104 protein-coding genes, 3 pseudogenes and 1 riboswitch (1 of these 108 only partly in view) are annotated in these 113,836 nt (G+C 72.3%); of the genes and pseudogenes, 50 read left to right on the top strand and 57 right to left on the bottom strand.

All coding sequences use genetic code 11. The features are described 5' to 3' along the window. Together S1361_RS10415 and S1361_RS10410 are read left to right on the top strand one after the other, a co-directional pair. On the top strand, nt 1–866 hold the 3' portion of the coding sequence (locus S1361_RS10415) for a TROVE domain-containing protein (protein ID WP_208031564.1). Its footprint begins 715 nt before the window's first position; the window shows 866 of its 1,581 coding nt (coding positions 716–1,581); the start codon falls outside the window, past its left edge; the stop codon is at nt 864–866. A 63-nt stretch (nt 867–929) separates the two neighbouring features. Beyond that, nucleotides 930–1,502, top strand: a complete 573-nt coding sequence (locus S1361_RS10410) for a TetR/AcrR family transcriptional regulator (protein WP_208031563.1) — start codon at nt 930–932, stop codon at nt 1,500–1,502. Between the two features lie 361 nt (nt 1,503–1,863). Here S1361_RS10410 and S1361_RS10405 read toward each other — a convergent pair whose 3' ends face one another. The 7 genes from S1361_RS10405 to S1361_RS10375 all read right to left on the bottom strand — a co-directional run bounded on the left by S1361_RS10405 (nt 1,864) and on the right by S1361_RS10375 (nt 9,199). After that, a complete protein-coding gene (locus S1361_RS10405; RefSeq protein ID WP_208031562.1) occupies nt 1,864–3,048 on the bottom strand; it encodes a TerD family protein in 1,185 nt (394 codons plus the stop codon). An 81-nt stretch (nt 3,049–3,129) separates the two neighbouring features. Then, on the bottom strand, nt 3,130–4,119 hold the full coding sequence (locus S1361_RS10400; RefSeq protein ID WP_208031561.1) for a zinc-dependent alcohol dehydrogenase family protein: 990 nt from the start codon (nt 4,117–4,119) through the stop codon (nt 3,130–3,132). Continuing rightward, complete coding sequence (locus S1361_RS10395) at nt 4,116–4,943, bottom strand: carbohydrate ABC transporter permease (protein ID WP_208031560.1); 828 nt, start codon at nt 4,941–4,943, stop codon at nt 4,116–4,118. The genes S1361_RS10400 and S1361_RS10395 overlap by 4 nt, the downstream gene beginning before the upstream one ends. Beyond that, entirely contained in the window at nt 4,940–5,878 is a 939-nt protein-coding gene (locus S1361_RS10390) for a carbohydrate ABC transporter permease (RefSeq protein WP_208031559.1), read from the bottom strand. The genes S1361_RS10395 and S1361_RS10390 overlap by 4 nt, the downstream gene beginning before the upstream one ends. After that, nucleotides 5,875–7,245, bottom strand: a complete 1,371-nt coding sequence (locus S1361_RS10385) for an ABC transporter substrate-binding protein (protein ID WP_208031558.1) — start codon at nt 7,243–7,245, stop codon at nt 5,875–5,877. The genes S1361_RS10390 and S1361_RS10385 overlap by 4 nt, the downstream gene beginning before the upstream one ends. An 89-nt stretch (nt 7,246–7,334) precedes the next feature. Then, the gene (locus S1361_RS10380; RefSeq protein WP_208031557.1) at nt 7,335–8,105 is read right to left on the bottom strand and encodes a DeoR/GlpR family DNA-binding transcription regulator; all 771 of its coding nucleotides are present in this window, start codon (nt 8,103–8,105) and stop codon (nt 7,335–7,337) included. Nucleotides 8,106–8,389: 284 nt separating this feature from the next. Beyond that, nucleotides 8,390–9,199, bottom strand: coding sequence for an NAD-dependent epimerase/dehydratase family protein (locus tag S1361_RS10375; protein WP_208031556.1), 810 nt, complete (start codon nt 9,197–9,199; stop codon nt 8,390–8,392). A gap of 231 nt (nt 9,200–9,430) precedes the next feature. On the opposite strand from S1361_RS10375, the gene S1361_RS10370 reads away from it, so the two are divergent. Then, nucleotides 9,431–10,372, top strand: a complete 942-nt coding sequence (locus S1361_RS10370; RefSeq protein WP_208031555.1) for a 5-dehydro-4-deoxyglucarate dehydratase — start codon at nt 9,431–9,433, stop codon at nt 10,370–10,372. Then, entirely contained in the window at nt 10,369–11,532 is a 1,164-nt protein-coding gene (locus S1361_RS10365) for a hypothetical protein (protein ID WP_208031554.1), read from the top strand. Before S1361_RS10370 ends, S1361_RS10365 begins: the two co-directional genes overlap by 4 nt. On the opposite strand, the gene S1361_RS10360 is transcribed toward S1361_RS10365, so the two are convergent. Continuing rightward, nucleotides 11,469–12,701 carry an MFS transporter gene (locus tag S1361_RS10360; protein WP_208031553.1) on the bottom strand — a complete coding sequence of 411 codons (1,233 nt, stop codon included), beginning with the start codon at nt 12,699–12,701 and terminating at the stop codon, nt 11,469–11,471. The two genes, S1361_RS10365 and S1361_RS10360, sit on opposite strands and share 64 nt — an antisense overlap. A gap of 253 nt (nt 12,702–12,954) precedes the next feature. On the opposite strand from S1361_RS10360, the gene S1361_RS10355 reads away from it, so the two are divergent. The 5 genes and pseudogenes from S1361_RS10355 to S1361_RS39105 form a co-directional block, all read left to right on the top strand. Further along, entirely contained in the window at nt 12,955–13,566 is a 612-nt protein-coding gene (locus S1361_RS10355; RefSeq protein ID WP_208031552.1) for a TIGR03086 family metal-binding protein, read from the top strand. A 93-nt stretch (nt 13,567–13,659) separates the two neighbouring features. Continuing rightward, nucleotides 13,660–13,965 (top strand): hypothetical protein, encoded by a 306-nt coding sequence (locus tag S1361_RS10350; protein ID WP_208031551.1) that lies wholly within the window; start codon nt 13,660–13,662, stop codon nt 13,963–13,965. 38 nt (nt 13,966–14,003) lie between these two features. Next, nucleotides 14,004–14,285, top strand: a complete 282-nt coding sequence (locus S1361_RS10345; RefSeq protein WP_208031550.1) for a hypothetical protein — start codon at nt 14,004–14,006, stop codon at nt 14,283–14,285. Nucleotides 14,286–14,333: 48 nt separating this feature from the next. Then, entirely contained in the window at nt 14,334–15,086 is a 753-nt protein-coding gene (locus S1361_RS10340; protein WP_208031549.1) for an MBL fold metallo-hydrolase, read from the top strand. A 3-nt stretch (nt 15,087–15,089) separates the two neighbouring features. Then, a pseudogene (locus S1361_RS39105) lies at nt 15,090–15,377 on the top strand (pectinesterase family protein); the annotation flags it as partial. Between the two features lie 225 nt (nt 15,378–15,602). Here S1361_RS39105 and S1361_RS10335 read toward each other — a convergent pair. The 5 genes from S1361_RS10335 to S1361_RS10315 form a co-directional block, all read right to left on the bottom strand. Further along, nucleotides 15,603–16,061, bottom strand: a complete 459-nt coding sequence (locus tag S1361_RS10335; protein WP_208031548.1) for a hypothetical protein — start codon at nt 16,059–16,061, stop codon at nt 15,603–15,605. A gap of 42 nt (nt 16,062–16,103) precedes the next feature. After that, complete coding sequence (locus S1361_RS10330; RefSeq protein WP_208031547.1) at nt 16,104–16,505, bottom strand: hypothetical protein; 402 nt, start codon at nt 16,503–16,505, stop codon at nt 16,104–16,106. 62 nt (nt 16,506–16,567) lie between these two features. After that, nucleotides 16,568–17,059: a hypothetical protein gene (locus S1361_RS10325; RefSeq protein WP_208031546.1), complete on the bottom strand. Its 492-nt coding sequence runs from the start codon at nt 17,057–17,059 to the stop codon at nt 16,568–16,570. Then, the gene (locus S1361_RS10320) at nt 17,056–21,369 is read right to left on the bottom strand and encodes a DUF6531 domain-containing protein (RefSeq protein WP_208031545.1); all 4,314 of its coding nucleotides are present in this window, start codon (nt 21,367–21,369) and stop codon (nt 17,056–17,058) included. The genes S1361_RS10325 and S1361_RS10320 overlap by 4 nt, the downstream gene beginning before the upstream one ends. Further along, on the bottom strand, nt 21,353–21,718 hold the full coding sequence (locus tag S1361_RS10315; protein ID WP_208031544.1) for a hypothetical protein: 366 nt from the start codon (nt 21,716–21,718) through the stop codon (nt 21,353–21,355). The genes S1361_RS10320 and S1361_RS10315 overlap by 17 nt, the downstream gene beginning before the upstream one ends. A 212-nt stretch (nt 21,719–21,930) precedes the next feature. On the opposite strand from S1361_RS10315, the gene S1361_RS10310 reads away from it, so the two are divergent. Both S1361_RS10310 and S1361_RS10305 read left to right on the top strand, forming a co-directional pair. Next, the gene (locus S1361_RS10310) at nt 21,931–22,728 is read left to right on the top strand and encodes an HAD family acid phosphatase (RefSeq protein ID WP_208031543.1); all 798 of its coding nucleotides are present in this window, start codon (nt 21,931–21,933) and stop codon (nt 22,726–22,728) included. Between the two features lie 277 nt (nt 22,729–23,005). Continuing rightward, the gene (locus S1361_RS10305) at nt 23,006–24,403 is read left to right on the top strand and encodes an NCS2 family permease (protein WP_208031542.1); all 1,398 of its coding nucleotides are present in this window, start codon (nt 23,006–23,008) and stop codon (nt 24,401–24,403) included. Nucleotides 24,404–24,457: 54 nt separating this feature from the next. On the opposite strand, the gene S1361_RS10300 is transcribed toward S1361_RS10305, so the two are convergent. The 3 genes and pseudogenes from S1361_RS10300 to S1361_RS10290 all read right to left on the bottom strand — a co-directional run bounded on the left by S1361_RS10300 (nt 24,458) and on the right by S1361_RS10290 (nt 27,250). Then, nucleotides 24,458–25,912 carry a peptidoglycan D,D-transpeptidase FtsI family protein gene (locus tag S1361_RS10300; RefSeq protein WP_208031541.1) on the bottom strand — a complete coding sequence of 485 codons (1,455 nt, stop codon included), beginning with the start codon at nt 25,910–25,912 and terminating at the stop codon, nt 24,458–24,460. A gap of 65 nt (nt 25,913–25,977) precedes the next feature. Beyond that, nucleotides 25,978–26,460 (bottom strand): annotated as a pseudogene (locus tag S1361_RS10295) (GNAT family N-acetyltransferase); the annotation flags it as partial. Nucleotides 26,461–26,476: 16 nt separating this feature from the next. Then, complete coding sequence (locus S1361_RS10290; protein WP_208031539.1) at nt 26,477–27,250, bottom strand: IclR family transcriptional regulator; 774 nt, start codon at nt 27,248–27,250, stop codon at nt 26,477–26,479. A 107-nt stretch (nt 27,251–27,357) separates the two neighbouring features. On the opposite strand from S1361_RS10290, the gene S1361_RS10285 reads away from it, so the two are divergent. From S1361_RS10285 to S1361_RS10265, 5 genes and pseudogenes are all read left to right on the top strand, one after another. Beyond that, nucleotides 27,358–28,887 (top strand): aldehyde dehydrogenase (NADP(+)), encoded by a 1,530-nt coding sequence (locus tag S1361_RS10285; RefSeq protein ID WP_208031538.1) that lies wholly within the window; start codon nt 27,358–27,360, stop codon nt 28,885–28,887. 4 nt (nt 28,888–28,891) lie between these two features. Beyond that, nucleotides 28,892–29,318, top strand: a pseudogene (locus S1361_RS10280) (DUF1349 domain-containing protein). A gap of 91 nt (nt 29,319–29,409) precedes the next feature. After that, the gene (locus S1361_RS10275; RefSeq protein ID WP_208031537.1) at nt 29,410–29,916 is read left to right on the top strand and encodes a GNAT family N-acetyltransferase; all 507 of its coding nucleotides are present in this window, start codon (nt 29,410–29,412) and stop codon (nt 29,914–29,916) included. 75 nt (nt 29,917–29,991) lie between these two features. Then, entirely contained in the window at nt 29,992–30,711 is a 720-nt protein-coding gene (locus S1361_RS10270; RefSeq protein WP_208031536.1) for a DsbA family oxidoreductase, read from the top strand. 95 nt (nt 30,712–30,806) lie between these two features. After that, complete coding sequence (locus S1361_RS10265) at nt 30,807–31,868, top strand: aminotransferase class V-fold PLP-dependent enzyme (RefSeq protein ID WP_208031535.1); 1,062 nt, start codon at nt 30,807–30,809, stop codon at nt 31,866–31,868. 63 nt (nt 31,869–31,931) lie between these two features. Here S1361_RS10265 and thpD read toward each other — a convergent pair whose 3' ends face one another. The 5 genes from thpD to S1361_RS10240 all read right to left on the bottom strand — a co-directional run bounded on the left by thpD (nt 31,932) and on the right by S1361_RS10240 (nt 36,494). Beyond that, nucleotides 31,932–32,825, bottom strand: a complete 894-nt coding sequence (gene thpD, locus S1361_RS10260; protein WP_208031534.1) for an ectoine hydroxylase — start codon at nt 32,823–32,825, stop codon at nt 31,932–31,934. A 6-nt stretch (nt 32,826–32,831) separates the two neighbouring features. Next, on the bottom strand, nt 32,832–33,236 hold the full coding sequence (locus S1361_RS10255) for an ectoine synthase (RefSeq protein WP_208031533.1): 405 nt from the start codon (nt 33,234–33,236) through the stop codon (nt 32,832–32,834). Nucleotides 33,237–33,259: 23 nt separating this feature from the next. Then, nucleotides 33,260–34,531: a diaminobutyrate--2-oxoglutarate transaminase gene (gene ectB, locus S1361_RS10250; RefSeq protein ID WP_208031532.1), complete on the bottom strand. Its 1,272-nt coding sequence runs from the start codon at nt 34,529–34,531 to the stop codon at nt 33,260–33,262. 13 nt (nt 34,532–34,544) lie between these two features. After that, nucleotides 34,545–35,063: a diaminobutyrate acetyltransferase gene (ectA, locus tag S1361_RS10245; protein ID WP_208031531.1), complete on the bottom strand. Its 519-nt coding sequence runs from the start codon at nt 35,061–35,063 to the stop codon at nt 34,545–34,547. A gap of 330 nt (nt 35,064–35,393) precedes the next feature. Beyond that, nucleotides 35,394–36,494, bottom strand: a complete 1,101-nt coding sequence (locus tag S1361_RS10240) for a pyridoxal-phosphate-dependent aminotransferase family protein (RefSeq protein ID WP_208031530.1) — start codon at nt 36,492–36,494, stop codon at nt 35,394–35,396. Nucleotides 36,495–36,629: 135 nt separating this feature from the next. Here S1361_RS10240 and S1361_RS10235 point away from each other — a divergent pair, with 135 nt between their 5' ends. The 5 genes from S1361_RS10235 (at nt 36,630) to S1361_RS10215 (ending at nt 41,260) form a co-directional block, all read left to right on the top strand. After that, on the top strand, nt 36,630–37,478 hold the full coding sequence (locus S1361_RS10235; RefSeq protein WP_208031529.1) for a transporter substrate-binding domain-containing protein: 849 nt from the start codon (nt 36,630–36,632) through the stop codon (nt 37,476–37,478). Beyond that, nucleotides 37,475–38,308 (top strand): amino acid ABC transporter permease, encoded by an 834-nt coding sequence (locus S1361_RS10230; RefSeq protein WP_208031528.1) that lies wholly within the window; start codon nt 37,475–37,477, stop codon nt 38,306–38,308. The genes S1361_RS10235 and S1361_RS10230 overlap by 4 nt, the downstream gene beginning before the upstream one ends. Continuing rightward, nucleotides 38,305–39,099: an amino acid ABC transporter ATP-binding protein gene (locus S1361_RS10225; protein ID WP_208031527.1), complete on the top strand. Its 795-nt coding sequence runs from the start codon at nt 38,305–38,307 to the stop codon at nt 39,097–39,099. The genes S1361_RS10230 and S1361_RS10225 overlap by 4 nt, the downstream gene beginning before the upstream one ends. A 17-nt stretch (nt 39,100–39,116) precedes the next feature. Beyond that, nucleotides 39,117–40,208 carry an amidohydrolase family protein gene (locus S1361_RS10220; RefSeq protein ID WP_208031526.1) on the top strand — a complete coding sequence of 364 codons (1,092 nt, stop codon included), beginning with the start codon at nt 39,117–39,119 and terminating at the stop codon, nt 40,206–40,208. Between the two features lie 143 nt (nt 40,209–40,351). Beyond that, nucleotides 40,352–41,260 carry an SCO1860 family LAETG-anchored protein gene (locus S1361_RS10215; RefSeq protein WP_208031525.1) on the top strand — a complete coding sequence of 303 codons (909 nt, stop codon included), beginning with the start codon at nt 40,352–40,354 and terminating at the stop codon, nt 41,258–41,260. Nucleotides 41,261–41,591: 331 nt separating this feature from the next. Here the strand turns inward: S1361_RS10215 and cobC are convergent, their stop codons facing one another. The 5 genes from cobC to cobM form a co-directional block, all read right to left on the bottom strand. Then, entirely contained in the window at nt 41,592–42,674 is a 1,083-nt protein-coding gene (gene cobC, locus S1361_RS10210; protein ID WP_208031524.1) for an Rv2231c family histidinol phosphate aminotransferase CobC, read from the bottom strand. Further along, nucleotides 42,664–43,581, bottom strand: coding sequence for a sirohydrochlorin chelatase (locus tag S1361_RS10205; RefSeq protein ID WP_208031523.1), 918 nt, complete (start codon nt 43,579–43,581; stop codon nt 42,664–42,666). The genes cobC and S1361_RS10205 overlap by 11 nt, the downstream gene beginning before the upstream one ends. A 70-nt stretch (nt 43,582–43,651) precedes the next feature. Continuing rightward, a complete protein-coding gene (cobJ, locus tag S1361_RS10200; protein ID WP_208031522.1) occupies nt 43,652–45,355 on the bottom strand; it encodes a precorrin-3B C(17)-methyltransferase in 1,704 nt (567 codons plus the stop codon). Then, nucleotides 45,352–46,677, bottom strand: a complete 1,326-nt coding sequence (cbiE, locus tag S1361_RS10195; protein ID WP_208031521.1) for a precorrin-6y C5,15-methyltransferase (decarboxylating) subunit CbiE — start codon at nt 46,675–46,677, stop codon at nt 45,352–45,354. The genes cobJ and cbiE overlap by 4 nt, the downstream gene beginning before the upstream one ends. Beyond that, nucleotides 46,674–47,492 carry a precorrin-4 C(11)-methyltransferase gene (gene cobM, locus S1361_RS10190; RefSeq protein WP_208031520.1) on the bottom strand — a complete coding sequence of 273 codons (819 nt, stop codon included), beginning with the start codon at nt 47,490–47,492 and terminating at the stop codon, nt 46,674–46,676. Before cobM ends, cbiE begins: the two co-directional genes overlap by 4 nt. A gap of 82 nt (nt 47,493–47,574) precedes the next feature. Here cobM and S1361_RS10185 point away from each other — a divergent pair, with 82 nt between their 5' ends. Beyond that, nucleotides 47,575–48,309, top strand: a complete 735-nt coding sequence (locus S1361_RS10185) for a ZIP family metal transporter (protein ID WP_208031519.1) — start codon at nt 47,575–47,577, stop codon at nt 48,307–48,309. 65 nt (nt 48,310–48,374) lie between these two features. Here the strand turns inward: S1361_RS10185 and cobI are convergent, their stop codons facing one another. The 10 genes from cobI to S1361_RS10135 form a co-directional block, all read right to left on the bottom strand. Beyond that, nucleotides 48,375–49,106, bottom strand: coding sequence for a precorrin-2 C(20)-methyltransferase (gene cobI, locus S1361_RS10180; protein WP_208031518.1), 732 nt, complete (start codon nt 49,104–49,106; stop codon nt 48,375–48,377). Further along, a complete protein-coding gene (locus S1361_RS10175) occupies nt 49,103–50,479 on the bottom strand; it encodes a cobyrinic acid a,c-diamide synthase CobB (RefSeq protein WP_208031517.1) in 1,377 nt (458 codons plus the stop codon). The genes cobI and S1361_RS10175 overlap by 4 nt, the downstream gene beginning before the upstream one ends. Beyond that, a complete protein-coding gene (gene cobO / locus S1361_RS10170) occupies nt 50,473–51,075 on the bottom strand; it encodes a cob(I)yrinic acid a,c-diamide adenosyltransferase (protein WP_208031516.1) in 603 nt (200 codons plus the stop codon). The genes S1361_RS10175 and cobO overlap by 7 nt, the downstream gene beginning before the upstream one ends. After that, nucleotides 51,075–53,066, bottom strand: a complete 1,992-nt coding sequence (locus S1361_RS10165) for a putative cobaltochelatase (protein WP_208031515.1) — start codon at nt 53,064–53,066, stop codon at nt 51,075–51,077. The genes cobO and S1361_RS10165 overlap by 1 nt, the downstream gene beginning before the upstream one ends. Beyond that, nucleotides 53,063–56,713 (bottom strand): cobaltochelatase subunit CobN, encoded by a 3,651-nt coding sequence (cobN, locus tag S1361_RS10160; RefSeq protein ID WP_208031514.1) that lies wholly within the window; start codon nt 56,711–56,713, stop codon nt 53,063–53,065. The genes S1361_RS10165 and cobN overlap by 4 nt, the downstream gene beginning before the upstream one ends. Further along, nucleotides 56,710–58,218, bottom strand: a complete 1,509-nt coding sequence (locus S1361_RS10155; RefSeq protein WP_208031513.1) for a cobyric acid synthase — start codon at nt 58,216–58,218, stop codon at nt 56,710–56,712. The genes cobN and S1361_RS10155 overlap by 4 nt, the downstream gene beginning before the upstream one ends. After that, on the bottom strand, nt 58,215–59,159 hold the full coding sequence (locus S1361_RS10150; RefSeq protein WP_208031512.1) for a cobalamin biosynthesis protein: 945 nt from the start codon (nt 59,157–59,159) through the stop codon (nt 58,215–58,217). The genes S1361_RS10155 and S1361_RS10150 overlap by 4 nt, the downstream gene beginning before the upstream one ends. Before the next feature lie 104 nt (nt 59,160–59,263). Continuing rightward, nucleotides 59,264–59,401, bottom strand: a riboswitch (cobalamin riboswitch). Between the two features lie 227 nt (nt 59,402–59,628). After that, entirely contained in the window at nt 59,629–59,856 is a 228-nt protein-coding gene (locus S1361_RS10145) for a hypothetical protein (RefSeq protein WP_094214689.1), read from the bottom strand. 34 nt (nt 59,857–59,890) lie between these two features. Continuing rightward, nucleotides 59,891–61,141 (bottom strand): inorganic phosphate transporter, encoded by a 1,251-nt coding sequence (locus tag S1361_RS10140; RefSeq protein ID WP_208031511.1) that lies wholly within the window; start codon nt 61,139–61,141, stop codon nt 59,891–59,893. A gap of 143 nt (nt 61,142–61,284) precedes the next feature. Further along, the gene (locus S1361_RS10135; protein ID WP_341829304.1) at nt 61,285–62,235 is read right to left on the bottom strand and encodes a lysozyme; all 951 of its coding nucleotides are present in this window, start codon (nt 62,233–62,235) and stop codon (nt 61,285–61,287) included. A gap of 201 nt (nt 62,236–62,436) precedes the next feature. On the opposite strand from S1361_RS10135, the gene S1361_RS10125 reads away from it, so the two are divergent. From S1361_RS10125 to S1361_RS10115, 3 genes are all read left to right on the top strand, one after another. Continuing rightward, the gene (locus S1361_RS10125; protein WP_208031510.1) at nt 62,437–63,186 is read left to right on the top strand and encodes a class II aldolase/adducin family protein; all 750 of its coding nucleotides are present in this window, start codon (nt 62,437–62,439) and stop codon (nt 63,184–63,186) included. Nucleotides 63,187–63,388: 202 nt separating this feature from the next. Next, the gene (locus S1361_RS10120; protein ID WP_208036541.1) at nt 63,389–64,516 is read left to right on the top strand and encodes an alpha/beta hydrolase; all 1,128 of its coding nucleotides are present in this window, start codon (nt 63,389–63,391) and stop codon (nt 64,514–64,516) included. Nucleotides 64,517–64,716: 200 nt separating this feature from the next. After that, a complete protein-coding gene (locus S1361_RS10115; protein WP_208031509.1) occupies nt 64,717–66,135 on the top strand; it encodes a hypothetical protein in 1,419 nt (472 codons plus the stop codon). 16 nt (nt 66,136–66,151) lie between these two features. Here the strand turns inward: S1361_RS10115 and S1361_RS10110 are convergent, their stop codons facing one another. After that, nucleotides 66,152–66,568 carry a VOC family protein gene (locus tag S1361_RS10110; RefSeq protein ID WP_243769134.1) on the bottom strand — a complete coding sequence of 139 codons (417 nt, stop codon included), beginning with the start codon at nt 66,566–66,568 and terminating at the stop codon, nt 66,152–66,154. A gap of 213 nt (nt 66,569–66,781) precedes the next feature. On the opposite strand from S1361_RS10110, the gene S1361_RS10105 reads away from it, so the two are divergent. The 4 genes from S1361_RS10105 (at nt 66,782) to S1361_RS10090 (ending at nt 70,653) form a co-directional block, all read left to right on the top strand. Then, the gene (locus S1361_RS10105; RefSeq protein ID WP_208031507.1) at nt 66,782–67,483 is read left to right on the top strand and encodes a PQQ-binding-like beta-propeller repeat protein; all 702 of its coding nucleotides are present in this window, start codon (nt 66,782–66,784) and stop codon (nt 67,481–67,483) included. Between the two features lie 93 nt (nt 67,484–67,576). After that, nucleotides 67,577–69,175 (top strand): ABC-F family ATP-binding cassette domain-containing protein, encoded by a 1,599-nt coding sequence (locus S1361_RS10100; protein WP_208031506.1) that lies wholly within the window; start codon nt 67,577–67,579, stop codon nt 69,173–69,175. 335 nt (nt 69,176–69,510) lie between these two features. Beyond that, a complete protein-coding gene (locus S1361_RS10095) occupies nt 69,511–69,732 on the top strand; it encodes a helix-turn-helix domain-containing protein (protein ID WP_004002281.1) in 222 nt (73 codons plus the stop codon). 117 nt (nt 69,733–69,849) lie between these two features. Beyond that, complete coding sequence (locus tag S1361_RS10090; RefSeq protein ID WP_208031505.1) at nt 69,850–70,653, top strand: enoyl-CoA hydratase/isomerase family protein; 804 nt, start codon at nt 69,850–69,852, stop codon at nt 70,651–70,653. A 467-nt stretch (nt 70,654–71,120) separates the two neighbouring features. Here the strand turns inward: S1361_RS10090 and S1361_RS10085 are convergent, their stop codons facing one another. From S1361_RS10085 to S1361_RS10065, 5 genes are all read right to left on the bottom strand, one after another. Continuing rightward, nucleotides 71,121–71,876: an SDR family oxidoreductase gene (locus tag S1361_RS10085; RefSeq protein WP_208031504.1), complete on the bottom strand. Its 756-nt coding sequence runs from the start codon at nt 71,874–71,876 to the stop codon at nt 71,121–71,123. Between the two features lie 4 nt (nt 71,877–71,880). After that, nucleotides 71,881–73,665: a glycoside hydrolase family 15 protein gene (locus S1361_RS10080; protein WP_208031503.1), complete on the bottom strand. Its 1,785-nt coding sequence runs from the start codon at nt 73,663–73,665 to the stop codon at nt 71,881–71,883. Between the two features lie 83 nt (nt 73,666–73,748). Continuing rightward, the gene (locus S1361_RS10075; protein WP_208031502.1) at nt 73,749–74,579 is read right to left on the bottom strand and encodes an SURF1 family cytochrome oxidase biogenesis protein; all 831 of its coding nucleotides are present in this window, start codon (nt 74,577–74,579) and stop codon (nt 73,749–73,751) included. Nucleotides 74,580–74,595: 16 nt separating this feature from the next. Then, nucleotides 74,596–74,829 carry a hypothetical protein gene (locus S1361_RS10070; protein ID WP_208031501.1) on the bottom strand — a complete coding sequence of 78 codons (234 nt, stop codon included), beginning with the start codon at nt 74,827–74,829 and terminating at the stop codon, nt 74,596–74,598. Between the two features lie 98 nt (nt 74,830–74,927). Beyond that, nucleotides 74,928–75,911 carry a DEDDh family exonuclease gene (locus S1361_RS10065; protein WP_208031500.1) on the bottom strand — a complete coding sequence of 328 codons (984 nt, stop codon included), beginning with the start codon at nt 75,909–75,911 and terminating at the stop codon, nt 74,928–74,930. Nucleotides 75,912–76,370: 459 nt separating this feature from the next. On the opposite strand from S1361_RS10065, the gene S1361_RS10060 reads away from it, so the two are divergent. Then, nucleotides 76,371–77,081: a VIT1/CCC1 transporter family protein gene (locus tag S1361_RS10060; protein WP_208031499.1), complete on the top strand. Its 711-nt coding sequence runs from the start codon at nt 76,371–76,373 to the stop codon at nt 77,079–77,081. Between the two features lie 9 nt (nt 77,082–77,090). On the opposite strand, the gene S1361_RS10055 is transcribed toward S1361_RS10060, so the two are convergent. Continuing rightward, entirely contained in the window at nt 77,091–80,159 is a 3,069-nt protein-coding gene (locus S1361_RS10055) for an NACHT domain-containing protein (protein ID WP_208031498.1), read from the bottom strand. Between the two features lie 185 nt (nt 80,160–80,344). Between S1361_RS10055 and S1361_RS10050 the strand changes: the two genes are divergently transcribed. Next, a complete protein-coding gene (locus S1361_RS10050; RefSeq protein WP_208031497.1) occupies nt 80,345–81,388 on the top strand; it encodes a zinc-dependent alcohol dehydrogenase family protein in 1,044 nt (347 codons plus the stop codon). A gap of 66 nt (nt 81,389–81,454) precedes the next feature. On the opposite strand, the gene S1361_RS10045 is transcribed toward S1361_RS10050, so the two are convergent. Both S1361_RS10045 and S1361_RS10040 read right to left on the bottom strand, forming a co-directional pair. Continuing rightward, entirely contained in the window at nt 81,455–82,837 is a 1,383-nt protein-coding gene (locus tag S1361_RS10045) for a CoA transferase (RefSeq protein WP_208031496.1), read from the bottom strand. A gap of 102 nt (nt 82,838–82,939) precedes the next feature. Beyond that, a complete protein-coding gene (locus S1361_RS10040) occupies nt 82,940–84,466 on the bottom strand; it encodes a S8 family peptidase (RefSeq protein ID WP_208031495.1) in 1,527 nt (508 codons plus the stop codon). 282 nt (nt 84,467–84,748) lie between these two features. Here S1361_RS10040 and S1361_RS10035 point away from each other — a divergent pair, with 282 nt between their 5' ends. The 3 genes from S1361_RS10035 (at nt 84,749) to moaA (ending at nt 87,888) form a co-directional block, all read left to right on the top strand. Continuing rightward, nucleotides 84,749–85,105, top strand: a complete 357-nt coding sequence (locus tag S1361_RS10035; protein ID WP_208031494.1) for a DUF485 domain-containing protein — start codon at nt 84,749–84,751, stop codon at nt 85,103–85,105. Next, nucleotides 85,102–86,727 carry a solute symporter family protein gene (locus S1361_RS10030; RefSeq protein ID WP_208031493.1) on the top strand — a complete coding sequence of 542 codons (1,626 nt, stop codon included), beginning with the start codon at nt 85,102–85,104 and terminating at the stop codon, nt 86,725–86,727. The genes S1361_RS10035 and S1361_RS10030 overlap by 4 nt, the downstream gene beginning before the upstream one ends. Nucleotides 86,728–86,898: 171 nt before the next feature. Continuing rightward, nucleotides 86,899–87,888, top strand: a complete 990-nt coding sequence (gene moaA / locus S1361_RS10025) for a GTP 3',8-cyclase MoaA (protein WP_208031492.1) — start codon at nt 86,899–86,901, stop codon at nt 87,886–87,888. Here the strand turns inward: moaA and S1361_RS10020 are convergent. Continuing rightward, a complete protein-coding gene (locus tag S1361_RS10020; RefSeq protein ID WP_208031491.1) occupies nt 87,885–88,103 on the bottom strand; it encodes a hypothetical protein in 219 nt (72 codons plus the stop codon). The two genes, moaA and S1361_RS10020, sit on opposite strands and share 4 nt — an antisense overlap. Before the next feature lie 228 nt (nt 88,104–88,331). Continuing rightward, nucleotides 88,332–88,787 carry a DUF3099 domain-containing protein gene (locus tag S1361_RS10015; RefSeq protein ID WP_208031490.1) on the bottom strand — a complete coding sequence of 152 codons (456 nt, stop codon included), beginning with the start codon at nt 88,785–88,787 and terminating at the stop codon, nt 88,332–88,334. A gap of 241 nt (nt 88,788–89,028) precedes the next feature. Between S1361_RS10015 and S1361_RS10010 the strand changes: the two genes are divergently transcribed. Continuing rightward, on the top strand, nt 89,029–89,310 hold the full coding sequence (locus S1361_RS10010; RefSeq protein ID WP_208036540.1) for a GlsB/YeaQ/YmgE family stress response membrane protein: 282 nt from the start codon (nt 89,029–89,031) through the stop codon (nt 89,308–89,310). A 102-nt stretch (nt 89,311–89,412) separates the two neighbouring features. Here S1361_RS10010 and tyrS read toward each other — a convergent pair whose 3' ends face one another. From tyrS to S1361_RS09995, 3 genes are all read right to left on the bottom strand, one after another. Beyond that, nucleotides 89,413–90,681: a tyrosine--tRNA ligase gene (gene tyrS, locus S1361_RS10005; protein ID WP_208031489.1), complete on the bottom strand. Its 1,269-nt coding sequence runs from the start codon at nt 90,679–90,681 to the stop codon at nt 89,413–89,415. 66 nt (nt 90,682–90,747) lie between these two features. After that, nucleotides 90,748–92,142: a TldD/PmbA family protein gene (locus S1361_RS10000; RefSeq protein WP_208031488.1), complete on the bottom strand. Its 1,395-nt coding sequence runs from the start codon at nt 92,140–92,142 to the stop codon at nt 90,748–90,750. Beyond that, nucleotides 92,139–93,662 carry a TldD/PmbA family protein gene (locus S1361_RS09995; protein ID WP_208031487.1) on the bottom strand — a complete coding sequence of 508 codons (1,524 nt, stop codon included), beginning with the start codon at nt 93,660–93,662 and terminating at the stop codon, nt 92,139–92,141. Before S1361_RS09995 ends, S1361_RS10000 begins: the two co-directional genes overlap by 4 nt. Before the next feature lie 239 nt (nt 93,663–93,901). On the opposite strand from S1361_RS09995, the gene fabG reads away from it, so the two are divergent. From fabG to S1361_RS09980, 3 genes are all read left to right on the top strand, one after another. Continuing rightward, a complete protein-coding gene (fabG, locus tag S1361_RS09990; protein ID WP_208031486.1) occupies nt 93,902–94,606 on the top strand; it encodes a 3-oxoacyl-[acyl-carrier-protein] reductase in 705 nt (234 codons plus the stop codon). A 5-nt stretch (nt 94,607–94,611) separates the two neighbouring features. Beyond that, nucleotides 94,612–95,379, top strand: a complete 768-nt coding sequence (fabI, locus tag S1361_RS09985; protein WP_208031485.1) for an enoyl-ACP reductase FabI — start codon at nt 94,612–94,614, stop codon at nt 95,377–95,379. A 154-nt stretch (nt 95,380–95,533) separates the two neighbouring features. Continuing rightward, entirely contained in the window at nt 95,534–95,884 is a 351-nt protein-coding gene (locus tag S1361_RS09980; protein ID WP_208031484.1) for a hypothetical protein, read from the top strand. Here S1361_RS09980 and S1361_RS09975 read toward each other — a convergent pair. Then, nucleotides 95,862–96,554: a FadR/GntR family transcriptional regulator gene (locus S1361_RS09975; RefSeq protein ID WP_208031483.1), complete on the bottom strand. Its 693-nt coding sequence runs from the start codon at nt 96,552–96,554 to the stop codon at nt 95,862–95,864. The genes S1361_RS09980 and S1361_RS09975 overlap by 23 nt on opposite strands. A gap of 124 nt (nt 96,555–96,678) precedes the next feature. On the opposite strand from S1361_RS09975, the gene S1361_RS09970 reads away from it, so the two are divergent. The 4 genes from S1361_RS09970 (at nt 96,679) to S1361_RS09960 (ending at nt 99,094) form a co-directional block, all read left to right on the top strand. After that, entirely contained in the window at nt 96,679–97,941 is a 1,263-nt protein-coding gene (locus S1361_RS09970) for a CynX/NimT family MFS transporter (RefSeq protein WP_425087998.1), read from the top strand. Nucleotides 97,942–97,997: 56 nt separating this feature from the next. Further along, nucleotides 97,998–98,117, top strand: coding sequence for an SGM_5486 family transporter-associated protein (locus tag S1361_RS39860; protein ID WP_279577607.1), 120 nt, complete (start codon nt 97,998–98,000; stop codon nt 98,115–98,117). A gap of 174 nt (nt 98,118–98,291) precedes the next feature. Continuing rightward, complete coding sequence (locus S1361_RS09965; protein WP_208031481.1) at nt 98,292–98,498, top strand: hypothetical protein; 207 nt, start codon at nt 98,292–98,294, stop codon at nt 98,496–98,498. A gap of 77 nt (nt 98,499–98,575) precedes the next feature. Continuing rightward, the gene (locus tag S1361_RS09960; RefSeq protein WP_208031480.1) at nt 98,576–99,094 is read left to right on the top strand and encodes a SixA phosphatase family protein; all 519 of its coding nucleotides are present in this window, start codon (nt 98,576–98,578) and stop codon (nt 99,092–99,094) included. Nucleotides 99,095–99,187: 93 nt separating this feature from the next. On the opposite strand, the gene serB is transcribed toward S1361_RS09960, so the two are convergent. Continuing rightward, nucleotides 99,188–100,411: a phosphoserine phosphatase SerB gene (gene serB / locus S1361_RS09955; protein ID WP_208031479.1), complete on the bottom strand. Its 1,224-nt coding sequence runs from the start codon at nt 100,409–100,411 to the stop codon at nt 99,188–99,190. 508 nt (nt 100,412–100,919) lie between these two features. Between serB and S1361_RS09950 the strand changes: the two genes are divergently transcribed. Continuing rightward, nucleotides 100,920–103,505, top strand: a complete 2,586-nt coding sequence (locus tag S1361_RS09950; RefSeq protein WP_208036539.1) for an ABC transporter ATP-binding protein/permease — start codon at nt 100,920–100,922, stop codon at nt 103,503–103,505. A 97-nt stretch (nt 103,506–103,602) separates the two neighbouring features. On the opposite strand, the gene S1361_RS09945 is transcribed toward S1361_RS09950, so the two are convergent. Beyond that, nucleotides 103,603–104,391 carry a transglycosylase SLT domain-containing protein gene (locus S1361_RS09945; RefSeq protein WP_208031478.1) on the bottom strand — a complete coding sequence of 263 codons (789 nt, stop codon included), beginning with the start codon at nt 104,389–104,391 and terminating at the stop codon, nt 103,603–103,605. A gap of 601 nt (nt 104,392–104,992) precedes the next feature. Between S1361_RS09945 and S1361_RS09940 the strand changes: the two genes are divergently transcribed. The 3 genes from S1361_RS09940 (at nt 104,993) to S1361_RS09930 (ending at nt 107,186) form a co-directional block, all read left to right on the top strand. Further along, nucleotides 104,993–106,138: a GAF domain-containing sensor histidine kinase gene (locus S1361_RS09940; RefSeq protein ID WP_208031477.1), complete on the top strand. Its 1,146-nt coding sequence runs from the start codon at nt 104,993–104,995 to the stop codon at nt 106,136–106,138. After that, nucleotides 106,131–106,772 carry a response regulator gene (locus S1361_RS09935; RefSeq protein ID WP_208031476.1) on the top strand — a complete coding sequence of 214 codons (642 nt, stop codon included), beginning with the start codon at nt 106,131–106,133 and terminating at the stop codon, nt 106,770–106,772. The genes S1361_RS09940 and S1361_RS09935 overlap by 8 nt, the downstream gene beginning before the upstream one ends. A gap of 168 nt (nt 106,773–106,940) precedes the next feature. Continuing rightward, nucleotides 106,941–107,186 carry a chaplin gene (locus S1361_RS09930; RefSeq protein WP_208036538.1) on the top strand — a complete coding sequence of 82 codons (246 nt, stop codon included), beginning with the start codon at nt 106,941–106,943 and terminating at the stop codon, nt 107,184–107,186. A 75-nt stretch (nt 107,187–107,261) separates the two neighbouring features. Here S1361_RS09930 and S1361_RS09925 read toward each other — a convergent pair whose 3' ends face one another. Then, entirely contained in the window at nt 107,262–108,062 is an 801-nt protein-coding gene (locus S1361_RS09925; RefSeq protein ID WP_208031475.1) for a hypothetical protein, read from the bottom strand. A 151-nt stretch (nt 108,063–108,213) separates the two neighbouring features. On the opposite strand from S1361_RS09925, the gene S1361_RS09920 reads away from it, so the two are divergent. The 3 genes from S1361_RS09920 (at nt 108,214) to S1361_RS09910 (ending at nt 110,578) form a co-directional block, all read left to right on the top strand. Beyond that, nucleotides 108,214–109,005 (top strand): ABC transporter ATP-binding protein, encoded by a 792-nt coding sequence (locus tag S1361_RS09920; protein ID WP_208031474.1) that lies wholly within the window; start codon nt 108,214–108,216, stop codon nt 109,003–109,005. Nucleotides 109,006–109,063: 58 nt separating this feature from the next. Then, nucleotides 109,064–109,495 (top strand): NfeD family protein, encoded by a 432-nt coding sequence (locus S1361_RS09915; RefSeq protein WP_208031473.1) that lies wholly within the window; start codon nt 109,064–109,066, stop codon nt 109,493–109,495. A gap of 123 nt (nt 109,496–109,618) precedes the next feature. Next, on the top strand, nt 109,619–110,578 hold the full coding sequence (locus S1361_RS09910) for an SPFH domain-containing protein (protein ID WP_208031472.1): 960 nt from the start codon (nt 109,619–109,621) through the stop codon (nt 110,576–110,578). 108 nt (nt 110,579–110,686) lie between these two features. Here the strand turns inward: S1361_RS09910 and S1361_RS09905 are convergent, their stop codons facing one another. The 3 genes from S1361_RS09905 to S1361_RS09895 all read right to left on the bottom strand — a co-directional run bounded on the left by S1361_RS09905 (nt 110,687) and on the right by S1361_RS09895 (nt 112,729). Next, nucleotides 110,687–111,193, bottom strand: a complete 507-nt coding sequence (locus tag S1361_RS09905; RefSeq protein WP_208031471.1) for an HNH endonuclease — start codon at nt 111,191–111,193, stop codon at nt 110,687–110,689. A 168-nt stretch (nt 111,194–111,361) separates the two neighbouring features. Beyond that, on the bottom strand, nt 111,362–111,901 hold the full coding sequence (locus tag S1361_RS09900; protein WP_208031470.1) for a YbhB/YbcL family Raf kinase inhibitor-like protein: 540 nt from the start codon (nt 111,899–111,901) through the stop codon (nt 111,362–111,364). Nucleotides 111,902–111,946: 45 nt separating this feature from the next. Further along, complete coding sequence (locus S1361_RS09895) at nt 111,947–112,729, bottom strand: sporulation protein (RefSeq protein WP_208031469.1); 783 nt, start codon at nt 112,727–112,729, stop codon at nt 111,947–111,949. Nucleotides 112,730–112,829: 100 nt separating this feature from the next. On the opposite strand from S1361_RS09895, the gene S1361_RS09890 reads away from it, so the two are divergent. Beyond that, nucleotides 112,830–113,480, top strand: coding sequence for a DNA-3-methyladenine glycosylase (locus tag S1361_RS09890; protein WP_208031468.1), 651 nt, complete (start codon nt 112,830–112,832; stop codon nt 113,478–113,480). Nucleotides 113,481–113,836: the final 356 nt, after the last annotated feature.

Below are 113,836 nucleotides of genomic sequence, written 5' to 3'. Positions count from 1 at the left end.
GGCGGGCGGTCGTCACCTCGCCCGACGGCGCCGAGCGGCTGGCCGCGGCCGGCATCACCTGGGAGGCGCTGGCCGGCTGGCTCCAGGGGCCGATGGACAAGGCGGCCTGGGAGGCCGTGATCCCGTCCATGGGCGCGATGGCGCTGGTCCGCAACCTGCGCAACTTCGACGAGGCCGGGGTGTCGGACGAGGTCGCCGCCCGGGTCGCGGCGCGGATCAGCGATCCGCACGAGGTGCGCCGCTCGCGGCAGTTCCCCTTCCGCTACCTGGCCGCCTACCAGCACGCGCCCTCGCTGCGCTGGTCCTACCCGCTGGAGCAGGCGCTCGGCCACTCGCTGGCCAACGTGCCCGCGCTGCCCGGCCGCACCCTCGTGCTGGTCGACCGTTCCGGTTCCATGTTCTGGTCGCGGGTGTCCGAGCGGTCCCTGCTCAGCCGGGCCGACGCGGCGGCGGTCTTCGGCACCGCCCTCGCGCTGCGGGCGGCGGACGCCGATCTCGTGCAGTTCGGCTCGACCAGCGAGAAGGTCACGTTCCGCAAGGGCGAGTCGGTGCTGAAGGTCCTGGAGCGCTTCGGCGACCTGGGCGGCACCGACACCACCGAGGCGGTGCGCCGGCACTACGAGCGGCACGACCGGGTGCTGATCGTCACCGACGAGCAGTACGCCCCGAACCGGCACGGCGACCCGACGTCCCTCGTCCCGGCCGACACCCCGGTCTACACCTGGAACCTGGAGGGCTACCGGGCGGGCCACGGTCCGTCGGGCACCGGGAACCGGCACACCTTCGGCGGGCTGTCCGACAGCGCGTTCCGCATGGTCACGCTGCTGGAGAGCGGCCGGGACGGGAACTGGCCCTGGCTCGCCTGAGGAGCCCGCCGTGCCCGCGGCCTAGGATACGGAGAGGGTCCCCGGTCGGCGAGGAGTGGGTGGATGACGCAGGGCAGGCCCATGCGCGCGGACGCTCGGCGCAACTACGAGCGGTTGCTGAAGGTGGCGGCGGAGGCCTTCGCCGAGCATGGGGAGAACGCGTCACTCGACGACATCGCCAAGCGGGCGGGCGTCGGCTCCGGCACGCTCTACCGGCACTTCCCGACCCGGCGGGCGCTGCTGGAGGCGGCGTACGTGGACCGCGTCGAGGCGCTCGGCGCGCGTGCCGACGAGCTGGCCGCTCGGCTGCCGCCGGGCGAGGCGCTCATGGAGTGGCTGTACGAACTGGCGGTCCGCACACTTCAGGTGCGGGGGATGAAGGCACTGCTCAGTTCGGCGGTGACGGACGACGGCGGGGCGGCGGCGCTGACCGTGTGCGGGACCGTGGTGCAGGGGGCGGTGCACCGGCTGGTCGTGGCGGCGCAGGCGGAGGGGACGCTGCGCCGGGATCTGGAGCCGGTCGAGGTGCTGCGGCTGGCGCACGGGGTGGCGATGGCGGCGGAGTTGGCGGGCGCGGGGGAGCGGGAGACCCGGCGCTACCTGGGTCTGCTGGCGGACGGTCTGCGCTCCGGCTGAGGCGCGGCCCGGCCGGGACCGGGCGGGGGCCGGGCGGCGGTCGCTCCGCCGCCCCGTACCGACGGGCCACCGCCGCGCCCACCCGTGCCGCCCCGCGGACCCCCCAGCCCTCAAGGCACTGGGGGAGGCACGACTGTCCACGGCGACGGCGCGTCGGCCGGCAGCCCCGCGAACGACTGCCCGCAGCGACGGCGCGTTGCCCGGCGGCCCCGCACGACTGCCTGCGGCGGCGCGCCGGCCGGGAGGCCCATGGACGATTGCGCCGGCGGTGCGTCGTTCGGGAAGCCCGCGCACGATGTGCCCGCAGCGGCGGTGCGTTGGCCGCCGCCCCCGCAGTTCTTCCCACTCCTGCTCGCCGCCGCTACAGCGCCCGGGCGCCCGGGTCCGTCATGTTGCGGACGGTGCGGGCCTTGACGAAGCTGCCCAGGGCCGTCATGTCCCACTCGCCGGAGAACTGGCGGACGAGCTTGGCCATCAGGACGCCGGTCTGGGGCTCGGCGCCGGTGAGGTCGAAGCGGACCAGTTCCTCGTCGGTGGCCGCGTCGACCAGGCGGCAGTAGGCCTTGGCGACCTCCGTGAACTTCTGGCCCGAGAAGGAGTTGACCGTGAAGACCAGGCCGGTGACCTCCTGCGGGAGCCGGCCGAGGTCGACCACGATCACCTCGTCGTCGCCGCCGCCCTCACCGGTGAGGTTGTCGCCGGAGTGCTTGACCGCGCCGTTCAGGATCGTCAGCTTGCCGAAGTAGCAGCTGTCGATGTGGTTGCGCTGCGGGCCGTAGGCGATGACGGACGCGTCCAGGTCGATGTCCTTGCCCCGGAACGCCGGCTCCCAGCCGAGCCCCATCCGCACCTGGGAGAGCAGCGGCCGGCCGCCCTTGACGAGGGACACGGTCTGGTTCTTCTGCAGGCTGACCCGGCCCTTGTCCAGGTTGATCTTCCCGGCGCCCGGCGCGGGAGCGGGCGGCGGAGCCACCGGCCGCGGCGGAACGGAGGGCGCGGCGGCCGGCTGCGGCGGGGCCGCGGGGGCCACCGGTGCGGCCGGGGCCGCGGCCGGCTCCTCCACCGTCACGCCGAAGTCGGTCGCGATACCCGCCAGTCCGTTGGCGTACCCCTGCCCGACGGCCCGGGCCTTCCACTGGCCGGCCCGGCGGTAGATCTCCACGACCACCAGCGCGGTCTCGGTGCCGAGCTGCGGCGGGGTGAACGTCGCCAGCACGGCCCCGCCGTCCGCGTCCCGGATCGTGGCCGTCGGCTCGATGCCCTGGAAGGTCTGGCCGGCCGCGTCCGGGCTGGCCGTGACGACGATCTTCTCGATCTCCGGCGGCACGGCGGCGGTGTCCACCGTGACCGCGTCCGGAGCCGTACCGCCACCCGAGCGGTAGGTCACGCCGGGGCCGCTCGGCTGGTTGTAGAAGATGAAATCGTCGTCGGAGCGCACCTTGCCGTCGGCGGTGAGCAGCAGGCCCGACACGTCGAGCCGCACCGGGGCGGAGACGTCCACGGTCACGCGCGCGGCCGGGAGAGGGATGTTCGAGCCAGGGGTCATAGCTGTCATGCCGGGTGAACGAACGAGACCGCTTTACCGTTCCCTTACCGACCGAACGGGTTGCCTCACCCGCCGAACGGCCTACGGCACCACGACGATCTTCCGCCCCACCCCCGCCGCGAACTGCTCCAGCGCCTGCGGGTACCGCTCCAGCGGGAGCCGGTCGCTGATGAAGACGCCCGGGTCCAGCACCCCGTTCGCGAACAGCTCCGCCGCCCGCTCGAAGCTGTGCAGCACCGCCATGGAACCGGTGATCGTGATCTCCTGGTTGTAGATCCGGTACGGGTCGATCGTCACCCGCGTCGCGTAGTCGGCCACCCCGAACTGCAGGAACGTGCCCGCCTTGGCCACCCGGTCCAGGCCGTCCTGGATCGCCGCCGCGTTGCCGGTGGCGTCCACCACCACGTCCCAGCCCTGCGGCCGGTCCAGCTCGTCCGCGCTGCCGGCCGCGCCCGACACGCCGAGCAGCCGGGCCGTCTCCAGCCGGGCCGGGTTCACGTCGACCATGTCCACGCTCGCCGCGCCGGTCCGCTTGGCCAGCTCCAGCATCATCAGGCCCATGGTCCCGGAGCCGTAGATCAGCACGTGCGCGCCGAGGCGGGAGCGCAGCACGTCGTAGCCGCGCACCGCGCAGGACAGGGGCTCCACCAGGGCCGCGTCCTCGGTGCGCACGTGGTCGGGCAGCTTCACGCAGTTGGCGACCGGGGCGAGCGCGTACCGGGCCGCGCCGCCCGCCGTCGTCACGCCGATCGCGGCCCACCGCTCGCACAGGTTGTTGTGGCCGGTGCGGCAGTACCGGCACTCGTGGCAGTACAGCGACGGGTCCACGGCCACCCGGTCGCCGACGGAGACCTCGGTGACCTGGGTGCCGACCCCGACGACCTCGCCCGCGAACTCGTGCCCGGGCACGATCGGCAGCTTGGGCGCGAACTCGCCCTGGAGGATGTGCAGATCCGTGCCGCACAGCCCGCAGGCCGCCACCTCGACGACGACGTCGCGCGGGCCCGGCGTCGGGTCCGGGACCTCGGTGACGACGGCACGGCCCACGGACTCGATGACGGCGGCCTTCATTTCACGGCTCCCAACGACAGGCCCTGGACCAGCTTGTCCTGGGCGGCGAACCCCGCGGCGAGCACCGGCAGGGAGATGACGAGCGACGCGGCGCACACCTTGGCCAGGAACAGGCCCTGGCTGGTGATGAAACCGGTCAGGAAGACGGGGGCGGTCTCGGCGACCACGCCCGTCAGGACCCGGGCGAAGAGCAGTTCGTTCCAGCTGAAGATGAAGCAGATCAGGGCGGTGGCGGCGATGCCGGGCAGGGCGATCGGGGCCACCACGCGCGTGAGGACCGTCGGCAGCCGGGCGCCGTCCACCCGCGCCGCCTCGATGACGGCGACCGGCACCTCGGCGAGGAACGACTGCATCATCCACACCGCGATCGGCAGGTTCATCGAGGTGTAGAGGACGACCAGCAGCCAGACGTTGTCGAGCATCCCGGCGTTCCTGGCGAACAGGTAGATCGGCAGCAGGCCCGCCACGGCCGGCAGCATCTTCGTGGAGAGGAAGAAGAACAGGACGTCCGTCCACTTCTTCACCGGCCGGATCGACAGGGCGTAGGCGGCCGGCAGGGCCAGCACCAGGACGAGCAGGGTGGAGGCGACCGACGCCACCGCGGAGTTGACCAGCGCGGGCCAGGGGCTCGCCCCGCCGCCGGTGCCGAAGAACTCGCGGTAGCCGTCGAGGGTCAGGGAGGCGGTGAAGGACGGCGGGTTCGTCGCCGCGTCCGCCTCGGAGTGGAAGGACGTCAGGGCCATCCAGGCGATGGGCAGGAAGAAGACGATGCCGGCCAGCCAGGCCACCAGGCCGAGCCCGCCCCGGCGCAGTACGGCGGTCATGCGCGGGACACCTCCTCGCGGAACAGGGACGACACCACGCGCAGGGCGAAGGTCGCGATGACGATCGAGCCGATGACCACCAGGACGCCGGCGGCCGAGGCCAGGCCGTTCTCGTGGGCCTGGTAGAAGCTCTGGTAGACGGTGTACGGCAGGTTGGCGGTGCCCAGGCCGCCGGACGTGATCGTGAAGACCGCGTCGAAGTTCTGGACGATGTAGATCGAGCCCAGCAGCGCGCCCAGCTCCAGATAGCGGCGCAGGTGGGGCAGGGTCAGATGGCGGAAGATCTGCCAGTCGCTCGCGCCGTCGACCCGGGCGGCCTCGATCTGCTGCTGGTCCCGGCTCTGCAGCCCGGCCAGCAGGATCAGCATCATGAACGGCGTCCACTGCCACACCAGGGAGGCCTCGACCGCGAGCAGCGGGGTGCGCGAGACCCAGTCCGGCTGTGGGCCGCCCACATAGTGCAGCAACCCGTTCAACAAGCCGTACTCAGGGTTGTAGAGCACATGCTTCCAGAGCAGGGCCGCAGCCACCGGCACCACCAGGAAGGGCGCGATGAGGAGGGTGCGGACGATGCCCCGGCCGCGGAACCTCCGGTCCAGCAGCAGCGCCAGCGCGAGGCCCAGGACCAGGCTGGCCAGCACCACGCCCGCCGTGAGCAGCACGGTCGTCCACACCGAATGGCGCAGGTCCGCGTCGGTCAGCACTTGGCGGTAGTTGTCCAGGCCGGTGAAGCGGCGGGCCTTGGGGTAGAGGGCGTTCCAGTCGAAGAAGGAGATCACCAGCGTGGCCACGAAGGGCAGCTGGGTCACCACGATCATGAAGGCGAGGGCGGGCAGGAGCGGGGCGCGGGTGGCCCAGGCGCGCAGCCGGGCCGAGGGCTGCCCGACGGTCCGTTCGTCGGTGGCCGCGAGGGGGGCCGTGGTCGTCGCTGTCATCGTCCCTCGTACTCCTTGGAGATCTGCTCGGCGAGCGCCTGCGACTTCTTCAGGGCCGAGTCGACGGACTGGCGTCCGGCGATGGCCGCGCTGATCTCCTGGGAGACCCTGGTGCCGAGGTCGGTGAACTCGGGGATGCCGACGAACTGGATGCCGGGCGCGGGCCGCGGCTGCACGCCGGGGTCGTTCGGCCGGGCGCTCTCGATGGCCTCCTTGGTCATCTCCTGGAACGCGGCGGCCGACTTCCGGTAGTCGGCGTTGGTGTAGGTCGAGGCCCGTTTGCCCGCCGGGACGTTCGACCAGCCGCTGGTCTCGCCGACCAGCTGCTCGTACCCCTTGCCGGACGCCCAGGAGACGAACTTCCAGGCCTTGTCGGGGTTGCGGGAGGCCTGCTGGATGCCCCAGGCCCAGGTGTAGAGCCAGCCGGAGGACCCGGTGTGCTCGACGGGGGCGGGGGCGTAGCCGAGCCTGCCCTTGACCGGGGAGCCGGCCGCCTCCAGCAGTCCGGCCGCGGAGGTGGCGTCGTACCACATGGCGACCTTGCCCTGGGTCATGTTGTTCAGGCATTCGGCGAAGCCGGACTGGGCGGCGCCGGACTCGCCGTGCCCGCGGACCAGGCCGACGTAGAACTTCGTCGCCTTCTCGAAGGCCGGGGAGTCCAGCCGCGCCTTCCAGTCCTTGTCGAACCAGGTGCCGCCGAAGGTGTTCACGACCGTCGTGAGCGGTGCCATCAGCTCGCCCCAGCCGGGCAGCCCGCGCAGGCAGATGCCCCGCATCCCGGGCCGGGCGCCGTCCGCCTTGGCGGCGAGGTCGGCGACCTGCTGCCAGGTCGGGTGGGCGGGCATCGTCAGCCCCTTCGCCGCGAACACGTCCTTGCGGTACATGAGGAAGGACGACTCGCCGTAGAACGGCTGCCCGTAGAGCTTGCCGTCGTCCCCGGTGAGGGACTGGCGCATCGGTTTCAGCACGTCCTGCTCGTCGTACGACGGGTCCTTCGCGACGTACGAGTTCATCTCGTGCAGCCAGCCGTTGCGGGCGTAGATCGGTATCTCGTAGTTCGACAGGGTGGCCACGTCGTACTGGCCGGCCTGGTTGGCGAAGTCCTGGCTGATCTTGTCGCGGACGTCGTTCTCGGGCAGGACCGTGAAGTTGACCTTGATGCCGGTGTCCTTGGTGAAGTGGGCGGCGGTCAGCTTCTGCAGCTCGGTCATCTGGGGGTTGTTGACCATCAGCACGTTGATGGAGTCGCCGCCGGAACCGGTCCCGCCGGCGCCGGCCCAGCAGCCGGAGAGCAGCGGGGCGAGCAGCGTCCCTGCGGCGGCCAGGGCGAGCGTGGCTCGCGGCCTCCGTCGGCTCGGGGTGCGCATGGATCGCTCCTGGAGGTATGGGGAGTACGGGGACATAAGGGGCGCTCGGAGGTGAGGAACGCCCCGCAGGGGAGGGCGAGTTGGAACAATCAGACCCGGACGACCTGCGGGCCCAGCAGGGAGTAGCGGTGGGCCTCGGCGGCCGGGAGCAGGGTGCTGGTCACGATCGCCTCCAGTGCGCCGATCTCGGCGAACCGGCAGAAGCTGACCGCGCCGAACTTGGTGTGCACCCCCGCGAAGACCGTACGGCGGGCGGCCCGGACGGCCTGTGCCTTGACCTCGCTGACGGCCGGGTCGGGGGTGGTCAGGCCGTGCTCGCGGGAGATGCCGTTGGCCCCGATGTAGGCCAGGTCGATCACGAAGCCGGCCAGCATCCTGGTCGTCCAGTGGTCGACGGTGGCCAGGGTGCCCGGGCGGACCCGGCCGCCGAGCAGCAGGACGGAGACCTGGTCGGCCTCCGCCAGGGCGCCCGCGACCGGCAGGGACGCGGTGACCACGGTCAGCGGCCGGTCCCTGGGCAGTGCCTCGGCGATGAGCTGCGGGGTGAAGCCCTCGTCGACGAAGACGGTCTCGGCGTCCCCGAGCAGCTCGGCCGCCGCGGTGGCGATCCGGCGCTTCTCGGGCACGTGGCTGGTGGCGCGGAAGGCGAGCGTCGTCTCGAAGCCGGCGCTCTCCACCGGGTAGGCGCCGCCGTGGGTGCGGCGGACCAGGCCGTGGTCCTCCAGGGCGCGCAGGTCGCGCCGGATGGTCTCCTTGGCCACGCCCAGGTCGGCGGCGAGCGCGGTGACGTCCACCGAGCCGGTGGCGCGGGCGGCCCGCACGATCTCGCGCTGGCGTTCTTCCGCCGTCCTGGTGGTCATGTCGTCACCCACTTCCCTGTGGCACTGCCCGTTCGGGCCCATGGGGGAAGTTCTACCGCCGGTGCGCGGCGCTGACCAGGTCTGTTGCGGACCCGATGCTGCCCGCTTGTGCCCGCTTCGCGCGGGCCGTGCCCGCCACGGACCTGCACGGCTGTCCGGGGCCGGGTGGGATCGGGCACCGCGGATGCCCGGACACGGCGGCGGGCGGGCCCGTTCGGTGCCCGCCCGCGCGCGTGAGCGATCGTTTCCGGCCGCCGGGAGCCTCGCGGGGGCCGGCGAAGCGGTCAGTGCGGCCAGATCGGCGGGTCGTTCACGAAGTGCCCGCCCAGGTGGCTGTGGGCGGGGTTCTCCGGGTCCGGTTCGCCCTGCTCGGCGATCAGCTTCCCGGCGTACGGCTCGGAGTCGTCCTGCGGCTCGTAGCCCAGCGCCCGTGCGCTGGTCAGGTCCCACCACAGGCGGGTGTTGGCGGAGGAGCCGTAGACGACCGTGTGGCCGACGCCCTCGGCGGTCAGGGCCGCGTGGAAGAGGCGGGCGCCGTCGGCCGGGCTCATCCAGACCGAGAGCATCCGGACGCTGGTGGGCTCCGGGAAGCAGGAGCCGATGCGCACGGAGACGGTCTCCAGGCCGTGCTTGTCCCAGTAGAGCTGGGCCAGGTCCTCGCCGAAGGACTTCGACAGGCCGTAGAAGGTGTCGGGGCGGCGCGGGGTGTCGACGGGGATCAGCGGCTCGCCCGGGCGCGGGGCCGGGGTGAAGCCCACGGCGTGGTTCGAGGAGGCGAAGACGATCCGCGGCACGCCCTCCAGGCGTGCGGCCTCGTACAGGTTGTAGGTGCCCTCGATGTTCGACTTCAGGATCTTCTCGAAGGGTGCCTCCAGGGAGATCCCCGCGAGGTGCAGGACCGCGTCCACGCCCCGCACGGCCTCGCGCAGCGCCTCGCGGTCGGCGAGGTCCGCGGTGATCGCGCCCGGCTCGTCCTCGACGGGCCGCACGTCGAACAGGCGCAGCGTGTAGCCGTACTCCGGCAGCAGGGACCGCATCAGGGTGCCGAGCCCGCCGGCGGCGCCGGTGAGCAGGATCGTGCGGGGAGCGGGCATCCGTCGATCTCCTTGGTGTCCTGGAGCCAGTGGTCGCATGCGTGGACGGCATTCACATCCGTGGACACGCTAGAGACGGGTGCCGTGCCCCGTCAAGTGTGCCCTGACGGGCGGAAATCCACTGCCGTGTTGCCTGTTCGCGTGCTTGACCCGCTCCAGTGGCGGATCGTAGCGTGAAGTTGTTCAGGGATATGGACATCGATCAGAAACATGCACCGACAGGGAGCGCCCGTGACGCCAGCCCCTCTCGCCGCCCGGCTCCGCGACCCGGGCGGGCCGCTCTTCTTCCCCGTCACGGCCTACGGCCCCGACGGCTCACTCGACCTGGACGTCTACCGCACCCATGTGCGCCGCGGTGTCGCGGCCGGTGCCGCCGCCGTCTTCGCCTGCTGCGGCACCGGGGAGTTCCACGCGCTGCTGCCGGAGGAGTTCGAGGCCTCGGTCCGGGTGGCCGTCGAGGCGGCCGAGGGGCGCGTCCCGGTCGTCGCGGGCGCCGGTTACGGCACCGCGCTGGCCATCCGCTACGCGGGCCTCGCCGCTGACGCGGGCGCCGACGGCCTTCTCGCGATGCCGCCGTACCTCGTGCGCGCCGGCCAGCAGGGTCTGCTGCGGCACTACCGGGAGGTCGCCGCGGCCACCGGCCTGCCGGTGATCGTCTACCAGCGCGACAACGCCGTCCTCAGCCCGCCGACCGTGGTCGAACTGGCCCGCACCGACGGCATCATCGGCCTCAAGGACGGCCTCGGCGACCTAGACCTCATGCAGAGCGTCGTCAGCGCCGTCCGCACCGAGGTCCCCGGCGACTTCCTGTACTTCAACGGCCTGCCCACCGCCGAGCAGACCCAGCTCGCCTACCGCGCCCTCGGCATCACCCTGTACTCGTCGGCGGTGTTCTGCTTCGTGCCGGAGATCGCGCTCGCCTTCCACCGCGCCCTGGAGACCGGCGACCTGCCCGTCGCCCACCGCCTCCTGGACGGCTTCTACCGCCCGTTCGTGGAACTGCGCGCCCAGGGCGACGGATACGCCGTCTCCCTCGTCAAGGCCGGGGTGCGGCTGTGCGGCCTGGCCGTCGGGGAGGTCCGGCCCCCGCTGCACGAGCCGGCCGAGGACCACGTCAAACAGCTCGCCCGGCTGATCGAGCGCGGCTACGCCCTGCTGGAGGAGGACGCGTGAAGGCATCGGCGTTCGTCTACCCCTGGGACGTCAACGGCGACCCGGAGGCCCCGGCGCGCATCGCCGGACTCGGCGTCGAGCAGGTCACCCTCGCCGCCGCCTACCACTCCACCCGCGCACTGACCCCGCGCCACCCGCGCCACCGCATCGTCACCGCCGAGTACGCGGCCGTGCTCTACCCGCCGGGCGACCGCTGGGCGGGCCGCCGCCTGCGACCCCACCCCGCCGGCCGCTGGGCCCCCGGCGACGCCTACGGCGAGGCCGCCGAAGCGCTCGCCACGGCCGGCCTGGAGGTGCACACCTGGGTGGTCCTCGCCCACAACTCCCGGCTGGGCGCCGAGCACCCGGACACCTCGGTCGTCAACGCCTACGGCGACCACTACCCGTGGGCGCCGTGCATCGCCCAGCCCGCCACGCGCGCGTACCTGGCCGACCTGGCCGCCGAGGCCGCCGTACGCCCCGGCGCGCACGGCACCGAACTGGAGTCCCTGGGCTGGTACGGGCTCCAGCACCTGCACGCCCACGACAAGACGGCCGGCGTCGGTCTCGGGGACGCCGGGCAGTACCTGATGTCCCTGTGCTTCTGTCCGTCCTGCCGGGCCGGCTACGACGCGCAGGGCCCGGACGCCGACGCGCTGGCCGGGGCCGTACGCGAGGCGCTGGAACCGCTGTGGCGGGGCGCGGCCGACGACGAGGGCTGGCCGACCGTGGAGAAGCTGCTCGGGCGGGAGACGGCGGCCGCCACGCGCGCGTGGCGCGACACCACCGCCCGCACCCTCCAGGAGGAGGCCGTCGCCGCCGTGCGCGCCGCCGCCCCGGACGGCTTCCAGGTCCTGCTGCACGCCGACCCCGTCCCCCACCACTGCGGCGCCAACGCGGGCGTCGACCCCGCCCACATCCTGTCCGTGGCCGACGGGGTGGTGGTGCCGTGCACCGGTGGCACGGCCCTGCTGGCACCGTTCGCGGGGCAGACCCGGGAGGGCACCGTGCTGGCCGCCAACCTCACGGTCGTCTCCGGGATGGGCGGCAGCCCCGGCACGCTCGCTGCGGACGCGGCACGCGCGCGTGCCGAGGGCGCGACGGAACTGCGGCTGTATCACGCCGGGTTGGCGTCCGACGGGGACCTCGCGGCGGTCCGGGAGGCGCTCGCCGCGCGCTGAAGCAGCGGCAGCGCCGTCAGCAGCAGCGCCACGCCGTAGAGCGGCAGCAGCAGCCCGGGGCCGGCCAGTTCGACCAGGCCGGCCCCGACGGCGAGGCCGAGCACGGTCGGGGCGAAGACCAGCGTGTTCGCGGTGGCCGTCGCCCGGCCGAGCAGCGGGCCGGGGGTCTCCTGCTGCACCGCGGTGAGCGCGGCGATCAGCACACAGGGCAGGCCGAGGCCGCACGCCACACTGGTGGCCAGTGCCACCGGGTCCCACGGCACCGCCCGCGCCACCACCGCGGCCCCCGTCAGCGCGATCCCGGCCGCCGCGAACCGCCGGGCGCCCAGCCGCCGCAGCGCCGGCCCGGCGAGCAGCCCGGCGGTCACCGAGCCGGCGCCCTGGGCGGCGTACAGCACGCCCGTGTAGGCGGGGGAGTGGCCGAGGCGGTCGGCCACCGCGTACACCGTCGTGCCGGCCAGCGCGGTCAGCAGCATGGTCGTACCGCCCGCCCCGACCAGCGGGCGCAGCACCGGGTGGCCCCACAGGTGCCGGACGCCCTGCGCGGTCTGCCGCCGCCAGTTCCCGCCCGACCGGGCGGGCCGCTCCTCCCGGACCCGCAGCAGGCCGCACAGCCCGGCGGCGAGCAGGAAGGTGACGGCGTCCAGGCAGGCCACGGCCGGGCCGCCGTAGAGCGTGTAGAGGCCCGCGCCGGTCAGCGGGGCGACGAGCTTCATGCCCTCCGTCAGGGCCGTCCGCAGCCCGTTCACGTCACCGAGGAGGTCCTGGCCGACCACGGCGGTGACCAGCGCCGACTCGGCGGCGTCGGAGACGACACCGGCGGTGCCGTACAGGAACAGGACGGCGAACAGCAGCCACAGCCGGCCGGGGGAGTCGACGGTGAAGAGGGTGAGGAGCAGCGTCGCCAGGCCCAGGTTCAGGGAGACGAGCAGGGGCTTGCGGCGGAACCGGTCGGCGGGCGTGCCCAGGGCGGGGCCGGCCAGGGTGGGCGCCCACATCGCCAGCATGGACAGGGCGGCCAGGCCGTCGGACCCCGTGAGGTCCTTGGCCCACACGCCCGACGCCAGCCACAGCGAGGAGGTCCCGAAGCCGGACACCACCAGGGCGGTGAGGTACAGCCGCGCGTTGCGGTCCCGCAGCACGCGGAACACGGTCGGGGAAGTCGTCATGCCCGGTGATCGTGCGCCTGAGGCAGGGGCCCCGGGATCGGGAACATGCCCGGTTCTCCGGCGCGGCGCGGCGGCGATCCGCCGGGACCCGGTAGGGACCCCCATGGGGCGCAGGGCGCCGGCAGCTGCCGGACCGGTGATGCCTCGGGGGCGGCCGCCGGCCGTGGGAGCGGGCGGCCCGGGCACCGATGAGTTTCCGGGCGCCGGCCGGTCCCCCCTGGGAACGGGGAACGCGATCGTGAAGGAGTACGTCATGACCATGGTGGACCTCGGCCCCCAGACCCGGATCGTGGCGCGGCTCGCCGCGTCCGTGGCCGACGAGCAGCTGACCGCCCCCACACCGTGCCCGGACCTCGGGGTGCGCCACCTGCTGGGCCATCTGCTGATGCTGTCCGTGGCCTTCCGGGACGCCGCCCGCAAGGACCTCGGTACGACGACCGACACCAGCCCGGCCGCCACCCTCCCGGACATCGGCCCCGGCTGGCGCGAGCGGCTGCCCGAGGTGCTGGACGAGCTGGCCGAGGCCTGGCGCGACCCGGCCGCCTGGACCGGCGACACCCGCGCCGGCGGGGTGGACCTGCCGGGTGCGGTCGCGGGTGCCGTCGTCGCCGACGAGCTGGTGATCCACGCCTGGGACCTGGCCCGCGCCACCGGCCAGGCCTACACCCCCGACCCGGCCGCCCTCGACTCGGCCCTCGCCTTCCTGCGGGCCGCGGCCGACGAGCCCACCATCCGCCGCAGCGGCGTCTTCGGCCCCGTCGTCCCGGTCCCGCAGGACGCGCCGCCGCTGGACCGCGCGGTGGGCCTGAGCGGCCGGGACCCGCGGTGGCCGCACCGGGCCCGGTCCCGGGCGGCCGGGGCCTGAGCCGACCGGCGGTCGCCGGGCGGCGGAAGCGGGGCATCGGGCCTACGGTGACCCTGAGAGGGGGCGAGCCGAACGGGTACGGAGGAAGCCGCCATGCAGGAGCACTACGTGTGGGTGACGACGCGCCGCCTTCAGCCGGGCACGCTGGAGGACTTCGAGAACGCATGGCGCCCGGAGCCCGCACCGCAGGGCCTGCACCGGGCCTACGCGTACTGGTCCGAGGACGGACAGGAGATCACCGGGGTGTCGTTCTGGGACTCCCGGGAGTCGTGCGACGCCTGGCGGGGCTCCGAGTCGGAGGCGCAGCGGCGGTCGGCCATGGCCCCGTACGTCGTCGAGGAGCGCGAGGGCTTCTACCGCGGCCGCGAACTCTCCCTGCCCGGCGCCACCCGCGGCTGACCGCGGCTGCTGCGGACCGCCGCGCCTACGGTGGAGACATGAGCGGGATCGTCGTCGTGTACGAGCTGGAGCAGCCGCCGGCCGCACGCACCCCGGCGGCCGGGCCGCCCGACGCGCAGCGGCTCCCCCGCAGGGTGCACGCGGCGCCCGCCGCCCCCGGCCGGCCGGACGCGGCCGGCCCGCGGACCCTGTGCGGCAAGGACACCTTTGCCATGGCGACAGCGCGCCGCACGCCGTCCGGGACCCCGGGGGAGCCCTGGTACCCCGAGGAGTACGCCTCCGTGGTGTGCCCGGAATGCGACGCGGTGATGGAGATCTGACCGGGCCGTGGCCGGGCGGCCCCAGCGGGGCGGCGTACCCTCTGGCCCATGCCGCTCACCCTCACCGTCCTCGGCACCGCCTCGCCCCACCCGGGACCCGACCGGCCCTGCTCCGGGTATCTGCTGTCCGGCGCGGGCGCCGAGGTGTGGGTGGACGCGGGGCCCGGCACGTTCGCCGCCTTGCAGCGGCACACGGACCCGGCGCGTCTCACCGCGATCTGGGTCTCCCATCTGCATGCGGACCACAGCGCCGACCTCCTGGCCGCCGCCTACGCCTTCGCCTTCGGCGGGATGACCCCGCCCGCGCCGGTCCCGGTGTACGCGCCGCCCGGCTGCGCCCGCCGGCTGGCCGGCTTCCTCGGGCTGCCGGACGTCGACGTCCTGAAGAGCGTCTTCGACTTCCGCGACCTGTACGACGGCCATGACGTCCGGCACTGGAACCTCCGCCTGAGCGCCCGCGCCGTCGCCCACGACATCGAGGCGTACGGGCTGCGCGCGGAGTGCCAGGGCAGTGTGGTCGTGTACTCGGGAGACAGCGGCCCCTGTCCCGCGCTCACCGAACTCGCCGCCCGTGCCGACCTGTTCCTGTGCGAGGCCGACATCGACGTCCATCGCGACGGCGAACAGGTCCACCTGACGCCGGAGGACGCCGGCCGTATCGCCCGCGAGGCGCGGGTCCGCGAGCTGCTCGTCACCCATGTCGGCCCCACGCTCACCCGCGAGGCGGCCACCGCCCGGGCCGCCGCCGCGTCCGGCCGGCCCACGTTCACCGCCGTCGAGGGCGACATCCACAGCGTCTGAGGACCCCTCGCCTTCCACAGGCTGGCCCCCTGGGTCCCCGGCTCCGATCCCACCGCCCGCCCTCTGCTCACCGTCCGCGACACCAGGCTCGGCCCCGGCATCGACGCGGCCGCCCCCTGCACCGACATGTCGGCGGCCCGCTCCCGGCAGGAGCAGCGCTTCGCCGAGTACCGCGACACCGGCCCCGGCGCGGTCGTCACCGTCCCGGAGAACCGCCCCCAGCTGACCGACGAGCAGGCCGCGTCGGCGACCAGGGGGGCCTGGCTCGGGGACTGGACGCCGTGGCAGGAGTGTCGATGCGCAGGCGCCCCCTGCTCACCGTCGCGCTCGCCGCGGGACCGGCTGCCCTCAAAACGGCCCCGGCCACGGCACGCGACCGGCGCGTGCTGCACGTCCGTCCCGGCGACTCCGTTCAGGCCACCGTGTACGCGGTGGACGGCCCCGGCCGGACGCTCCCGCGGCACCCGGGGACGTACCGCGAGGTCGTGCACGTCGCGGCCCGAGGCGGCGGAGGCATCACCCCGCGCCGCCCCATACCGCCTCCAGATCCTGACAGCGGACCGTGATCCTGGCGTCGGTCAGCCCGATCTCGTGCACACAGCCGCCGTCCTCATCCGGGAGGATCTCGTCGAGGAGCACCGTGTCGACCGCCATCCAGTCGATGGAGTGCGCGTAGTCGATGGAGAAGTGCCGCACCCCTGCATAGCTGAGACTCAGCCCCGATTCGTGCTTGAACCGGTTCGGTGCGAAGTCCAGCACCAGCCGCCCGCTCTTGTCGGTCGCCGGACGGATCCCGGCCAGCTCCAGGTCCTTGACGCACCGGTCGGCGCGGGAGATGTCGTAATGGCCCGGCTCGGAGACGAAGGCCCAGGCACCCGGCGGGAGTACGCCGCGCAGGCGAGGAAGCTCGGCCAGGTAGGCGGTCGGGTCCAGGAAGAATCCGGAGCCGTCCCAGTGAGCGTCGACGAATCTCATGCCCGTGAGCCTCTCTGCCTCACCGCGCACGCACGCGGTGCCTCACTGCACCGACACGGTGACGAGGTCCGGATCGGGGAGTTCCGTCGGAGCGGTGTCGCCGTACCACGAGAACTCCAGGGCCGAGAGCCTGCCGCCGCTCACCCAGAGGAGCAGTTCGCCGAACAGCTCGCCTGCGTCGTCCATGACCGTGCCGGTGGCCGGAACGATGCCGTCGTCGATTCGTGCTTCCGGGACCCCGGGCGGCACGTCCAGATCGACGCTCGGGGACTCGCTCCCCCAGGGACGGGTGACACGGGTGTGCGCCAGCTGGTTCCTCAGCTCCTGCGCGCCCGGGAACTCCGCCGAGAGGAGCTTGGCGAGGACGCGCTGTTCGAGGGGGGACAGCGGTCTGGTAGCAGGGCGGCCCCGCGCTCCCCCTCCAGCCGGGATCGGGGAATTCATGCGGTGCCGCCCGGCGCGAGGGGGGGGGCGGAACGCGGTGACGGCGGCGGCCATTCGGCTGTTCACCATTGGGCAAAGGGTTCCCGTGCGGCAATGTCCGGGCAGGCACGGTCCAGTGCGCGCCGGAAGTCGTGGGCCAGCGCCGCCAGCATGTCCTCGACGTCCGGAAGAGAGGCTGTCTCGGTCGCCGGGTCGGGGATCCAGTCGGTCCGGGTCGTGCAGGTCATGGTGACCTGTTCGCCGACCGGGTGGAAGCTGATGACACGTTCGACCCCCTGGCCGTAGAAGTCGATCAGTGCTCGCTCCTTCCGGCCAAGGGCCGTCCGTGCCTGCGGGAGTTGCTCGATGACCGAGGAAAGGTCGTAGGAGATGTCCACGGGCCATGCGTCCTGGCCGAACCCCGATACATGGAAGCGGCAGTCCGTCTCGGCCAGAAGCTCACAGGCATCCATGACCAGCGATTCATAGTCCTCGGCAAGATCGAGGTCGTGTGTCACCGGGGCCCCGGAGGTGGGCGGGGACACCGTCATGCGAAATAGCACGGAGCTGCTCACTTCTTCAGGATCGGAAAAGCCGTTTTGTAGGAACCATCGGGTTTGGGGACCAGTCTGGCGTAGTTGGCCTCGACTATCGTTCCGTCCGGCATGATGACCTGCCCCATCCCCGGCGGCAGTTCCACCTCGCGTACCCCTCCGTTGGGGTCGTGGTGTGTCTTCAGGAATTCCAGGGCCTTGTCGTTGTCCAGCCATTGTCCCTGCTGATTTCCCGTGCTGCGTGCCCGGTCGGTAAGGCTCTTCGTGTTCTTCGCGCCGGCTCCGTGCTCGCTGAAGGTGTGGCCGAAGGTCGGCCGACTGCGCGTGTTCCAGTTGAGGTCGTCGGTGGGGATCTTCTTGCACGCCAGCCCGAGGGGATCGAGCCAGGTGAACGGGTTCGGGCCGTATGCGTACGGGTTCGGGTACGGATCGAGACCGAGTGGGTCGGCCGAGACGAAGCCTCCGGTCTCCGGGTCGAAATACCGGAAGACGTTGTAGTGGAGGCCGGTTTCGGGGTCCGCGTACTGGCCGGGAAAACGCAGCGGGCAATCCACGGACGCCTCGTCGTCCGGCGGTGCCGGGAACGGCGCACCCCACACCGTGGTCCGGCGCTGCCATGCCAGGCGACCGTCCGGTGCGACCAGTTCGGTGGGCGTCCCCACGACGTCGGTCACGACGGTGTGGAACCGGGTCCGCTGTGCGGCCGTGGTCTCCTCGGCCAGCCGGGCGAGGAACGAACCTTTCGCCTCGTGCTCTGTCGGTTCGTGGTCGATCTGAGCCACAGGGCGGTCGGTGTCCGGAGCGAACTCCCAGGTGGTCACCGTGCCGCCGGGAGCGGTCTGCTCGGCCAGCCGGGTGTCGTCCCAGGAGAAGTCGGTCCGGTCGCACGCGGACCCGTCCTCGGCCACACGATGCTTGGAGACCCGGCGTCCGAACGGGTCATAGACGTAGCACCATCGGTCGCCATCGGGACTGACCGCCTCGGTCAGCCGGTCCTCCGCGTTCCATGCGTAGGACCAGACGCGCTGCTGACCGTTGAGCAGATTGCGCTTCTTGCGGACAAGGCGGCCCTGGGCGTCGTGCTCGTAGACGGTGTGGCCGGCACGGCGGATCAGGGTGCCGTCGAACCTGCGCTCACCGGAGACACCGAGTCCCGGTGAGTCTGCCCGGACCGGATTGCCCGCCGCGTCGTACGCGTAGGTTTCCGCCCAGCCATGGGCACGCACGCCCGTGACCCGGCCAACGGCGTCGAGGTCGAAGCGGCGGGTGCCAGACGTCAACTCGCGGATCTCCGTGATGTGGCCGTCGGCGCGGTAGGCATAGCCACGGTGCTGGAGCAGACGGTTCGCCCCCACGGCGCCGGCGAGCACGGTCAGCGACTGCTCGGTCAGCCGGCCGGCCGCACTCCACCGCTGGAGGAGGGTGACGTCGTCCCCGAGCCGTCGCTCGGTCTCGCGACCCGCCTTGTCGTACGAGAAGGTGAGGGTGTGGTCCGCCGTGTGGAGCGCGGTGGCTCGTCCCGTGGCGTCGTACGTCCACTCGGAGACCAGCCCGGACGGGGCCGTACGCCGGGAACGACGTCCGAGGGCGTCGTACGCGTAGCTGATCCTGCGGCCGTTGACGGTCTCCGCCACGACCCGGCCCATCGGGTCCCGTTCCAACGACACCTCGGTGCCGGCGTTGGCAGCGTGCGCCAGCCTGCGGTCGGGCCCGTAGCTGTATGTGGTGATGCCGCCGCCGGCCTCGTCGTGCTGTTCCACCACGCGGCCCACCGCGTCCCGCGTGAAACGAAGGCTTTCCCCGGCCCCGTTCGTACGGGAGGCTAGTCGGCCCGCCGCGTCGTGGGTGTACGTGAGCGTGCGGCCGTTGAAGTCCGTCTCGGCCGTCAGACGGCCCGCCTCGTCGTACGTGTAGGTCCATGAACGGCCCTGCGGGTTGGTGACTCCTGTCAGGCGCAGTTCCGTGTCGTAGGTGAACGCGTAGTGGGCGCCGTCCGGATCCGTTCGGGTGGCGGGTACGTCGAAATACGTCACCGTGTGGTGGGTCGTGTTCCCGGCGGGGTCCGTGTGGGTGAGCAGATTGCCCTCGGCGTCCCAGGTCCACGACTCCCGTGTGCCGTCGGCTGATTCGCGCCAGGCAGGTCTGCCGTCCGTCGTCCAGCCCAGGCGGGTGGTGTGACCGAGAGGATCGGTCACCTCGGTCACGCGACCGAAGGCGTCCCGCCGGATCGTCGTCGTGTGGCCCAGTTCGTCCGTGAGGGCGAGGGGCAGGCCTGCGTCGTCGTGGACGACCGTGCGGGTGTGGCCGAGGGCGTCGGTGATCGTGGTCGGGCGGCCCGCCTCGTCGTGTGTGTACCGGGTCTCGGCCCCCGTGGGGTCGACGGTCGAAAGGAGGTTGCCCCGCTCGTCATAGGTGTGCCGCCAGAGGGCGCCGCCCGGCTCGATCACCTCGGTCGGCAGTCCGAGCGCGTTGTACGCGGCCCGGGCCTGCGAGCCGTCCGGCAGGGTGAGCCCGACCAGGTTGCCGGCGCCGTCGTAGGCGCATCGGGTGGTGTGACCCAGGGCGTCGGTGACCGCCAGTGGCTTGGCGCCGTACTCGTCCCACTCCGTGCGGGTGACGTGCCCGAGCGGGTCCGTCTCCTCCACCACCAGCCCGTCGGCGTTGTAGCGGTGGACGGAGACGTGGCCTTGGGAGTCGGTGTAGGTGGTGGTGCGTTCCGTGTCGTCGTAGGTGAGGGTTCCGGAGAGGATGCCGTCGATGCCTTCGGTGCGGGTCACGCGGCCGCGGTCGTCGTAGGTGTAGGAGAACCAGGTGCCGTTGCGGTCGGTCCAGCGGGTGACGCGGCCCTGGGTGTCGTAGGTGAAACGCAGGGGCTCGCCGCTGGAGTTGATGACCTCGGTGAGGTTGCCGGCGCTGTCGTAGCCGTAGCGCATCACGACCGTGCCCTCGTCGGGCGCGGTGGAGGGGTGGTAGCGGGAGGGCGGGTCGTCCAGCAGGCGCAGGGCGGTGATGCGGGGGCCCTGGGTGTCGACGGCGACGTAGTAGCCGCCGCAGTGGCGGATGCCGAAGGGGATGCCCTCGTCGTCGCGTTCGACGTCGATGCGGTTGCCGTTGCGGTCGGACCAGGAGTCCAGGGCCAGGTGGAAGACGCCGAAGGACGGGGAGGGGACGGGGGCGGCGAAGGTACGGACCACGCCGGTCGCGGGGTCGGTGACCGTCATCGCGCCGTCCGGTTTGCCGTCCCACTCCAGCGGCCAGCGCGGGCCCTTGACCGGCATCGCGGGCACGCCGGGTTCCGGTACCGGGTAGACCAGGCGCATGCCGTCGGCCGCGGCGAAGACGACGCCCTCGCCGTCGATCTGGAGGCACTCGTCCAGGGTGGAGATCCAGGTCGGGCCGAAACAGACCCCGCCCCGGTAGGAGGACAGGTGGGTGCGGGTGAACTCCAGGGGCAGGCTGGCGGGCAGGGACAGGTCCGTCTGCGTCATCAGCATCGCGCCGCTCGCCACGTCGATCGGCTCGCCCACACACGGGGTGCGCTCGGCGTTGCGGGCCGCCGGGCCCAGCTCCACCAGGTCCGGGCGCAGGGAGGGCGGGCGCAGCAGCAGCGGGGTGGTGTCGGCGAGCCCGCCTTCCATGCTCGCCTTCAGCAGGCCGCCGCCCGCGCCCAGCGCGCCACCGAAGATCATGCCGTCCTTGGCGGCCTGGTTGACCTCGTCCAGGCTGAAGCCGTCCTGCAGGCCGGTCACCATCTTCAACGGCTGGGCCACGGCGAGGTCGACGGCGACCGACTCGACCCCGCCGAACGCGGCGGCGACCAGGGTGCCCGCGGCGATCTCGGCCACCGTCGTGGTGACCGCGATGCCCATGGTGGCGCCGAACTCGATGACCGCGTCCGCCGCCGCGACCGCCGCCCCGGAGGCCAGGCCCGCGGTGAAGAAGGCCAGCGTCACTCCGCCCGCGATCACGGCCGCGTCGATGCCGATCTGCGTCCAGAGCTTGTTGATCGCATCGTCGATGGCGTCGGCGAACTTCTCCAGCGCCTTGGCCATCTCCCGCGACGACTTCGCCAGATCGCTCAGCCAGCCGCCGTCCTGGTCCTTGGCATAGCGGCCCCAGAACTTCTCGAACGCCTCGATCGACTCACCGGTGTTGTGGTGGATGATCGAGGACGCACTGCGGTGCACCGGAGCGCGCACGTCGTCCACCGAATCGGCGAAGGCCCGCCAGGCCTTCGCCGCGTCCCTCAACTTGCCGGAGTCCGCCTCCGGCCACCACAGACCCAGCTTCAGAAGGATGTGGCGGGCTGTGTCCTCAACGCTCACCGGCACCGTCGCTCTGCTTGTCGGTCTTCACTCGCGTGAACATCCCGGCGACGAGCTGGTCGTTGTCCACGTGCCCGTCCGACAGGTCCACCATCGCCTCGTGAATGCTCGTCAGACCGAGCACCAGGATGCCCGCCGCACTCTCGATCTTCTTCTGCTGCGGCTTGTAGGCACCGCCGAACTTGTCGCCCTGCTCATCGTGGCCCCAGGGCTCACCCAGGCCGTCCAGTGTCTGGATCAGCGTGGTCAGCGCCTTGCTCAGATCGATGGCCCCCTGATGGAAGGCCGGAGCCGCCGCCTTGATGTCGGCGGTCTTGATGTCCAGGACCTTGCCGGGCACCTTGCCGTCGCCCACCGGTGAACCCCCGTTCGCAGTCGCGGTATCCGACCATAGGGCCACCGCGTCAAGGGAGCGTCAGGCGGAGGCAATCGGACGGTAATGCTCCGGGTGGGCGTGCGGCACGGTGTGCGTATCGATCGGGTAACAGGGCTCGCTCTGCGTGTGTGATGCGCGTAGACAGTCGGTGACCTGGTACATCACTCTCATCCACCAGATCCGGAGAATCCATGCGGAAGTCCCTCAAGGCGGTCGCTGCCGGTGCCGCCTGCCTCGTCGCCGGTGCGGCGCTGTACGGCGCGGGCGCGGCCACCGCCGGTCAGTCGACGGCGAACTCCACCCACGAGCCGTACAACATAGGCGTCCTGGTGAAGGACATCGACACCTACTACGGCACGACCGCCGACAGCAACGGCGTCTACCAGGCGTCCCCGGACAGCCCGTACGCCAAGGACCTGGCGCACCTCGACGCCGGCGCCAAGCGCTACATCGACAAGGCGGCCCGCAAGGCGCTGCACAAGGGGCAGAAGCCGGCCGTCGTCTTCGACATCGACGACACGCTGCTGCTCAGCCTCGACTACGAGAAGCGCACCAACTACACGTACAACTCCACCACGTGGAACGACTACGTGAACAAGGCCGACCGCCCGGCCGTCTTCGGCAGCCCCGAGCTGGTCCGGTACGCCGAGTCCAAGGGCGTCGAGGTCTTCTACAACTCCGGTCTGAGCGAGGCCCAGCGCACCGCCGCCGTGCAGAACCTGAAGAAGGTCGGCGCCGACGTGAACCTCGACGCCGACCACATGTTCCTCAAGGACAAGGCCAACCCGCCGGCCTACCTGAAGGACTGCGCCACCGCGGGTGCCTGGAACTGCACGACCGTGCAGTACAAGTCCGGGACGCGCAAGCACATCGAGGACGACCTGGGCTACGAGATCATCGCCAACTTCGGCGACCAGTACTCGGACCTGGAGGGCGGTTACGCGAACCGCACGTACAAGCTGCCGAACCCGACGTACTTCGTCGGCTGAGCGCTGTCCGTACGATCTGAGCAGCCGCTCGTACTCGGCCCCCGTCACCGGCAGCACCGTGCCGTGGCGGGGGCCGTACTGTCCGGCGAACACCCACTGCCCCGCCGGCACCGTGTGCCCTTCCTTCAGCGTCCACGTGCAGCCGACGAATCCGCCCTTCACAGTTCCTCCGACCGAACCCGTCGACGTAACACGGAGAAAACCTGAATCGGGTTCGACGAGGGAAGAATCCAGCCGGCATCCGCACACTGATCATCAGGTGACAAGGGGTGGGACCATGTCCGTCGACCGGTACTTCAGGATCTCCGAGCGGGGATCCACGCTCGGGCGCGAGATTCGCGGCGGCTTCGCCACGTTCTTCACCATGGCCTACATCCTTGTCCTGAATCCGATCATCCTGGGCAGCGCGAAGGACAAGTACGGCCACGCCCTGGGCACCGGTCAACTCGTCACCGCCACCGCGCTGGTGGCCTGTGTGATGACGGTGGCCATGGGCGTCGGCGGGAACCTGCCGCTCGCCATCGCCGCCGGCCTCGGCCTCAACGCCGTCGTCGCCTTCCAGCTCGCCCCCCTGATGAGCTGGGCGGACGCGATGGGCCTGGTCGTCCTCGAAGGCCTCGTCATCTGCGTCCTGGTCCTCACCGGCCTCCGGGAAGCCATCATGAACGCGATCCCGCAGCAGCTGAAGCAGGCCATCGGCGTCGGCATCGGCCTGTTCATCGCCTTCATCGGCTTCGTGGACGCCGGCTTCGTCAGCCGTACACCGGACGCCGCCCACACCACCGTGCCGGTCCAGCTCGGCGCCGACGGCCGGCTCACCGGCTGGCCGGTGCTCGTCTTCTGTCTCGGCGTGCTGCTCACCATCGCGCTGCTCGCCCGGAAGGTGAAGGGCGCGATCCTCATCAGCATCGTGACGACGACCGTCGTCGCGATCGTCATCGACGCCGTCGCCGACATCAGGAGCTGGGGCCTGACCACGCCCGAGGTCCCGGACAGGATCGTCGCGGCCCCGGACTTCGGGCTGGTCGGTCACTTCAGCCTGTTCGGCGGCTTCGCCGAGGCCGGCGTCCTCACCGCCGTCCTGCTGGTCTTCACCCTCGTCCTGTCGGACTTCTTCGACGCCATGGGCACCATCGTCGGCATCACCGCGGAGGCCGGCCTGCTGGACGACGAGGGACAGGTGCCCGGCATCGGCCGGGTGCTGTTCATCGACGGCGCCGCGGCCGTCGCCGGCGGTGTCGGCTCGGCCTCCTCCAACACCGCCTACATCGAGTCCGCGGCCGGCGTCGGCGAGGGCGCCCGGACCGGCTTCGCCAACCTGGTCACCGGCGGCCTCTTCGGCCTCGCCCTCTTCCTCACCCCGCTGCTCACCATCGTCCCGCTCCAGGCGGCGGCGCCCGCGCTGATCGCCGTGGGCTTCCTGATGATGACCCACGTCAAGCACATCGACTGGGACCGGTACGAGATCGCCGTCCCGGCGTTCCTCACCATCGCCGCGATGCCGTTCACGTACTCCATCACCGACGGCATCGGCGCAGGGTTCCTGTCCTACGTCGTCATCAAGACGGTGCTGGGGAAGGCGCGGGAGGTCAACTGGCTGCTGTGGGGGGTGTCGGCGCTGTTCCTGGTGTACTTCGCGATCGATCCCGTGGAGCAGATCCTCGGAGTCGGGTGAGGCAGCCGGGGGAGGCGGAGGGGGCGGTTTCGCTGAACGGCCCCCTCCGGCACGCTACTTGAGCGCGGCCTGCATCATCGCCCTGGCGACCGGTGCCGCCAGCCCGTTGCCGCTCACCTCGGACCGCGCCGCGTCCGACTGCTCCACCATCACGGCGACGGCCACCTCCTTGCCGTTGCTGTCGGACTTGCCGTAGGAGGTGAACCAGGCGTACGGCGTCTTGCTGTTGTTCTCGCCGTGCTGCGCGGTGCCGGTCTTGCCGCCGACGGTCACCCCGTCGATCAGCGCGTTCGTACCGGTGCCGTCCTTGACCACCGTCTCCATGGCCGACCGGAGCTGTTCGGCCGTGGTGGAGCTGACGATCTCCGTCGCGTCCGCGTGGTCGTCGTAGTCCCTCAGCACGTCACCGCCGCTGTCGGTGATCTGCGACACCATGTGCGGGGACACCAGCTTGCCGTCGTTGGCCATGACCGCGGAGACCATGGCCATCTGCAGAGGGGTGGCCGTGACGTCGAACTGGCCGATGCCGGACAGGGCCGTCTGGGCCTTGTCCATGTCGGAGGGGTAGACGCTCGGGTAGGCCCGCACCGGCACGTCCTGCTTGTCGTCGTCGAAGCCGAACTTCTCGGCCATGGCCCTGACCTTGTCCTGCCCCAGCTCGACGGCCATGTGACCGAACACGTTGTTGCACGAGTACCGCAGTGCCACCCGGATCGAGGCGTTCTTGCACGGTGCCGACTTGCTCTCGTTCGGCAGCTCGCGCACCGTGCCCGGCAGGATGTACGGATCGGGGCTGTCGGTGGTCTGGTCCACGTCCTTGTACAGCCCGTCCTCCAGCGCGGCGGCCGCGACGACCAGCTTGAACGTCGACCCCGGCGGCAGCGGCTGGCGCAGCGCGCGGTTGGTGAGCGGCTTGTCCTTGTCCGCGTTGAGCGCCTTCCAGGCCGTGCCGGCCGTGTTCGCGTCGGTGAGTGAGGCGGGGTCGTACGACGGCGTCGACGCCATCGCGAGGATCCTGCCGGTCTTCGGGTCGATCGCGACGGCCGCGCCCTTGTTGCCGCCCAGCGCGCGGTAGGCCGCCTTCTGCACGGCCGGGTCGATCGTCGTGAGCACGTTGCCCGGCTCGGCCCGCTCCCCGGTGACGGTGTCCATCACCGTCCTCAGCCGGTCGTCCGTGCCGTTGAGCAGGTCCTTGTAGACACCCTCCAGCTGGGTGGGGGCGTAGGCCTGCGAGGCGTAGCCCGTCACCGCCGCGTACAGCTTGCCGTCCTTGTACGTCCGCTTGTACGCGAGGTCGCTTCCCTTCGTCCGCGCCGAGCCGGTGATCGCCTCTCCGGCCACGATGATGTTCCCGAGGGGCCGCGAGTAGGTCGCGATCGCGTTCCGCCGGTTGTCGTTGTCGTCCGCGAGGGCCTGGCCGTCGTAGAACTGCAGCCACGTCGCCCTGACCAGCAGGGCGAGCACGAGCAGCAGCGCGAAGACGGACGCCCGCCTGATCGTCTTGTTCATCCCGCTGGAAAGACGACCGGGACCGGGGGGATCGTTCCCGTACGACCGGTTTTCTCATCCGGTGTTCAGGAAGCGGGCAGCACCAGCACGACCTCCTCGATCTCCCGGCCCCGGGCGTTGGCGTACCCCCTGGCCCGGGCCGACTCGCGGAAGCCGCACTTCTCCAGCACGCGCAGCGACGCGCCGTTGTCGGCCGCCGCCCGCGCGTACAGCGGCCGTTCCGGGACCTCGGCGAGCAGGGCCCGCAGCGCGGCCGTCGCCACGCCCCGGCCCCAGTACGCGCGGTCGATCCAGTACGTCACCTCGCGCTCGCCGACCACTCCGTAGACGGCCGCGGTGCCGGCCACCCGCCCGTCGGCCAGGACCGTGCGCAGCAGGCAGGAGGAGTTCCGCATGCGCTGCCAGTAGGCCGCGAAGGCCTCCCGGTCGTACGGGTCCTCCGGGCCGAAGGCGGCCATCCGGGCGGCCTCCGGGTCGGTCATCTGCCGGTGGAACGCGGCCAGATCGTCGTCCTCCACGGCCCGCAGCGTGATCTCCATGCCGCCGAGCCTACGGCCCCGGGGCTCAGAGCCTGCGGGTCGCCAGTGTCAGCCGGTCCCGCGCGTCGAACAGCGCGTCCTTGATCATCTGCTCGTGGGCGGGGGTGAGCCGGGCCACCGGCACCGAGCAGCTGATGGCGTCACGCGCGGGCGTGCGGTACGGGATGGCCACACCGAAGCACCGCAGGCCCAGGGTGTTCTCCTCGCGGTCGACCGCGAAGCCCTGCTCCCGGATCTGGTGCAGCTCCTCGATGAGCCCCTCCCGGTCGGTGAGGGTGTTCTCGGTGAGCGCGGGCAGCGTCTGCGGCAGGAGCTTGCGGACCTGCTCGTCGGTGTAGGTGGCGAGGATCGCCTTGCCGAGCGAGGTGGAGTGGGCCGGGAGCCGGCGGCCGACGCGGGTGAAGGGGCGCAGGTAGTGCTGGGACTGGCGGGTGGCGAGGTAGACCACGTTGGTCCCGTCGAGCCGGGCCAGGTGGATGGTCTCCGTGGTGTCGTCGGAGAGCCGGTCCAGGGTCGGGCGGGCGGCGGCCACCACCTCGTCGCCGTCGATGTACGACGTACCGACCAGCAGGGCCCGCACCCCGATCCCGTACCGCGTGCCCGTCGCGTCCGTCTCCACCCAGCCCAGCTCCACGAGGGTGCGCAGCAGCATGTAGAGGCTGGACTTGGGGTATCCCACGGCCTCCTGGACGGCCGCGAGGGAGTGCATGCCGGGCTTGCCCGCGAAGAACTCGAGCAGTTCCACGGTCCGTACCGCGGACTTGACCTGCGCCCCGCCGCCTGTGTCGCCTGCCGTCATCGCCCTTGGCCCCTTCGTTCGACGAGGACTGAGTTATATAGTCTCCGAGCAGCATATTCACGATCAGAGACGGTGTTCAGTATATCGAACGCCGGGAGGGATCCGCGGTGGCATCAGCACCAGTCTGGAGTGTCGACCCGCGCACCGGGAAGCAGCGTGAACAGGTTGCGGTGGAGGCCACAGCCCAGGAGGTGGACGCGGCGGTCCGGGCCGCCCACGCCGCGCGCGGTGGCCTGGCCGACCGCACGGTGCGCGCCGCCTTCCTGCGCTCCGCCGCCGCGGGCCTGGACGCGGCCCGGGACGGCCTGGTCGAGACCGCCGACGCCGAGACCGCGCTCGGTCCGGCCCGGCTGACCGGCGAACTCGCCCGGACCACGTACCAGTTGCGGGCCTTCGCCGACATCGTCGACGAGGGCGCCTTCCTCGACGTCATCATCGACCACCCCGACGACACGGCCACCCCGCCCATCCCGGACCTGCGTCGTTACAAGGTGCCGCTCGGCGTCGTCGCCGTCTACTCCGCCTCCAACTTCCCCTTCGCCTTCTCCGTCGCCGGCGGCGACACCGCGAGCGCGCTGGCCGCGGGCTGCCCGGTCGTGGTCAAGTCCCACCCCGACCACCCGGGCCTGTCCGAGCTGGTCGCCAAGGTGCTGCGCCGGGCGGCCGCCGAACGCGGCATCCCCGAGGGCGTGCTCGGTCTCGTGCACGGCTTCGAGGCGGGCGTCGAGCTGATCGGGCACCCGCTGGTCGCCGCGGCCGGCTTCACCGGCTCGGTGCGGGGCGGACGGGCGCTCTTCGACGCAGCCGCAGCGCGTCCGGTGCCGATCCCGTTCCACGGCGAGCTGGGTTCGCTCAACCCGGTCCTGGTCACGGAGGCCGCCGCGGCCGAGCGGGCGGAGGAGATCGGCGGCGGGCTCGCCGGCTCGATGACCCTGGGTGTGGGCCAGTTCTGCGTCAAGCCCGGTCTGGTGCTGGTGCCGTCCGGCGCGGCGGGCGACCGGCTGGTGAAGTCCCTGGCCGACGCGGTCGGCGACACGGACGCCGGGGTGCTGCTCGACCACCGCATGCGGGACGACTTCATCGCGGGCGTGGCCGAGCGCGCGCAGCTCCCGGACGTCGACGCGCCGGTCACCCCGGGCGCGGGCGGCGAACACTCGGTCAGCGCCGGGTTCCTCACGGTGCCGGCGGAGAGGCTGACCGAGGAAGGGGCGTACGACCTGCTGCTGGAGGAGTGCTTCGGGCCGGTCACCGTGGTGGCCCGCTACGCGTCCGAGGCCGAGGCGACGGCTGTGCTGTCGCGACTGCCGGGCAACCTCACGGCGACCGTCCAGGTGTCCGCGGAGGAGGCCGCGGGGCAGGGGCGCGGGCCGGAGCTGCTGGCCGAGCTGACCCCGCTGGCCGGACGGGTGCTGGTCAACGGCTGGCCGACGGGTGTCGCCGTGGCGCCGGCCCAGCACCACGGGGGGCCGTACCCCGCGACCACCTCCACGTCCACGTCCGTGGGAGGTACGGCTGTCGAGCGGTGGCTTCGGCCCGTCGTGTACCAGAACGCGCCCGAGGCCCTGTTGCCGGCCGAGCTGAAGGATGACAACCCCTTGGGGCTTCCCCGGCGGTTCAACGGGGTCCTGGAGCGGTAGCGCCGTGGCGGGGTGGGAGCTTCCCGAACCGCCCTTCGCACTGCGGGCCCACGGGCCGGACGGCGACTGGGCGTACGAGGACGGCGTGCTCACCGGACGGGCCGGGGCTGCGCCCGAGGGGGACTTCCGGCTTGTCGCACGGGTCACCGTGGGGTTCCGTGCCGCCTTCGACGCCGGGGTGCTGTACGTCCATGCCGGCGAGCGGGCCTGGGCCAAGCTCTGCCTGGAGTACTCCCCGGACGTGCCCACCGTGTGCACGGTGGTCACCCGGGGACACCGTGCGGCTCTTCACCCTCGGTGTGCAGAAGGCGACCGACGCGGTGCTCGTCGGGTTCATGACCCAGTCGCCGGTGGGGGAGGGGTGCGCGATGACGTACGACTGCATCGCGTTCAGGTCCGGCGCGCCGGGCGGCCTGCCAGACGGCAGCTGACCGCTCCGGCGCACCGGCCCGCCCCGAGCGCCTGCCGGGCCCGGCTCCGCCGCCACGGAACCGGGCCTCGGGCGGCCGCGTCCTCCGTTGCATGATCAGTGACCGTGCCAAGGGCGCCCGGGTGATCCGCACCGCCCTGCCCGCCGAGGCCGAGCGGATCGCCGCAGTGCACAGCCGGGCCCGCTCGACCTATTACCCCGACGGCCTCCCGGACGACGGCATCGACTGGACCGCCGCTTGGCGCGGCGCCGTCCAGCGCACCGACGGGCAGGTGCTGTGCGTCGTGGAGGACGGCGCGATCACCGGCATCGCCTCGTTCCGGCCGCCGGAGGACGGCCCCGCCGACACGGTCAAGCTGTACCAGTTCCACGTCGACCCCGACCGCTGGCGCCGCGGCACCGGTACGGCCCTGCACGCTGCCTGCGTCGAGCAGTGGCGTGCCGAGGGCCGGAGCCGGGCCGTCCTCGACGTCCACGTGGACAACCGGCGCGCCCAGGCCTTCTACGCCCGCCAGGGCTGGCTCCCGGACCCCGCGAACCCGCCCGCGGACGACGACCACCACCTCTTCCTGCACTTCGCCGTGCCGCCCCGGGAATGAAACAGCCTGCTTGAACGTTCACGTACCGGTCGGGGACAGTCCCCGCACCCGTACGACCCGGAGAGAGCCGAAGACATGCGCGTCGAGATCTGGAGCGACATCGCCTGCCCCTGGTGCTACGTGGGCAAGGCCCGCTTCGAGAAGGCGCTGGCTGCCTTCCCGCACCGCGACCAGGTCGAGGTGGTGCACCGCTCCTTCGAGCTGGACCCGGGCCGTGCCAAGGGCGACGTCCAGCCGGTCATCACCATGCTGACCAGGAAGTACGGCATGAGCGAGGCACAGGCCGAGGCCGGTGAGGACAACCTGGGCGCCCAGGCCGCCGCCGAGGGCCTGGACTACCGCACCCGGGGCCGCGACCACGGCAACACCTTCGACATGCACCGCCTGCTGCACTTCGCCAAGGAGCACGGCCTGCAGGACCGGCTGATCCAGCTCCTCTACCGGGCGAACTTCGCCGAGGAGCGGTCCCTGTTCACCGAGGGCGACGAACGCCTGGTGGAGCTGGCCGCCGAGGCCGGTCTGGACGCCGAGGCCGCCCGCGCGGTGCTCGCCGACCCGGCCGCGTACGCCGACGAGGTCCGTGCCGACGAGCGCGAGGCCGCCCGGCTCGGCGCCACCGGTGTGCCCTTCTTCGTCCTCGACCGGACGTACGGCGTCTCCGGCGCCCAGCCCGCCGAGGTCTTCACCCGGGCGCTGACCCAGGCCTGGGGCGAGCGCTCCCCGCTGCAGCTCGTCGACCAGAGGGACGCCGCAGCCTGCGGCCCGGACGGGTGCGCGGTGCCGCAGCACGGCTGAAACCGCAGGTGGGAGCGGTCGTATAAGTGCCGCTAAGAGCAACCACGTAAAAGTTCGCAATGGACGGGTAGTTCCCTGGGCCGCAGAGTGGACCCATGGAGACCACGGAGACGTTCGAGAGCCTCGTCCGCGCCGAGTTCAGTCCTGAGAGCAGCTACCTCAACACCGCGAGCAACGGCCTGCTGCCCGCCCGCACCGTCGCCGCCCTCCAGGAGGCGGCGCTGCTGCGGGCCGAGGGCCGGCCGCTGACCCCGCTGTACGAGGACGTGGAGGCGAGCCGGGCCGCGTACGCCCGGCTCGCCGGCGTGCCGGCCGGCCGGGTCGCGGCGGGCGCCTCGGTCGCCGCGCACACCGGCGTGATCGCCGCCTCGCTGCCCGCGGGCGCCGAAGTCCTCACCGCCGAGGACGACTTCACCTCCGTGCTCAACCCCTTCCACGTCCGCGGCGACCTCAAGGTCCGCACGGTCCCGCTGGAGCGGATCGCCGAGTCCGTCCGCCCGGGCACCGCGCTGGTCGCGGTCAGCGCCGCCCAGTCCGCCGACGGGCGGATCGCCGACCTGCCCGCCCTGCGCGAGGCCGCCCACGCCCACGGCGCCCGCACCTACGTCGACTTCTCGCAGGCCGCCGGCTGGCTGCCGATGGACGCGGACGCCTACGACTTCACCGCCGCCGTCACCTTCAAGTGGCTGCTCGGGCCGCACGGCGCGGCCTTCCTCACCGTCCCGGAGGACTTCGGCGGGCTGACCCCGCTGCTCGCGGGCTGGGTCGCGGCGGAGCGGCCGTGGGACAGCTGCTACGGCCCGGTCACCGAACTCGCCCACTCCGCCCGGCGGTTCGACCTCACCCACGCCCTGTTCACCTTCGCGGGGCTGCGGCGCTCGCTGGAGCTGATCGAGGAACTCGGCGTGGACGCCGTGCACGCCCATGACGTCGCCCTCGCCGACCGGTTCCGGGAGGGGCTCGCCGGCCTCGGCCACGAGCCGGTGCCCGCCCCCGGCTCGGCGATCGTCTCCGTCCCCGGACTCGGCTTCCGGCAGCCGGAGCTGAGCGAGGCGGGCATCGAGGTCTCCGACCGCGCCGGCAACCTGCGCGCGGCCTTCCACCTCTACACCACGGCCGCGGACGTGGACCGGCTGCTGGACGCGCTGTCCGGCTGACATGACCGGGCCGGGGCCTCCCGTCCCACACGAGGAGGCCCCGGCCCGGTGTTCGGGGGGCGGCTAGCGCACCGGGGTGAAGTCCCTCGCCCCGATGAACTCCGGCCGGCGCACCGGCGCCGCGAACGGCTCCACCGCCGTGTTCTCCACGCTGTTGAACACGATGAAGACGTTGCTGCGCGGGAACGGCGTGATGTTGTCGCCGGAGCCGTGCATGGCGTTGCAGTCGAACCAGGTCGCAGAGCCGGCCTTGCCGGTGAACAGCCGGATGCCGTACTCGCTCGCCAGCGCGGTCAGCGCCTCGTCCGACGGCGTGCCCGCGTCCTGCATCTGGAGGGACTTCTTGTAGTTGTCCTTCGGCGTGGCGCCGGCACAGCCGAGGAACGTCCTGTGCGAACCGGGCATGATCATCAGGCCGCCGTTGGTGTCGTAATTCTCGGTCAGCGCGATCGAGACGGACACCGTGCGCATGTGGGGCAGGCCGTCCTCGGCGTGCCAGGTCTCGAAGTCCGAGTGCCAGTAGAAGCCGCTCGCGCCGAAGCCCGGCTTGACGTTGATCCGGGACTGGTGGACGTACACGTCCGAACCGAGGATCTGCCGGGCCCGGCCGACCACGCGCGGATCGCGGACCAGCTTCGCGAACACCTCGCTGATCCGGTGCACCTCGAAGACCGAGCGGATCTCCTGGGACTTCGGCTCCACGATGGAGCGCTCGTCGGCGCGGATCGCCGGGTCGGCGACCAGCCGGTCCAGCTCACGCCGGTACACCTCGACCTCGTCCGGGGTGATCAGCTGGTCGACGGCGAGGAAGCCGTCCCGCTCGTAGGCCTGGAGGTCGGTGGCCGAGATGGGGCCCGGGGTGTCCGGGGAGCCCCAGACGACCGGGTCCTGGCGGGGGACGGTCACCTCGCCGGTGCCGCGGGTGGGGTACAGATCGGTGACGATGGCAGTGGTCATCGTGTCTCACACCTCCTCGGGCTCGGTGAGCAGCGGGTAGACGCCGTTCTCGTCGTGGTCCTCCCGGCCGGTGACCGGCGGGTTGAACACGCAGATGCAGTGGAAGTCCTCCTTGACGCGCAGCGTGTGCCGCTCGTGCCCGTCGAGGAGGTACATGGTGCCGGGGGTGATGGTGTAGGTCTTCCCGGCCTCGTGGTCGGTGAGTTCGGCCTCGCCCCGGGTGCAGACGACGGCCTCGATGTGGTTGGCGTACCACATCGACGTCTCGGTCCCGGCGTAGAGAATCGTTTCGTGCAGGGAGAAGCCGACCCGCTCCTTGGCGAGGACGATCCGCTTGCTCTCCCAGGTGCCGGACTTGGCTCTGACGTGCCGGTCGGTGCCTTCGATGTCCTTGAAGGATCGGACGATCATGGGGGTGCGTTTCCTCCTCGCTGTCAGGCGGTTTCCCGGACGGCGCGGGCGAGGACGCTCAGGCCCTCGTCCAGTTCGTCGGGGGTGATGGTGAGGGCGGGCAGCAGCTTGACGACCTCGCCCTCGGGGCCGGACGTCTCGATGAGCAGCCCCAGGTCGAAGGCGCGGCGCGCGACCCGCGAGGCCCGCTCCTTGTCGCGGAACTCCAGCCCCCACACCAGACCGCGGCCGCGGTACTCCTTCACGTCGGCGAGGTTCTCCTCGGTGATCGAGATGAGGGCCTGCTCGATCTGCTCGCCGCGGGTGCGGGTCTGCTTCTCCATGGCGGAGCCGTCGGCCCAGTAGGTCTCCAGGGCGGCGGTGGCGGTGACGAAGGCGGGGTTGTTGCCGCGGAAGGTGCCGTTGTGCTCGCCCGGCTCCCACACGTCCAGTTCGGGCCTGAACAGGCACAGCGACATCGGCAGCCCGTAGCCGCTGATCGACTTCGAGACGGTGACGATGTCCGGGACGATGCCGGCCTCCTCGAAGGAGAAGAAGGCGCCGGTACGGCCGCAGCCCATCTGGATGTCGTCGACGATCAGCAGCATGTCCTGCCGCTCGCACAGCTCCTTCAGCGCGCGCAGCCACTCCGGGCGGGCGACGTTGATGCCGCCCTCGCCCTGGACCGTCTCCACGATCACCGCGGCCGGCCTGTTCAGACCCGACCCCTGGTCCTCCAGCAGCCGTTCGAACCACAGGAAGTCCGGGACCGTGCCGTCGAAGTAGTTGTCGAACGGCATCGGCGTGCCGTGCACCAGCGGGATACCGGCACCGGCCCGCTTGAACGCGTTGCCGGTCACCGCCAGCGACCCCAGGGACATGCCGTGGAAGGCGTTGGTGAACGACACGATCGCCTCGCGCCCCTTCACCTTCCGCGCCAGCTTCAGCGCCGACTCCACCGCGTTGGTGCCCGTCGGACCCGGGAACATGACCTTGTACGGCAGGTCACGCGGACGCAGCACCAGGTCCTGGAACGCCCGCAGGAACGACCGCTTCGCCGTGGTCGACATGTCCAGACCGTGCGTGACGCCGTCCCGCTCCAGATAGTCGATCAACGCCCGTTTGAGCACCGGGTTGTTGTGACCGTAGTTCAGCGATCCGGCACCGGCGAAGAAGTCGAGGTACGCATGACCGTCCTCGTCGTACATCCGGCTGCCCTGCGCACGGTCGAAGACGGTGGGCCAGCCACGGCAGTAGCTGCGCACCTCGGACTCCAGGGTCTCGAAGACGCTCAGGTCGGGCTGGGTGATGGTCACGGTGAATCGCTCCTCAGTGGGCGGTGAAGTCGGTCAGCGGGCCGATGCGGTGGAGGACTTCGGGGTCGTGCGGGCCGTCCGGGAACAGATCGGCGGGGAACAGCACCTCGCGGGTGACCCCGGCGCCGTGCCGCTCGGCGAACGAGGTGAACAGCCGCTCGGAGGCGGTGTTGCCGGGCGTGATGGTGGTTTCCAGCTCGGTGATGCCGCGTTCGGCGATGAGCCGGGCGGTCAGCCCGTCCAGCAGCCTGGCGGCGATGCCGAGGCCCCGGTGCCCGGGGTCGACGGCCACCTGCCAGACGAGCAGGGTGCGGGGGCGGTCCGGTCGCAGGTATCCGGTGACGAAGCCGACCGGCTCCCCGTCCGCACCGCGCGCCACCGCCGAGGTGCCGGCGAAGTCCCGGCACCACAGCACGTAGCTGTAGGAGGAGTTCAGATCGAGGGTTTTCGAGTCCTTGGCGAGACGCCAGAGCGCGGCTCCGTCGGTCGGCGCCGGCCGTTCGATGAGCAGGTCTGCTGGTGCGGCAGTCATGCGGCACGAATTTAGCGAGGCGAATTCGAAAATGCACGGGAGTGGTTGCCGGGATCGCGCAACGGTTCGGCGATATGTCCGGAATACCCCCAGGAAAACTGGTACAAATCACCCTTGCTGTGGACTGTGTCACAGAGAGGAAATCGCCGGAAACCGGCCAGCAAACTTCCCGGTTTAGCTCTGCAAAAAGCGGGCAGAAGAGGACGGGAAGCTACGGTCCGCAGAATTGGCGGAGTTTGTGAAAGTAATTGGAATTCGAGATGCGAAAACGGCCCGCGCGGTGTGCGCGAGCCGTTTTCCGTGTGTTCCCGGTTGACTACCGGTCGCTGTTCACCGCCATGCGTCCTCCACCGCCCGCCGGGCGGCGGCCGGGTCCACCGGCACGCCCTGCTCGGTGAGCGCCGCGCCCAGCGCCGCCAGGGAGTCGCGGACCGCATCCCGCGTCGCGTCGGGGCCGTAGTGGTTGACGCGGATCATCTCCTTCGCCAGGGCACCGCCACCGGCCGCCAGTGGCAGTGCCGGGTCGGTCGCCAGGGCGCGGGCCACCAGATCCGAGGCCACCACCCCGGACGGCACCCGCAGGGTCGTGGCGACGGGCGCGGCCTCCCGCTCCTGGTACACGTACGGCTCCAGCCCCCCGCCCAGTGCCACCGCACCCGCCCGCGCGGCGAGCGCGGCGCTCCGGTGCCGGTCCATCACCGTCTGCAGGCCGGCCGACTCGATCCGCTCCAGGCACGCCTCCAAGGCCAGCATCTCCAGCTGGGCCGGAGCGTGCGGCAGTGCCTTGCGGCCGCCGTCGATCCAGCGCTCCTTCCAGTCCAGCAGCGAGAGGTAGGAGCGGCGCGGGGCGTTCGGGTTGGCGGCCATCCGGGCCCACGCCCGCTCGCTCACCGAGATCGCCGACACCCCCGCCGGGCCGCCCATCGCCTTCTGCGCGCCGATCACGCACAGGTCGACGCCCCACGCATCCGGCAGCACCGGCTCCGCGCCCACCGAGGCCACCGCGTCCAGGTAGAAGAGGGCACCCTGTGCCCGTACCGCCTCGCCGATCTCCGCCACCGGGTTGGTGTTGCCGGTGGCCGCCTCTGCGTGCACCAGCGACACGAAGTCGATCTCCGGGTGCTCGGCGAACGCCTCCCGGATCTGCTCGGCGGTCACCGCCGTGTGGAAGGGGACGCAGAGGTCGTGCACCGTGGCGCCGGCGTCGCGCAGCCAGTCGCCGAAGGTCTGGCCGTACGGGCCGGTGATCACGTTCAGGGCCACGGTGCCCGGACCGGCCGCCGCGCGGATCGCGCCCTCCAGCGGCAGCAGCGCCTCGCCCTGCGTGATCAGCACGTCCTGCCGGGTGTCCAGCAGCCGGGCCACCCCGTCCTCGATGGCGGCGAAGCGCTCGGCGCCGAGCGGGGGCAGGTCGAGGAAGGGGTGGGTCACGGCGGTGCTCTCTTCGCTCTCGGCGGGTCGACTCCACCGATCTTAGGTCGAAAGGCCTCGTGGCCATCGGTTTGATTTGAGAGACTCAAACCCTTCCTTTCAGAAGCCTCAGTTCCCCCACAGGAGATCTCCCCCATGAAAACGCTCGCAGGGCGCCGGACCCGCCTCCTGGCCGCCACCACCGCGACCGCCGCACTCGTGCTCGTCGCGGCCGGCTGCTCCTCCAGCGACTCGGGGAGCGGCAAGACCACCGTCAAGGGCGTCCACCTCGCCAAGGCCGGTCAGCTGACCACCTGCACCCACCTGCCCTACCCGCCGTTCCAGTCGGAGATCAACGGCAAGGTGCAGGGCTTCGACGTCTCCCTGATCGACCTCGTCGCCAAGGACCTCGGCGTCAAGCAGCAGATCCTCGACACGCCCTTCGAGAACTTCAAGACCGGCGCCTTCCTGAACTCCGGCGAGTGCGACCTGGCCGCCGCCGGCATGACCATCACCGCCGAGCGCAAGAAGAACGTCGACTTCTCCGACCCCTACTTCGAGGCCACCCAGGCCGTCCTGGTCGACAAGAGCAGCGGTATCGACTCGCTCGCCGACGTCAAGGCCAAGGGCAAGAAGCTCGGCGCCCAGGCCCAGACCACCGGCGAGGACTACGTCAAGAGCAAGGGCTACGACCCGATCTCCTTCGAGTCCTCCGACGCCGTCCTCAACGGCCTGCGCACCGGCCAGGTCCAGGCCGTCGTCATCGACTACCCGGTCGTCCAGGGCTGGCTGAAGGACAAGGCCAACGCGGACAAGTTCAAGGTCGTCGACAACCTCAAGACCGGTGAGCAGTACGGCTTCACCGTCAAGAAGGGCAACAAGGCGCTGCTCGACGCCATCAACAAGGCCCTCAAGGACGCCAAGGCCGACGGCACCTACAAGAAGATCTACGAGCAGTGGATCGGCCCGTACAACCCGTCCGCGGCCTCCCCCGCCGCCTCATGACCGAGACGGACGTACGACTGCAACCGAAGAAAAAGGGCCTGACCCGGCGCCAGAAGCGCAGCATCTCGCGGGGTGTGCAGTACGCCGTCTTCGTCGCCGCCGTGATCGCCTTCGCGGTCACGGCGGACTGGGACCGGCTGCAGAACCAGTTCGCCCAGGCCGACATCGCCCGGCAGATGTTCCCGGACGTCATCACGCTGGCGCTGAAGAACACCGTGCTCTACACGCTGTCCGGCTTCGTCGTCGGCCTCGTCCTCGGCATGGTCATCGCGCTGATGCGGCTGTCCTCCGTCGGCCCGTACCGCTGGCTGGCGGGCGTCTACATCGAGATCTTCCGCGGCCTGCCCGCCCTGCTGATCTTCATCTTCGTCGGGGTGGCCGTCCCGCTCGCCTTCCCGGGCACGGAGATCCCGGGCGGCACCTACGGCAAGGTCGCCATCGCGCTCGGTCTGGTCTCGGCCGCCTACATGGCGGAGACCATCCGGGCCGGCATCCAGGCGGTGCCCAAGGGACAGATGGAGGCGGCGCGTTCGCTGGGCTTCTCGCCCGCGAAGGCCATGGTCTCCATCATCGTCCCGCAGGCCTTCCGGATCATCCTGCCGCCGCTCACCAACGAACTCGTCCTGCTGTTCAAGGACTCCTCGCTGGTGCTCTTCCTCGGCGTCACCCTGGAGGAGCGGGAACTGTCCAAGTTCGGCCGTGACCTCGCCAGTACGACCGCCAACTCCACGCCGATCCTGGTCGCGGGCCTGTGCTACCTGCTGGTCACCATCCCGCTCAGCTTCGTCGTCCGCCGTATGGAATCCAAGGCCCAGGAGGCGATCCGGTGAGCCGCCCGGAGATCGAGGTCCGCGGACTGCACAAGTCCTTCGGCGACAACGAGGTGCTGCGCGGCATCGACCTGGAGATCGGCCAGGGCGAGGTCGTCTGCGTCATCGGCCCCTCCGGCTCCGGCAAGTCGACGCTGCTGCGCTGCGTGAACCTGCTGGAGGAGCCCACCAAGGGCCAGGTCTTCGTCGGCGGCACCGAGGTGACCGACCCCGATGTCGACATCGACGCCGTACGCCGCCGTATCGGCATGGTCTTCCAGCAGTTCAACCTCTTCCCGCACCTGAACGTCACCGAGAACCTCACGCTGCCCCAGCGCCGGGTCCTCGGGCGGGACAAGGCGACGGCCGCGTGCGTCGCCGCCGAGAACCTCGCCCGCGTCGGCCTCTCCGAGAAGGCGGACGCCTACCCGTCCTCCCTCTCCGGCGGCCAGCAGCAGCGCGTCGCCATCGCCCGCGCGCTCGCCATGGGCCCCGAGGTGATGCTCTTCGACGAGCCGACCTCCGCGCTCGACCCGGAGCTGGTCGGTGACGTCCTCGCCGTCATGCGCAGGCTCGCGCAGGAGGGCATGACGATGATGGTCGTCACCCACGAGATGACCTTCGCCCGCGAGGTCGCCGACCGGGTCGTCTTCATGGACGGCGGCGTGATCGTCGAGGACGGCAGCCCCGCCCGGGTGATCGGCGACCCGCAGCACGAGCGCACCCGGCACTTCCTGTCCCGCCTGCTCGACCCGGCGATGGCCGAGGTCGAGGAGGAGACCTCCGACCAGGTGGGGAAGTCCGAGTCGTAGCTCGTTAAGGTGCGTGCATGAGCGATGGCGCGGTGCTGCACCTGAGGGGCCGGGTTCTGGCGGGGCCCGAGGACGTCCGGGACGAGCTGTGGGTGGTCGGCGGGCGGATCTCCTACGACCGCCCCGCCGGCGCCCGCGACATCACCACGGTCGAGGGCTGGGCGCTGCCCGGCCTGGTCGACGCGCACTGCCACGTGGGCCTGGGCGCCGAGGGCCCGGTCGACGCGGACACCGCCGAGAAGCAGGCGCTCACCGACCGCGGGACGGGCACCCTGCTGATCCGCGACGCGGGCTCGCCCTCGGACACCCGCTGGATCGACGACCGGGACGACCTGCCGAAGATCATCCGGGCCGGCCGGCACATCGCCCGCACCCGCCGCTACATCCGCAACTACGCCTGGGAGATCGAGCCGGACGACCTCGTCGCCTACGTCGGCCAGGAGGCCCGGCGCGGCGACGGCTGGGTCAAGCTGGTCGGCGACTGGATCGACCGCGACCTCGGCGACCTCGCCCCCTGCTGGCCGCGCGAGGCGGTGGAGGCGGCCATCGCCGAGGCCCACCGGCTCGGCGCCCGCGTCACCGCGCACTGCTTCGCCGAGAACTCCCTGCGCGACCTGGTCGAGGCGGGCATCGACTGCATCGAGCACGCGACCGGCCTCACCGAGGACCTGATCCCGCTGTTCGCCGAGCGGGGCGTCGCGATCGTCCCCACCCTCGTCAACATCGCCACCTTCCCCCGGCTCGCCGACGGCGGCGACAAGAGGTTCCCGCGCTGGTCCGCGCACATGCGCCGGCTGCACGAGCGGCGCTACGACACCGTCCGTGCCGCCTACGACGCCGGCATCCCGGTCTTCGTCGGCACGGACGCCGGCGGCTCGCTCGCCCACGGCCTGGTCGCCGAGGAGGTCGCCGAACTGGTCACCGCCGGCATCCCGCCGGTCGACGCCCTCGCCGCCACCAGCTGGGCCGCCCGCAGGTGGCTCGGCCGGCCCGGACTGGAGGAGGGCGCCCCGGCCGACCTCGTGGTGTACGAGGCCGATCCCCGCGCCGACGTGCGGGTGCTGGCGGCGCCGCGGCGGGTGGTGCTGAACGGGCGTGTCGTCGAGTAGACGTGCCCGTGATGCCGCCGTTTCGAATGACCGTGCGGGAAATCCACGTTTGGGTGAAGTAATCCTGGAACGCTCTCGGTTCACCCACACCGGGGACAAGGTTGACGGGTCCCAAGCCTGTTCCGTCTGGGGGGCCCACCGCCTTGAACCGCAACAACTTCCGCATGCCCGCACGCCGTCTCGCCGCGCTCGCGACGGCCACCGCCCTCACCGCGGCGCCCGCGGTCCTGGGCGCGGGCACCGCGCACGCGACCGGCGACCACGGTCGCGCCACCGCCGTCGTCCTGCGCACCGGGCTCGACGTGTCCCTGCTCGACAAGACCGTGAACGTCCCGCTCAGGGTCTCCCTCAACGAGGTCCGGGCACCGCAGAACGCCGACCGGACGGCGCTGTCCGCCCGGCTCGACGGCGTGAACGGCGGCAGGCCGTTCACCGTCTTCCAGGCGGACGTCGCCGAGGCCGGAGCCACGGTGACCGGGCAGCGGGCCGAGGGCTCGGTCCGGGTCGCCCACGCGCGGCTTCACCTGCCCGGCCTGCCCCTGCTGTCCCTGATCGAGGCCGACACGGTGACCGCCAAGGCGACCTGTGAGGCCGGCAAGGCCCCCACCGCCGCAGCGAACGTCCTCGGCGCCGTCACCGTCCTCGGCAAGCGCGTCACCCTCACCGCCGGCGGTCCGGCGGAGGTGAAGGTGCCCGGCGTCGGCGAGGTCCGCCTCGATCTCTCCCAGCGGCGCACCACGACCCGTACGGCCGCCGCGACCGCCCTCGAACTGAAGGTCTCCGTCAACCCCCTGAAGCTCAACGTGGCCGAGGTCGAGGGCACGGTCACCCTGGCCAAGGCCACCTGCGAGTCCCCGATGGCCACCCCCACCGGCAAGCCGGTGCCGAGCCACGACCCGGCCGCCGGCCCCAGCCCCCAGGGCGGCGCCGCCGAGCCCGGCCTCGCGGAGACCGGCGGCAGCTCGGCGACCCCGTACGTCGCGGGCGGCGCGCTGGCACTGCTGCTGGTCGGCGGGGGAGCGGTGACGGTGGCCCGCCGCAGGAGGAACTGACGCCTGCCGCTCCCCGTCCCGGCCCTCACCCCGGACAGGGAGCGGTGTCGCGGCCCGCTCGGAGGGTGGCCGCCCGCCGGGACAGCTGGTCCAGCAGGGTCTTGGCGTAACCGGGGCCTCGGTGTCGGCCGGCCGTCCTGCCACGCGGTGAAGTCTCCAGGTGCGGGACGGCGTGCCGGCCGCGCCGGCGTAGCCGACGAACGCCACCGGTTTCGCCGTCCACCGGGTGAAGTGCCAGGCGAGGGAAGCCCCCTGCGGCCTCGACCGCTCTCGGCCGGAAGCCCCCGGGGGCCTCGGTCTTGCATCCGACGGTTGCCGGGGCCTTCGTCTCTCAGCCGGGCGGGGCGGGCGGAGTCAGTGCGGCCGACAGGGCTTTCAGGAAGGCGTTCGCTGTCGAGCGGTCCCGCACGGCCACGCGTACCCAGTCCGCGCCGAGGCCCGGGAAGGTGTCCCCCCGCCGCACCGCGTAGCCGAGAGCCCGCAACCGTCGCCGTACCTCGGCCGCATCCGGTATACGGACCAGCACGAACGGCCCCTCCGCCGGCTCCACCACCCGCACTCCGCGAGCGGCGAACGCGGCCAGCCCGGCCACCAGGTGCGCCCGGTCCCCGGCGATGCGGTGCGCCGCGTGCCCCGCCTCGGCCAGTGCCCGCGGCGCCACGCAGGCCCGCGCCGCGGCCAGCGCCGGCGTGGACACCGGCCACAGCGGCTGGGCCCGCTCCAGCTCGGCGATGGTCTCGGGCGCGGCCAGCACGTACCCGATGCGCAGGCCGGCCAGCCCCCAGGTCTTGGTGAGGCTGCGCAGCACGACGAGTCCCGGCACCTCGGTCCGCCCGGCCAGCGCCTCCCGCTCACCCGGCACCGCGTCCATGAACGCCTCGTCCACCACCAGCGTCCGCCCTGGCCGGGCGAGCCGGACGAGCATCTCCGCCGGATGCAGCACGGACGTCGGATTGGTGGGATTGCCGATCACCACCAGGTCGGCGTCCTCCGGCACCGCCGCCGGGTCCAGCCGGAACCCGTCCGCCTCCCGCAGCAGCACCCGGTCCACGGTGTGCCCGGCATCCCGCAGCGCGGCCTCCGGCTCCGTGAACTGCGGATGCACGACGACCGGGCGGCGTACCTTCAGCGCACGGGCGAGCAGCACGAACGCCTCCGCCGCCCCCGCCGTCAGCAGCACCCGCTCCACCGGCAGCCCGTGCCGGGCCGCCACCGCCGCCCGCGCGGCCCGCCCGTCCGGATAGGCCGCGAGGGAGGACAGGGAGCCGGCGATCTCCTCCCGCAACCACGCCGGAGGCGTGTCCGCGCGGACGTTGACGGCGAGGTCGACCAACGCGGCCCCGTCGTCCCGCACTTCGGCGTCCCCGTGATGCCGCAGATCGTGCCCGGACCCGCCGGTCGCTTCAGTGCGCATGGCTGTGCGAGTGCCCCCCGTGATGGTGGTGCCCGTGCCCGTGATGGTGGTCGTCGTCGTCCGGGTGGAAGTGCGGCTGCTGCGGCAGGCCCACCTTGTCCGCGAAGCCCGGCAGCGCGATCCGGTACACGCACGAGTCGCAGTTCATGCGCAGATCACCCTTGACGGCCTCCTCGTACCGTTCCATCACCAGGTCCAGCAGCTCCGGCTCGGGCCCGATGACGTCGGCCGACCGCACGTCGATCTCCGGGTGCGCGGCGGCCCAGTCCTCGGTCTGCTGCCGCACCCGGTCCGGCAGGATGCCGGTGAACAGGAAGTACGGCAGCACCACGACCCGCTTCGCGCCCAGCGCGGCGCACCGGTCCAGGCCGCTCGGCACGTCCGGCGCCGCCAGCGACACGAACGCCGTCTCCACCCCGGCGTACCCGCGGCCCTCCCACAGCAGCCGCGCCGCCTTGAACACCTCGGCGTTGGCGTCGGGGTCGGTCGAGCCGCGCCCGACCAGCAGCACGGTCGCCTCCGAGCGGTCCGTGCCGCCCAGCGCCTCGTCCAGCCGCCGCTCCAGCACGCTCAGCAGCGCCGGGTGCGGGCCCAGCGGGCGGCCGTAGGTGTACGAGATGCCCGGGTGCCGTTCCTTCTCCCGGGCCAGCGCGGCCGGGATGTCACCCTTGGCGTGCCCGGCGGAGACGAGCATCAGCGGCACGGCGGCGAACCGGCGTACGCCCTGCTCGACCAGCTCGGTGACGGCCTCGCCCAGCGGCGGCGGGGACAGTTCGATGAAGCCGCCGGCGACGGGCAGCCCGGGGTGGCGGCGCCCCAGCTCCCGGACGAAGTCGCGGAACGCCTCGGCTCCGGCGTCGTCACGGGTGCCGTGTCCGGCGATGAGCAGGGCGGGCGGGGTGGTCACGAGGTCTCCTCAGACGAAACGGACGGGTACGGCGGGTACGGCGGGGACGGCGGGCCGGGGAGGGTCCGGGTCACCGGGCCTCCTCCCGGGTGCTCTCCTGCCAGCGGTAGCCGCGCGGGGTCACCATGCGCCCCGCGACGGTCCGGGTCGCGGTGTTGCCCACGGTGACGACCGTCATCATGTCGACGGTCGCCGGGTCGAGTCCGGCGAGCGTGGTGACCCGGCTGGACTCGTCCGGCCGGGAGGCGTTGCGGACGACACCGACGGGCGTGGCCGGTGCGCGGTGCTCGGCGAGGATCGCGAGGGCCTTGGGCAGCTGCCAGTCGCGGCCCCGGGAGCGCGGGTTGTAGAAGGTGACGACGAGGTCCGCCTCGGCCGCCGCGCGCACCCGGCGCTCGATGACCTCCCACGGCGTGTGCAGGTCGGACAGGCTGATGGACACGTGGTCGTGGCCCAGCGGCGCGCCGAGGATCGCCCCGGCGGCCAGCGCTGCCGTCACCCCGGGCACCCCGACCACGTCGATGTCGTCGGACGCCTCGGCGAGCGCCGGCGAGGCCATGGCGTACACGCCCGCGTCCCCGCTGCCGATCAGCGCCACCGCCAGCCCCTTGCGGGCCTCCGCGACCGCCGTACGGGCCCGCTCCTCCTCCGCGCCGAGCCCCGACTCCAGCACCCGGGTGCCGGGCCGCAGCAGATCGCGGATCTGGTCCACGTACTGGTCGAGCCCGACCAGCACCGAGGCCCGCCGCAGCTCGGCCGCCGCACGCGGGGTGAGCAGGTCCCGGGCGCCCGGCCCGAGCCCGACCACCGCGAGCCGCCCGCGCCCCGGCCGCCGCGCCACGGCACACGTCGCCATCGCCGGCTGCCCGTCGGCACGCTCGGACTTCCGCTTGGGCACGAGGAGTTCACCGCCGCGCACCAGGGCGGCGGCCTCGGCGACCGAAGGGGTGCCGACGGCCGCGAGCGGCGCCGCGGACGGGTTCGGCACCGCCACGCCCGCCAGCTCCTCGGCCGAGTACGTCACCAGGGGCACCCCGAGCCGCTCGGCGGCCGCCACGACGCCGGGCTCCCCGGCCTTGGCGTCCACGGTGGCCAGCTCGCCGACCGACCGCGGCGACAGCCCCGCCTCCCGCAGCGCCTCCTCGACCAGGGCGAGGATCTCCTCGGCCGGCGCGCCCTTCGACGCGCCGACGCCGACCACCAGCGACGGCGGCCTGAGCAGCACCTCCCGCTCGCCGGGCGTCACGGCCCGGTCGGTGAGCCGGATCGTGTACGGCCCCTGTGGCGCGAGCGGCAGCGGCGGCAGCGGCCACGCCACCTCCGCCTCCAGGGCGACCGGTTCGCCGTCCAGCAGCGCCCGGGAGACCACGGCGACCGCACCCTCGTACGGCAGCCCGAGCGTGTCCAGACCCGGCAGTCCCGCGGAGTCCGTCGCGGTCGTCACCACCGGCTCGGCACCCAGCAACTCCCCGACCTCGCGGGCGAGTTCGTTGGCCCCGCCGCCGTGCCCGCCGACCAGCGACACCGCGAACCGGCCGCCCTCGTCCACGCAGACCACGCCCGGGTCGGCCGCCTTGTCACCGAGCAGCGGCGCGAGCAGCCGTACCACCGCGCCCGTCGCCAGGAAGCACACCAGCTGCTCGCACTCCGCGAACGCGGCCCGTACGGCCTCCCCGACGGGACCCTCGTACACGCGCGTCCGGTCCGGCCAGGCCGCGGCCAGCCGGTCCCGCGCCGCCGCGCCCGCCGCCGTGGCGGAAATGAGGCCGATCACTGGGCAACTCCTTCTCTAGACGCCGGGGTGCGCACGCCCCACAGCAGGAACACAGGATTGGTGGCCGCCAGCCGGGTCACGTCCCCGGGCAGCGGCGCCAGCCGCGAGGACTGCAACAGCACGCCGTCACAGGCGAACCCGGCGCCGGTGAGCGCCTCGCGCGCCGCCGGCACCCGGTCGAGGGCGGCCATGGCGACGACCACGGTCCGCCGGGCCCGCCGGGCGCACGCGCCGACGACGGCGGGCAGGTCGCGCCCCCCACCGCCGACGAACACGGCGTCCGGATCGTCCAGCCCCGCCAGGGCGGAGGGTGCCGAGCCCTGCACCACCCGCACGTCCACGCCGTGGGCGTCCGCGTTGGCGCGGATCCGCGCGACCCCGTCCGGGGCCTTCTCGACGGCGACGACGGCCGCACCGAGCCGCGCGCACTCCACCGCGACCGAGCCCGACCCGGCGCCCACGTCCCACACCAGGTCGCCCAGGCGTGGCCCCAGCCGGGCCAGGGCCAGTGCCCGCACCTCGAACTTGGTGATCATCGAGTCCCGGTGTGCGAACCGGTCCTCGTCCAGGGCCCAGCCGGCGGGACCGGCCGGCGCCCCCGCGACCGTACGGACTCCGCTGAGGGCCCGGGTCTCGTCGAGGCACAGCACCACGCTGACGTCCGGGCCCCAGTCCCGGGCGGCGGCCTCGGCGGGCGTGACCCACTCGACCCGCTCCCGAGCGGATCCGAGGGCGGAGGCGACGACGAGCACCCGCCCGCCGGGTGCGCGCGCCGGCGCGATCACCGGCTCGGCGGGCCCGGCCACGGGCGCGGATCCCGGTCCGGCCGACGCGGCCCCCGGCGCGCACGGGTCGGTCAGCAGCGCCGCCCCCAGTTCCGCGGGGCCCGCTCCCGGTCCCGTCAGCACCGCCACCTTCGGCCGGGCCCGGCACACGTTGACCGCCGTACGCAGCTCCCGGCCGTGCGCGCTGACCACGACCGCGTCGTCCCACGGCAGCCCGATCCGCGCGAAGGCGGTCGCCACCGAGGACACCCCCGGCCGTACGTCCAGCAGCCCCGGCCCGAACCGCTCGGCCAGTACCCGCACGATCCCGAAGAACCCCGGGTCACCGGAGGCCAGCACGACGACCCGGCTCGCCTTCTCCAGGTGCCGTTCGACGACGTCCAGCGCCGGCGCCAGCGGACCGAGCACGACCCGCTCGGCACCCTCCGGCAGCCGTAGCGCGTCCAGGTGCCGGCGGCCGCCGACGACCAGTGCGGCACCCGCCAGGACGTCCTCGGCGACGGGCGTACCCGTCCCCGTACCGACGACCGTGATCAACTCTTCGCCCTCTGCTCGCGCAGCGCCCGCCGCGCCTGCGGGTCCGCCTTGCGGTAGCCGTGGAAGTGACCCGGGTGGTACAGGTGCGAGCGCGTCCCGCGGGCGTCCAGTGCCGGGCCCACCAGGAACAGGGTGTGCTTCCAGAGCTTGTGCTCCTTGACCGTCTCCTCCAGCGTGCCCACCGTGCACTTCACGATCAGTTCCTCCGGCCAGGTCGCCTGGTAGGCGATGACCACCGGGGTGTCCGTCGGATAACCGCCCTCCAGCAGCTCGCGCACCAGCTGTCCGCTGCGCGCCGCCGACAGGAAGACCGCCATCGTGGTGCCGTGGCGGGCGAACTCGCGCACCTCCTCGCCGGGCGGCATCGGCGTCTTGCCGCCGCCCAGCCGGGTCAGCACCACGGACTGCGCGACCTCGGGAATCGTCAGCTCGCGCCGGGCGAGCGCGGCCACCGCGGAGAAGGACGACACACCCGGGACGACCTCGGTCGCGATGCCGATCTCGTGGCAGCGGTCCAGCTGCTCCTGCGTGCCGCCCCACAGGGCCGGATCGCCGGAGTGGATCCGGGCGACCCTCAGGCCCTCCTCGAACGCACGTCGGTACACGGCGACGACGTCCTCCAGGGACATGGTCGCCGAGTCCAGGATCTCGGCGTCCTCGCGAGCGTGTTCGAGGACCTCCGCCTGGACCAGGCTCGCGGCCCAGATCACCACGTCGGCCTCGGCGATGGCCCGTGCGGCACGGAACGTCAGCAGATCGGCGGCGCCGGGGCCGGCACCGACGAAGGTCACCTTGCCGGTGGGGGCTTCGGCCATGGGAATCGGTCCTCTCCTACGAGTACTGCGGTTGTTGCTGTCGGAGGTGCGGGAACGCGGGTCCATCCGATAGCAAGGGCCTATGGCGGTCTTCGTCGCGCTCGGCGCGTTCCTGATGACGCTGGCCGGCGGCTGGACGGCACAGCGCGTGACCGACCGCCGCCACCTGGTCCTGGGCCTGGCCGGCGGGCTGATGCTCGGCGTGGTCGGCCTGGACCTGCTGCCGGAGGCGTTGCGCGCGGCCGACCGCGAGGTCTTCGGCGTGCCCGCCGCCCTGCTGCTGTTCGTGGCCGGGTTCCTGTTCGCCCATCTGGTCGAGCGCACCCTGGCCGCCCGTCAGGCGGCGCACGGCGGCGCCGAGGGGCGCAACCACCACCGGGCGCCCGAGGTGGGCCTGGCCGCGGCCGGCGCGATGGTCGGGCACAGCGCGATGGACGGCGTGGCGATGGGCGCGGCCTTCCAGGTGGGCGGCGGCATGGGCACGGCCGTCGCGCTCGCCGTGATCGCCCACGACTTCGCGGACGGCTTCAACACCTTCACCCTGACCAGCCTGTACGGCAACGCGCGCCGCCGGGCCGTCGCCATGCTGGTCGCGGACGCCTGCGCACCCGTGCTGGGGGCGCTGTCCACGGCCTTCTTCCACATCCCCGAACCGGTGCTCGGCGGCTATCTGGGTCTCTTCGGCGGTGTGCTGCTCTACCTCGCCGCCGCGGAGATCCTGCCCGAGGCCCACCACGAGCACCCGGCCCGCTCCACCCTGCTGTGCACGGTGGCCGGCGTCGCGTTCATCTGGCTGGTGGTCGGCATCTCCGGCTGAACCGGCTCCACCAGGTGAACCGGCTCGACCGGCCGGCCGTGTGCCCGGCGTCGCGGTGCCCGGTCTCACAGCTTCCCGCCCCGCCCGCCGTCCCGCCGCGGGGGCGCGATCAGCGTCGACAGGTACGGCAGCGGCGTCCCGTCCAGCTCGGCGGCCGGCCGCACCGACTCCTCCGGCAGTCCCAGCGCCGACCCCCACACGGCGTCCTGCAGCCGCCCGTTCTCCGCCAGTGCCTCGGCCACCTCGGCGGCCTGCCGCCCGAACTTGTACGCCACCACGGTCCCCGGCCCGGCCAGCGCCTCCTTCAGCACGGCCGACCCGGCCGTCACCGGTACGAGGGTGAGCGGCTCGGTGCCCTCGGTCAGCACGGCCCCCGACCGCGCCGCGAGGTCCTGCATGGCGGTGATCCCGGGCACCGTCTCCACGACGACACCCGGCACCAGCTCCGCGATGGTCTGCGCCAGATAGGTGAACGTCGAGTACACGTTCGGGTCCCCGATGGTGGCGAACGCGACGGACCCGTGCCGCGCGAGCAGCTCGGCGACCCGGGCACCGGCCGCGTCCCAGGCCGCCTCCCGCCGAGCCCGGTCGGACCGCTCGTTCAGCGCGAACACCACCCGGACGACCTTCTCCTCCGGCACGTAGTGCAGCACCGTCGCCTCGGCCCGCCCCCGCTCCAGGGTGTCCATGACGGGTACGACGACGACATCGGCGGCCCGCAGCGCGTTGACCCCCTTGACGGTCACCAGCTCCGGATCACCGGGACCGACCCCGACCCCGACCAGCCTGCTGCTCATGACGTCCGGCACCTCTCCACGAACCGACGGGCGACACCGGGCTCGGACGCCCAGTGCGTGTGCAGATAACTCGCGTGCACACCCTGCTGTACGAAACCTTCGACCCGCCTCACCGGGGCGCGCACGCCCCAGGCGGGAGCGGCACCGGCGCCGGGCTCGACGACCGTGCGGTGGAACTCGTGCCCCCGCATCCGCGTCCCGGCCGCCGCCAGCACACTGTCCCCGACGGCCACGGCGTCCCGGTAGCCGAGCGTCAGCCGTTCGGTCATCCGCGCGGTGGCGTCGAGCACGCCGCACATGGGCTGCCCGTCCAACTCGCGGCACAGATAGAGCAGTCCGGCGCATTCGGCGGCCACGGGGGCGCCGGAGCGGGCCAGGTCCGCCACGGCCCTGCGCAGCGGCTCGTTGGCGGACAGCTCGGCGGCGTACACCTCGGGGAAGCCGCCTCCGATGACCAACCCGGCCGTTTCTTCGGGCAGTCGCTCATCGTGGAGCGGATCGAAGGGGACGACCTCGGCACCGGCGGCGGCGAGCAGCTCGGTGTGCTCGGCATAGGAGAAGGTGAACGCCGGCCCGCCGGCCACGGCGACGACAGGCGCTCGCTTCCCGGCCGACCGGGTCGGACGGGTGGGCGGGCGAACGGGGGTCCAGGGGGCCGGGCCCCCTGGGAGGGCGCCGGCACTCCGGGCGAGTGCCTCCAGCGCGTCCAGGTCACACCCCCGTACCACCTGCTCAGCCATCGACGCCACCGCCTCGACCGCCGCGGAACGCCGTTCGGCGACCGGTACCAGCCCCAGGTGCCGCGACGGCGTCTCCACCTGGGCCACCCGCCGCAGCACCCCGAGAACGGGCACCCCCGCCGAGTCCAGGGCCTCCCGCAGCAGCGCCTCGTGCCGGTCGGACCCGACCTTGTTCAGGATCACGCCCCCGACCCGCACCTGCGGATCCCACGACGCGAACCCGTGCACCAGAGCCGCCACCGACCGCGACTGCGACGACGCGTCCACGACGAGCACCACCGGCGCCCGCAGCAGCTTGGCGACATGCGCGGTGGACGCCAGCTCGCCTTCCCCGGCGGCCCCGTCGTACAGCCCCATCACACCCTCGACCACGGCCAGGTCACACCCGCGCGCCCCGTGCAGGAACAGCGGAGCGACCAGCTCCGGCCCGCACAGGTACGCGTCCAGGTTGCGCCCCACCCGCCCGGTCGCGAGGGCGTGGTACCCGGGGTCGATGTAGTCCGGCCCGACCTTGTGCGGGGACACGGCGAGCCCCCGCGCGGCGAACGCGGCCATCAGCCCCGTGGCGACGGTGGTCTTGCCGCTGCCCGAGGAGGGCGCGGCGACGACCAGCCGGGGAACGGACGTCACCACTCGATGCCCTTCTGGCCCTTCTGCCCCACGTCCATGGGGTGCTTGACCTTGGACATGTCGGTGACGAGGTCGGCGAAGTCCACCAGTCTCTCCGGCGCGTTCCGCCCGGTGATCACCACATGCTGGGTACCGGGCCGGTTCCGCAGCACCTCCACGACCTCGTCGGTGTCGACCCAGCCCCAGTGCATCGGATACGCGAACTCGTCCAGCACGTACAGCCGGTACGTCTCGGCGGCCAGGTCCCGCTTGACCTGCTCCCAGCCCTCGCGGGCCTTCTCCTCGTTGGTCGAGTTGTCGAGGTCCCGCTGGACCCACGACCAGCCCTCGCCCATCTTGTGCCAGTCGACGGTCCCGCCCTGCCCGGAGGCGCCGAGCACCTTGAGCGCGTTCTCCTCGCCGACCTTCCACTTCGCCGACTTGACGAACTGGAACACCCCGATGGGCCAGCCCTGGTTCCAGGCGCGCAGCGCGAGCCCGAAAGCGGCGGTGGACTTGCCCTTGCCGACGCCCGTGTGCACGACGACCAGCGGCCGGTTGCGGCGCTGGCGGGTCGTCAGACCGTCCTCGGGTACGACACTCGGCTGTCCCTGCGGCATTACGCGGCCCTCCCGCTCTGCATTCCCTTTACCAGCCCGGCGATCGAGTCCGCCCGCAGCTCGTCCAGCGTCACCGCCGTACCGCCCAGTTCCCCGGCCAGCTGCCCGGCGAGCCCGAGCCGCACCGGTCCCGACTCGCAGTCGACGACCACCGAGGCCACCTGCTCGGCGGCGAACAGCCGCGCCGCACGCCCCGCGAGGGCGACCGGCTCCGGGCCGCCGGTGGCCCGGCCGTCGGTCACCACGACCACCAGGGCCCGCCGCGCCGGATCCCGCAGCCGCTCCACGCGCAGCACCTCGTGCGCCTTGAGCAGCCCGGCCGCGAGCGGCGTACGCCCTCCGGTCGGCAGCGACTCCAGCCGCGCGGCGGCGGCGTCGACGGAGGACGTCGGCGGCAGCGCGACATCGGCGCCCGCGCCCCGGAAGGTCACCAGTCCCACCTTGTCCCGCCGCTGATAGGCGTCCAGCAGCAGCGACAGCACGGCACCCTTCACGGCGCTCATCCGCTGCCGCGCGGCCATCGACCCGGAGGCGTCCACCACGAACAGCACGAGGTTGCCCTCACGCCCCTCCCGGGCCGCCTGCCGCAGATCGTCCCGCCGGACCACCAGCCCCGGCCCGGACCGGCCGCGCGCCCGCTGGTGCGGCGCGGCGGCCTGCACGGTCGCGGCCAGGTGCAGCTTGGTCAGCGCCCCCCGGGGCCGCCGGGCCCCGGTGGTCCGCCCGTGCTCGGTCCGCGCCCGCGAGCGCCGCCCGGCGGCACCCTCACCGATGCCGGGGACGCTCAGCACCTTCGTCCGGAACGGCTCGGCGGCCCGTACGGCCGACTGCTCCTGCGCGCCGGACGCCTGCGGCTGCCCGCCCTCACCGGCCTCGGGCCGCGCGTCTCCGGCGCCGTCGCCCTGCGGACCGCTGTCGGGCGCCGGCTGCCCACCGCCCCCACCGGGACCGTCGGGGTCCGGATCGTCGTCGGGGGACTCGCCGGAGAACTGCTCCAGCGTCTCGTCCAGCTTGTCCTCGTCCAGACCTGGCGCGTCGAACGGGTTCCGCCGCCGCCGGTGCGGCAGCGCCAGCAGGGCCGCCTGCCGTACGTCCTCCGCGAGCACGTCGGTGCGCCCCGCCCACGCGGCCAGCGCGGTCGCGGTCCGCGCCATCACGATGTCGGCGCGCATGCCGTCGACCTCGAAGGCGGCACAGGTCGCCGCGATCTGCCGCAGCGCCCCGTCGCCCAGCCGCACCTGCGGCAGCAACTCACGCGCCGCCACGATCCGCTGCCGTACGGCGGCCTCCTCCTGCGCCCACCGCGCCGCGAAAACGTCCGGATCGTCGTCGTACGCCAGCCGGCGCCGGACGACCTCCACGCGCTGGTCGGGCTCCCGCGAGGCCGCGACCTCCACGGTCAGCCCGAACCGGTCGAGCAGCTGCGGCCGCAGCTCGCCCTCCTCGGGGTTCATGGTGCCGACGAGCAGGAACTTCGCGGCATGCCGTACGGACACCCCCTCGCGCTCCACGTACGAGGCACCCATCGCCGCCGCGTCCAGCAGCAGGTCCACCAGGTGATCGTGGAGCAGGTTGACCTCGTCGACGTACAGGATCCCGCGGTGCGCGTCGGCCAGCAGGCCCGGCTCGAACGCCTTCACGCCCTCCGCGAGCGCCCGCTCGATGTCCAGGGCGCCGACCAGCCGGTCCTCGGAGGCGCCCACGGGCAGCTCGACCATCCGCGCGGGGCGCTCGGTGCCGGTGCCGGCCTCGTGCGGCCCGTCGGGGCACCCCGGGTCGGGGGAGGCCGGGTCGCAGGAGAAACGGCACCCGGGCACCACGGCCACCGCCGGCAGCAGCGCCGACAGCGCCCGTACCGCCGTGGACTTCGCGGTGCCCTTCTCGCCGCGCACCAGCACACCGCCGACCGCCGGCGACACGGCGTTGAGCAGCAGCGCGAGCCGCAGGTCGTCCTGGCCGACGACGGCCGTAAAGGGGAACGGGGTGGTCACTGGTCGCCCTCCAAGTCGCCTTCAAGCTCCAGGTAGGTGGCGCGCAGCCGCTCCAGCGTGTCCGCGTCCGGCTCCGCCCACAGGCCCCGGTCCGCCGCCTCCAGCAGGCGCTCGGTGATGCCGCGCAGGGCCCACGGGTTGGACTTCTTCATGAAGTCCCGGTTCTCCGGGTCGAAGACGTACTCCGCGCTCAGCTTCTCGTACATCCAGTCGTCGACCACGCCCGCCGTCGCGTCGTAGCCGAACAGGTAGTCCACGGTCGCCGCCATCTCGAAGGCGCCCTTGTAGCCGTGCCGGCGCATGGCCGCCATCCACCGCGGGTTGACCACGCGCGCGCGGAAGACGCGGTGGGTCTCCTCGCCCAGCGTGCGGGTCTTCACCTGGTCCGGTACGGCCGAATCGCCCACGTACGCCTCGGGGTTGGCGCCCGTCAGGTGCCGGACCATGGCGACCATGCCGCCGTGGTACTGGAAGTAGTCGTCGGCGTCGACCAGGTCGTGCTCGCGGGTGTCGACGTTCTTCGCCGCCACGGCGATCCGCTTGAACGCCGTCTCCATGTCCCCGCGCGCCGCCCGCCCGTCGAGCCCCCGCCCGTACGCGTAGCCGCCCCACACCGCGTACACCTCGGCGAGGTCGGCGTCCGAGCGCCAGTTGCGGGCGTCGATCAGCGGCAGCAGACCGGCGCCGTACGCGCCCGGCTTGGAGCCGAAGATGCGGGCCGTGGCCCGGCGCCGGTCGCCGTGCCCGGCGCTGTCCTCGTCCACGTGCGCCCGGACGAAGTTCTGCTCGGCCGGCTCGTCCAGCTCCGCCACCGCCCGCACCGCGTCGTCGATCAGCCCGACCACGTGCGGGAACGCGTCCCGGAAGAACCCGGAGATCCGGACGGTGACGTCGATGCGCGGGCGCCCCAGCTCCGCCGGGGGGATCACCTCGAAGCCGGTCACCCGGCGCGAGGCGTCGTCCCACACCGGGCGGCAGCCCAGCAGCGCCAGGATCTCGGCGATGTCGTCGCCCTGGGTGCGCATCGCGGACGTGCCCCACACCGTGAGCCCCACCGACCTGGGGTACTCCCCGGTGTCGCTCAGGTACCGCTGCACCAGCGAGTCCGCGAGCGACTGGCCGACCTCCCAGCTCAGCCGGGACGGAATGGCCTTGGGGTCGACCGAGTAGAAGTTCCGGCCCGTCGGCAGCACGTTCACCAGACCGCGGGTCGGGGAGCCCGACGGGCCGGCCGGGACGTAACCGCCGTCCAGGGCCCGCAGGATGTGCCCGATCTCGTCGGTGGTCCGCGCCAGCCGCGGCACGACCTCGTCGCACGCGAACTCCAGCACCGCGACCGCGTCCGGGAGGTCGGTGCGGAGCACGCCCCGCAGGACCGCCGGGACGACCGCGCGGTCCCACGCCCGCGCCTCCATGGCCTCCGCGATCCGCCGGCACAGCTGCTCCAGCAGGTCGATCGTGTCGGCGGCGGTCCGGGACGGGCCCTCGACCAGGTCGGTCAGCTCCACCGGCACCTTCACCGGCGCGCCCGGCTCGGCCAGCAGCTCCTTCTCCACCAGCCCGAAGTGGGCGGCGAGGCAGGCCCGCAGGCCCGGCAGCGCGTCGGCCCGGCCGCCCCACACCTGCGAGGCGCGCAGCACGGCCAGCACCAGGTTCACGCGCGGTTCGCCGACCGGTCCGCCGCCGAGGATGTGCAGGCCGTCCCGGATCTGCACGTCCTTGATCTCGCACAGATAGCCGTCGATGTGCATGACGAACTCGTCGAACGCGTCGTCGTCCGGCTGCTCGTCCACGTGCAGGTCGTGGTGCAGCTCGGCCGCCTTGACCAGGGTCCAGATCTGGGCGCGGACCGCCGGGGCCTTGACCGGGTCCAGGTCGGAGACGAGCGCGTACTCGTCCAGCAGCTGCTCCAGCTTGGCGAGATCGCCGTAGGTGTCCGCGCGGGCCATCGGCGGCACCAGGTGGTCGACCACCGTGGCGTGCCCGCGCCGCTTGGCCTGGGTGCCCTCGCCTGGGTCGTTGACGATGAACGGGTAGACCAGCGGCAGGTCGCCGAGGACCGCGTCCGGCGCGCAGCCGGCGCCCAGGCCGAGGCCCTTGCCCGGCAGCCACTCCATCGTGCCGTGCTTGCCCATGTGCACGATGGCGTCCGCGCCGAAGCTGTTGTCCAGCCAGCGGTAGGCCGCCATGTAGTGGTGCGAGGGCGGCATGTCGGGGTCGTGGTAGATCGCGATCGGGTTCTCGCCGAAGCCGCGCGGCGGCTGGATCATGACCACGACGTTCCCGAACTGGAGCGAGGCGAGCACGATGTCGTCGCCGTCGACGTAGAGGGAGCCCGGCGGCTCGCCCCACGCCTCCCGCATGGCGTCCCCGAGCTCCGGGTCGAGCTTCTCGAACCACGCCCGGTAGTCGGCCAGCGGCACCCGCGCGGGCGCGGCGGCCAGCTGGTCCTCGGTCAGCCACTCGACGTCGTGGCCGCCGGCCTCGATGAGCCGGTGGATCAGCTCGTCGCCGTTGTCGGGGTACCCCTCGACCACGTACCCGGCGTTCCGGAGCGCGTCCAGCACCCGTACCGCCGACGCGGGCGTGTCCAGGCCGACCGCGTTGCCGACCCGGGAGTGCTTGGTCGGGTACGCCGTGAAGACCAGGGCGATCCGCTTCTCGGCGTTGGGCTTGTGCCTCAGCCGGGCGTGCCGGACGGCGATCCCGGCCACGCGGGCGGCCCGCTCCGGGTCGGCGACGTACACCGGGACCTCGTCGGGGCCCTGCTCCTTGAAGGAGAACGGTACGGTGATCAGCCGGCCGTCGAACTCCGGGATCGCGACCTGCATCGCCGCGTCCATGGGGGACAGGGCCGCGTCGGACTCCTCCCACGCGGACCGCGAGGAGGTCAGGCACAGCCCTTGCAGCACCGGGACGTTCAGGTCGGCGAGCGCGCCGATGTCCCAGGACTCCTCGTCGCCGCCCGCGGAGGCCTGGGAGGCGTGCGTGCCGCCGGCCGCCAGCACGGTGGCCACCAGCGCGTCGGCCCGGCCCAGCAGCTCGTACAGCCCGGCGTCCGCGCCGCGCAGCGAACCGCAGTACACCGGAAGGGCGTTGGCGCCCTGCGCCTCGATCGCCTCGCACAGGGTGTCCACGAAGGCGGTGTTCCCGCTCAGTTCGTGCGCCCGGTAGAACAGGACGCCCACGGTCGGGCGGTCGCCCCGGACCTCGTACGCGCCGTGCACGCCGAACTCCGGCATGCTGCGCGGCTCCTCGAAGCCCTCACCGGTCAGCAGCACGGTGTCCGACAGGAACCGGGACAGCTCCAGCAGGTTCGCGGGGCCGCCCTCGACCAGGTACTTCAGCGCCTCCGCGACCACACCGGCCGGCACCGACGACTCGGCCATCAGCTCGGCGTCCGGCACGGCCTCGCCGCCCAGCAGCACGGTCGGGATGCCGGCCGCCCGCAGCGCGGCCAGCCCGTCCTCCCAGGCCCGCTTGCCGCCCAGCAGCCGTACGACGGCGACGTCCGCGCCCTCGATCAGGCCCGGCAGCTCCTCGGCGACGTCGACCCGGGTGGGGTTGCCGATGCGGTAACCGGCGCCGGAGGCCCGGGCCGCCAGCAGATCCGTGTCGGCGGTCGACAACAACAACACTGTGCTCATGCGGGCGCTCCCGGTGGAATGAAAGGCAGTCCTTGCGGCGCGCCCGACTCGATGAGCCGCCAGAGCGCGTCCGTGTCCGCGTGCTGTTCGATCAGGTCGCCGAGCCGGTCGAGCTGCTCCTCGCGCAGCGCGGCGAAGCAGGTGTCCGGCGCGGGCACGAAGCGGCGGCCCGCGGCGGCGGCCACCTCGCGCAGGAAGGCCCGCCGGAAGCCGTCCGACTCCAGTGATCCGTGCCAGTGGGTCCCCCAGGTCCGGCCGACCCGGCAGCCGTCCAGGAAGGGTTCGCCGCCGTCGACGGTGGCCACGCCGTGGTGGATCTCGTAGCCGCCCACGGGTTCGCCGAGGGCTTCACCGCTCGGCCGGGTCAGGGTCTTCTCGCGGGCGAAGCGCACCCGGACGGGCAGCACGCCGAGGCCGGGGACGGCTCCGGCGCGGGACTCGACCTCGTCCTCGATGTGCTCGCCGAGGATCTGGAAGCCGCCGCAGATGCCGAGGACCGGGCGTCCTTCCGCGGCCCGCCGGACGAGGGCGTCGGCCAGCCCCCGCTCCCGCAGCCACCGAAGCGCGCGTACGGTCCCGCGGGTGCCCGGGACCACCACGAGGTCGGCGTCCGCCAGCTCCTCCGGCCGGTCCACGAACCGCACCACGACACCCGGTTCGGCCGCCAGCGCGTCCACGTCGGTGAAGTTGGACATCAGCGGGATCGCGCACACGGCGACTCGCAGCACGTCCTCACCGACCGGGGGAGCGACCGCGGACTCGCGGACCGTGCCCCGCAGCGACACCCTCAGCCCGTCCTCCTCGTCGATGCCGAGCCCGTGCCGGAAGGGCAGCACGCCGTACGTCCGCCGTCCGGTGAGGTCCCGGAGCATGTCCAGGCCGGGCTCCAGCAGGGAGACGTCGCCGCGGAACTTGTTCACCAGGAAACCGGCGACCAGCTCCTGGTCCTCCGGCGAGAGCAGGGCGACCGTGCCGAAGAAGGACGCGAAGACACCCCCGCGGTCGATGTCGCCGACGACGAGCACGGGCAGCCGCGCGTTCCGCGCGATCCCCATGTTGACGATGTCGGTCCGCCGCAGGTTGATCTCGGCCGGACTGCCCGCCCCCTCACAGATCACCGCGTCATACGTGCCCCGCAACTCGGCCAGGCAGTCCAGCACCGTGCCCAGCAGCCGCTGCTGGCGCCCCCCGTGGTACCCGCGCGCGCTCAGCTCGCCCACCGGCTTGCCGAGCAGCACCACCTGGCTGCTCTGTTCGCCGCCGGGCTTGAGCAGCACCGGGTTCATCAGCGCGGTCGGCTCGATCCGGCAGGCCTGGGCCTGCATCGCCTGCGCCCGGCCGATCTCGGCGCCCTCGCGCGTCACGAACGAATTGAGGGACATGTTCTGCGCCTTGAACGGCGCGACCTTCACCCCCTGGCGGACCAGCCAGCGGCAGATGCCGGCCGTCACGACGCTCTTGCCGGCGTCGGAGGTGGTGCCGGCGACGAGGAGACCACCGTTCACTTCCCGCGTCCTTTCAGGAGTCGGCGCGCGGCGAGCGTGCCGCCGAGGGCGAGCAGGCCGACGCGGCGGGAGAGCCGTACGGCCCGGTCGATGTCGGTGACCCGGACCGGCCGTCCGGTGGCGCCGTTGAGCACCGGGCGGTGCTCGACCCGGCCGCCGTAGGAGAGCGTCCCGCCCAGGCGGACGCCGAGGGCGCCCGCGAAGGAGGCCTCCACGGGCCCGGCGTTGGGGCTGGGGTGCTTGCGCGCGTCCGCCTTCCAGGCGCGCAGGGCCCCCCGCGGATCCGGTCCGGCCGCGGCGGCGAGTACGGCGGTCAGCCGGGCCCCCGGCCAGCCGGCGACGTCGTCGAGGCGGGCGGAAGCCCAGCCGAAGCGCCGGAAGCGGGCGGACCTGTGACCCACCATCGCGTCCAGCGTGTTGACCGCCCGGAACCCGAGGAGCCCCGGAACTCCGGCCACCGCGCCCCACACGAGGGCGCCGACGACGGCGTCGGAGGTGTTCTCGGCCACCGATTCGACCACGGCCCGGGCGATGCCGTCGGCGTCCAGCGCCTGCGGGTCCCGGCCGCACAGATGGGGCAGCCGCGCCCGGGCCGCCTCGACGTCCCCGGACTCCAGGGCACGCCCGATGGTGCGGGCCTCCCGGGCGAGCGAGGTGCCGCCCACGACGGCCCAGGTGGCGGCGGCGGTCAGCGCGACGGAGGCGGTACGGGAGGGGCGCACGGCACATGAGGCCAGTGCGCCGAGCGCGACGGCGCCACCGGCGCACACGGCGGTGTGCAGGGCGCCCCAGCCGCGGTGGTCGTGCCACAACGCGCCTTCCACGGCGCCCGCCGCCCGGCCGAACGCGGCGACGGGATGCCCGCGGCGCGGATCGCCGAGAAGCAGGTCCCCGAGAACGCCGGCGGCGGCGCCGTACGCGTATGTGCGATCGGCACCCATCGGCTCAGCCGGCCGTGGGGACAGGAACGGGCCTGGTACTGGTCCTCGATCGGCAGCCGAGCATGGCGATATGTGTCCTCACTCAGGGTGTCCGCGCCCTGGTTCGACGTGAATCGGCGGTGAGAGTTCCTGGCTCCCGGGGTTCTTCCCCGGTGACAGTGGCGGGACCGCGCCGGATTCGCACCGGCTTCCTCTCCTGCCGCCGTACATGGCCTGGGCAGTCCACCACGGGCCCGGAACGGCAGTCAACTTGCCTTTGACCTGGGACGCCGGACTGTGCTGAGGCCCACATCGCCGGCACGCGGGACGGCGCCGGACGACCGGATCGCGTCGAAATCCCCTCGCCGGGAGGCAACTCGACGGCCGGCTTCGTCCACGCGGACGGCTCCGGAGCACCGCGGACATGCGTCAGCCCTGCCGGTCCCGCTGGAGCGGTGAACCGGCAGGGCCGACGTGGTGGATCAGGCCGTCAGGGCTTGGCGACGATCAGGTAGATGCCGTACGCCACCGCCGCGGCACAGGCCGCGAAGCAGACGTACGCACCGGTCACGGCCAGCGCGGCCGACCCGCCCTGGGCCGCGGCCTTCTCGCGGCGGGACAGGCCGTTGACGCCGAGGGTGAACAGGGCCACCAGGCCCACCGTGAACGCGAGGCTGACGCCGAAGACGGAGCCGAGGGCCGCCCAGTCGATCTTCATGGGGATGCTTCCTTCAGTAACCGTGTGCTCGGGGTCAGACCGCGGCGGCCGGCGGGGCGGCCGGGGCGGGGGCCGGCTCGGTGGCCGGGGCCGGGATGGTGGCCGTCAGGTCCTCGGTGACCGTGCCCGTGGGGGGCGGGGTCACGGCGGCGATGGCGGCGGTGACCACACCGGCCGGCTCGCCGGTCTCCTCGACCACGTTGGTGTGGTCGACGACCTCGCGGCGGGAGATCTTCCAGATAGCGGCGCTCCCGGCGACGAGGAAGACGGCGACGGCGGCGGTGCCCCAGTCACCCAGGCCGGTGACCGACTCGGCACCCGCGCCGACCAGCGCGGCGGCCGGCAGGGTGAGCGCCCAGGCGACGAACATGCGGGTCGCGGTGGACCAGCGGACCACACCGCCCTTGCGGCCGAGGCCCGCGCCCATCACCGAGCCGGAGACGACGTGCGTGGTGGAGAGGGAGAAGCCGAGGTGCGAGGAGGCCAGGATGGCGGTCGCGGCGCTGGTCTGCGCGGCGAAGCCCTGGCGCGGCTCCAGGTCGGTCAGGCCCTTGCCCATGGTGCGGATGATGCGCCAGCCGCCGATGTAGGTGCCGAGCGCGATGGCCAGGCCGGCGGAGAGGATCACCCAGGTGGGAGGGTTGGAGCCGGGGGCGAGGGAGCCGCCGGCCACCAGGGCGAGGGTGATGATGCCCATCGTCTTCTGGGCGTCGTTGGTGCCGTGGGCCAGGGAGACCAGGCCGGCGGAGGCGATCTGGCCGACGCGGTAGCCCTTGCGGGTGGCCTCGCCGTCCGCGCCGCCGCCGATGCCGTAGGAGAACCGGGTGGCCAGCAGCGAGGCCAGGCCCGCCACGATCGGCGCGGCGACGGCCGGCAGCAGCACCTTGGTGACCAGGACGTCACCGTGGACGGCGCCGAAGCCGGCGGAGGCGACGGTGGCGCCGACCAGGCCGCCCATCAGGGCGTGCGAGGAGCTGGAGGGCAGGCCCACCAGCCAGGTCAGCAGGTTCCAGAGGATCGCGCCGACCAGGGCGGCGAAGATGACCTCGGGACGGATGCCGGTCTCGTCGACGAGACCCTTGGAGATCGTGTTCGCGACCTCCACGGAGAGGAAGGCGCCCACAAGATTGAGGACGGCGGACATGGCCACCGCGATCTTCGGCTTCAGAGCGCCTGTGGAGATGGTGGTGGCCATCGCGTTCGCGGTGTCGTGGAAACCGTTCGTGAAATCGAACGCGAGAGCGGTTACGACCACTATCGCGAGGATCAGCGAGAAGCTTTCCATTTACCCAGGCAATCGTTCGAGGTCATTGGCTGGTCGAACGTAGGCAACCTGGGTGAACGGAAGATGAACTGAGGCGGGCGTGAGGGTGTCAGTAACGCGCGCGAGAGATTCCGCTTGTGTCCCTCGCCCCAGGCGGCCCTTGGCTACCGGCCCCGCGCGAGGACCCGCAGCCGGCTCAGGGTGCCGTTGAAGAGATTCTGGTCACCCGGCAGCCGGCCCTTGGTGTCGTACTGCCAGAAGGTCCAGTAGCGCCAGCCGCCCGGCAGCGTCCCCGGCCGCGAGGTGCCGTGCCGGGCGATCCACAGGGGGTTCGAGGAGGAGAGGGCGCGGCTGTTCCCGGTGCACAGCTTCCACCACTGGGTCGAGGTGTAGATCACCGGACGGCGGCCGGTCTCCCGCTCGACCTCGTCGCTGAAGGACTGGATCCAGCGGACCATGCGGGCCTTGCCCAGCCCGTAGCACTTGTGTTGCGTGCTGTACGGGTTGTACTCGATGTCCAGCGCGGGCGGCAGCGTCCAGCCGTCCGCCCGCCAGGCGCCGCCGTGCGCCACGAAGTACGCGGCCTGCCGGGTGCCGGAGGACCGGTCCGGCAGGGCGAAGTGGTACGCGCCCCGCAGCAGGCCGGCCTTGCGGGCGCCGGAGTACTGCCCGGAGAAGTAGGGGTTGCGGTAGGTCGTGGACTCGGTCGCCTTGACGTACACGAACCGGGCGCCCTTCGCCGCGGCGGCGGCCCAGTCGACGTGCTTCTGGTAGGACGAGACGTCGTGCCCCCGGGGCAGCCCGGCGGGGAGCATCGACAGCCCGGCTGCCTGCGAGGTTCCGGCCTGCTGTGAGGTCTCGGCGGGCTGCGTCTGCGACCTTCCGGCCTCCTGCGACATGCCGGTCTGCTGTGACGTGCCGTCCTGCTGTGAGCTGCCGGTGTGGTGTGACGTTCCGGCTGCCTGTGTGGATCCGGCCGTCCCGGTCTGTCCTGCCGGCTCCCCGGGGCCCACCGGCCCGGCCGACGCCGGTGCGGTGCCCGCGAGGGCGAGGGCCGCCGTGGCTGCCGCGAGGACACCGGCGCGGCGGCGGACGAGGGTGCGTTCACGGGCCATGCGTCTCCCCGGGGTGGCGGACGACCGCGGGCGGTGGCGATCGTCCCGTGGGCAAGAGAGGCCATTGAAGGCCTGTTGATCACCGCATCCAGGCCGATTCCGAGCGTTTCGTCGCCGGATCCGCCCGTTCGGCCGTACGGTTTCCGGGCGGAAGCGACCGGCCCGCCCGCTCCCGGCCGGTCCGGCTGGCAGGATCACCGCATGGCTGAACCGCTGCGGAACACGGACGACGGACACCAGGCCGGGAATCAGGCCGGGCAGCAGTCCGGGGATCAGGGTGGGAATCGGACCGGGCAGCAGGCCGGGAACCAGGACGTGGCGCGACTGTGGGCGGACGTGGTCGCGACGGCGCGCCGGACCGTCGCCGACGGGCTGGTCGTCGGCACCTCGGGCAACGTCTCCGCGCGCATCGGCGACCTGGTGCTCGTCACCCCGTCGGGCGTCCCCTACGACCGGCTCACCCCCGCCGACGTCACCGGCGTCGACCTCACGGGACGCCGGGTGCTCGGCACGCTCGTGCCGACCAGCGAACTGCCCATGCACCTCGCCGTCTACCGCACCACCGACGCCCGCGCCGTCGTCCACACCCACGCCGTGCACGCGACCGCGGTCTCCACGCTCGTGCCCGAGCTGCCGACGGTGCACTACATGGCCGCTGCCCTCGGCGGTCCGGTCAGGGTCGCCCCCTACGCCGCCTACGGCACCGACGAACTCGCCGAGAACATGCTCCGCGCCCTCGCCGGCCGCTCCGGCTGCCTGCTGCAGAACCACGGCACGATCACCTACGGCGCCACCCTCGACCAGGCCTACGACCGCACCGCCCAGCTGGAGTGGATGTGCCGCCTGTGGCTGACGGCGTCCTCCGTGCCCGGTCTGACCCCGTCCCTGCTGACGGAGGCACAAGTCACCGAGGCCGGGGAACGCTTGAAGGGGTACGGCCAACGGAGGTGACCCCTTGCCGAGCAGCAACCCGTTCCGATCCCTGCCGACTCCGCTCGCCCTGCTCCGCGGCGGCGGTGCGAGCCGCTTCGGTTCCGTCCGCCGCGCCGGCGCCCGGCGCCGGCGCAGCCACCCGGCGGTGCCGAAACCGCCCGCGTCCGGGCTGTCGGCGCCTCCGCTGGCCGCCGGCCGCAACCCCGCCGACACTGGATCCGTGCGCACTGTGAAGGCGACCGCCACCGCACTCACCGCTGCCCTGGCCGCCGGCACGGCCGCCGTGGTCGCCGGCCGGCTCGCCAGCGACGTCGCACTGAAGGCACCGCCGGGCCGGCCCCTGCCCACCGAGCCCCGCCTCACCGTGCACCGCACGGCCGCCGGGCAGATCACGCTCACCCGCGACCTGGCCGCCCTGCGCCCCGGCACCTACGGCCTCGTCGGCGACGGCTCCCACGCGGTGGTCGGCCCGGTCCTGGAGGCGGCCGCGCACACCGCCGACACCGTGGTGCGCCGCCTGGAACGCGTCACCCACGGCGCCCTCACCCCGGGCGACGCGGTCTGGCTCACCCCGAACGTGTACGTCGGCAACCCCCGCACGGCCCTCGGACTGGACCACGAGGACGTCGACGTGCCCGGGGACCTCGGCGCCCTGCCCGCCTGGTTCGTGCCGGGCCACCGGGACACCTGGGTGATCGCCGTGCACGGCCTCGGCACCACCCGCGAGCAGGCCATGAACGTGATGGACTTCCTGCACCGCCGCCGGCTGCCGGTCCTCGCCCTCGCCTACCGCGGCGACCCCGGCGCCCCGCGGTCGCCGGACGGGCTCAACCACCTCGGCGAGACCGAGTGGCGGGACGTCGAGGCGGCCATCCGCCACGCCGTCCGCCGCGGCGCCCAACGGGTCGTCCTGCTCGGCTGGTCCACCGGCGCCACCATGGCCCTGCGCGCCGCCGAGAACTCCGCGGTCCGCGACCGGATCGCCGGGCTCGTCCTCGACTCGCCGGTGCTCGACTGGCAGGCCACCCTGCGCGCCCTGGCCAGGGCCCGGCACACCCCGCAGCCGCTGCTGCCGCTCGCCGTGCGGGCCGCGCAGGGCCGCATCGGACTGCACGCCGACCGGTTCGCCGAGATCGCCGACCCCGACCGGCTCCGGGTGCCCACCCTGATCGTCCACGGACCCCAGGACCAGGTCGCCCCCTGGGAGTTCTCCCGCCGGCTCGCCCGGCGCCGCGCAGGCCTCGTCGCCCTGCACACCGTCACGGACGCCCCGCACGCGGCGATGTGGAACGCGGACCCGGCCGAGTACGAGGAACGGCTGCGCCGGTTCCTGACCCCGCTGATGTGACCTCGCTGCCGTGCCCGCGCCGACGCCACCCGGGCGCCGAGGCACACCGGTACCGGCGCGAAGCATTCCGTTTGAAAGCCGTACGGCTGGCTCGATCGCGTCGCTGCGGCCCTTCCCGGAGCCGGTGCCTTGGCCAGCCCCGTCGCCCGCGGTGACATTCCGTTTGGGTTTTCGGACCGTCAACCGGAAGACTGCACCCCGTGACGTCCCGTATCCCGCGCGACTCCAGGCTCCGACTCGTCCGACCGCGACCCCTGGCCGCCGCCCCCAGAGCTGTGAACCAGCGGCGCCCACGGCGCCCCGCACCCCGGCCGCCGGAAGGCACCCCCGCCCCCGCCGAACTGGCCGGAATGGCCCGCACCCGGCTGGCCGGCGCGGCCCGCGTCGCCCGCTGGGCCGACGCCTCGCTCGGCCCCGGCCGCGCCGGCGCCACCGCGGACGGCAAGGCCACCCTGTCCGACGCCACCGCGGAAGGCGCCGCCGCCGAACTGGGCCTGAGCGTCGCTCAGGTCCGCGCCGACTGGGACACCGCCCGCCTCGCCGGACTCGTCGAGGTGCACGGCGACAGCGCGCGCCCCGGCTGGCGGCTGCGCGCCTGGGACCGCGACGACAGCGCCGTACTGCGCGGCTGGGTCGCCCTGTTCGACGCCTGGTCGCTCGCCTGCCCCGAACCCGGCGGGCACGAGCCGGCCGCCGTCGCCGAGGTCGTCTCGGCCATGCCGCAGGTGCTCTCCTTCCTCCAGCTGTCGGCCGGCCCCGTCCCGGTCGAGCAGCTGCTCGACCTGCTCCAGCAGCGGGTCACCGAACTGCGCACCGAACGCTGCGAGGTCGCCTACGAACCCGGCACCGGAGAGCCCGCCGGCACCCCGCGCCCCGCGGACCCGGCGCCCGCCGAGGACACCCCGCTCGCCCCGCTGCTCGACTGGGCGCTGGGTGCCCTCGCCTCCGTCGGCGCCCTCACCTACGGCGGCGGCCAGGCCACCCTCACCCCGCTGGGCAGCTGGGCGGTGTGGGTCAAGCTGGAGCAGATCTGCGTGGCGGCGCAGAGCCCCGCAGGAAACATTGAGCAGTCCGCCGAGGACATGCTCCGCGGCTGCGCCCAGCTCCGCCCCAACGCGGCCCGCGCCGAGTACCGCGCCTGGCTGGCCGCCCGCCCCGTCGGCAGCGCCGTCACCGAGCTGATCGGCGCCGCCCGCGGCGACGACGCCCTGCTGCGCGGCCTGGCCTTCGAGGCGCTGCGCGTCGTCGGCGCCCCCGCCGAGCCCGACGTACGGGCCGTCGTCGAGGAGCCGGCCCTGCGGCCGTACGCGCTGCTGTGGCTCGCCGAGCACGACGGGATCGACCCGGAGGACGCCCACGAGGTGCTCACCCGGGAGGAGGCAACCTGGCTGTGGGTCGACACCGCCGCCGCCGTCGCCGACCACGGCGAGGCGCCGATGCTGGTCCGGCACCTGGAGTCCGCGGTGCAGCCCACCGTGCCCCAGCTGCTCGACGAGGTCCGCGCCGTCGGCCACCCGCGCACCGTGCAGGTCCTGGTCGCGCTCGCCGCCGCGCACCCCGACCCGGCCCTGGCCAAGGCCGTACGCCGGGCCGCGTTCCAGGTGCATACCGGGGGATGAGCGGCGGGGGAGCGGCTCAGGCGCCGATCTCCGGGGCGTACGTCCCGAAGGTCCAGACGTTCCCCTCGGCGTCCCGGGCCATGTAGTCCCGGGAGCCGTAGTCCTGGTCCGTCGGGGGCATCAGGATCTCCACCCCGTGCTCCACGGCCCGCTGGTGGTGCGCGTCCACGTCGTCCACCACGACGTACACCCCGGCGGGTCCGGCGTCCTTCATCACCGTGTCGAAGAGGCCGCCGCGGCCCTTGGAACCGATCATCACCGCGCCGCTGCCCTGCACCAGCTCGGCGTGCATCACCTTGCCGTCCTGCGTCTCGAACACCGACAGCTCGGTGAAGCCGAGGGCCTCCGTGAGCTGCCTGATCGCCGCCCTGGCGTCCGCGTACAACAGCGTGGGACAGATGCTCGGCCGTGCGCCGCCACCCGGGCCTGCCATGCCGATCACTCCTCCGTGCATCGGTTGCGCCGTGCTCCTCGAGTCTTGCAGGCACCACTGACACCCCTTCGGCAGAGCGTGCCGCCCCGCCCACCGCCGAACGGGGGACTTCCGGCCTCCGCCCGCCCGGCCGCCCCTCCGGCCCGGCCGCCGGTGACTACGCTCTGCGCCTGATCCGGGACGGTGGATTCCAGTCGGTACCAAGGGGGCAAGGTGGCACTTCCCCCGCACCGTCCCGTCGTCGCCCTCCTCGCGGCCGTCGCCCTCGGCCTTCTCGGCCTGGCCGGGCACCTGCGGCCCGACCCCTACGGCGACCGGCTCCTGCCCGGCGCGTCCGGCGGGCCGCACCTGGACACCCGGGCCTGGGCGGCGCGGGCGCACGACGGCGTCGTGGCCGCCTACGACAGCCGTACCGGGGCGCTGCGGTGGCGCTACGCGCGCGCGGGGCACCGTCCCGTCTCCGTGCTCCCCACGCGCGCGGAGGTGATCGCGCTCTGGGACGACGGGCTGCTCACCGACACCGACGGCCGCTCCGTGCGCTGGCACCGGGCCCTGCCCGACGCGGCCGAGTGGCTCCCGTCCCAGGGCGGCACCGGCGTCCTGCGCCCCCTAGGCCGCGGCATCCTCGCGGTCGTCACCCCGCGCCGGGTCACCGCGTACCGCACCGCCGACGGCGACCTGCGCTGGGTGCTGCCCGCCCGGAACGGCTGCGTGTTCCGGCCCGCGAGTGCCGTACGGCGGGGCGCGGCCCTGATCCTCGCCCAGCCGTGCGCGGACAGCGCCTGGACAGGCCAGCTCGTGGCCCTGGACGACCTGGGCCGGATCGCGCCCGGCCGCACTCCGCTGGGCAATGATCTCCCCGGCCCGCACCCCGGACACCTGGACGCAGAAAAACCGCTTGCCCGGCCCCGTTAGACTTCTTCCCATGGCCATTCTCCTCGCGCATTAGACGGCGGGAACGTCCTCAGCCGCCCACCCGCCAACCCCTGTACGCCCTGGAGTCTGTCCTTGATCTCCGCCTCCGGTATCGAGCTGCGCGCCGGTGCGCGCGTCCTCATCGAGAACGCCACCTTCCGTGTCGCCAAGGGCGACCGCATCGGCCTCGTCGGCCGCAACGGCGCGGGCAAGACCACCCTGACGAAATGCCTGGCCGGCGAGGGCATCCCGGCCGCGGGCCAGATCACCCGCTCCGGCGAGGTCGGCTACCTCCCGCAGGACCCCCGCACCGGTGACCTCGACGTCCTCGCCCGCGACCGCATCCTCTCCGCGCGCGGCCTCGACGTACTGATCCGCAAGATGCGCGAGAACGAGGAGCGCATCGCCAACGGCAAGGGCTCCACCCGCGAGAAGGCCCTGAAGCAGTACGAGCGCCAGGAGACGGAGTTCCTCACCAAGGGCGGGTACGCCGCCGAGGCCGAGGCCGCCACCATCGCCGCCGCCCTGAACCTGCCCGACCGGGTGCTCGGCCAGCCGCTGCACACGCTCTCCGGCGGTCAGCGCCGCCGTATCGAGCTGGCCCGGATCCTGTTCTCGGACGCCGACACCCTGCTGCTCGACGAGCCGACCAACCACCTCGACGCGGACTCGATCATCTGGCTGCGGGACTACCTGAAGACCTACCGCGGCGGCTTCATCGTGATCTCCCACGACGTCGACCTCGTGGAGACCGTCGTCAACAAGGTGTTCTACCTGGACGCGAACCGGTCCGCGATCGACATCTACAACATGGGCTGGAAGCTGTACCAGCAGCAGCGCGAGGCCGACGAGAAGCGCCGCAAGCGCGAGCGCGCCAACGCCGAGAAGAAGGCCGCCGCGCTGCACTCGCAGGCCGACAAGATGCGGGCCAAGGCGACCAAGACCGTCGCCGCGCAGAACATGGCGCGCCGGGCCGACAAGCTCCTCGCGGGCCTGGACGCGGTCCGGCAGTCCGACAAGGTCGCCAAGCTCCGCTTCCCCGAGCCGGCGCCCTGCGGCAAGACCCCGCTGATGGCCGAGGGCCTGTCGAAGTCGTACGGCTCGCTGGAGATCTTCACCGACGTCGACCTCGCCATCGACAAGGGCTCCCGGGTCGTCATCCTCGGCCTCAACGGCGCCGGCAAGACCACCCTGCTGCGGCTGCTCGGGGGCGTGGAGCAGCCGGACACCGGGCGGGTCGTCCCCGGTCACGGACTCAAGCTCGGCTACTACGCGCAGGAGCACGAGACCCTGGACGCCGACCGCACGGTGCTGGAGAACATGCGCTCGGCGGCGCCCGACATGGACCTGGTCGAGGTCCGCAAGGTGCTGGGCTCGTTCCTGTTCTCCGGCGACGACGTCGACAAGCCGGCCGGGGTCCTCTCCGGCGGCGAGAAGACCCGCCTCGCCCTCGCGACCCTGGTCGTCTCCTCGGCGAACGTGCTGCTCCTGGACGAGCCGACCAACAACCTGGACCCGGCCAGCCGTGAGGAGATCCTCGGCGCCCTGCGCACCTACAAGGGCGCGGTCGTCCTCGTCACCCACGACGAGGGCGCGGTCGAGGCCCTCCAGCCGGAGCGGATCATCCTGCTGCCGGACGGCGTCGAGGACCTGTGGGGCTCCGACTACGCGGACCTCGTCGCCCTGGCCTGATCGAAAGACTGATCCACTGTGTATGGATCATTCGGCCTATCCGTGATCCATCATCTGTGTGAGATCTCCTCGTACCGGGGTGTGTCGTACACGGATTTTCCGGCCGATCCCCCGACAGTCGAGGGATCGGCCGCTTTGCCTTCCTGACCTGGTACTTCGCGAACCCGCTCACTCCGAGTCATGGGCCACACCCCGTGGAATCTTCTATTCCGCTTGTGGGGATCCGCTCCTGTCGTCACAACGATGTCTCACGGACCTTGCCGAATGGGTGGCCATCACGCCCGAGAGGGGTGATCATGAGGAGACCAGAGCGCACTTCCCATGAGGAGGCACGGGTGGCCGAGACTCTGAAGAAGGGCAGCCGGGTGACCGGCGCCGCGCGCGACAAGCTCGCGGCAGACCTGAAGAAGAAGTACGACTCCGGTGCGAGCATCCGGGCGCTGGCCGAGGAGACCGGCCGCTCGTATGGCTTCGTGCACCGGATGCTGAGCGAGTCGGGCGTCACGCTGCGTGGGCGTGGCGGAGCGACCCGCGGTAAGAAGGCCGCTTCGTCCTGACTCCGGGCGGCCCATCGGCTTCGATGGTGGCCACCCGGTCGGGAGACCGACCGGCCGGGTGGTTACTGTGCAGTCACTTAGCTTTGCTCTGCTGACCGCACCCATCGGAGGCGCCCCATGGCTTCGCCCGAGCAGGACCTCGCTCCCGTACTCGACAAGGACGGCGTACGGCTCACCGTAGACGACACGCTCGCCACGGTGACGCTGACCAACCCGGCCAAGCGCAATGCGCAGAGCCCCGCCCTGTGGCGGGCGCTCGCCGAGGCCGGACGGCTGCTGCCGGGCTCCGTCCGCGTCGTCGTGCTGCGTGGCGAGGGCAAGTCCTTCTCCGCCGGGCTGGACCGTCAGATGTTCACTCCGGAGGGGATCCCGGGCGAGCCGTCCTTCATCGAGCTCGCGCGCCGTGACGACGCCGGGCTCGACGCGACCATCGCCGAATACCAGGAGGCGTTCACCTGGTGGCGGCGGACCGACGTCGTGTCCATCGCCGCTGTCCAGGGACATGCCATCGGGGCCGGCTTCCAGCTCGCGCTCGGCTGCGACCTGCGGGTCGTCGCCGACGACGTGCAGTTCGCGATGCGCGAGACCAGCCTCGGCCTCGTACCCGACCTGACCGGCACGCACCCGCTGGTCGGGCTCGTCGGATACGCCCGCGCGCTCGAGATCTGCGCGACCGGGCGGTTCGTCGGGGCCGAGGAGGCGGTCTCGAGCGGGCTGGCCAACCTCGCGGTGCCCGCGGCCGAGCTGGACGGGGCGGTACGGGACCTGGCGGCGGCGTTGCTGGCCGCGCCGCGGGACGCGGTGGTGGAGACCAAGGCGCTGCTCCGTGGTGCCGTGGACCGCACGTACGACGAGCAGCGCGCTGCCGAGCGCGCCGCGCAGGCACGGCGACTGCGGGACCTGGCGGGCCTCGGCGAATGACCGTCCGCCACTGCTGTGACCAGGACGCCGACCCGTCCGGCACGCCCTTCTGACGGGCCGCAGGGACGTCCCGGGCCGCATGCGCGGACTTTCCGAGCCGCACGCACGACCGGTGAGCCGCGCCGGTCCGCCGGTTCCCCTCGGACCTGACGGCACGGCGGCACGCTCGCGCCCGGGGGCGCTCCTCGCCGTGCACGGCCCCGGGGCGGCGAGGGCTGCCTCCGGGATCGCGGTCTCGTCCGGGGCGGTGGGAGGGGTGAGCCGACGGCTCGGGCGAGGGGTGGGGCATCCAGGGTGCGGGGAAGTGCGCGGCCGGCCCCCGCACGGCCGCGCACGGGAGGCGCCGTCATCCGCTACCGCGCCGAAAGGCCGGACGGCGAGCGCACGGCCGCACACGGGAGCCGCCGTCATCCGTTACCGCGTCGAAGGGCCGGACGGCGAGCGCACAGCCGCACGGGAGGCGGCCGTCAGAACCCGTGCCGCGTCCCCCCGTCCACCGGCACCATGACTCCCGTCACGTAGGAGGCCGCCGGAGACAGCAGGAACGCCGCCACCCGTCCGAACTCCTCGGGCGCCCCGTACCTCCGCAGCGGGATCCGGGACTCGTTCGCGGCCCGGGTGGCCTCTGGGTCCGCGGACCGTCCGTCCAGGTCGCGCATGCGGTCCGTGTCGATCCGCCCGGGCAGCAGCCCCAACACGCGAATCCCGCGCGGCCCCAGCTCGTCGGCGAGCGACTTGGCGAACCCGGCGAGTCCGGGCCGCAGCCCGTTGGAGATGGTCAGCCCGGGGATCGGCTCGTGCACCGACCCGGACAGCACGAACCCGATGGCGCCGCCCTCCTCCAGCTCGGCCGCCGCCGCGCGGGCGAGCCGTACCGCGCCGAGGAACACCGACTCGAACGCGGCGCGCCACTGCTCGTCGGTGTTGTCGGCGACGAACCCCGGCGGCGGACCGCCCACGCTCACCAGCATCCCGTGGAAGCCGCCGAAGTGCTCACGCGCGGCCGCGATCAGCCGCTCGGGGGCCCCCGCGTCGGCGTTGTCCACGGCCACGCCCACCGCACCCGGGCCCAGTTCCGCGGCGGCGTCGGCGACCTGCTGCTCCTCCCGCCCGGTGATGACCACCTTCGCCCCCTCGGCGAGGAGTTGCCGCGCGGTGGCGTTGCCCAGCCCGCGGGTGGCTCCGGTGACGACGTACACCCGGTCCTTCAGTCCAAGATCCATGGGCCTATCCTGCCTCGTCGTCCCCGTACAACGTGAGGGCGGTGTTCACCAGGCCGATGTGGCTGAACGCCTGCGGGAAGTTGCCCAGCTGACAGCCGTGCACGGGGTCGTACTCCTCGGCCATCAGCCCCACGTCGTTGCACAGGCCCACCAGCCGGTCGAACAGTTCGCGCGCCTCCTTCGTCCGGCCCGTCAGATGCAGCGCGTCGGCCAGCCAGAACGAGCAGGCGAGGAAGGCGCCCTCGCCGCTCGGCAGCCCGTCCACCACCGAGTCCTCGGTGTCGTAGCGGCGCAGGAAACCGCCGTGGTCGAGGTCGCCGCGGATCGCGTCGACCGTGCCGACCACCCGCGGGTCGTCCGGCGGCAGGAACCCGACGCGCGGGATGAGCAGCAGCGCGGCGTCGAGTTCCCGTGAGCCGTAGTACTGGGTGAAGGTGTTCCGGTCCGGGTCGAAGCCCTTCTCGCACACCTCGCGGTGCACCTCGTCCCGCAGTCTGCGCCAGCCCTCCAGGTCGCCGTGCAGCTCCCGGTGCCGCTCCAGGGTCCGCACGGCCCGGTCGGCGGCCACCCACACCATCACCTTGGAGTGCACGAACTGCCGCCGGCCGCCGCGCACCTCCCACAGGCCCTCGTCCGGCTGCCGCCACGCCGTCTCCAGGAACGTCATCAGCGAGCGCTGCAGGGCCCACATGTGCGGTTTGGTGGGCAGGCCCGCGGCGCGGGCCAGCGACAGGGTGTCCATCACCTCGCCGTACACGTCGAGCTGGAGCTGGTCGACGGCACCGTTGCCGGTGCGTACGGGGGAGGAGCCGACGAAGCCGGGCAGCCAGGGCAGTTCGGTCTCCCCCAGCCGCCGCTCGCCCGCGACGCCGTACATGATCTGCAGGTCGGCCGGGTCGCCGGCGACCGCGCGCAGCAGCCAGTCGCGCCAGGCCCCGGCCTCCTCGCGGAAGCCCATGGAGAGCAGCGCGCTCAGGGTGAGGGTGGAGTCGCGCAGCCAGCAGTACCGGTAGTCCCAGTTGCGCACGCCACCCGGCTGCTCGGGCAGCGAGGTGGTCGCCGCGGCGACGATCCCGCCGGTCGGGGCGTAGGTGAGCGCCTTGAGGGTGATCAGGGAGCGGACCACGGCGTCCCGGTGCGGTCCCTCGTACGTGCACTGGCGGGCCCAGCGCCGCCAGTCGGTGACGCTGCTCTCCAGCGCCTCGTACGGGTCGATGAGCGGCGGGCGCTTCTCGTGCGAGGGGTGCCAGGTGAGCACGAACGCGACCCGCTCGCCCTCGGCGACGGTGAACTCCGCGTGGGTGCCGAAGTCCTCGCCCCAGGTGCGCACGGGCGGTTCGGAGCGCAGCCACGCGGAGTCCGGTCCGGCGATGGCCACCCGGTGGCCGTCGGCGCGGCGCACCCACGGCGTGATGGAGCCGTAGTCGAAGCGGAGGCGCAGCGTGCTGCGGACGGTGACCCGGCCGCTGACGCCCTCCACGATCCGTACGACGTCGGGGGCGCGCTCGCGCTGCGGCATCAGGTCGGTGACGCGTACCGTGCCGTCCTCCGTCTCCCACTCGGTGTCGAGGACGAGGGTCTCCGGCCGGTAGGCGCGGCGGGTGCAGACGTCCGCACCCGCGGGCGCGATCCGCCAGTGGCCGTGGTCCTCGTCGCCCAGCAGCCGGGCGAAGCAGGCACCGGAGTCGAAGCGCGGCAGGCACAGCCAGTCGATCGAGCCGTCCTTACCGACCAGGGCCGCGGACTGCTTGTCCCCGATGAGGGCGTAGTCCTCGATACGCGCGTTCACGGGATGCGGTTTCCCGGCGGACCAGGGGGCCAATCAGGTGGGGCGCCGGGGGAGTGACGCCGGCGCACGGGAAACGGGCGCGCTCAGACCGCGGCCGGTGCGCTCTCCTCCGGCTGCGGCTCGGCCGCGGCCTCCTCCCGGTCGCGGATCTCCCGCCGCACCAGGAACCACCAGCCGACCGGGACGGCCGCCGCGAACAGCCACCACTGGATCATGTACGCGTAGTTCAGCGGGGCGTCCTCGCTGCCCGGGTCCGAGATCTGCTCCGGGGAGCCGTCCTTGGCCCGGGGCGCCGTCTGCTGGATGTAGCCGCCGAGCACCCGCGCGCCGAGCCGCCGCGCCTCCTCGGCGCTGTTGATCAGCATGATCTGCCGGTCGGGCAGGCCCTCGACGTTCTTGATGCCGCTCGCCGCGGTGGTCTCGTCGGCCATCAGCCGCCCGGTGACGGTGGTCCGGCCGGCCGGCGGGGCGGGGACCTTCGGGAAGGCGGTCTGCACGCCGTTCGCCGGGATCCACCCGCGGTTGACGAGCAGTACCTTGCCGTCGTCGAGGACGAAGGGGGTGAGGACGTGGAAGCCGACCTCGCCGTCGGAGTTCGTCCGGCGCCGGACCACGACCTCCTTCGCGGTGTCGAAGGTGCCGGTCGCGGTGACCGTGCGGTACTTCTCGGTGCGGGTCACGGTGTGCCCGGGGGAGGTCAGCCGCTCGACCGGGACCGGCTCGGCGTGCAGCGCGGCGGAGACCAGGTCGTTGCGGGCGGTGCGCTCCTCGTACCGGTGCTGCTGCCAGAAGCCCAGCCGTATCATCGTCGGGATCAGTGCGATCGCGACGAGGGTGAGGATCACCCACTGGCGGGACAACAGGAATCGGTAACGGTGCACCCCACGACGGTACCTCCGGACCGTGGGGTGCATTCATGCGGGTACCGGGTCAGACGTGGTCGACGATCCCTGCCTTCCCCTGGGCCCGGGCGCAGTGGGCGCCGCAGTAGAACATGCCGTCGGCCTCCACGCCCTGGCCGATGATCGAGACCTTGCAGTTCTCGCAGACCGGGGCCATGCGGTGGATCGCGCAGGAGAAGCAGTCGAAGACGTGGACGGCGCCCTGTGCGTGGACCTCGAAGGCCATTCCGTAGTCATTGCCGCAAACTTCGCATTTCGCCATGCGCCACAGGGTGGGCCGTCGCCGATCCCGGAGCGAGCCGGGGCGGGGTGAGTCGTGCGGCAATCACCCGTTCGTACGGTCACCCGGCCGTGGGGCGCCTACTCGTCGGCGGGCTCCACATCCCTCAGCAGTTGCCCGAACGCCGCCTCGTCCACGATCGGCGTGCCGTACTGCCGGGCCTTGACCGTCTTCGACGTGCCCGAATCGGGGTCGTTGGTCACCAGCAGGCTGGTCAGCCGGGAGATGCTGGTGGCGACATGCAGCCCGGCCTCGGTGGCGCGGTCCTCCAGCAGCTCCCGCTCGGTCGAGGTGTCGCCGGAGAAGGCCACCCGCATGCCCTGCCTGAGGCGTTTGCCGTCCTCGTAGCGACCTGGGTTGGGATAGGGGCATGCGGGCCTTTTGCGGGAGGGGCGCCAACTGCCGGGCCGGTAGGCGCCGTAGCCACCCGACGACTGCCGGGGCACCGGCCGGTCCGACCACTCCGTCAGCGGCCGGCACTCCAGCAGCGGCAGCCGTACACCGCTCTCCGCCGCGGCCCGCAGGCTGGGCCGGAACGCCTCCGCCAGCACACGCGCGTCGTCCAGCGCGTGGTGCGCCCGCTGCTGTACGACCCCGAAGTGCGCCGCCAGCGACTCCAGCTTGTGGTTGGGCAGCGGCAGCCCCAGCTCCTTCGACAGCGCGATGGTGCACAGCCGTTGCCGCACCGGCGCCTCGCCCCGCACGCGCGCGTACTCCCGAGCGATCATCTGCCAGTCGAAGACAGCGTTGTGCGCGACGAGCACCCGGCCGTCCAGGCGGGCGGCGAACTCCTCGGCGATGTCCCCGAACAGCGGAGCGCCTTCGAGGACATCGCTCGTCAGACCGTGTATCCACACCGGTCCCGGATCCCGCTCCGGGTTGACCAGCGTGTACCAGTGGTCCTCGACCTCACCCTGCGCGTCCAGCCGGTAGACGGCCGCGGAGATGATCCGGTCGTCCCGGGCCAGGCCGGTGGTCTCCACGTCAACGACCGCGTATCCCTTCGGATACGCGGCCGGCCACTGGGTGGGGGAGGACACTGCGGTCGCACGGTCTTCGAGCATGGTCATTGAGGATACGGGCCACGACTGACAGCGCGGTCCCTCAGGTCCCGGCGGCACCCACCGGCCTCGCCCTCCTGCTCGGCCACCGCACACACGCGCGCGTGCGCGAGAGGGAGAGGTGCGGCGAGTCCGGCCGGCCGTACGGCGTCACCCCCCCGGTGCCGCCACCAGGTCCCCCGGCCCTCGCCTCACCCGCACGGGCTTCGGCGTCCGCCACACCCCCACGGTCTCCCGCCGGTCGGGCTCCTCAAGGGCCCGTATCCGGGGGGAGAGTGGGCGCGCTCCGGACGCGCGGTGAGGGAGGAGTAGGAAGCGCGCCGCCGGAGCCGCCCCCGCAGACCGGACAGCAGGCGTACGGCAGTTCGGGTACCAGTCCGCCGGCCGCCCTTGCGGAGCCCCCTGTTCCGCGCGGGGCGTCGATGCGGTGGCCGTGACCGCCGGGGTGGGATCCTCCCTGCTGTGACGGAACCCACCCACGACGAGGCCCACGGCGGCGCCCTCGGCTCCCGGCTGAACTGGCTCCGCGCGGCCGTGCTCGGCGCGAACGACGGCATCGTCTCCACCGCGGGACTGGTCGTCGGCGTGGCCGGCGCGACCGGGAGCCGGGCCGCCCTGCTCACCGCCGGACTGGCCGGCCTGCTCGCCGGCTCGATGTCCATGGCGGCCGGCGAGTACGTCTCCGTCTCCACCCAGCGCGACTCCGAGATGGCCGCGCTCGCCCTGGAGAAGCGGGAACTGCGCGAGCAGCCGGAGGCCGAACTGCGCGAGCTGACCGGCATGCTGGAGGCGCGCGGCCTGTCCCGCGACGTGGCCCGCGAGGCCGCCGAACAGCTCACCGCGCGGGACGCCCTGAAGGCCCACGCGCGCGTGGAGCTGGGCATCGACCCGGACGAGCTGACCAACCCCTGGACCGCGGCCTGGGCGAGCTTCCTGTCCTTCACCGCGGGCGCGCTGCTGCCGCTGCTGGCCATCGTCCTGCCCCCGGCCGGCCGGCGCCTCATGGTCACCGTCGTCTCGGTCCTGGCCACCCTCGCCCTCACCGGCTGGGCGAGCGCCCGCCTCGGCGCGGCGGAGCCGAAGCGGGCGGTGCTGCGCAACGTGGCGGGCGGGGCGCTGGCGATGGGGGTGACGTACGCGGCGGGGAGCCTGCTGGGGGCGGCGGGTGTGTGACCCGGCCGGTCAGTCGATGATCAGCCGCTCGCGCGGGAACAGCTCGGCGCCGAGGACGTGCTCGCAGTCGTAGAGCTGGATCTCCACGTCCTCCAGGGGAGCCAGGGGGGTCAGGTCCAGGGGGCCGCAGCGGGAGAAGGACACGGACCTCAGGGCCGGGAGGTGAGCGAGCGCCCCGATGTGGTCGATCTGGGCGACCCTGCCGAGGTAGACGGAGGTCAGCGTCCGATGGGGCGTCAAGTCGCCGAGGTCGACTTCGGCAACGTTGAGGACTTGCAACGACTGCAGGGGTGAAAAAGTTCCGGCAGAGAGGAAGTCGCGCCACTGCCGGTCGTCGTGGACGCTCAGCCAGCTCAGTGAGGTGAGCGCCTCCAGTCCCGTCAGCCGCATGAAACAGGCCTGATCGAAAAAGCTGAGGCCCGTCAGCCGAGGGGCGAAAGACAGCTCGTCCAGACCCCTTTCCGAAGGGAGGAAGTCCACCGACACGTGTCGGAGCTCGGGCAGGTCCGCCAGCGGTGCCAGCGAGAACCCGTTGCCGAAACCGGAAAGGTGCATCCTGGTCAGGGGCAGGCCGGACAACGGACGCAGATCGGTGACGGCCGGGCACTGGTTGAGGGACAGGTCACGCAGTCGCGGCAACCCTCGCAGGGGCGAGAGGTCGCTGACCACCGCGTTCCGGGCGAATCCCAGGAACTCGAGGTTCTCGTTGTCCAGGGCCTCGGAGGGAAGACCGTGGTCGCCGATCAGGTTCAGCCTCTTGAGCCGGTGGAGCCGGGGGACCAGCGTCAAGGCCTCGGCATCGCGTACGTTCAGGATGTGTCCTTCGCCACCGCCCTCCTCGAGGACCGCTTCGAAGTACTCCCTGGTGTCGAACGACTCCCACGCGAAAGCCAGCTCCGACAGCACCCGTGGACGCCGGTCCGCACGGAACCGCGAGATCACCCGCAGCGCCGCGTCGCCGCCGATCAACCGCGCGGTACGGATCACCGCGCCGGCCTCGCGCTCCGTCAGCCCCTCCGGTCCCGGCAGCAGCTCCAGCACCAGTTCCCCGGCCCGGGCGAGCGCCTCGGCCTGCTTGGAGGTGTACGGCGGCATCAGCGCACCGGCCCGCTCCTCCACCTCCGCGCGCACCGCCGGATCCAGCTCCGGCGCGTGCTCCAGGCTCGCCGCCGCGAGCAGGACCAGCCGCTCCCGGTGCCGCGGTGTCCGGTCCGCGCGCCGGAGCAACTGCCGCAGCAGCCGGCCGCGTTCCTCCACGCGCGCGTGGCCCACCGCCATCCGTACGACGTCGTCCCACTGGTCGTCGTGCGCGTTGCGGACCAGCACGCCGAAGTCCCGGGCCTCGACGGCCGCCTTCGCACCCAGGTAGTCCTGGAAGGTGCGGTGGACGAAGTCGACGGCCCCCGGCATCGGTTCGCGCAGCAGTCCGCTGCGGTTCAGCAGATGGGTGAAGACCTGCTCGGCGTCCCCCTGCGCCCGCACCTGCGGCATCGCGGCCAGCCACTCGTCCAGCATCGCGACGGCGTCCTGCCGGGCGGCCTCCGCCTGCCCGTTGCGGATCAGCCAGTAGGCCAGCCGCTGGAGCAGCGCCGTCTGCTCGTCCCGGGACAGCACGAGCCCCTCGACCGAGGTGATCTCCCGCTCGGTGTCCCGCCGCACCAGCAGCATGTCCAGGGCGGCGTCGTACAACTCCTTGCGGGCCCGCGGCAGATGCATGCGCCGGTCGCGGTTCAGGGCGCACAGCAAGGCGCACATCAGCGGGTTGGTGGCGAGCCGGCCCAGGTCACGGCGGGTGGCCACCGCCTCGTTCAGGCTCTCCTCGTACCGGTCCAGCAGGTCCCGTTCACCGTCCGCCGGGCATTCCCGCCGCGCCGCCTCGTGCCAGTGCCGGACGAACGTCCTGATGTCGTCCCGGTCCATCGGCAGCAGGGTGTGCGTGCCGAATCCCTGCGCCGCCAGCCAGCCGTCCGGCACCGCCGACGGACGGGTCGTCACCACGTACCGCGCCTTCGGGAAAGCCGTGATCAGCGACCGGAGCCAGTGCTCGGTACGGCCGCGCAGCCGTTGCGGCACCTCGTCCACCCCGTCCACCAGGACCAGCGCACGGCCGGCGGCGAGCAGGTCCTCGGTCCATCCCTGGGGCGCCCGTAACGGCACACCGGCGGCCGGCAGGAACTCCTCCGGCATCGGCAGGCCGTCCGGTGTGTTGAAGGCCCTCAGCCGCAGCACGAAGGGCACGCAGCGGTTCCAGTCCGCCAGCTCGGGGCCGAAGCTCCGCCGGGCCGCGTTCAGCGCCAGCCACTGCAGCAGGGTCGACTTGCCGGACCCGGCCTGTCCCCGCAGCACGAGCCGGTGGCAGTCGGCCAGCGCCTGTTCCACCCGCACGGCCGGCGGCGTGGCCCCGACCCCCTCGGCGTGCGGCTCGTACCGGTCCTGTCCGGTCACCCCGAGGGACAGGTACGCCGTCTCCAGCGGCCACTCGGCGCGGCGCCGGTCGCCCAGGGTGACCCCGTAGAGCTCCAGCCGGGAGTGCGCCTCGGCGACGAAGTCCGCGTACCGCTGTTCGAACCCGAGGAAGCCCGCCTCTCCGGAGTCGGTCCGCTGCCGCAGCAGCGTCCCGGACCGTCGGGTCTGCTCCACCGCCGCCCGCGCCGGGAACGACGGCTCGGCGGTGAGCTGTTCGACGAGGTGCGCACAGCACAGTCCGAGCAGTTCGCCGTACAGATCGCGTCCCCGCTCGGCGAGGCCGGCCGGCGGACGCTCCAGCTCCGCCGCCAGCCGCCCGGGATCCAGGTCGGCGGCGAAGAGCCGGCCGGCGTCCAGCGGACCCGCCGCCGCGAAGGTGTCCTGCACGGCGGTCATGGCCGCGAGCCGTTCGTGCTCCGGCAGCGTCGCGTACCGGGAGGAGATCCGTTCCGCCAGCACCCGCGCCAGCTTCTCCGGGCCCGCCGGCCCGGGCAGCGGCCGGACCCGGTCCGGCACCAGCCCCGCTCCCGGTCTCGCGGCGAACAGCGACTTCGCGGCCGACGACGCCACAGTCGTCGCCAGCCGGAGCAGCAGGGTCTCCAGTCCGTGCATCCCCCGGTCCTCCCCGTGTGTGCCTGCCGCATCGTAGAACCGGCCCCCCGCACCGGGCTACGGCACCTCGCCGCTCCCCCCGCGCGGGAGGCGACGTACCGTGAAGGGCGCCCGCACCCCGGGCGCACCCCCGAGCTCGCACGACCCCGCACGAGCACCACCCCCGCACGAAAGGGATCCTCGCCATGCGCGCCACCACCATCCACGCCCCGTACGACATGCGGGTGGAGGACGTTCCCGAGCCCGCGGTGCAGCTGCCCACCGACGCCGTCGTGCGGGTGCTGCGGGCCTGCATCTGCGGCAGCGACCTGTGGGCGTACCGGGGCGAGGCGGCCCGGCAGCCGGGGCAGCGGATCGGGCACGAGTTCCTCGGGGTCGTGGAGGAGACCGGCTCCGACGTGCGCACCGTCCACCGTGGTGACCTGGTCGTCGCGCCCTTCATGTGGTCCGACGGCGTCTGCGCCTACTGCCGCGAGGGCCTGACGACGTCCTGCGAGCACGGCGGCTTCTGGGGCTCCGTCGGCTACGACGGCGGCCAGGGCGAGGCCGTCCGCGTGCCGTTCGCCGACGGCACCCTGGTGCGGCTGCCCAAGGACGCGGCCTCCGACGAGCGCCTGCTGTCCGCCCTGCTGACGCTGTCCGACGTCCTCGGCACCGGCCACCACGCCGCCCTCGGCGCGGGCGCCCGGCCCGGCGCCATGGTCGCGGTCGTCGGTGACGGCGCGGTGGGTCTGTGCGCCGTCCTGGCCGCCAAGCGGCTCGGTGCCGAGCGGATCATCGCGCTCGGCCGGCACGAGGCGCGTACCGACATCGCGCGCCGGTTCGGCGCCACCGATGTCGTCGCCGAGCGCGGGGACGCGGCCGTCGAGGCCGTCCGCGAGCTGACCCGCGGGCAGGGCGCCCACTGTGTCGTGGAGGCGGTCGGCACCGAGCAGTCCATGCGGACGGCCGTCGACATCACCCGTGCCGGCGGCGCCATCGGTTTCGTGGGCGTGCCCCACGGCAGCGGCACCGGCCTGGACCTCGGCGTGATGTTCGACCGGAACATCGCCCTGCGCGGCGGCGTCGCCCCGGTCCGCGCCTACATCCCCGACTTGCTGCCCGACGTGCTCGACGGCACGATCGACCCCTCGCCGGTGTTCGACCTGACCGTCGACCTCGAAGGTGTACCCGCCGGCTACAAGGCCATGGACGAACGCACCGCGCTCAAGGTGCTGGTGACCGCATGACCGACGGCACCGGCCGGGTCCACATCATTGACGGCATTGACGACATCAAGGTCTGAATCAAGGTCGTCAACGTCGTCGCCACTCGGCCGGGTCCGAACCCCAGGGCACCGGCGGCCGGGCCCAGGCGGTGGGGCCGCCGGTGAAGGACACGGCCGGCCGGGCGTGCCGCAGCCGGCCCAGCGGGCTGTCCGTCTCGGCCAGCCAGGCGTCCGGACACGGGTACGGGGCGCCGTCGGCCGGGGCCGGCCGGATGCCGTCGGTCAGCCAGCGGGCGGTCCGGGCCAGCGCCAGCCGGACCAGCCGGCTCCCGCCCTCGTAGGACTGCTCGGTCAGGGCCCGCAGCACGGCCGCAGCCAGCAGATAGCCCGTGCCGTGGTCCAGGGCCTGCGCGGGCAGCGCACCGGGCCGCTGCGCCGTGCCCTCGGTCACCGCGATGCCGGTCGCGACCTGCACCAGGCTGTCGAAGCCGCGCCGCCCGCCCCAGGGCCCGTACCCGCCCCACGCCGACACCTGGGCCACGACCAGTCCGGGGTGGCGTTCGGCCAGCGCGTGCGGTGCCAGCCCGAACCGGTCCAGGGCGCCGGGCCGGTACCCGGTCACCACGACGTCGGCCGTGCCCAGCAGCTCGTCGAGGGTGTCCCGGCCGGCGGCCAGGTCGAGCGTCGCGGACCGCTTGCCGAAGCCCGTGTCGGCCTGCTGGTCGGGGAGTTCCGGCAGCCCGGGCGCGTCCACGCGCAGGACGTCCGCGCCCAGCAGGGCCAGGGTGCGGGTGGCGACCGGGCCCGCCAGCACCCGGGTCAGGTCCAGCACCCGCAGCCCGGCGGCGGGCAGCAGGGGAGCGGCGGCCGGGTGCAGGGGCGGCAGCACGCGCGCGGGAGCCGCGTCCGGCCGCGCACGCTCCACCAGCGGCCGGGCGGCGACCTCGGCGGCCTGCGGGTGCGCCCGCCACTCCTCGGGGGTGCGCAGGGCCACCGCGAGGCCGCCGGCGGCGTAGACGGCCTCCTCGGCCTCCAGGGCCGAGCGCTCGGCGAGCCGGCCGGCGACCTCCTCCGCCGAGGCGTCCGCCGGCAGGCCCAGCGCGCCGAGCAGCCGGGACCGGTGGTGCGGGTAGTTGGCGTGGGTGCGCACCCAGCCGTCGGCCGTGCGCCAGAACCGTGACAGGGGCGCGAAGACGTCCGGCGCCCGGCCGTCCACCCGGAGGAGCCGCTCGCTGTGGAAGGCGGCGGCCACCGCGCCGTCGTCCACGGTGACCGCCGGCACCTCGGCGAGCCCGGCCCGCCGCGCCCCCAGCTCGGCGGCGGCCAGCGCGCACGCCCCGACACACGCGCGGGCCAGCTCCCGTACGGGCAGCCGCGCGTCGAGCGCGTCCCGGCGTACGACCGCCGAGACGCGCTGCGCCAGACCGGGCTGCCCGCCCACGGCCTCCCAGGCATCCTTGATTTCAGTCATTACTTCACTATGCAGTATTGATTCAATCAACCTGACCGGGTCGGCAGTGCCAACTCGGCTCAACACTGCACAGCGAAGCGTCCATGTTGCTCGTGCCGGCTGTTACTTGACCGCCCGCAGTGCGTTGACCACGCCGAATCCGTAGAAGCCGTTCACCCGCTTGCCTCCGGCGCAGGTCGCGTCCACGACCCCGTCCCCGTTCCCGTCGTACGGCTCGGCCGGGCAGCCCGGGTTGTCCGCCTCCGCCTTCAGCAGCGCCTGCAACTGCGCCGGAGTGGCGTGCGGATGCGCCGACTTGAGCAGCGCGGCCACGCCGGCGACGTGCGGCGAGGCCATCGAGGTGCCCTGCAGGAAGCCGTACTGGTTGTTCGGCATGGTGGACAGGATGCGCCCGTTCTTCGACGGCGTGTCCGGGATCTGGTACTTGTCGCCGCCCGGACCCGCGACGTCGACGACGCCCTGGCCGTAGCTGGAGTAGTACGACTTGGTGCCCTTCACGCCCACGGCGCTCACGGTCACCACACCGGGCAGCTGGGTCGGCACGTCGAAGCACTCGTGCGGGTCGATCGTGCGGGTCCCGGCCGTCGAGTCGTCGGGGCTGGAGTCGTCCACGATCGCGTCGGCGTCCAGATCGTCGTTGGAGTTGCCCGCCGAGGCGACGTTGAGCGTGCCCTTGCGCTGAGCGTACAGCTGGGCCCTGTTGACCGCGTCGACGATGGCCCGCTGATCGGGGTCGTCCATGCAGTTGTACAGCCACGGGTCGACGTAGTAGCTGTTGTTGGTGATCTCGATGCCGTGGTCAGCCGCGAACACGAACGCGCAGACCACGCTCTCCGGATAGAACAGCGAGGTCGCGTCCGGCTGCGCCACCGTGATGCTGGCGACCTTCACGCCCGGCGCCACACCGGCCACGCCTATGCCGTTGCGGGCGGCGGCTATCTCACCGGCCACGTGGGTGCCGTGGTAGTGGTCGGCGTCCACCGGGCGCCACGCGCCGTACGTCGTGTCCGCCTTGCCGCTCACGCAGTTCGCGGACTGGGACGCGGAGAAGTTCGGGGCGATGTCCGGGTGGGTGTCGTCGACACCCGTGTCGATGACACCGACCGTCACGTTCCGGCTGCCCGGGTTGATCTGCGCGGCCCGGTCGGCGCCGATCGCCCGCAGGTCCCACTGGTCCGCCTCCAGCGGCTCCTCGCCCGCCGCCGCGCTCGACGCGAGCCGCGCCTGCTCCGCCCGGGACAGCACCTGCGCCGCGCCCTCGTCCGTCGTCCCCGCCGCGCTGAGCGGCGCGGTGCGGGTGGCGCCCGCCGAGTCGACCCCGCGCACCGCACGCATCCGCGCCCCGAAGTCCGGGTTCGCGGAGTGGACGACGATGACGCCGATCCGGTCGTAAGTGGCCACGACCGTACCGCCGTTGCGCGCTATCTCCCGTCGCACGGACTCGATCGTGCGGTGGTCGTCACGGGTGTTGACCACGTAGGCGAGATTCGGACCGTCCGCCGCTCGCGCCACCGTGCCGGCGGCGGGCGCCGCCGAGGCCGCCGACGGCAGGAAGCCGAGCGAGGCGGTCAGCGAGAGCACGACCGGCACGGCGAGCGCGAGGCGGCGTCTGGAGCGCAGATGAGCCATGGGATCTCCACATCATCCGGATACGGAACCGCCCGGAACACAGGTCGCGTTCGAGCGGTACATGACGGGTGGTGCAGGCCGAAGCTATCTTCCGCGCCCGATCTCCGAAAGAGCCCGGCGGACGTGAACCGCTCCGCGCGCGGCGCCGTGACCGTGAACGGAGGGCCCGGCACCGCCGTGGCCCTCTGCGGGGATCACGCACCGCAGTCGACCGACGACGGTAGCGTGACCTCCGGTTCCTGTGAGGCCAGACAGCGCATGTCCGTGACGCGAGGAGAGCCCGTGGCTACCGAGACACCGCCACCTGCGAAACCCCAAGCTTCCCTTCCCTCCGCCGAGGAGTTCACCGAGGTGCAGCAGAGCGCGGAGTTCGGTGAACTGCGCCGCGCCCACCGCTCCTTCGCCTTCCCGCTGACCATCGCTTTCATCGCCTGGTACCTGCTGTACGTCCTGCTGTCGAACTACGCGGGCGGCTTCATGGGCACCAAGGTGGCCGGCAACATCAACGTGGCCCTCGTCCTGGGCCTCGCCCAGTTCCTGACCACGTTCCTCATCGCCTGGTGGTACGCGCGGCACGCCGCCGCCAAGCTCGACCCCAGGGCCGAGGCCATCAAGTCCCGGATGGAGGGCGGAGCATGAGCCAGGTCCAGCACACCCTGCTCGCCGCCGGCGAGGCGAGCGAGCACCGTCCGCTGATCATCACCCTGTTCGCGGTGTTCGTCGCCGCGACCCTCGTCATCACGGTCTGGGCGGGCCGGCAGACCAGGGACGCCGCCGACTTCTATGCCGGCGGACGGCAGTTCACCGGCTTCCAGAACGGCCTCGCCGTCTCCGGCGACTACATGTCCGCCGCGTCCTTCCTCGGCATCGCCGGCGCCATCGCCCTCTTCGGCTACGACGGCTTCCTGTACTCCATCGGCTTCCTCGTCGCCTGGCTGGTCGCGCTCCTCCTGGTCGCCGAACCGCTGCGCAACTCCGGCCGCTACACGATGGGCGACGTGCTCGCCTACCGGATGCGCCAGCGACCCGTCCGTACGGCCGCCGGCACCTCCACGATCGTCGTCTCGATCTTCTACCTGCTGGCCCAGATGGCCGGCGCCGGCGTCCTCGTCTCCCTGCTCCTCGGCATCACCAGCGACGGCGGCAAGATCGGCATCGTCGCCCTGGTCGGCGTGCTGATGATCGTGTACGTCACCATCGGCGGCATGAAGGGCACCACCTGGGTCCAGATGGTCAAGGCGGTCCTGCTGATCGTCGGTGCCCTGCTGCTGACCTTCCTGGTGCTGCTCAAGTTCGACTTCAACATCTCGGACCTGCTCGGCAGGGCCGCCGACAACAGCGGCAAGGGCAGCGCCTTCCTGGAGCCCGGCCTGAAGTACGGCGCCACCGGCACCACCAAGCTGGACTTCCTCTCGCTCGGCATCGCCCTGGTCCTGGGCACCGCCGGCCTGCCGCACATCCTGATCCGCTTCTACACGGTCCCCACCGCCAAGGCCGCTCGGAAGTCCGTCATCTGGGCGATCGGCCTGATCGGCGCCTTCTACCTGATGACCCTCGCCCTCGGCTTCGGCGCCGCCGCACTGATCGAACCGGACGAGATCATCGCGTCCAACAAGGCGGGCAACACGGCCGCCCCCCTCCTGGCGCTCCACCTGGGCGGCGTCGACTCCGACTGGGGAGCCGTCCTGCTCGCCACGATCTCCGCGGTCGCCTTCGCCACCATCCTCGCGGTCGTCGCCGGCCTGACCCTGGCCTCGTCGTCCTCGTTCGCGCACGACATCTACGCGAACGTCATCAAGAAGGGCCGCGCCACCGAGAAGCAGGAGATCGGCGCGGCACGCTGGGCGACCGTCGGCATCGGCGCGGTCTCGATCCTCCTCGGCGCCCTGGCCCGCGACCTGAACGTGGCCGGCCTCGTCGCCCTCGCCTTCGCGGTCGCCGCCTCCGCCAACCTGCCGACCATCCTCTACAGCCTGTTCTGGAAGCGGTTCACCACCGCCGGCGCCCTGTGGTCGATCTACGGCGGCCTGGTCACCGCGGTCGGCCTGGTGCTGTTCTCCCCGGTGGTCTCCGGCAAGCCGACCTCGATGTTCCCCGGCGTCGACTTCCACTGGTTCCCGCTGGAGAACCCCGGCATCATCTCCATCCCGGTCGGATTCCTGCTCGGCGTCGTGGGCACCCTGCTGTCGAAGGAGACCCCGGACGCGGGCAAGTACGCGGAACTGGAGGTGCGGTCCCTGACCGGCACCGGAGCCCACTGACGGTTCCCATGGACGACCGCGTCGTGCGGGACTGTACGGTCCTACGACGCGGTCGCGTCCCACCTCGTGGGATCGGCCGCTGTCGATGTCACAGGCGTCACGTAGGCTCGCAGGGGACGGGCGAGCCGCGCCCGACCGAGACCGAGTGACCGGGAGAGGGAGGGGGCCCACGTGCTCATCGACACCTACGGCCGGGTGGCCACCGATCTGAGGGTCTCGCTGACCGACCGCTGCAACCTGCGCTGCACCTACTGCATGCCCGAGGAAGGCCTGCAGTGGCTGGCCAAGCCCGATCTGCTCACGGACGACGAGATCGTCCGGCTCATCGACATCGCGGTCCGCACGCTCGGCATCGAGGAGGTCCGCTTCACCGGCGGCGAGCCCCTGCTGCGCCCGGGCCTGGCCGGCATCGTCGAGCGCGTCGCGGCCCTCACCCCGCGCCCCCAGATGTCCCTCACCACCAACGGCATCGGCCTCAGGCGCACCGCGACCGCCCTGAAGGCGGCGGGCCTGGACCGGGTCAACGTCTCCCTGGACACCCTCCGCCCGGACGTCTTCAAGGCGCTCACCCGCCGCGACCGCCACAAGGACGTCCTGGAAGGCCTGGAAGCCGCCCGCGAGGCCGGGCTGAACCCCGTCAAGGTCAACTCGGTCCTGATGCCGGGACTGAACGACGACGAGGCCCCGGACCTGCTCGCCTGGGCGGTGGAGCACGACTACGAGCTGCGTTTCATCGAGCAGATGCCCCTGGACGCCCAGCACGGCTGGAAGCGCGAGGGCATGGTCACCGCCGGAGACATCCTCGCCTCCCTGCGCACGCGTTTCGAGCTCACCCCCGAGGGCGCGGACGAGCGCGGCTCGGCACCGGCGGAGCGCTGGCTGGTGGACGGCGGCCCGCACCGGGTCGGCGTGATCGCCTCGGTCACCCGGCCGTTCTGCGCCGCCTGCGACCGCACCCGCCTCACCGCCGACGGCCAGATACGCACCTGCCTGTTCGCCACGGAGGAGACCGATCTCCGCGCGGCCCTGCGCTCGGGGGCCCCGGACGAGGAGATCGCCCGGATCTGGAAGCTCGCGATGTGGGGCAAGAAGGCGGGAGCGGGCCTGGACGACCCGTCGTTCGTGCAGCCGGACCGCCCGATGTCCGCGATCGGCGGCTAGGCGCCTTCGGCCGTCCGCCACTCCTCGAACGCCACCACGTCCTTCAGGAACCCCCGGACCCCGAGGAACTGCGACAGATGCTCGCGGTGCTCCTCGCAGGCGAGCCACGTCTTGCGCCGCTCCGGCGTGTGGATCTTCGGGTTGTTCCACACCAGCACCCACACGGCGGCGGCACGGCAGCCCTTGGCGGAGCAGATCGGGGTCTCGTCACTCACGGGTTCGTCTCGGGTTCGTCTCGCGAAGGGGCGGGAACAAGGCGACGCCGGGCAGCCACGGGGGGAGCTGCCCGGCGTCGGTCCATCGCTCCGACGGGGGATGCGGAGCGCGTACGCAGTATGTCACGGCTACCCCATCGCCCGGCACCGGAACAGCAGGATTGATCTGAGCTTTTCTTGAGCTTGCCGTAGGGTCGCGTTCCGCTTCCGGCCGCGCCCCCACCGTGCTCAGACCGGGTCGGGGCGCTCACCACGGACTCCGCCCGCCGGGTGTGACGGCACGTCCTCCGGCGCGGACCGCTGTCCGGGACGCGGTGCGGACTGCCGTTCGGACGCGCGCACGGACTCCCGCGCGGATTCCGCCTCTTCGTCCTCGGCCACGGACGGCGGGATCATCGGCCGCATCGGCGTGGTGACGAACGTCGACGGGAGGGACGGCGGCCGCTCCCGGCCCGCGTTGGCCACCACCACGGCGATGTAGGGGAGGACGGCACCGAGCACCAGTGCGACGATCGCGACGTACCGCTCGACGTTCCACAGCGAGGCCGCGAGGATCACCGACACGGTACGGATCGACATCGAGATCACGTACCGCCGCTGCCGGCCCCGGACATCCTCGGCGAGTCCGGTCCGGGCACCGGTGATCCGGAACACCTGGACGTTCCCGCCGTGTTGTTTCCGCATCACATCCCACCATCCGCCCGCATCGGGACTCTCCCCGGCCCGCTCCCTCGTCCACCACCCGGCGGGGAACCGGGCCCGGACACCTCCACGGTACGCCGCGCCCCCGCCGCCCACGAGACCGGGTCGCCCCCTGCCTGCGACGACGCCTCAAGCCCCGCCGCTAACGGGGGAACCCGACATGCGCCGTACGGCGCAGCCCACGACACTGACCGTAACGCTCGACCCGTACGAGGAGGCAGCCATGGGCTGGTTGTGGGCGATCATCGTGGGATTCGTGCTGGGCCTGATCGCCAAGGCGGTCATTCCGGGCAAGCAGCACAGCCCCCTGTGGCTCACCACCATCTGCGGCATGCTGGGCGCCATCGTGGGCAACGCGGTCGCCCGCGCGGTCGGCGTGGGGGCGACCCCGGGCATCGACTGGAGCCGGCACGTCTTCCAGCTCGTGGCCGCCATCATCATCGTCGCGGCGGTGGACGCCCTGTACATGGCGACGCTGGGCAAGAGGAAGCAGCAGCGGGCCTGACCCCGAGGGGCACGGAGGCCCGAACCCCGAGGGGCGCGGAGCCCCGAACGACCAGCCACCACGCGGCCGCGGTCGCCGGCTCGCCCCACGCCCCTACGACGCTCAGACGCCCGTGACCTCGACGGCGGCCAGATTCTTCTTCCCGCGCCGCAGCACCAGCCACCGCCCGTGAATCAGATCCCCGGCGGAAGGCACCGCGTCCTCGGCCACCACCTTCACGTTGTTCACGTACGCCCCGCCCTCCTTCACGGTCCGCCGCGCGGCGGACTTGCTGGCGACCAGCCCGACCTCGGCGAGCAGGTCCACCACCGGAGCCGGCTCGGTGACCTGGATGTGCGGCACCTCGGACAGCGCCGCCGCCAGCGTCCGCTCGTCCAGGTCCGCGAGCTCCCCCTGCCCGAAGAGGGCGCGGGACGCGGCGATCACCGCGGCCGTCTGCTCGGCGCCGTGCACCAGCGTCGTCAGCTCCTCGGCCAGCGCCCGCTGCGCCGCCCGGGCCTGCGGACGCTCCTCCGTCTGCCGCTCCAGCTCCTCGATCTCCTCACGGGAGCGGAAGCTGAAGATACGCAGGAACTTGGAGACGTCCCGGTCGTCCGCGTTGACCCAGAACTGGTAGAACGCGTACGGCGTGGTCATCTCGGGGTCGAGCCACACCGTGCCGGACTCGGTCTTGCCGAACTTGGTGCCGTCCGCCTTGGTGATCAGCGGGGTGCCCAGCGCGTGCACCACGGCCTCGGGCTCGACCCGGTGGATCAGGTCCGTGCCCGAGGTGAGGTTGCCCCACTGGTCGCTGCCGCCGGTCTGCAGGGTGCAGCCGTGCCGCCGGTACAGCTCCAGGAAGTCCATGCCCTGCAGGATCTGGTAGCTGAACTCGGTGTAGCTGATGCCCGCGTCGGAGTTGAGCCGCCGGGAGACGGCCTCCTTGGCGATCATCTTGTTGACCCGGAAGTGCTTGCCGATGTCCCGCAGGAACTCGATCGCCGACAGGCCCTGGGTCCAGTCCAGGTTGTTGACCATCACCGCGGCGTTCGGCCCGTCGAAGTGGAGCAGCGGCTCGATCTGGGCGCGCAGCCGCTCCACCCAGCCGGCGACGACCTCCGGCGCGTTCAGCGTGCGCTCGGCCGTGGGCTTCGGGTCGCCGATGAGCCCCGTGGCACCGCCGACCAGCGCCAGCGGACGGTTGCCCGCCTCCTGGATGCGGCGCATCGTCAGGATCTGCACCAGGTTGCCGAGGTGCAGGCTGGGCGCGGTCGGGTCGAAGCCGCAATAGAACGTGACGGGGCCGTCCGCGAACGCCTTGCGCAGTGCGTCCTCGTCCGTGGAGAGGGCGATGAGCCCCCGCCACTTCAGCTCGTCGACGATGTCCGTCACGGTTCTCGTGTCTCCTTGGTGATCTTCGGGCAGTCGGGTGACACCCGACCACGAACGCCTACGAGGTTATACGCCCTGACTGACAGAGCTCATGTTGAAATCGGGGATGCGCAGCGCGGGCATCGCGGCCCGGGTGAACCAGTCGCTCCACTCGCGCGGCAGCGTCTTCTCCGTCCGCCCGGCCTCGGTGGCCCGGCCCAGCAGGTTCACCGGAGACTCGTTGAACCGGAAATTGTTCACCTGTCCGGTCACCTCCCCGTTCTCCACGAGATAGACGCCGTCCCGGGTCAGGCCCGTCAGCAGCAGCGTGGCCGGGTCGACCTCGCGGATGTACCACAGGCAGGTCAGCAGCAGCCCGCGTTCGGTGCCCGCGACCATCTCCGCCAGGGAGCGGTCGTCGCCGCCGTCCAGGATCAGGTTGCCGAGCACCGGGGCGACCGGCAGCCCGGTCAGGCCCGCGCTGTGCCGTGTGGTGGTCAGGTGCTTGAGTACGCCCCGGTCGATCCACTCGGTGGCGTGGGTCGGCAGCCCGTTGTCGAACACCGACTGGTCGCCGCCGGAGGAGTGGGCGACGACGAAGGGCGGGCATTCGAGACCGGGCTCGTTCGGGTCGCTGCGCAGGGTCAGCGGCAGCTCGCTCAGCCGCTCGCCGACCCGGGTGCCGCCGCCCGGCTTGGAGAACACCGTCCGGCCCTCGGCCGCGTCCCGGCCCGACGCCGACCACAGCTGGTAGATCAGCAGGTCCGCCACGGCGGTGGGCGGCAGCAGCGTCTCGTAGCGGCCCGCGGGCAGCTCCACGCGCCGCTCCGCCCAGCCGAGCCGTACGGCCAGCTCGGCGTCGAGCGCCCCCGGGTCGACGTCCTTGAAGTCCCGGGTGGACCGGCCGGCCCACGCCGAGCGCGCACCGTCCGGCGACTTGGCGTTCAGCTCCAGCGTGCCGGTGGGCTGGTCGTGCCTGAGGCGCAGCCCGGTGGACGTCCCCAGGTACGTCGACACCAGCTCGTGGTTGGCGAAGCCGTACAGCTCCCGGCCGCCGGCCCGCGCGCGGGCGAAGGCCTCGCCGAGGGCCGGGGCGAAGTCGGCGAACACGGCGGAGGAGGTCTCGGCGGGCGCGTCCGTGAAGTCGGGGGACTCCTGCACCCCGCCGACCAGCGGCTGCGCGTCCTCGGCGGGCCCGGCGCCGCGCGCGGCGGCCTCGGCGGCCCGCACCAGGGGCTCCAGCTCGTCCGCGGTGACCGCGGACCGGGACACCACACCGGAGGCGGTGCCCTCCTTGCCGTCCACGGTCGCGATCACCGTGAGCGTACGGCCCCGGGTCACGCCGTTGGTGGTGAGCGCGTTGCCCGCCCAGCGCAGGTTGGCGGTGGAGTGCTCGTCGGCGATGACGACACAGCCGTCGGCGCGGGACAGCGCGAGCGCCTGCTCGACGATCTCGTGCGGCTTGGTGGTGGGGGCGCTCATCGGCCGGCCTCCTGGGTGGTGTTGAGGATGTTGACGCCCTTGAAGAGGGCGGACGGGCACCCGTGCGACACGGCGGCCACCTGGCCCGGCTGGGCCTTGCCGCAGTTGAAGGCACCGCCGAGGACATAGGTCTGCGGTCCGCCCACGGCGGCCATGGAGCCCCAGAAGTCCGTGGTCGTGGCCTGGTAGGCGACGTCCTTCAGCTGCCCGGCGATCCGCCCGTTCTCGATCCTGAAGAACCGCTGGCCGGTGAACTGGAAGTTGTAGCGCTGCATGTCGATCGACCAGGACCGGTCGCCGACGACGTAGATGCCCCGGTCGACGCCCCCGATCAGGTCCTCGGTGGACAGCCCGGCCGGATCCGGTCGCAGGGACACGTTGGCCATGCGCTGCACCGGAACGTGCGCCGGCGAGTCGGCGTACGCGCACCCGTTGGACCGCTCGAACCCGGTCAGCCGGGCGATCCGCCGGTCCAGCTGGTAGCCGACCAGCGTGCCGTCCTTCACCAGGTCCCAGGACTGCGCCTCGACGCCCTCGTCGTCGTAGCCGATGGTGGCGAGGCCGTGCTCGGCGGTGCGGTCGCCGGTGACGTTCATCAGCTCGGAGCCGTACCTCAGCTTGCCCAGCTGGTCGAAGGTGGCGAAGGAGGTGCCGGCGTAGGCCGCCTCGTAGCCGAGGGCGCGGTCCAGTTCGGTGGCGTGCCCGATGGACTCGTGGATGGTCAGCCACAGGTTGGACGGGTCGATCACCAGGTCGTACAGACCCGGCTCCACGCTCGGCGCCCGCATCTTCTCGGCGAGCAGCTCGGGGATCCGCTCCAGCTCGCCGTCCCAGTCCCAGCCGGTCCTGGTCAGGTACTCCCAGCCGCGGCCCACCGGCGGGGCGAGGGTGCGCATCGAGTCGAACTCGCCGCTCGACTCGTCGACCGACACCGCCGTCAGCTGCGGATGCAGCCGCACCCGCTGCTGGGTCGTCACGGTCCCGGCCGTATCGGCGTAGAACTTGTTCTCGTGGACGGTGAGCAGCGAGGCGTCCACGTGGTCGACGCCGTTCGCGGCCAGCAGCCGGTTGCTCCACTCCGCGAGCAGCGCCGACTTCTCCTCGTCCGGCACCGAGAACGGGTCGATCTCGTACGACGAGACCCACGTCCGGTCGGCGTGCACCGGCTCGTCGGCCAGCTCCACCCGCTCCTGGGACCCCGCGGCCTTGATCACCTGCGCGGACAGCTTGGCCATGGCCACCGCCTGCGAGGCCACCCGGGCGGCGGCGTCCATGGTCAGGTCCACCCCGGAGGCGAAGCCCCATGTGCCGCCGTGCACGACCCGGACCGCGTACCCGAGGTCGGTGGTGTCCGACGATCCGGCGGGCTTGGCGTCCCGCAGCCGCCAGGACGCGCTGCGCACCCGCTCGAACCGGAAGTCCGCGTGCTCGGCCCCGAGCGCCCGCGCGCGTGCGAGCGCGGCGTCGGCGAGGGCCCGTAGGGGAAGCGCCGTGAAGGCTTCGTCGATGGAATGAGGCACGGAGGTCTCCCTGCTGTCGTGGCCTGTCGGGTCCGATCATGTCGCGGCAGCGGGCCGGCGGACCACACGTTTGGGTCCCCGAAGGCGTCATTCTGTAGGGATCCGACAGCGACACCCCTGAGCCACTGTCGGTGCCCGCTTCTCCCTGCGCGTGGCGGTACCGATAGGTTTCCGATGAAGCCGCCTGTCATCCAGGAGTCCGGGCGGATGTGTAGGACCGCTATCGAAAGGGTGATCCGTTGAGCCGCTCGGTTCTCGTCACCGGAGGCAACCGGGGCATCGGCCTCGCCATCGCCCGCGCATTCGCCGATGCCGGCGACAAGGTCGCGATCACGTACCGCTCGGGTGAGCCGCCGGCCGGCTTCCTGGCCGTCAGGTGCGACATCACCGACCCGGAGCAGGTGGAGCAGGCCTACAAGGAGATCGAGGACCAGCACGGTCCCGTCGAGGTCCTGGTCGCCAACGCCGGCGTCACCAAGGACCAGCTCCTGATGCGCATGTCCGAGGAGGACTTCACCTCGGTCATCGACACCAACCTCACCGGAACCTTCCGCGTCGTCAAGCGTGCCAACCGGGGCATGCTGCGCGCCAAGAGGGGCCGGGTCATACTGATCTCCTCCGTGGTCGGCCTGCTCGGCTCGGCGGGGCAGGCGAACTACGCCGCCTCCAAGGCCGCCCTGGTCGGCTTCGCGCGTTCCCTCGCCCGGGAGCTGGGCTCGCGCAACATCACCTTCAACGTCGTCGCGCCCGGCTTCGTCGACACCGACATGACCAAGGCGCTCACCGAGCAGCAGCGCGAGGGGATCGTCTCGCAGGTGCCGCTCGGCCGTTACGCGCAGCCGGAGGAGATCGCCGCGGCGGTGCGGTTCCTCGCCTCGGACGACGCCTCGTACATCACTGGAGCCGTCATCCCCGTTGACGGCGGACTGGGAATGGGTCACTGATCACCATGAGCGGAATTCTCGAGGGCAAGCGCATCCTGGTCACCGGTGTGCTGATGGAGTCCTCCATCGCCTTCCACGTCGCCAAGCTCGCCCAGGAGCAGGGCGCCGAGATCATCCTGACCGCGTTCCCGCGGCCCACGCTGACCGAGCGCATCGCCAAGAAGCTGCCGAAGCCGACCAAGGTCATCGAGCTGGACGTGACGAACGAGGAGCACCTCGCGCGCCTGGCCGACGTCGTCGGCGAGGAGCTCGGCGGCCTCGACGGCATCGTCCACTCCATCGGCTTCGCCCCGCAGGACGCCCTCGGCGGCAACTTCCTGAACACGCCGTTCGAGTCGGTGGCCACCGCCATGCACGTCTCGGCGTTCTCCCTGAAGGCGCTGACCATGGCCTGCCTGCCGCTGATGCAGAACGGCGGCTCGGTCGTCGGCCTCACCTTCGACGCCCAGTACGCCTGGCCGCAGTACGACTGGATGGGCCCGGCCAAGGCCGCCCTGGAGGCCACCAACCGCTACATGGCGCGCGACCTGGGCAAGCAGAACATCCGCTGCAACCTCATCTCGGCGGGCCCGATCGGCTCCATGGCCGCCAAGTCCATCCCGGGCTTCGCGGAGCTGGCGTCCGTGTGGGACACCCGTTCCCCGCTGGAGTGGGACCTGAAGGACCCGGAGCCGGCCGGCCGCGGTGTCGTCGCCCTGCTGAGCGACTGGTTCCCGAAGACCACGGGCGAGATCATCCACGTCGACGGCGGTCTGCACGCCATCGGCGCCTGACCTCAGGACGTACCGACGCCCCGTTTCCCGCCGCGCGGGGAGCGGGGCGTCACCCGTTCGGCTCACCGGCCGGGCCGCCGCCGCGCCGGCGGCGCACCCTGGATTGAGCCTTCCCCCGCACGTCCCTCCGCAGCCCGGCCGAGGAGGTCCCCTTGTGCGCCTGTCCCGCAGCCTGGCCCCGGTGACCGTGGCCCTCGCCGTCGTCCTCTCCCTGCCGTACGACGCGCTGTCCCACGCGCGCGTGAGCGACGGCAAGCCGCCCGCGCCGAGCCGGTTCGGCGCCTCCTGCCGTACGACCGTCCGGGGCTCCCACGTGGTGGCCTACTGCCACAACCCGTACGTCGACACCGACCGGGTGCGGCTGCACATCGAGTGCGACCGGTGGTGGGACATCGACACCGACAGCGCCCCGGTCGACGCCGGGCCCGCCCTGACCGTACGGCTCACCGGCCGGTGCTGGAAGGAGATCCGGTCCGTCTGGATCAGCCACCAGAAGGCGCGGTGAGCCGGCCCGGATCGCACAGGAACGGATAGCTCGCGGCCTCCGCCGCCGCCGTCTCCGCGTCGCCCGCGCGGATCGCGTCGACCAGGCGCGTGTGGTCCATGTGGGTCTCCGGCGTCAGCTCCGCCCCGACGTCCGCGCGCAGCCATTCCCGCATGACCTCGCCGAGATCGGCGTACATCGCGGTCATCACGTCGTTGTGGGAGGCGGCCACCACGGCCAGGTGGAAGGTGGCGTCGGCCGTCACGAAGGCCTCCGCGTCGCCGCTCTTCCAGGCCTCCTCGCGGCGCGACAGCAGCGTGTCCAGCTGCTTGAGGTCCTTCTCGGTGCGCCGTTCGGCGGCCAGCTTCGCCGCGGCCGACTCCAGCGTGGACCGCAGTTCGGCGATGTGCCGCGGGTCGGCGCCGGCGAACCGGCGGTGCATCACGCCGGCCAGCTCGCTGGTGGCCACGACGTACGTGCCCGAGCCCTGGCGGATGTCCAGCAGGCCGTTGTGCGCGAGCGCGCGGACGGCCTCCCGGACGGTGTTGCGCGCGACCCCGAGCTGCTCGACCAGTTCCGGCTCGGTCGGGATGCGCGAGCCGACCGGCCACTCGCCGGAGGTGATCTGCGTGCGCAGTGCGGCGATGACCTGCTCGGACAGCGCCGACCGGCGCGGGTGGCTCAAGGGCATGGCTCACCTTCGCACGACAGGCCCGGTCGCGGGATCCGAGGGCGTGGACAACCAATCATCCCATGATTCTATGATGGGTCTCATGGCTAGTGAGGAAACCCGGACAGTGCCCACCCGTACGGCGATGTCGTCGGCCGAACGCGGTACGCCCGGCGTACCGAGCCCCCAGGAGCGCGGCGCGGAGCGCACGCGCGCGTGGGCGACCCGGCTGGTCGTCGCCGGCATCGTGCTCTCCGCGCTGAACCTCCGCCCGGCCATCACCAGCCTCGGCGCGCTCCTGGAGGAGGTCCGCGACGGGCTCGGCATGAGCGGCAGCGTGGCCGGCCTGCTGACCTCGGTGCCCCCGCTGTGCTTCGCCGTCTTCGGCGTCACCGCCCCCCGCCTGGCCCGCCGCTTCGGGCCGGCCGCCGTGGTGTGCGCCGGCATGGCCGCCATCACCGCCGGCCTGCTCATCCGGCCGTACCTCGGCGGCACGGCCGGATTCCTGGCCGCCAGCGCGCTCGCCCTGATGGGCATCGCCGTCAGCAACGTCCTGATGCCGGTCATCGTCAAGCGCTGGTTCCCCGACCGGGTCGGCTCCATGACCGGCCTGTACTCGATGGCCCTCGCCCTCGGCACCTCCGTCGCCGCCGCGGTGACCGTGCCCCTGGCCGACGCCCTGGGCGGCGGCTGGCAGGGCGGCCTGACCGTGTGGGCGGCCCTCGCCGCCGCCGCCGTGCTGCCCTGGCTGCCGCTCGTCCGCGAGCGCGGCACCGCCCGGCCGCAGGAGCCGGAGCACGGCGCGGCCCCCCGGCACGCACCGCTGCGGATCACCCGCAGCCGCACCGCCTGGGCGCTCGCGGTCTTCTTCGGCCTCCAGGCCACCGCGGCCTACGTCACCATGGGCTGGATGCCGCAGATCTTCCGGGACGCCGGTGTCCCCGCGGGCACCGCGGGCGTGCTCCTCGCCGTCACCATGGTGATGGGCGTGCCGCTCGCCTTCGTCATCCCGCGGGTCGCCACCCGGCTGCCCCAGCAGGGGCCGATCGCGCTCGTCCTGGGCGCCTGCGGCCTCGCCGGGTACGCCGGGCTGTACCTCGCCCCGGCCGGCGGCGCCTGGGTCTGGGCGCTGCTGCTCGGCGTGTCCAACTGCGCCTTCCCGCTCGCGCTGACCATGGTCGGCATGCGGGCCCGCAGCGGACCGGGCGTGGCCCAGCTGTCCGCGTTCGCGCAGAGCACCGGCTATCTGATCTCCATCCCCGGCCCGCTGCTGGTCGGCGTGCTCTACCAGCACAGCGGCGGCTGGGGGCTGCCGATCGCCCTCATGGCGGCCCTCATGGTGCCGCAGATGGCGGTGGGCTTCCTGGCGGGCCGCGACCGCACGGTGGAGGACGAGGTGACACGCTGACCCTCCCGGGTGCCCCGGCGCCGCGACGCGGGACGCGGAGTGCGAGACTGGGCGGCATGCAGCCTGTGCTCGACCCGAACCCGCAGAACGGCCAGAAGAAGATGCTGCTCGTCTTCGGCGCGTTCCTCGCCATCTTCGTGATCATCGCCGTCGTGGCGACGCTCGCGTCCCCCTGACGGAGGCCTGTCGCCCTAGGGGATGGTGGGGCTGACCCCACCATCCCCTAGGGGGACAGGCTCAGGGTCAACTGGGTGGAAGTCCGGATGGGTTGCCGGCCCCGGATTCCGTAGCTTCGAGAGGTGACCGCACCCGGCGGTCCCGGAACCGCTCGAAGTCCACCGGAGGCGATCATGCCGACCCGCATCCACTCCCGGCCCCACCCGGCCACCACGGGCGGCGTCGACAGCAGGCTGCCCTGGTGGGCGCTCGCCCTGCCCGCCCTCGCGTTCATCGTGCTGCTCACCCTCGTACTGGACCCGGCCGACGCCCACGCCGCGAGCGGCGACCCGGCGATCATGCGCCTCCTGGAGCGCGCCCGGCAATTCCTCGCGCGCTGACGGCAAGCCCCGCGCGCAGTGAATCCGCATGTCAACTCCCTGCGCCGGGTGGCCTGTTTCATGCGAAGCTGGGTCCCATGAGCGTCGCAGAACCCCGCAGGATCGTCCTCTTCCGGCATGCGAAAGCCGACTGGCCCCAGGTCCCCGACCACGAGCGCCCGCTCGCCGAGCGGGGCCGCACGGACGCCGCCGTCGCCGGACGCAAGCTGGCCGACACCGGCATCACCTTCGACCTGGCCCTGTGCTCCACGGCGACCCGCACCCGCGAGACCTGGAAGCTCGCCGTGCACGAGCTGGCCCACCGGCCGAAAACCGTCTACGAGGAGCGGATCTACGAGGCCTCTCCCGGCGAGCTGATCGCCGTGCTCAACGAGCTCCCGGACGAGGCGCAGCACGTGATCCTGATCGGCCACAACCCCGGCGTGCACGGCCTGGCCGACATCCTGGCCGGTTCGGCCGAGGACGAGGCCCGCGAACGGATGAACCGCAGGGGCTTCCCCGCCGCCGCTTTCGCGCTGCTGACCTTCGACGGCCCGTGGAAGGGCCTGGAGCCCGCCGTGGCCAGGCTCACGGACTACTGGGCACCTTCCGAGTGACCCGGCACCGAGCCGGGGCGCCGACGACGGGAGGGCCCGGCACCCTGCAGGGTGCCGGGCCCTCCCGGTGGCCGGACGCGGGCCGGGGCCCGCTCAGTCCTCGTCGTGCATGTCGGCGGCCTCGACCTCTTCCCGGGTGACGCCGAGCAGGTAGAGCACCGTGTCGAGGAAGGGGAAGTTCACCGCCGTGTGCGCGGCCTCGCGCACCACCGGCTTGGCGTTGAAGGCCACGCCCAGGCCGGCCGCGTTCAGCATGTCCAGGTCGTTGGCGCCGTCGCCGATCGCCACCGTCTGCGACAGCGGCACCCCGGCCTCCGCGGCGAACCGGCGCAGCAGCCGAGCCTTGCCCGCCCGGTCCACGATCTCGCCGGTGACCCGGCCGGTCAGCTTGCCGTCGACGATCTCCAGGGTGTTGGCCTGCGCGAAGTCCAGGCCCAGCCGCTCCTTCAGGTCGTCGGTGACCTGGGTGAACCCGCCGGAGACCACCCCCACCTGGTAGCCGAGGCGCTTCAGGGTACGGATCAGCGTGCGCGCGCCCGGGGTCAGCCGGACCTCCTGGCGCACCTTGTCCACCACCGACGCGTCCAGCCCCTTCAGCAGCGCCACGCGCGCGTGCAGCGACTGCTCGAAGTCCAGCTCCCCGCGCATCGCCGCCGCCGTCACCTCGGCGACCTGGTCCTCGCAGCCGGCGTGCGCGGCGAACAGCTCGATGACCTCGTCCTGGATCAGGGTCGAGTCCACGTCCATGACCACCAGCCGCTGGGCACGCCGGTGCAGGCCCGCCGCGACCACCGCGATGTCGACACCCAGTGCCGCCGCGTCGGACACCAGAGCCGTGCGCAGCGGCTCGGTCTCCACACCGGAGACGGCGAACTCCACTGCCGTCACCGGGTACTTGGCGAGCCGGAAGATACGGTCGATGTTGCCGCCCACCTTGGCGATCCGCGCGGCGACGGCTGCCGTCGACTCGGCGGTGAGCGGGTGGCCGAGCACGGTCACCAGCGAGCGTCCGAGACCGCGCGGACGGTTGTCGCCGCGCCCGGAGAGGATCTCCGCCTGCATCCTCTGCGACTCGGCCCAGCTGTGCACGGTGGCCCGGAGATCACCCTCCAGGCCGGCCGGCGGCTGCGTGATCAGCACGCACAGCACCAGGCGGCCCCGGGTGACGACCTGCTCGATGTCGACCACGTCGACGAGGTAGGCCGCAAGCGTGTCGAAGAGACCGGCCGTGATGCCCGGCCTGTCCTTGCCGAAGATCTTGACGAGGAGGGTGGGGACCTCGGGGGTCTGCGAAGCGGAGGTCTGCGAAGCGCTCATGGTGTCACCACCGTATCCGGCACCCAGTGCCTGCTGCCGTCGAGGTCCGCCTGACGGACACGGAACAATGGGTGTCGGTCCGGTGTCAGGGATCTTTCCGCCGAAAATCGACACCGCCCGCAGGAGCGGCACCGACCCGGCTCCACCACGAGGGTCCCACGGGTTGCTCCGGACGGCAGGTCCAGGCGCCGCCCCAGGGCGGCGCGGCGCCGGCGGGGGGCAGGCGGCGCGGTGGGCCCGGGGCCGCCGTGGCCCGGCCGGCGCCCGGTCCGTGCGCGCCGTGGCCTCGCCCGCCTGCGGCCGGAGGGGGGACATGCGTGCCCCTGTCGTCCCTGGTCCGCCCGGTGTCACCCCCGTCCGCAAGGCGAGTTGGAGCGTGCCGCGGAACGCTCGGCAAGGGCCGGGTTTCGGTCAGGGGGACGAGCCTGAAATAGTTCCCCACGATGTTCGACATCCCTAGACTCCCCGCGACGGGGGTAATTCGGGGGACAACTCAGTGGGGCATGGAGTGCCGGAACTCGTACTCGAAACAAACGGACGTACCTGGACACTTGATCCGTCCAGGGCATACATCCTCGGACGCGATCCGCAGGGGGACATCGTCTTCGACGACGCCAGGGTGTCCTGGCGGCACGCCACGGTCAGCTTCAACGGCCGCAGTTGGGTCATCGAGGACCACGGCAGCACCAACGGCACGTACGTGCAGGGCCAGCGGATCCAGCACATGGAGCTGGGCCCCGGCTCGTCGCTGCACCTCGGCAACGCGACCGACGGACCGCGGCTGAACCTGTCCGCGGCCGCCGCACCGGTCGCCGGCCCGGCACAGCAGCCGCAGGCGGCGCCGTACGCGGCCCAGGGCGCGCCCGGCTGGGCCCAGCAGAGCCCGCAGCAGGCGCCCGCGCACCAGCAGGCCGCCCCGCAGCATGCCGTGCCCCACCAGGGGCCCGGGCACCAGCAGGCACCGCAGCCGGACTGGCAGCAGCAGCCCGCGTTCCCGCAGCAGCAGGCGGGCCCGGCCGAGCCGTACGCGCAGACGCCCGGTGGCGACGCGGGGGCGCCGCCGGTGCACGGCGACCGCAGCCCGACCACGTTCCACCAGTTCGCGCTCGGCCGCGTCATGCGCATCGGCCGAGCCCTGGAGAACGACCTGGTCGTCTCCGACCTGCAGGTCTCCCGCAACCACGCCGAGTTCCACGCCACGCCCGACGGCCGCTTCGAGATCCGGGACCTCGGCTCGCACAACGGCACGTACGTCAACGGCCAGCCGATCGCCAAGGGCGGCTCGGCGCTGCTCGGCCCGAGCGACATCGTCGGCGTCGGCCACTCCACGTTCCGGATCGTCGGCGACCGCCTCGAGGAGTTCGTCGACACCGGTGAGGTCTCCTTCTCGGCCCGCCATCTGACCGTCACGGTCGACGGCGGCAAGCAGATCCTCAGGGACGTCTCCTTCGGCGTACCCGAGAAGTCGCTGATCGCCGTGATCGGCCCGTCCGGTTCCGGCAAGTCCACCCTGCTCAAGGCGCTCACCGGCTACCGGCCCGCCAACCAGGGCGAGGTGCTGTACGACAACCGGAACCTGTACAAGCAGTTCGCCGAGCTGCGCCAGCGCATCGGTCTGGTCCCGCAGGACGACATCCTGCACAAGGAGCTGACCGTCAAGAAGGCCCTGAAGTACGCGGCCAAGCTGCGCTTCCCGGCCGACACCACGGCGGCCGAGCGCGACGCCCGCATCGACGAGGTGCTGCGCGAGCTGAAGCTCGACATCCACAAGGACAAGAAGGTCACCTCGCTCTCCGGCGGCCAGCGCAAGCGCGTGTCGGTGGCCCTGGAGCTGCTGACCAAGCCGTCGCTGATCTTCCTGGACGAGCCGACCTCCGGTCTCGACCCGGGCATGGACCGCGACGTCATGCAGCTGCTGCGGGGTCTCGCCGACGACGGCCGTACGGTCCTCGTCGTCACCCACTCGGTGGCCGAGCTGGCGCTGTGCGACAAGCTGCTGGTGATGGCGCCGGGCGGCGCGGTCGCCTACTTCGGCCCGCCGGAGGAGGCGCTGAACTTCTTCGGCTACGACAGCTGGGCCGACGTCTTCTCCGCCTTCGAGAACTACCGCGACTACGACTGGGCGGGCCGCTGGAAGGGCTCGCAGCACTACCAGATGTACGCGGCGGACGTCGACTCGGTCGCACCGCAGGCGGTCCAGATGCCGCCGATGCAGGCGATCAGGCCGCCCAAGCCGCAGGGCTGGTTCTCCCAGTTCGTCACCCTGGTGCGGCGCTACGTCTCGGTCATCGCCTCCGACCGCGGTTTCCTGGCCCTGATGGTGCTCCTGCCGGCCGTCATCGGCTCGGTCAGCCTGCTGATCCACCCGGACCGCGGCCTGCTGCCCAACGGCCCCAATCCGCAGACCGGCCAGATCGTGCCCAACGGCACGGCCACCACCGTGCTGCTGATCCTGGCCGTCGGCGCCTGCTTCGCCGGTGCCGCGAACTCCGTCCGAGAGCTGATCAAGGAACGGGTGATCTACGAGCGGGAGCGCGCCACGGGCCTGTCCCGGTCGGCGTACCTGATGTCGAAGGTGGTCGTGCTCGGTGTGATCACCGGGTTCCAGGGGCTGCTCGTCGGCGTCATCGGCTTCGGCCGGCGTGAGATCCCGGACGAGGGCCTCGTCCTCGGGCACGCCACCCTGCTGGAGCTGTCCTTGCCGATCATGGGGCTAGGCTTCGCGGCGATGATGTTCGGCCTGATCATCTCCTCGCTGGTGAAGACCGCCGAGAAGACCATGCCGCTGCTGGTCATGTTCGCGATCATCCAGGTCGTCTTCACCGGCTGTCTGTTCGCCCTGCACGGCACGGTCGGCGTCAACGAGTTCTCGTACCTGATGCCGTCCCGCTGGGCGGTCGCCGCGTCCGGCGCCACGCTGGACTTCAACCGGATCAGCCCGCCGGAGACCGCCGGCGACAACGATCCGCTGTGGAACCACACGGTGGGTGCCTGGGCCGGGGACATGATCGCGCTGATCGCGCTCGGTGTGCTCTGCGGCTTCTTCGTGGCCCGTTTCCTGCGCCGCCACGAGCCGGAGGTCATGCGCAAGTAGCCGGGCCCGGTCCGTGCCGGTACGACGCCGAAGGGCGGCGCCCCGTGATGGGGTGCCGCCCTTCGGCGTTACGTCGCAGAGGTCCCGCGCCAGGGCCTCAGTACGCGCTGTTGACGTTGTCGATGGAGCCGTACCGGTGGGCCGCGTAGTTGGCGGCGGCGGTGATGTTCGCGACCGGGTCGTAGATGTTCCAGGACGTGCCCGCGACGTGGTACGTCTGGAAGGTCGGCGGGATGACCTGCAGCAGACCCTTGGACGGGATGCCGTTGATGGCGTTGATGTCCCAGTTGTTGATGGCCTTGGGGTTGCCGGAGGACTCCCGCATGATGTTGCGGTGCAGGCCGCTGTAGCTGCCCGGGATGCCCTTGGCCTTCATGATGTCCAGGGCCTGGCGGATCCAGCCGTCGAGGTTGTTGGAGTACGTCTTCGCGGCGACCGTCTGCATCTGCGGGCGCTCCACGGAGCGGGTGACGGCGGCCTTGGCGGCGCGCTCCTGCGCGGCCTTCTTGGCGGCGGCGTCGGCGGCGGCCTTCTTCGCGGCGGCCTCCGCGGCCGCCTTGACGGCGGCCTTCTTGGCGGCGGCCTGCTTCGCGGCGGCGTCGGCGGCCTTCTTCTGCGCCGCGAAGGTGTCGAGCTTGACGCTGTCGGCGGCGAGCTGGTCCGTGACCGTGCCCTGGACGTTGTGCAGGACGGTGCCGGCGGCGACCTGGGCCGTGGCGACCTGGGCCGTGGCGGCCGGGGCACCGGTGGTGACGGTCTCGGCGCTGCTCGGGGCGGCCGAGAGGGCCACGGCGGCGGTGCCGAGGGCGGCGACACCGGCGACGGCGATCTTGTGCTGCTTGGTCAGCGCACGACTACGAGCTCGGGTGAGGAAGTTCTTGGGCATGGGCTGATGGACCTCTTCGATAGCGCGGAGGTCGCTCATGCGTCCGGCGGGGGAATCGGTCTCTCCCGTACGAACGCCGCGGGGCCGAAACCCGCGGCGCTGAGCGACGGAAGCAATTCTTAGCGGCCGCAAAATGCCCAGGCAAAGGTGTGACGTACGATGCCGGGTAGTGGATCAGGGAGGGGCAAATCGGGACAGATAGGGCCGTCTGTCCCGTTCATGTGGGGCGGTTTATCTCCTATGCCCTTTCGTACGTGATGCAGGCCCTATGCCCGGTGTCACACGGCGCGTCGATCCATCTCACGTGCAGTTGCCACCGCAACGCACTGCGTGAGGGCTCTCATCCGCAGGGAGGAGAGGGGCGCCACCGCCACCGAACCCGCGCCGCTCCGTGTATGCGGCTCCCACCGCTCCTATAAGGAGGAGCGAACGAGCCGCCCGTGCCCCCGCTCCTCGCGCGTACACCTCGTGCCCGGGCCTCATCGGCGTACTCCTCCGCCCCGACCCGGCGGCCTACGCCACCCGCCCTAGGACCAGCGGACCGGGGCCCGCCGTCACGGGGCCGATCCGTGCTGTCACACCCCGCCGGTACCGTGAGGACATGAGTCAAGGCCCCCGGTCCGGCCTCGCCGCGGTGAGCTCCGCGCTGCAGGCCATGAGCAGGCACCTGGAGGTGCGCGACGTCCTCAAGACGATCGTCGCCTCCGCCCGCGACCTGCTCGACGCCCAGTACGCCGCCCTCGGGGTCCCCGACGACCACGGCGGCTTCGCCCAGTTCGTCGTGGACGGCGTCAGCGAGGAGCAGTGGCGCGCCATCGGGCCCCTCCCGCGCCAGCACGGCATCCTCGCCGCGATGCTGCACGAGGCGAAGGCCGAGCGCCTCGCCGACGTGCGCAAGGACCCCCGCTTCGAGGGCTGGCCGGACGCCCACCCCGACTTGGCCGACTTCCTGGGCCTGCCGATCAAGGACGGCGAGGAGGTCATCGGGGCGCTCTTCCTCGCGAACAAACGCTGCGCCAAGCCGGAGGGCAGCTGCGGCTTCACCCAGGACGACGAGGAACTGCTCTCGATCCTCGCCCAGCACGCCGCGATCGCCCTCACCAACGCCCGCCTCTACGAGCGCAGCCGCGAACTGACCATCGCGGAGGAACGCTCCCGCCTCGCCCACGAGCTGCACGACGCGGTCAGCCAGAAACTGTTCTCGCTGCGCCTGACCGCCCAGGCTGCGGCCGCGCTCGTCGACCGCGACCCCGCCCGCGCCAAGGTCGAACTGCACCAGGTGGCCTCCCTCGCCGCAGAGGCCGCCGACGAACTGCGCGCCGCCGTCGTGGAGCTGCGCCCCGCCGCGCTGGACGAGGACGGCCTGATCGCCACCCTGCGCACCCAGATCCAGGTCCTCGACCGCGCCCACACCGCGCGCGTGACCTTCACCGGCAACGGCTTCCGCGCCCTGCCCGCCGCCCAGGAGGAGGCCCTGCTCAGGGTCGCCCAGGAGGCGCTGCACAACGCCCTGCGCCACTCCGGCGCCGACCGGGTCGACGTGACCATCGGGCGGCGCGGCTGTGGAGCCGTCCTGCGCGTCACCGACGACGGCAGCGGCTTCGACCCCACGGCCGTCCGCCGCGCCGGACGCCACCTCGGTCTGGTCTCGATGCGGGACCGGGCCGCCGGCGTCGGCGGCACGCTGACCGTGGAATCGGCGCCCGGCAAGGGCACCACGATCGAGATGGAGGTCCCCGGTGGGTGAACCGATCAAGGTGCTGCTGGTCGACGACCACCAGGTCGTCCGCCGGGGCCTGCGCACCTTCCTGGAGGTGCAGGACGACATCGAGGTCGTCGGCGAGGCCGCCGACGGCGCGGAGGGAGTCGCCCGCGCCGAGGAACTGCGCCCCGACATCGTCCTCATGGACGTCAAGATGCCGGGTCTGGACGGCATCGACGCCCTGCGCAGGCTGCGCGAGCTCGACAACCCCGCACGCGTGCTGATCGTCACCAGCTTCACCGAGCAGCGCACGGTCGTCCCGGCCCTGCGCGCGGGCGCCGCCGGGTACGTCTACAAGGACGTGGACCCCGACGCCCTCGCCGGCGCCATCCGCTCCGTGCACGCCGGGCACGTCCTGCTCCAGCCGGAGGTCGCCGACGCCCTGCTCTCCCAGGAGGAGGCCAACACCGGCCAGGGCAGAGGGAGTTCGCTCACCGAGCGGGAGCGCGAGGTGCTCGGCCTGATAGCGGACGGCCGCTCCAACCGGGAGATAGCCCGCGCCCTCGTGCTGTCCGAGAAGACCGTCAAGACGCACGTCTCCAACATCCTGATGAAACTCGACCTCGCCGACCGCACCCAGGCCGCGCTGTGGGCCGTACGCCACGGCGTGACGGGCTGAAACGCCCTGACCAACGCCTCACCCACGGCAACACCAAGGGTCATGGTCCGGACCGACATTCATACTCTCGTGGGAATGTCACCCGGACGGCGCATCCTCCGCTGATCGCGGCCGTTCTCCATGCGTACCGCGGTGATCGCCGCGGTGAACGTCCAGGAGGGGTTGACAGTGAAGAACCTGAAGAAGGCAGCGGCCGTGACGATGGTGGCCGGTGGCCTGGTGGCCGCCGGGGCCGGCCTGGCCTCCGCCCACGGCGGCGGCCACGCGACCGGCGAGGCGGCCTGCTCCCCGGGCATCGCCTCGGGGAACCTGGTCCAGGCCCCGGTGCACGTCCCGGTGAACGCGGTCGGCAACAGCGTGAACGTCATCGGTGTGCTGAACCCGACCTTCGGGAACAACGGCCTCAACCACTGAAACCCGGCCGGCAGCGACCCCAGGCCTCCCGGAACCGCCGGGAGGCCTGTCGGGTCGCCGACCCGCGGACGCGGATCACCGCACTCCGCGCTCCCGCTCCTCCACGAACGCGTTGTACGCCGCCACCTGCGCCCGCCGGGCCGTCCGCTCCACCGGCCGCAGCGCCTCGGCCCGCGCCCCCATCTCGGCGGAGCTGACCGCACCCCCGTGCCCGTGGTCGTACGCCAGCGACACCAGCAGCCCCACCCGCTGCGCCAGCTCCAACACCCGCGCCGCACGTGGCGGATACCCCGGCGCCAGCACGTCCCGGGCACCGCTGCTCGACGAGGCGCTTCGCGCCCGGTACGCGTCGATCGCCGCCTCCGCCACCGGACCCGACGCGGCGACGTCCAGCTTCGACAGCACCTCGGTCGCCTCCCGCAGCGCCTCCGCCAGCTCCCGCTCGGCCTCGCCCAGCGACGGCACGTCGGCGGGCGGCGCCTCCCGCACCGGCAGCACCTGCCAGACCACCTCGGCGTGCACATCACCCGCGGGCCCGGCCTCGTACACCTCAGGCACCAGCCCGAACGCGGACCCGTGGCAGACCACCGCCTCCTCGGCCTCCAGCGCCCGCGCATTGAACTCCGGCGGACCGCTCAGCCCCAGCGGATGCCCCGGCGCGGGCAGCGCCACCCGCAGCCCGGCCACCCCCAGCGTGCGCAGCCGTCCCAGCGCGAGCGTGAGCCCGACCGGCGCGGACTCCCCGGGCAGCCCCTCCACCCGGTGCACCGCGTCCTCGCCCACGATGGCGAGCACGGCGTCATCAGGAGAGACAAGTCCGGCCAGAAGGGCATTTCCCCAAGCAGCGAGGCGTCCTGAACGCGGTTCCGAGAGCATGCCCCCACCCTAAGGACCGGACCGATGGAATGGAGCGGGGCACTCGTGGCGTAGATTTCATAAGGGCTGCGCCCACCGGCGCGGCGGACCCGAGCCACAGGCGTACGCGACAGCCGAGACCGGCCACACTGCAAGGGGAGACAACGCGCTCATGAGCGATGTTCTGGAGCTTCAGGACGTATCCGTGGTCCGTGAGGGCCGGGCTCTCGTGGACCAGGTCTCCTGGTCGGTGAAGGAGGGCGAGCGCTGGGTCATCCTCGGTCCGAACGGCGCCGGCAAGACCACCCTCCTGAACGTCGCCTCCAGCTACCTCTTCCCCAGCAAGGGCACCGCCACCATCCTCGGCGACACCCTCGGCAAGGTCGACGTCTTCGACCTGCGCCCCCGCATCGGCATGGCCGGCATCGCCATGGCGGACAAGCTCCCCAAGCGCCAGACCGTGCTGGAGACCGTGCTCACGGCCGCCTACGGCATGACCGCCCACTGGCAGGAGGAGTACGACGAGGTCGACGAGCGGCGTGCCCGCGCCTTCCTCGACCGCCTCGGCATGAGCGACTACCTCGACAGGAAGTTCGGCACCCTCTCCGAGGGCGAGCGCAAGCGCACCCTGATCGCCCGCGCCCTGATGACCGACCCCGAGCTGCTCCTCCTCGACGAGCCCGCCGCCGGCCTCGACCTCGGCGGCCGCGAGGACCTGGTCCGCCGCCTCGGCCGGCTCGCCCGCGACCCCATCGCCCCCTCGATGATCATGGTCACGCACCACGTCGAGGAGATCGCCCCCGGCTTCACCCACGTCCTCATGATCCGCCAGGGCAAGGTCCTCGCCGCCGGCCCGATCGAGCTGGAACTCACCTCGCGCAACCTCTCCCTCTGCTTCGGCCTCCCGCTCGTCGTGGAGCAGGTCGGCGACCGCTGGACCGCCCAGGGCCTTCCCCTGTCCTGACCCGGCGCTCTCCCTTCGCGCCCTGTCCGCCGCCCGACCCCGGCCCTACCATGACCGTGTGAACGACATCGACGCATGGGTGTGGTGGCTCGTCGGCGCGGCGGCACTCGGAATCCCGCTCGTGGTCACCGCGATGCCGGAGTTCGGCATGCTCGCGGTGGGAGCCGTCGCGGCGGCGGTCGTCTCCAGCCTCGGCTTCGACGCGGTCATCCAGGTCCTCACGTTCGTCGTCGTCTCCGTCGCCCTCATCGCCGTCGTCCGGCCCATCGCGGCCCGGCACGGCAGACAGCGCCCCCAACTCGCCACCGGCATCGAGGCGTTGAAGGGCAGACAAGCCGTCGTACTGGAACGTGTCGACGCGTCCGGCGGCCGTATCAAGCTCGCCGGAGAGATCTGGTCGGCCCGCGCCCTCGACACCGGCCGCAGCTACGAAGTCGGCCAGGAAGTGGACGTCGTGGACATCGAAGGAGCCACCGCGATCGTCATCTGAGGACAACTAGCCGAGAACGACGCACGAGCAGCGCGACGGTCTGTCAGACTCGACCAGCAAGATCTTCAACAGTCCTGAGATCGGCCGAAGACGCCGAGGCGGAGAAGGGTACGGGGAACGACGATGGACGCGGTCATCATCGTCTTGATCATCCTGGTGGTGTTGGTCTTCATCGCCCTGATCAAGACCATCCAAGTCATCCCGCAGGCCAGCGCCGCCATTGTGGAGCGCTTCGGCCGCTACACGCGGACGCTGAACGCGGGCCTCAACATCGTGGTCCCGTTCATCGACACCATCCGCAACCGCATCGACCTGCGCGAGCAGGTCGTACCGTTCCCACCGCAGCCGGTGATCACCCAGGACAACCTGGTCGTGAACATCGACACGGTCATCTACTACCAGGTCACCGACGCCCGGGCCGCCACCTACGAGGTCGCCAGCTACATCCAGGCGATCGAGCAGCTCACCGTCACCACCCTGCGCAACATCATCGGCGGCATGGACCTCGAACGGACCCTGACCTCCCGCGAGGAGATCAACGCGGCCCTGCGCGGCGTCCTGGACGAGGCAACCGGCAAGTGGGGCATCCGCGTCAACCGCGTGGAACTGAAGGCGATCGAGCCCCCGACCTCCATCCAGGACTCGATGGAGAAGCAGATGCGCGCCGACCGTGACAAGCGCGCCGCGATCCTCACCGCCGAAGGCACGCGCCAGGCCGCCATCCTCACCGCCGAGGGCGAGAAGCAGTCCCAGATCCTGCGCGCCGAAGGTGAGGCCAAGGCGGCGGCCCTGCGCGCCGAGGGCGAGGCCCAGGCCGTCCGCACGGTCTTCGAGGCCATCCACGCCGGCGACCCCGACCAGAAGCTGTTGTCGTACCAGTACCTGCAGATGCTCCCCAAGATCGCCGAGGGCGACGCCAACAAGCTCTGGATCGTCCCCAGCGAGATCGGCGACGCCCTCAAGGGCCTCTCCGGCGCGATGGGCAACTTCGGCCCCCTGGGCGGGGGTTCGGGCAACGGCGGCTCATCGGGCAACGGCAAGTCCTCCGGCCCGGAGCGCCGGGAGAAGCCGTCGATCGACTGACGCAGTCTCCGGACGCAGGTTCGGCCGCGCCCCGAAAGGGGCGCGGGGAAACTGCGCGCACCACCACGAACAACCGGTAGCCGCCGACGACCACTTGCCGGCAGACGCCTAGGCGGCGTCCCTGGCGAGCCACTCGGGAAGAGCTCCGAACTCCTCGGCCCCCAGAGCCAGGAGCATGGCATCCGCCGGCGTCGGCTCGAACGGCTCCCTGAGCAACGCCATCCCGGCCTCCTCCGGAGTCCGGTTCGCCTTGCGGTGGTTGTCCTCGGCACACGCGGCAACCGTGTTCAGCCACGTGTCCTGACCGCCCTGAGCCCGCGGCACCACGTGGTCCACGGTCGTCGCCCGCCGCCCGCAGTACGCGCACCGGTGCCGGTCCCTGACCAGCACTCCGCGCCGCGACCACGGGGCTTGTCTTCGGAACGGCACCCGTACGTACCGGCACAGCCTGATCACCCGGGGCGCGGGTATGTCCACCTCGGCACCGCGCATACGCAGTTCGGGATGGGCCTGCTCGACCACGGCCTTGTCCTGCAGCACCAGGACCACGGCTCGGTTCAGAGTCACCGTCGACAGCGGTTCGAAACTCGCGTTCAGGACCAACGTGTCACGCATCCAGCCCACCTCCCGTGTGCACCTGCCCACCCCCCGGCGGGCTTGGATCAACTCTGGACGGGCGCGCCGAGATGGACAACGCAATAAAAAATGCCCGCCTCCGATCACTTCCAAGACCGGAGGCGGGCAAACGTTCAATGAACCCTTGGCTGAATCCGTGCGTCGGCGTCAGCCCTGCGCCGGGTTCTCGTACTCACCGATGAGCTGGGCGCGCGCGATCGTGTGGAACCGCAGGTTGAAACCGACGACGGCCGGAGAGGCGTCCGCGTCCGGACCCAGCTTCTCCTGGTCCACCGCGTACACCGTGAAGACGTACCGGTGCGGGCCGTCCCCGGGCGGCGGCGCGGCACCACCGAAGTCCTTCGTCCCGTAGTCGTTGCGCGCGTGCACGGCGCCCGCGGGCAGCCCCTCGAACCTGCCGCCTCCCGCACCCGCCGGCAGCTCCGTCACCGAGGCCGGGATGTCGAACAGCACCCAGTGCCAGAACCCGCTGCCGGTCGGCGCGTCGGGGTCGTAGCAGGTCACGGCGAAGCTCTTGGTCTCCGGCGGGAAACCCTCCCAGCGCAGCTGCGGCGAGGTGTTGCCCTCCGCGTGGACCTGGGCGCTCTTCAGCGTCGCACCCTCCTCGATGTCCTCGCTCGTCACCGTGAACGACGGCACGGGCGGATGGAAATCGTGGGGGAGCGGCCGCCGCTTGAGCTCGGTCACCTCGGTACCTCCTGATCGGTGATCTGGAAACCAGCAGTTCCGAGCCTAGAACCAGTTGCGCTTGCTGCCGACCTCGGACAGCCACTGGTTGAGGTAAGCCGCCCAGTCGGTCCCCTGCCAGTCGTTCAGACCCACCTGGAACGACCGGAAGGTGTCCGAGCCCTCGCTGAACAGACCCGGCTTCTTGTCCATCTCCAGTACGACGTCCATCGCCTGCTCGTCGGCCACGAAGCTCAGCTCGACCTGGTTCAGACCCCGGTACTGCGACGGCGGGAAGAACTCGATCTCCTGGTAGAACGGCAGCCTCTGCCGCGTACCCCGGATGTGGCCGCGCTCCATGTCCGCGTTCTTGAAGCGGAAGCCCAGCTGGATGAAGGCGTCCAGGATCGCCTTCTGCGCCGGCAGCGGGTGCACGTTGATCGGGTCCAGGTCGCCGGAGTCCACGGCCCGCGCGATCGCCAGCTCCGTGGTCACCCCGATGTTCATCCCGCGCAGGGCCTGTCCGTCGATCATGGTGATCGGCGTCTCCCAGGGGATCTCCAGCCCGAACGGCACCGCGTGCACGGCCCCCGCCTGCAGCTCGAAGGCCCCGCCGAGCTGCACCTTGGTGAACTCGATGTCCTGCTTGTACTCCTGGTCGCCGCTCTCCACCTCGACCTTGGCCTGCAGACCGACGGACAGCCCCTCGATGGCCTGATTCACGGAACCGCCCTGGATCCGCACCTCGCCCTGGACGACACCACCCGGTACGACGTTGACCTCGGTCAGCACCGTCTCGACCGACGCCCCGCCGGCCCCCAGGCTCGCGAGCAGCTTCTTGAACGCCATGACTCTCCCTTTACGAATGGACCCTCGACCCGTACAAACGCGATCCGGCGACGCCCGGTTCCGCGGGCGCGCTGCCCCGTCTGGACTACCCTCGGAGGGCATGATCGCGCCCCCGGACCGTACGCCACTGCCCCGAGACTTCTTCGACCGCCCGGTCCTGGAGGTCGCTCCCGACCTCTTGGGCCGCATTCTGGTCCGGACGACACCCGACGGCCCGATCGCCCTCCGCCTCACGGAGGTGGAGGCCTACGACGGCCCGAACGACCCCGGCTCGCACGCCTACCGCGGCCGCACCCCGCGCAACGCGGTGATGTTCGGTCCGCCCGGACATGTGTACGTCTACTTCACCTACGGCATGTGGCACTGCATGAACCTGGTCTGCGGCCCCGAGGGGCGGGCGAGCGCCGTGCTGCTGCGCGCGGGAGAAGTGGTGGAGGGCGCGGAGCTGGCCCGCAAGCGACGTGTTTCGGCCCGGAACGACAAGGAACTGGCCAAGGGCCCGGCCCGGCTGGCCACCGCCCTGGAGGTCGGCCGGGCCCTGGACGGCACGGACGCGTGCACCTCCGGCGAGACGCCCCTGCGGATGCTGACCGGCACACCGGTCCCTTCCGATCAGGTACGCAGCGGCCCCCGCACCGGGGTCGCCGGCGAGGGCGGGAACGGCGACCTCCACCCCTGGCGCTTCTGGGTCGCCAACGACCCGACCGTCAGCCCGTATCGCCCGCACGTGCCCAGGCGGCGCCGAGGTTGACTCGCTGCGTCAAGGTGCGTAATGTATCCCGAGCCGCTGAACCGGGTACGGCGATCGCCTGCAGCCGGAGCGGCCAAACCACTACCTAGCTCACCCCCCTCAGCGGGGTCGTTTCCGGCGCGCCCGCGCGCCCGAAATCGAACTCGCGAGACTCGATTATGAGTTCCCGAGGGAATCGGCTAACGTAGTGAATGTCGAAAGGGCCAACGGCGAAAGCCGAAAGCCCCGGGACAAACCCGCCGACCGGGAATCGGATCGAGAAAAGATCTGATAGAGTCGGAAACGCAAGACCGAAGGGAAGCGCCCGGAGGAAAGCCCGAGAGGGTGAGTACAAAGGAAGCGACCGTTCCTTGAGA

Source organism: Streptomyces cyanogenus (assembly GCF_017526105.1).
GTDB classification, from domain to species: Bacteria; Actinomycetota; Actinomycetes; order Streptomycetales; family Streptomycetaceae; genus Streptomyces; species Streptomyces cyanogenus.
The sequence above is the reverse complement of the archived record's forward strand: the minus strand, read 5'-3'. Positions and strand labels throughout refer to the sequence as shown.

Coding starts and splice junctions, on each gene's coding strand:
- S1361_RS10410 (WP_208031563.1), top strand. CDS start 930: ATGACGCAGGGCAGGCCCATGCGCGCGGACGCTCGGCGCAACTACGAG.
- S1361_RS10405 (WP_208031562.1), bottom strand. CDS start 3,048: ATGACCCCTGGCTCGAACATCCCTCTCCCGGCCGCGCGCGTGACCGTG.
- S1361_RS10400 (WP_208031561.1), bottom strand. CDS start 4,119: ATGAAGGCCGCCGTCATCGAGTCCGTGGGCCGTGCCGTCGTCACCGAG.
- S1361_RS10395 (WP_208031560.1), bottom strand. CDS start 4,943: ATGACCGCCGTACTGCGCCGGGGCGGGCTCGGCCTGGTGGCCTGGCTG.
- S1361_RS10390 (WP_208031559.1), bottom strand. CDS start 5,878: ATGACAGCGACGACCACGGCCCCCCTCGCGGCCACCGACGAACGGACC.
- S1361_RS10385 (WP_208031558.1), bottom strand. CDS start 7,245: ATGCGCACCCCGAGCCGACGGAGGCCGCGAGCCACGCTCGCCCTGGCC.
- S1361_RS10380 (WP_208031557.1), bottom strand. CDS start 8,105: ATGACCACCAGGACGGCGGAAGAACGCCAGCGCGAGATCGTGCGGGCC.
- S1361_RS10375 (WP_208031556.1), bottom strand. CDS start 9,199: ATGCCCGCTCCCCGCACGATCCTGCTCACCGGCGCCGCCGGCGGGCTC.
- S1361_RS10360 (WP_208031553.1), bottom strand. CDS start 12,701: ATGACGACTTCCCCGACCGTGTTCCGCGTGCTGCGGGACCGCAACGCG.
- S1361_RS10355 (WP_208031552.1), top strand. CDS start 12,955: ATGACCATGGTGGACCTCGGCCCCCAGACCCGGATCGTGGCGCGGCTC.
- S1361_RS10350 (WP_208031551.1), top strand. CDS start 13,660: ATGCAGGAGCACTACGTGTGGGTGACGACGCGCCGCCTTCAGCCGGGC.
- S1361_RS10345 (WP_208031550.1), top strand. CDS start 14,004: ATGAGCGGGATCGTCGTCGTGTACGAGCTGGAGCAGCCGCCGGCCGCA.
- S1361_RS10340 (WP_208031549.1), top strand. CDS start 14,334: ATGCCGCTCACCCTCACCGTCCTCGGCACCGCCTCGCCCCACCCGGGA.
- S1361_RS10335 (WP_208031548.1), bottom strand. CDS start 16,061: ATGAGATTCGTCGACGCTCACTGGGACGGCTCCGGATTCTTCCTGGAC.
- S1361_RS10330 (WP_208031547.1), bottom strand. CDS start 16,505: ATGAATTCCCCGATCCCGGCTGGAGGGGGAGCGCGGGGCCGCCCTGCT.
- S1361_RS10310 (WP_208031543.1), top strand. CDS start 21,931: ATGCGGAAGTCCCTCAAGGCGGTCGCTGCCGGTGCCGCCTGCCTCGTC.
- S1361_RS10305 (WP_208031542.1), top strand. CDS start 23,006: ATGTCCGTCGACCGGTACTTCAGGATCTCCGAGCGGGGATCCACGCTC.
- S1361_RS10300 (WP_208031541.1), bottom strand. CDS start 25,912: ATGAACAAGACGATCAGGCGGGCGTCCGTCTTCGCGCTGCTGCTCGTG.
- S1361_RS10290 (WP_208031539.1), bottom strand. CDS start 27,250: ATGACGGCAGGCGACACAGGCGGCGGGGCGCAGGTCAAGTCCGCGGTA.
- S1361_RS10275 (WP_208031537.1), top strand. CDS start 29,410: ATGATCAGTGACCGTGCCAAGGGCGCCCGGGTGATCCGCACCGCCCTG.
- S1361_RS10270 (WP_208031536.1), top strand. CDS start 29,992: ATGCGCGTCGAGATCTGGAGCGACATCGCCTGCCCCTGGTGCTACGTG.
- S1361_RS10265 (WP_208031535.1), top strand. CDS start 30,807: ATGGAGACCACGGAGACGTTCGAGAGCCTCGTCCGCGCCGAGTTCAGT.
- thpD (WP_208031534.1), bottom strand. CDS start 32,825: ATGACCACTGCCATCGTCACCGATCTGTACCCCACCCGCGGCACCGGC.
- S1361_RS10255 (WP_208031533.1), bottom strand. CDS start 33,236: ATGATCGTCCGATCCTTCAAGGACATCGAAGGCACCGACCGGCACGTC.
- ectA (WP_208031531.1), bottom strand. CDS start 35,063: ATGACTGCCGCACCAGCAGACCTGCTCATCGAACGGCCGGCGCCGACC.
- S1361_RS10235 (WP_208031529.1), top strand. CDS start 36,630: ATGAAAACGCTCGCAGGGCGCCGGACCCGCCTCCTGGCCGCCACCACC.
- S1361_RS10230 (WP_208031528.1), top strand. CDS start 37,475: ATGACCGAGACGGACGTACGACTGCAACCGAAGAAAAAGGGCCTGACC.
- S1361_RS10220 (WP_208031526.1), top strand. CDS start 39,117: ATGAGCGATGGCGCGGTGCTGCACCTGAGGGGCCGGGTTCTGGCGGGG.
- cobC (WP_208031524.1), bottom strand. CDS start 42,674: ATGCGCACTGAAGCGACCGGCGGGTCCGGGCACGATCTGCGGCATCAC.
- cobM (WP_208031520.1), bottom strand. CDS start 47,492: ATGGCCGAAGCCCCCACCGGCAAGGTGACCTTCGTCGGTGCCGGCCCC.
- S1361_RS10185 (WP_208031519.1), top strand. CDS start 47,575: ATGGCGGTCTTCGTCGCGCTCGGCGCGTTCCTGATGACGCTGGCCGGC.
- cobI (WP_208031518.1), bottom strand. CDS start 49,106: ATGAGCAGCAGGCTGGTCGGGGTCGGGGTCGGTCCCGGTGATCCGGAG.
- cobO (WP_208031516.1), bottom strand. CDS start 51,075: ATGCCGCAGGGACAGCCGAGTGTCGTACCCGAGGACGGTCTGACGACC.
- cobN (WP_208031514.1), bottom strand. CDS start 56,713: ATGAGCACAGTGTTGTTGTTGTCGACCGCCGACACGGATCTGCTGGCG.
- S1361_RS10150 (WP_208031512.1), bottom strand. CDS start 59,159: ATGGGTGCCGATCGCACATACGCGTACGGCGCCGCCGCCGGCGTTCTC.
- S1361_RS10145 (WP_094214689.1), bottom strand. CDS start 59,856: ATGAAGATCGACTGGGCGGCCCTCGGCTCCGTCTTCGGCGTCAGCCTC.
- S1361_RS10140 (WP_208031511.1), bottom strand. CDS start 61,141: ATGGAAAGCTTCTCGCTGATCCTCGCGATAGTGGTCGTAACCGCTCTC.
- S1361_RS10135 (WP_341829304.1), bottom strand. CDS start 62,235: ATGGCCCGTGAACGCACCCTCGTCCGCCGCCGCGCCGGTGTCCTCGCG.
- S1361_RS10125 (WP_208031510.1), top strand. CDS start 62,437: ATGGCTGAACCGCTGCGGAACACGGACGACGGACACCAGGCCGGGAAT.
- S1361_RS10110 (WP_243769134.1), bottom strand. CDS start 66,568: ATGGCAGGCCCGGGTGGCGGCGCACGGCCGAGCATCTGTCCCACGCTG.
- S1361_RS10090 (WP_208031505.1), top strand. CDS start 69,850: ATGGCTTCGCCCGAGCAGGACCTCGCTCCCGTACTCGACAAGGACGGC.
- S1361_RS10085 (WP_208031504.1), bottom strand. CDS start 71,876: ATGGATCTTGGACTGAAGGACCGGGTGTACGTCGTCACCGGAGCCACC.
- S1361_RS10075 (WP_208031502.1), bottom strand. CDS start 74,579: ATGCACCCCACGGTCCGGAGGTACCGTCGTGGGGTGCACCGTTACCGA.
- S1361_RS10070 (WP_208031501.1), bottom strand. CDS start 74,829: ATGGCGAAATGCGAAGTTTGCGGCAATGACTACGGAATGGCCTTCGAG.
- S1361_RS10065 (WP_208031500.1), bottom strand. CDS start 75,911: ATGCTCGAAGACCGTGCGACCGCAGTGTCCTCCCCCACCCAGTGGCCG.
- S1361_RS10055 (WP_208031498.1), bottom strand. CDS start 80,159: ATGCACGGACTGGAGACCCTGCTGCTCCGGCTGGCGACGACTGTGGCG.
- S1361_RS10050 (WP_208031497.1), top strand. CDS start 80,345: ATGCGCGCCACCACCATCCACGCCCCGTACGACATGCGGGTGGAGGAC.
- S1361_RS10045 (WP_208031496.1), bottom strand. CDS start 82,837: ATGACTGAAATCAAGGATGCCTGGGAGGCCGTGGGCGGGCAGCCCGGT.
- S1361_RS10040 (WP_208031495.1), bottom strand. CDS start 84,466: ATGGCTCATCTGCGCTCCAGACGCCGCCTCGCGCTCGCCGTGCCGGTC.
- S1361_RS10030 (WP_208031493.1), top strand. CDS start 85,102: ATGAGCCAGGTCCAGCACACCCTGCTCGCCGCCGGCGAGGCGAGCGAG.
- S1361_RS10015 (WP_208031490.1), bottom strand. CDS start 88,787: ATGCGGAAACAACACGGCGGGAACGTCCAGGTGTTCCGGATCACCGGT.
- S1361_RS10010 (WP_208036540.1), top strand. CDS start 89,029: ATGGGCTGGTTGTGGGCGATCATCGTGGGATTCGTGCTGGGCCTGATC.
- S1361_RS10000 (WP_208031488.1), bottom strand. CDS start 92,142: ATGAGCGCCCCCACCACCAAGCCGCACGAGATCGTCGAGCAGGCGCTC.
- fabI (WP_208031485.1), top strand. CDS start 94,612: ATGAGCGGAATTCTCGAGGGCAAGCGCATCCTGGTCACCGGTGTGCTG.
- S1361_RS09975 (WP_208031483.1), bottom strand. CDS start 96,554: ATGCCCTTGAGCCACCCGCGCCGGTCGGCGCTGTCCGAGCAGGTCATC.
- S1361_RS09970 (WP_425087998.1), top strand. CDS start 96,679: ATGTCGTCGGCCGAACGCGGTACGCCCGGCGTACCGAGCCCCCAGGAG.
- S1361_RS39860 (WP_279577607.1), top strand. CDS start 97,998: ATGCAGCCTGTGCTCGACCCGAACCCGCAGAACGGCCAGAAGAAGATG.
- S1361_RS09965 (WP_208031481.1), top strand. CDS start 98,292: ATGCCGACCCGCATCCACTCCCGGCCCCACCCGGCCACCACGGGCGGC.
- S1361_RS09960 (WP_208031480.1), top strand. CDS start 98,576: ATGAGCGTCGCAGAACCCCGCAGGATCGTCCTCTTCCGGCATGCGAAA.
- serB (WP_208031479.1), bottom strand. CDS start 100,411: ATGAGCGCTTCGCAGACCTCCGCTTCGCAGACCCCCGAGGTCCCCACC.
- S1361_RS09945 (WP_208031478.1), bottom strand. CDS start 104,391: ATGCCCAAGAACTTCCTCACCCGAGCTCGTAGTCGTGCGCTGACCAAG.
- S1361_RS09940 (WP_208031477.1), top strand. CDS start 104,993: ATGAGTCAAGGCCCCCGGTCCGGCCTCGCCGCGGTGAGCTCCGCGCTG.
- S1361_RS09925 (WP_208031475.1), bottom strand. CDS start 108,062: ATGCTCTCGGAACCGCGTTCAGGACGCCTCGCTGCTTGGGGAAATGCC.
- S1361_RS09920 (WP_208031474.1), top strand. CDS start 108,214: ATGAGCGATGTTCTGGAGCTTCAGGACGTATCCGTGGTCCGTGAGGGC.
- S1361_RS09910 (WP_208031472.1), top strand. CDS start 109,619: ATGGACGCGGTCATCATCGTCTTGATCATCCTGGTGGTGTTGGTCTTC.
- S1361_RS09905 (WP_208031471.1), bottom strand. CDS start 111,193: ATGCGTGACACGTTGGTCCTGAACGCGAGTTTCGAACCGCTGTCGACG.
- S1361_RS09895 (WP_208031469.1), bottom strand. CDS start 112,729: ATGGCGTTCAAGAAGCTGCTCGCGAGCCTGGGGGCCGGCGGGGCGTCG.
- S1361_RS09890 (WP_208031468.1), top strand. CDS start 112,830: ATGATCGCGCCCCCGGACCGTACGCCACTGCCCCGAGACTTCTTCGAC.